At 41.3% G+C, this 115,343-nt stretch carries 118 protein-coding genes, 2 riboswitches and 1 other annotated feature (2 of these 121 cut by a window edge); of the genes, 81 read left to right on the forward strand and 37 right to left on the reverse strand.

The window, feature by feature from the left end; genetic code table 11:
• Together CSV73_RS03415 and CSV73_RS03420 are read right to left on the reverse strand one after the other, a co-directional pair.
• Window positions 1-106: the 5' end (the start) of an MOSC domain-containing protein gene (locus CSV73_RS03415; protein WP_085133599.1), read on the reverse strand. Its footprint begins 575 nt before the window's first position; only the first 106 of its 681 coding nucleotides appear in the window; the start codon lies at window positions 104-106; its stop codon lies beyond the left edge, outside the window.
• Window positions 107-159: 53 nt separating this feature from the next.
• Window positions 160-492 (reverse strand): DUF5658 family protein, encoded by a 333-nt coding sequence (locus CSV73_RS03420; protein ID WP_085132168.1) that lies wholly within the window; start codon window positions 490-492, stop codon window positions 160-162.
• A 155-nt stretch (window positions 493-647) separates the two neighbouring features.
• Between CSV73_RS03420 and CSV73_RS03425 the strand changes: the two genes are divergently transcribed.
• Genes CSV73_RS03425 through CSV73_RS16420 form a run of 3 tightly spaced genes read left to right on the forward strand, consistent with a single transcriptional unit; the run spans window position 648 to window position 2,929 of the window.
• Window positions 648-1,100: a MarR family winged helix-turn-helix transcriptional regulator gene (locus CSV73_RS03425; RefSeq protein ID WP_233202833.1), complete on the forward strand. Its 453-nt coding sequence runs from the start codon at window positions 648-650 to the stop codon at window positions 1,098-1,100.
• A complete protein-coding gene (locus CSV73_RS03430) occupies window positions 1,097-2,731 on the forward strand; it encodes an MDR family MFS transporter (protein WP_099626657.1) in 1,635 nt (544 codons plus the stop codon). The genes CSV73_RS03425 and CSV73_RS03430 overlap by 4 nt, the downstream gene beginning before the upstream one ends.
• Before the next feature lie 45 nt (window positions 2,732-2,776).
• A complete protein-coding gene (locus CSV73_RS16420) occupies window positions 2,777-2,929 on the forward strand; it encodes a hypothetical protein (RefSeq protein WP_158232275.1) in 153 nt (50 codons plus the stop codon).
• A gap of 59 nt (window positions 2,930-2,988) precedes the next feature.
• Here CSV73_RS16420 and CSV73_RS03435 read toward each other — a convergent pair whose 3' ends face one another.
• Entirely contained in the window at window positions 2,989-3,840 is an 852-nt protein-coding gene (locus CSV73_RS03435) for a dimethylarginine dimethylaminohydrolase family protein (RefSeq protein WP_369802566.1), read from the reverse strand.
• Window positions 3,841-3,990: 150 nt separating this feature from the next.
• Here CSV73_RS03435 and CSV73_RS03440 point away from each other — a divergent pair, with 150 nt between their 5' ends.
• Together CSV73_RS03440 and nhaC (CSV73_RS03445) are read left to right on the forward strand one after the other, a co-directional pair.
• Window positions 3,991-4,911 carry an NADP-dependent oxidoreductase gene (locus CSV73_RS03440; protein ID WP_099626659.1) on the forward strand — a complete coding sequence of 307 codons (921 nt, stop codon included), beginning with the start codon at window positions 3,991-3,993 and terminating at the stop codon, window positions 4,909-4,911.
• 173 nt (window positions 4,912-5,084) lie between these two features.
• Window positions 5,085-6,533: a Na+/H+ antiporter NhaC gene (gene nhaC / locus CSV73_RS03445; RefSeq protein WP_085132163.1), complete on the forward strand. Its 1,449-nt coding sequence runs from the start codon at window positions 5,085-5,087 to the stop codon at window positions 6,531-6,533.
• 39 nt (window positions 6,534-6,572) lie between these two features.
• Here nhaC (CSV73_RS03445) and CSV73_RS03450 read toward each other — a convergent pair whose 3' ends face one another.
• Window positions 6,573-7,823, reverse strand: coding sequence for an HTH domain-containing protein (locus CSV73_RS03450; RefSeq protein ID WP_099626660.1), 1,251 nt, complete (start codon window positions 7,821-7,823; stop codon window positions 6,573-6,575).
• Window positions 7,824-7,911: 88 nt separating this feature from the next.
• Here CSV73_RS03450 and CSV73_RS03455 point away from each other — a divergent pair, with 88 nt between their 5' ends.
• The 8 genes from CSV73_RS03455 to CSV73_RS03490 all read left to right on the forward strand — a co-directional run bounded on the left by CSV73_RS03455 (window position 7,912) and on the right by CSV73_RS03490 (window position 14,969).
• Window positions 7,912-9,024: a mandelate racemase/muconate lactonizing enzyme family protein gene (locus tag CSV73_RS03455; RefSeq protein ID WP_099626661.1), complete on the forward strand. Its 1,113-nt coding sequence runs from the start codon at window positions 7,912-7,914 to the stop codon at window positions 9,022-9,024.
• The gene (locus tag CSV73_RS03460; RefSeq protein WP_099626662.1) at window positions 9,021-9,677 is read left to right on the forward strand and encodes a GNAT family N-acetyltransferase; all 657 of its coding nucleotides are present in this window, start codon (window positions 9,021-9,023) and stop codon (window positions 9,675-9,677) included. The genes CSV73_RS03455 and CSV73_RS03460 overlap by 4 nt, the downstream gene beginning before the upstream one ends.
• 141 nt (window positions 9,678-9,818) lie before the next feature.
• The gene (gene selD, locus CSV73_RS03465) at window positions 9,819-10,865 is read left to right on the forward strand and encodes a selenide, water dikinase SelD (protein WP_099626663.1); all 1,047 of its coding nucleotides are present in this window, start codon (window positions 9,819-9,821) and stop codon (window positions 10,863-10,865) included.
• A 21-nt stretch (window positions 10,866-10,886) separates the two neighbouring features.
• Window positions 10,887-11,921 carry a tRNA 2-selenouridine(34) synthase MnmH gene (gene mnmH / locus CSV73_RS03470; RefSeq protein ID WP_099626664.1) on the forward strand — a complete coding sequence of 345 codons (1,035 nt, stop codon included), beginning with the start codon at window positions 10,887-10,889 and terminating at the stop codon, window positions 11,919-11,921.
• Window positions 11,922-12,133: 212 nt separating this feature from the next.
• On the forward strand, window positions 12,134-12,562 hold the full coding sequence (locus CSV73_RS03475) for a YugN family protein (protein ID WP_085132157.1): 429 nt from the start codon (window positions 12,134-12,136) through the stop codon (window positions 12,560-12,562).
• A gap of 171 nt (window positions 12,563-12,733) precedes the next feature.
• Window positions 12,734-14,026 (forward strand): MFS transporter, encoded by a 1,293-nt coding sequence (locus CSV73_RS03480; RefSeq protein ID WP_099626665.1) that lies wholly within the window; start codon window positions 12,734-12,736, stop codon window positions 14,024-14,026.
• 126 nt (window positions 14,027-14,152) lie between these two features.
• Window positions 14,153-14,395, forward strand: a complete 243-nt coding sequence (locus tag CSV73_RS03485) for a PepSY domain-containing protein (RefSeq protein WP_233202834.1) — start codon at window positions 14,153-14,155, stop codon at window positions 14,393-14,395.
• A 94-nt stretch (window positions 14,396-14,489) separates the two neighbouring features.
• The gene (locus CSV73_RS03490; RefSeq protein WP_099626666.1) at window positions 14,490-14,969 is read left to right on the forward strand and encodes a GAF domain-containing protein; all 480 of its coding nucleotides are present in this window, start codon (window positions 14,490-14,492) and stop codon (window positions 14,967-14,969) included.
• Window positions 14,970-15,341: 372 nt separating this feature from the next.
• On the opposite strand, the gene CSV73_RS03495 is transcribed toward CSV73_RS03490, so the two are convergent.
• Window positions 15,342-16,664: a sodium-dependent transporter gene (locus CSV73_RS03495; protein ID WP_085132154.1), complete on the reverse strand. Its 1,323-nt coding sequence runs from the start codon at window positions 16,662-16,664 to the stop codon at window positions 15,342-15,344.
• A gap of 172 nt (window positions 16,665-16,836) precedes the next feature.
• Here CSV73_RS03495 and CSV73_RS03500 point away from each other — a divergent pair, with 172 nt between their 5' ends.
• The 3 genes from CSV73_RS03500 (at window position 16,837) to CSV73_RS03510 (ending at window position 18,981) form a co-directional block, all read left to right on the forward strand.
• Entirely contained in the window at window positions 16,837-17,289 is a 453-nt protein-coding gene (locus tag CSV73_RS03500) for a helix-turn-helix transcriptional regulator (protein ID WP_085132153.1), read from the forward strand.
• Between the two features lie 15 nt (window positions 17,290-17,304).
• Window positions 17,305-18,462, forward strand: a complete 1,158-nt coding sequence (locus tag CSV73_RS03505; RefSeq protein WP_085132152.1) for a PstS family phosphate ABC transporter substrate-binding protein — start codon at window positions 17,305-17,307, stop codon at window positions 18,460-18,462.
• A 153-nt stretch (window positions 18,463-18,615) separates the two neighbouring features.
• Entirely contained in the window at window positions 18,616-18,981 is a 366-nt protein-coding gene (locus tag CSV73_RS03510; protein WP_099626667.1) for a hypothetical protein, read from the forward strand.
• A gap of 41 nt (window positions 18,982-19,022) precedes the next feature.
• Here the strand turns inward: CSV73_RS03510 and CSV73_RS03515 are convergent, their stop codons facing one another.
• Together CSV73_RS03515 and CSV73_RS03520 are read right to left on the reverse strand one after the other, a co-directional pair.
• The gene (locus CSV73_RS03515; protein ID WP_099626668.1) at window positions 19,023-20,378 is read right to left on the reverse strand and encodes an S-layer homology domain-containing protein; all 1,356 of its coding nucleotides are present in this window, start codon (window positions 20,376-20,378) and stop codon (window positions 19,023-19,025) included.
• Between the two features lie 116 nt (window positions 20,379-20,494).
• Window positions 20,495-20,884, reverse strand: a complete 390-nt coding sequence (locus CSV73_RS03520) for an OsmC family protein (protein WP_085132149.1) — start codon at window positions 20,882-20,884, stop codon at window positions 20,495-20,497.
• A gap of 130 nt (window positions 20,885-21,014) precedes the next feature.
• On the opposite strand from CSV73_RS03520, the gene CSV73_RS03525 reads away from it, so the two are divergent.
• From CSV73_RS03525 to CSV73_RS03670, 31 genes are all read left to right on the forward strand, one after another.
• Window positions 21,015-21,149 carry a YfhE family protein gene (locus CSV73_RS03525; RefSeq protein WP_085132148.1) on the forward strand — a complete coding sequence of 45 codons (135 nt, stop codon included), beginning with the start codon at window positions 21,015-21,017 and terminating at the stop codon, window positions 21,147-21,149.
• Between the two features lie 143 nt (window positions 21,150-21,292).
• The gene (locus tag CSV73_RS03530; RefSeq protein WP_199092929.1) at window positions 21,293-22,279 is read left to right on the forward strand and encodes an alpha/beta hydrolase; all 987 of its coding nucleotides are present in this window, start codon (window positions 21,293-21,295) and stop codon (window positions 22,277-22,279) included.
• A gap of 63 nt (window positions 22,280-22,342) precedes the next feature.
• Window positions 22,343-23,773: a sensor histidine kinase gene (locus tag CSV73_RS03535; protein ID WP_099626670.1), complete on the forward strand. Its 1,431-nt coding sequence runs from the start codon at window positions 22,343-22,345 to the stop codon at window positions 23,771-23,773.
• On the forward strand, window positions 23,766-24,335 hold the full coding sequence (locus tag CSV73_RS03540) for an ANTAR domain-containing response regulator (RefSeq protein ID WP_085132138.1): 570 nt from the start codon (window positions 23,766-23,768) through the stop codon (window positions 24,333-24,335). Before CSV73_RS03535 ends, CSV73_RS03540 begins: the two co-directional genes overlap by 8 nt.
• A 160-nt stretch (window positions 24,336-24,495) precedes the next feature.
• Window positions 24,496-25,764 carry an ethanolamine utilization protein EutH gene (gene eutH, locus CSV73_RS03545; RefSeq protein ID WP_085132137.1) on the forward strand — a complete coding sequence of 423 codons (1,269 nt, stop codon included), beginning with the start codon at window positions 24,496-24,498 and terminating at the stop codon, window positions 25,762-25,764.
• A gap of 22 nt (window positions 25,765-25,786) precedes the next feature.
• Entirely contained in the window at window positions 25,787-26,128 is a 342-nt protein-coding gene (eutS, locus tag CSV73_RS03550) for an ethanolamine utilization microcompartment protein EutS (RefSeq protein ID WP_085132136.1), read from the forward strand.
• A 12-nt stretch (window positions 26,129-26,140) separates the two neighbouring features.
• On the forward strand, window positions 26,141-26,638 hold the full coding sequence (locus tag CSV73_RS03555; protein ID WP_085132135.1) for a EutP/PduV family microcompartment system protein: 498 nt from the start codon (window positions 26,141-26,143) through the stop codon (window positions 26,636-26,638).
• 163 nt (window positions 26,639-26,801) lie between these two features.
• Window positions 26,802-28,247 (forward strand): ethanolamine ammonia-lyase reactivating factor EutA, encoded by a 1,446-nt coding sequence (locus CSV73_RS03560; RefSeq protein ID WP_099626671.1) that lies wholly within the window; start codon window positions 26,802-26,804, stop codon window positions 28,245-28,247.
• Window positions 28,248-28,261: 14 nt separating this feature from the next.
• On the forward strand, window positions 28,262-29,626 hold the full coding sequence (locus tag CSV73_RS03565) for an ethanolamine ammonia-lyase subunit EutB (RefSeq protein WP_085132133.1): 1,365 nt from the start codon (window positions 28,262-28,264) through the stop codon (window positions 29,624-29,626).
• A gap of 7 nt (window positions 29,627-29,633) precedes the next feature.
• Window positions 29,634-30,629 carry an ethanolamine ammonia-lyase subunit EutC gene (eutC, locus tag CSV73_RS03570; RefSeq protein ID WP_369802567.1) on the forward strand — a complete coding sequence of 332 codons (996 nt, stop codon included), beginning with the start codon at window positions 29,634-29,636 and terminating at the stop codon, window positions 30,627-30,629.
• 16 nt (window positions 30,630-30,645) lie between these two features.
• On the forward strand, window positions 30,646-31,290 hold the full coding sequence (eutL, locus tag CSV73_RS03575; RefSeq protein ID WP_233202835.1) for an ethanolamine utilization microcompartment protein EutL: 645 nt from the start codon (window positions 30,646-30,648) through the stop codon (window positions 31,288-31,290).
• 73 nt (window positions 31,291-31,363) lie between these two features.
• Window positions 31,364-32,833 carry an aldehyde dehydrogenase family protein gene (locus CSV73_RS03580; protein WP_233191750.1) on the forward strand — a complete coding sequence of 490 codons (1,470 nt, stop codon included), beginning with the start codon at window positions 31,364-31,366 and terminating at the stop codon, window positions 32,831-32,833.
• Window positions 32,834-32,856: 23 nt separating this feature from the next.
• On the forward strand, window positions 32,857-33,141 hold the full coding sequence (locus CSV73_RS03585; protein ID WP_085132129.1) for a BMC domain-containing protein: 285 nt from the start codon (window positions 32,857-32,859) through the stop codon (window positions 33,139-33,141).
• A 33-nt stretch (window positions 33,142-33,174) separates the two neighbouring features.
• Window positions 33,175-34,047 carry a phosphate propanoyltransferase gene (gene pduL, locus CSV73_RS03590; RefSeq protein ID WP_099626674.1) on the forward strand — a complete coding sequence of 291 codons (873 nt, stop codon included), beginning with the start codon at window positions 33,175-33,177 and terminating at the stop codon, window positions 34,045-34,047.
• Window positions 34,048-34,063: 16 nt separating this feature from the next.
• Entirely contained in the window at window positions 34,064-34,369 is a 306-nt protein-coding gene (locus tag CSV73_RS03595) for a EutN/CcmL family microcompartment protein (protein WP_085132127.1), read from the forward strand.
• Window positions 34,344-34,685 (forward strand): BMC domain-containing protein, encoded by a 342-nt coding sequence (locus CSV73_RS03600; protein ID WP_085132126.1) that lies wholly within the window; start codon window positions 34,344-34,346, stop codon window positions 34,683-34,685. Before CSV73_RS03595 ends, CSV73_RS03600 begins: the two co-directional genes overlap by 26 nt.
• A gap of 60 nt (window positions 34,686-34,745) precedes the next feature.
• Complete coding sequence (gene mdh, locus CSV73_RS03605; protein ID WP_085132125.1) at window positions 34,746-35,699, forward strand: malate dehydrogenase; 954 nt, start codon at window positions 34,746-34,748, stop codon at window positions 35,697-35,699.
• A gap of 371 nt (window positions 35,700-36,070) precedes the next feature.
• Window positions 36,071-36,241 carry a hypothetical protein gene (locus tag CSV73_RS16425; protein ID WP_157111241.1) on the forward strand — a complete coding sequence of 57 codons (171 nt, stop codon included), beginning with the start codon at window positions 36,071-36,073 and terminating at the stop codon, window positions 36,239-36,241.
• A 166-nt stretch (window positions 36,242-36,407) separates the two neighbouring features.
• Window positions 36,408-36,584, forward strand: a riboswitch (cobalamin riboswitch).
• A 173-nt stretch (window positions 36,585-36,757) separates the two neighbouring features.
• Complete coding sequence (locus tag CSV73_RS03610; RefSeq protein WP_143560926.1) at window positions 36,758-38,032, forward strand: ribonucleotide reductase N-terminal alpha domain-containing protein; 1,275 nt, start codon at window positions 36,758-36,760, stop codon at window positions 38,030-38,032.
• 75 nt (window positions 38,033-38,107) lie between these two features.
• The gene (locus tag CSV73_RS03615) at window positions 38,108-39,205 is read left to right on the forward strand and encodes a CdaR family transcriptional regulator (RefSeq protein ID WP_085132123.1); all 1,098 of its coding nucleotides are present in this window, start codon (window positions 38,108-38,110) and stop codon (window positions 39,203-39,205) included.
• Window positions 39,206-39,353: 148 nt separating this feature from the next.
• Window positions 39,354-40,481 (forward strand): YibE/F family protein, encoded by a 1,128-nt coding sequence (locus CSV73_RS03620; protein WP_369802571.1) that lies wholly within the window; start codon window positions 39,354-39,356, stop codon window positions 40,479-40,481.
• The gene (locus CSV73_RS03625) at window positions 40,478-41,251 is read left to right on the forward strand and encodes a YibE/F family protein (RefSeq protein ID WP_085132121.1); all 774 of its coding nucleotides are present in this window, start codon (window positions 40,478-40,480) and stop codon (window positions 41,249-41,251) included. The genes CSV73_RS03620 and CSV73_RS03625 overlap by 4 nt, the downstream gene beginning before the upstream one ends.
• 263 nt (window positions 41,252-41,514) lie before the next feature.
• On the forward strand, window positions 41,515-42,549 hold the full coding sequence (locus tag CSV73_RS03630; RefSeq protein ID WP_085132120.1) for a DctP family TRAP transporter solute-binding subunit: 1,035 nt from the start codon (window positions 41,515-41,517) through the stop codon (window positions 42,547-42,549).
• 18 nt (window positions 42,550-42,567) lie between these two features.
• Window positions 42,568-43,053, forward strand: a complete 486-nt coding sequence (locus CSV73_RS03635) for a TRAP transporter small permease (protein ID WP_085132119.1) — start codon at window positions 42,568-42,570, stop codon at window positions 43,051-43,053.
• A complete protein-coding gene (locus CSV73_RS03640) occupies window positions 43,050-44,372 on the forward strand; it encodes a TRAP transporter large permease (RefSeq protein WP_085132118.1) in 1,323 nt (440 codons plus the stop codon). The genes CSV73_RS03635 and CSV73_RS03640 overlap by 4 nt, the downstream gene beginning before the upstream one ends.
• Window positions 44,373-44,389: 17 nt before the next feature.
• Window positions 44,390-45,091, forward strand: a complete 702-nt coding sequence (locus CSV73_RS03645) for an SDR family NAD(P)-dependent oxidoreductase (RefSeq protein WP_233202836.1) — start codon at window positions 44,390-44,392, stop codon at window positions 45,089-45,091.
• Window positions 45,075-45,551 (forward strand): PPC domain-containing DNA-binding protein, encoded by a 477-nt coding sequence (locus CSV73_RS03650; protein ID WP_085132116.1) that lies wholly within the window; start codon window positions 45,075-45,077, stop codon window positions 45,549-45,551. Before CSV73_RS03645 ends, CSV73_RS03650 begins: the two co-directional genes overlap by 17 nt.
• Window positions 45,552-45,553: 2 nt before the next feature.
• A complete protein-coding gene (locus CSV73_RS03655) occupies window positions 45,554-47,035 on the forward strand; it encodes a class I adenylate-forming enzyme family protein (RefSeq protein WP_099626772.1) in 1,482 nt (493 codons plus the stop codon).
• Entirely contained in the window at window positions 47,032-48,165 is a 1,134-nt protein-coding gene (locus CSV73_RS03660; RefSeq protein WP_085132115.1) for a thiolase C-terminal domain-containing protein, read from the forward strand. Before CSV73_RS03655 ends, CSV73_RS03660 begins: the two co-directional genes overlap by 4 nt.
• Window positions 48,166-48,169: 4 nt before the next feature.
• Complete coding sequence (locus tag CSV73_RS03665) at window positions 48,170-48,475, forward strand: Zn-ribbon domain-containing OB-fold protein (RefSeq protein WP_099626678.1); 306 nt, start codon at window positions 48,170-48,172, stop codon at window positions 48,473-48,475.
• A 204-nt stretch (window positions 48,476-48,679) separates the two neighbouring features.
• Entirely contained in the window at window positions 48,680-49,639 is a 960-nt protein-coding gene (locus tag CSV73_RS03670; RefSeq protein ID WP_099626679.1) for a bile acid:sodium symporter family protein, read from the forward strand.
• Window positions 49,640-49,841: 202 nt separating this feature from the next.
• On the opposite strand, the gene CSV73_RS03675 is transcribed toward CSV73_RS03670, so the two are convergent.
• Together CSV73_RS03675 and CSV73_RS03680 are read right to left on the reverse strand one after the other, a co-directional pair.
• A complete protein-coding gene (locus CSV73_RS03675) occupies window positions 49,842-50,063 on the reverse strand; it encodes a hypothetical protein (RefSeq protein WP_085132112.1) in 222 nt (73 codons plus the stop codon).
• Window positions 50,064-50,083: 20 nt separating this feature from the next.
• On the reverse strand, window positions 50,084-50,404 hold the full coding sequence (locus CSV73_RS03680) for an ArsR/SmtB family transcription factor (protein ID WP_085132111.1): 321 nt from the start codon (window positions 50,402-50,404) through the stop codon (window positions 50,084-50,086).
• Window positions 50,405-50,733: 329 nt separating this feature from the next.
• Between CSV73_RS03680 and CSV73_RS03685 the strand changes: the two genes are divergently transcribed.
• Entirely contained in the window at window positions 50,734-50,949 is a 216-nt protein-coding gene (locus CSV73_RS03685) for a hypothetical protein (RefSeq protein WP_099626680.1), read from the forward strand.
• A gap of 98 nt (window positions 50,950-51,047) precedes the next feature.
• On the opposite strand, the gene guaC is transcribed toward CSV73_RS03685, so the two are convergent.
• From guaC to CSV73_RS03720, 7 genes are all read right to left on the reverse strand, one after another.
• Window positions 51,048-52,031, reverse strand: coding sequence for a GMP reductase (gene guaC, locus CSV73_RS03690; RefSeq protein WP_085132109.1), 984 nt, complete (start codon window positions 52,029-52,031; stop codon window positions 51,048-51,050).
• Window positions 52,032-52,126: 95 nt separating this feature from the next.
• A complete protein-coding gene (locus tag CSV73_RS03695) occupies window positions 52,127-52,891 on the reverse strand; it encodes an ABC transporter permease (RefSeq protein ID WP_099626681.1) in 765 nt (254 codons plus the stop codon).
• The gene (locus tag CSV73_RS03700; RefSeq protein ID WP_233202837.1) at window positions 52,888-53,793 is read right to left on the reverse strand and encodes an ABC transporter ATP-binding protein; all 906 of its coding nucleotides are present in this window, start codon (window positions 53,791-53,793) and stop codon (window positions 52,888-52,890) included. The genes CSV73_RS03695 and CSV73_RS03700 overlap by 4 nt, the downstream gene beginning before the upstream one ends.
• The gene (locus tag CSV73_RS03705; RefSeq protein WP_085132107.1) at window positions 53,768-53,995 is read right to left on the reverse strand and encodes a PLDc N-terminal domain-containing protein; all 228 of its coding nucleotides are present in this window, start codon (window positions 53,993-53,995) and stop codon (window positions 53,768-53,770) included. The genes CSV73_RS03700 and CSV73_RS03705 overlap by 26 nt, the downstream gene beginning before the upstream one ends.
• Window positions 53,992-55,092, reverse strand: a complete 1,101-nt coding sequence (locus CSV73_RS03710) for a helix-turn-helix domain-containing protein (protein ID WP_099626682.1) — start codon at window positions 55,090-55,092, stop codon at window positions 53,992-53,994. Before CSV73_RS03710 ends, CSV73_RS03705 begins: the two co-directional genes overlap by 4 nt.
• A 150-nt stretch (window positions 55,093-55,242) precedes the next feature.
• Window positions 55,243-55,839, reverse strand: coding sequence for an N-acetyltransferase (locus CSV73_RS03715; protein WP_099626683.1), 597 nt, complete (start codon window positions 55,837-55,839; stop codon window positions 55,243-55,245).
• Window positions 55,840-56,247: 408 nt separating this feature from the next.
• Window positions 56,248-56,862: a DUF421 domain-containing protein gene (locus CSV73_RS03720; RefSeq protein ID WP_085132104.1), complete on the reverse strand. Its 615-nt coding sequence runs from the start codon at window positions 56,860-56,862 to the stop codon at window positions 56,248-56,250.
• Between the two features lie 118 nt (window positions 56,863-56,980).
• Between CSV73_RS03720 and CSV73_RS03725 the strand changes: the two genes are divergently transcribed.
• A complete protein-coding gene (locus CSV73_RS03725) occupies window positions 56,981-57,931 on the forward strand; it encodes a hypothetical protein (protein WP_099626684.1) in 951 nt (316 codons plus the stop codon).
• A gap of 6 nt (window positions 57,932-57,937) precedes the next feature.
• Here the strand turns inward: CSV73_RS03725 and nhaC (CSV73_RS03730) are convergent, their stop codons facing one another.
• Together nhaC (CSV73_RS03730) and CSV73_RS03735 are read right to left on the reverse strand one after the other, a co-directional pair.
• Window positions 57,938-59,317, reverse strand: a complete 1,380-nt coding sequence (gene nhaC, locus CSV73_RS03730; protein ID WP_085132102.1) for a Na+/H+ antiporter NhaC — start codon at window positions 59,315-59,317, stop codon at window positions 57,938-57,940.
• Between the two features lie 666 nt (window positions 59,318-59,983).
• Entirely contained in the window at window positions 59,984-61,495 is a 1,512-nt protein-coding gene (locus tag CSV73_RS03735; protein ID WP_085132101.1) for an APC family permease, read from the reverse strand.
• 235 nt (window positions 61,496-61,730) lie between these two features.
• On the opposite strand from CSV73_RS03735, the gene CSV73_RS03740 reads away from it, so the two are divergent.
• The 3 genes from CSV73_RS03740 to CSV73_RS03750 are packed head-to-tail and all read left to right on the forward strand — an operon-like array spanning window position 61,731 to window position 63,992.
• Window positions 61,731-62,552: an amino acid ABC transporter substrate-binding protein gene (locus tag CSV73_RS03740; protein WP_085132100.1), complete on the forward strand. Its 822-nt coding sequence runs from the start codon at window positions 61,731-61,733 to the stop codon at window positions 62,550-62,552.
• The gene (locus CSV73_RS03745) at window positions 62,542-63,258 is read left to right on the forward strand and encodes an amino acid ABC transporter permease (RefSeq protein WP_085132099.1); all 717 of its coding nucleotides are present in this window, start codon (window positions 62,542-62,544) and stop codon (window positions 63,256-63,258) included. Before CSV73_RS03740 ends, CSV73_RS03745 begins: the two co-directional genes overlap by 11 nt.
• Complete coding sequence (locus tag CSV73_RS03750; protein ID WP_085132098.1) at window positions 63,255-63,992, forward strand: amino acid ABC transporter ATP-binding protein; 738 nt, start codon at window positions 63,255-63,257, stop codon at window positions 63,990-63,992. The genes CSV73_RS03745 and CSV73_RS03750 overlap by 4 nt, the downstream gene beginning before the upstream one ends.
• Before the next feature lie 345 nt (window positions 63,993-64,337).
• Here the strand turns inward: CSV73_RS03750 and CSV73_RS03755 are convergent, their stop codons facing one another.
• On the reverse strand, window positions 64,338-64,652 hold the full coding sequence (locus CSV73_RS03755) for an MGMT family protein (RefSeq protein WP_099626685.1): 315 nt from the start codon (window positions 64,650-64,652) through the stop codon (window positions 64,338-64,340).
• A gap of 117 nt (window positions 64,653-64,769) precedes the next feature.
• Here CSV73_RS03755 and kynU point away from each other — a divergent pair, with 117 nt between their 5' ends.
• The 4 genes from kynU to CSV73_RS03775 all read left to right on the forward strand — a co-directional run bounded on the left by kynU (window position 64,770) and on the right by CSV73_RS03775 (window position 69,193).
• A complete protein-coding gene (gene kynU / locus CSV73_RS03760) occupies window positions 64,770-66,041 on the forward strand; it encodes a kynureninase (RefSeq protein WP_099626686.1) in 1,272 nt (423 codons plus the stop codon).
• Window positions 66,038-66,670: an arylformamidase gene (gene kynB, locus CSV73_RS03765; RefSeq protein ID WP_085132094.1), complete on the forward strand. Its 633-nt coding sequence runs from the start codon at window positions 66,038-66,040 to the stop codon at window positions 66,668-66,670. Before kynU ends, kynB begins: the two co-directional genes overlap by 4 nt.
• Complete coding sequence (gene kynA / locus CSV73_RS03770; protein ID WP_099626687.1) at window positions 66,667-67,485, forward strand: tryptophan 2,3-dioxygenase; 819 nt, start codon at window positions 66,667-66,669, stop codon at window positions 67,483-67,485. Before kynB ends, kynA begins: the two co-directional genes overlap by 4 nt.
• 67 nt (window positions 67,486-67,552) lie before the next feature.
• Window positions 67,553-69,193, forward strand: a complete 1,641-nt coding sequence (locus tag CSV73_RS03775) for an S-layer homology domain-containing protein (protein ID WP_099626688.1) — start codon at window positions 67,553-67,555, stop codon at window positions 69,191-69,193.
• 105 nt (window positions 69,194-69,298) lie between these two features.
• On the opposite strand, the gene CSV73_RS03780 is transcribed toward CSV73_RS03775, so the two are convergent.
• Window positions 69,299-70,531, reverse strand: coding sequence for a dicarboxylate/amino acid:cation symporter (locus CSV73_RS03780; RefSeq protein WP_085132091.1), 1,233 nt, complete (start codon window positions 70,529-70,531; stop codon window positions 69,299-69,301).
• Window positions 70,532-70,714: 183 nt separating this feature from the next.
• On the opposite strand from CSV73_RS03780, the gene CSV73_RS03785 reads away from it, so the two are divergent.
• Together CSV73_RS03785 and CSV73_RS03790 are read left to right on the forward strand one after the other, a co-directional pair.
• On the forward strand, window positions 70,715-71,134 hold the full coding sequence (locus CSV73_RS03785) for a MarR family winged helix-turn-helix transcriptional regulator (RefSeq protein ID WP_099626689.1): 420 nt from the start codon (window positions 70,715-70,717) through the stop codon (window positions 71,132-71,134).
• 12 nt (window positions 71,135-71,146) lie between these two features.
• The gene (locus CSV73_RS03790; protein WP_099626690.1) at window positions 71,147-72,331 is read left to right on the forward strand and encodes an MFS transporter; all 1,185 of its coding nucleotides are present in this window, start codon (window positions 71,147-71,149) and stop codon (window positions 72,329-72,331) included.
• Window positions 72,332-72,379: 48 nt separating this feature from the next.
• Here CSV73_RS03790 and CSV73_RS03795 read toward each other — a convergent pair whose 3' ends face one another.
• The 3 genes from CSV73_RS03795 to CSV73_RS03805 all read right to left on the reverse strand — a co-directional run bounded on the left by CSV73_RS03795 (window position 72,380) and on the right by CSV73_RS03805 (window position 75,455).
• Window positions 72,380-73,324, reverse strand: a complete 945-nt coding sequence (locus CSV73_RS03795) for a GGDEF domain-containing protein (protein ID WP_099626691.1) — start codon at window positions 73,322-73,324, stop codon at window positions 72,380-72,382.
• 3 nt (window positions 73,325-73,327) lie between these two features.
• Window positions 73,328-74,140 carry an alpha/beta fold hydrolase gene (locus CSV73_RS03800; protein WP_085132087.1) on the reverse strand — a complete coding sequence of 271 codons (813 nt, stop codon included), beginning with the start codon at window positions 74,138-74,140 and terminating at the stop codon, window positions 73,328-73,330.
• Between the two features lie 124 nt (window positions 74,141-74,264).
• Entirely contained in the window at window positions 74,265-75,455 is a 1,191-nt protein-coding gene (locus tag CSV73_RS03805) for a coenzyme F420-0:L-glutamate ligase (protein WP_085132086.1), read from the reverse strand.
• Window positions 75,456-75,567: 112 nt separating this feature from the next.
• Here CSV73_RS03805 and CSV73_RS03810 point away from each other — a divergent pair, with 112 nt between their 5' ends.
• Window positions 75,568-76,452, forward strand: coding sequence for a LysR family transcriptional regulator (locus tag CSV73_RS03810; protein WP_099626692.1), 885 nt, complete (start codon window positions 75,568-75,570; stop codon window positions 76,450-76,452).
• An 89-nt stretch (window positions 76,453-76,541) separates the two neighbouring features.
• Here CSV73_RS03810 and CSV73_RS03815 read toward each other — a convergent pair whose 3' ends face one another.
• The 5 genes from CSV73_RS03815 to CSV73_RS03835 all read right to left on the reverse strand — a co-directional run bounded on the left by CSV73_RS03815 (window position 76,542) and on the right by CSV73_RS03835 (window position 81,536).
• Window positions 76,542-78,614, reverse strand: coding sequence for a catalase (locus CSV73_RS03815; RefSeq protein ID WP_199092933.1), 2,073 nt, complete (start codon window positions 78,612-78,614; stop codon window positions 76,542-76,544).
• Between the two features lie 55 nt (window positions 78,615-78,669).
• Window positions 78,670-80,337, reverse strand: a complete 1,668-nt coding sequence (locus CSV73_RS03820; RefSeq protein WP_085132083.1) for an ABC1 kinase family protein — start codon at window positions 80,335-80,337, stop codon at window positions 78,670-78,672.
• Window positions 80,338-80,451: 114 nt separating this feature from the next.
• A complete protein-coding gene (locus tag CSV73_RS03825; RefSeq protein ID WP_085132082.1) occupies window positions 80,452-81,021 on the reverse strand; it encodes a manganese catalase family protein in 570 nt (189 codons plus the stop codon).
• A gap of 36 nt (window positions 81,022-81,057) precedes the next feature.
• Complete coding sequence (locus tag CSV73_RS03830; protein ID WP_099626694.1) at window positions 81,058-81,321, reverse strand: spore coat protein CotJB; 264 nt, start codon at window positions 81,319-81,321, stop codon at window positions 81,058-81,060.
• The gene (locus CSV73_RS03835) at window positions 81,321-81,536 is read right to left on the reverse strand and encodes a spore coat associated protein CotJA (protein WP_099626695.1); all 216 of its coding nucleotides are present in this window, start codon (window positions 81,534-81,536) and stop codon (window positions 81,321-81,323) included. The genes CSV73_RS03830 and CSV73_RS03835 overlap by 1 nt, the downstream gene beginning before the upstream one ends.
• A gap of 279 nt (window positions 81,537-81,815) precedes the next feature.
• On the opposite strand from CSV73_RS03835, the gene CSV73_RS03840 reads away from it, so the two are divergent.
• The 7 genes from CSV73_RS03840 (at window position 81,816) to CSV73_RS03870 (ending at window position 90,438) form a co-directional block, all read left to right on the forward strand.
• Window positions 81,816-83,063, forward strand: a complete 1,248-nt coding sequence (locus CSV73_RS03840) for an EAL and HDOD domain-containing protein (RefSeq protein ID WP_099626696.1) — start codon at window positions 81,816-81,818, stop codon at window positions 83,061-83,063.
• Window positions 83,064-83,248: 185 nt separating this feature from the next.
• A complete protein-coding gene (locus tag CSV73_RS03845) occupies window positions 83,249-84,934 on the forward strand; it encodes a BCCT family transporter (protein WP_085132078.1) in 1,686 nt (561 codons plus the stop codon).
• Window positions 84,935-84,999: 65 nt separating this feature from the next.
• A complete protein-coding gene (locus CSV73_RS03850; RefSeq protein ID WP_099626697.1) occupies window positions 85,000-85,776 on the forward strand; it encodes an ABC transporter ATP-binding protein in 777 nt (258 codons plus the stop codon).
• Window positions 85,777-85,885: 109 nt separating this feature from the next.
• Window positions 85,886-87,334 (forward strand): phospholipase D family protein, encoded by a 1,449-nt coding sequence (locus CSV73_RS03855; RefSeq protein ID WP_099626698.1) that lies wholly within the window; start codon window positions 85,886-85,888, stop codon window positions 87,332-87,334.
• 113 nt (window positions 87,335-87,447) lie between these two features.
• Window positions 87,448-88,065, forward strand: a complete 618-nt coding sequence (locus tag CSV73_RS03860) for an NAD(P)-dependent oxidoreductase (RefSeq protein ID WP_085132075.1) — start codon at window positions 87,448-87,450, stop codon at window positions 88,063-88,065.
• A gap of 140 nt (window positions 88,066-88,205) precedes the next feature.
• On the forward strand, window positions 88,206-89,777 hold the full coding sequence (locus CSV73_RS03865) for a sensor domain-containing diguanylate cyclase (protein WP_085132074.1): 1,572 nt from the start codon (window positions 88,206-88,208) through the stop codon (window positions 89,775-89,777).
• Between the two features lie 49 nt (window positions 89,778-89,826).
• Window positions 89,827-90,438 carry an SAM-dependent methyltransferase gene (locus tag CSV73_RS03870; protein ID WP_099626699.1) on the forward strand — a complete coding sequence of 204 codons (612 nt, stop codon included), beginning with the start codon at window positions 89,827-89,829 and terminating at the stop codon, window positions 90,436-90,438.
• A 26-nt stretch (window positions 90,439-90,464) separates the two neighbouring features.
• Here the strand turns inward: CSV73_RS03870 and CSV73_RS03875 are convergent, their stop codons facing one another.
• The 3 genes from CSV73_RS03875 to CSV73_RS03885 form a co-directional block, all read right to left on the reverse strand.
• Window positions 90,465-91,766, reverse strand: a complete 1,302-nt coding sequence (locus tag CSV73_RS03875) for a uracil/xanthine transporter (RefSeq protein WP_232319235.1) — start codon at window positions 91,764-91,766, stop codon at window positions 90,465-90,467.
• 312 nt (window positions 91,767-92,078) lie between these two features.
• Complete coding sequence (locus CSV73_RS03880; RefSeq protein ID WP_099626700.1) at window positions 92,079-94,496, reverse strand: bifunctional diguanylate cyclase/phosphodiesterase; 2,418 nt, start codon at window positions 94,494-94,496, stop codon at window positions 92,079-92,081.
• Window positions 94,497-94,748: 252 nt separating this feature from the next.
• Window positions 94,749-95,453, reverse strand: coding sequence for a pseudouridine synthase (locus CSV73_RS03885; protein ID WP_085132071.1), 705 nt, complete (start codon window positions 95,451-95,453; stop codon window positions 94,749-94,751).
• A gap of 174 nt (window positions 95,454-95,627) precedes the next feature.
• Window positions 95,628-95,847, forward strand: a binding site (T-box leader).
• An 88-nt stretch (window positions 95,848-95,935) separates the two neighbouring features.
• Here CSV73_RS03885 and CSV73_RS03890 point away from each other — a divergent pair.
• From CSV73_RS03890 to CSV73_RS03935, 10 genes are all read left to right on the forward strand, one after another.
• A complete protein-coding gene (locus CSV73_RS03890) occupies window positions 95,936-97,318 on the forward strand; it encodes an anthranilate synthase component I family protein (RefSeq protein WP_233202838.1) in 1,383 nt (460 codons plus the stop codon).
• A gap of 65 nt (window positions 97,319-97,383) precedes the next feature.
• Window positions 97,384-98,415 carry an anthranilate phosphoribosyltransferase gene (gene trpD / locus CSV73_RS03895; protein ID WP_369802568.1) on the forward strand — a complete coding sequence of 344 codons (1,032 nt, stop codon included), beginning with the start codon at window positions 97,384-97,386 and terminating at the stop codon, window positions 98,413-98,415.
• Window positions 98,412-99,200 (forward strand): indole-3-glycerol phosphate synthase TrpC, encoded by a 789-nt coding sequence (trpC, locus tag CSV73_RS03900; protein WP_085132068.1) that lies wholly within the window; start codon window positions 98,412-98,414, stop codon window positions 99,198-99,200. The genes trpD and trpC overlap by 4 nt, the downstream gene beginning before the upstream one ends.
• The gene (locus tag CSV73_RS03905; RefSeq protein WP_099626702.1) at window positions 99,197-99,829 is read left to right on the forward strand and encodes a phosphoribosylanthranilate isomerase; all 633 of its coding nucleotides are present in this window, start codon (window positions 99,197-99,199) and stop codon (window positions 99,827-99,829) included. The genes trpC and CSV73_RS03905 overlap by 4 nt, the downstream gene beginning before the upstream one ends.
• Window positions 99,813-101,003, forward strand: coding sequence for a tryptophan synthase subunit beta (gene trpB, locus CSV73_RS03910; protein WP_085132066.1), 1,191 nt, complete (start codon window positions 99,813-99,815; stop codon window positions 101,001-101,003). The genes CSV73_RS03905 and trpB overlap by 17 nt, the downstream gene beginning before the upstream one ends.
• Window positions 101,000-101,794, forward strand: a complete 795-nt coding sequence (trpA, locus tag CSV73_RS03915) for a tryptophan synthase subunit alpha (protein ID WP_085132065.1) — start codon at window positions 101,000-101,002, stop codon at window positions 101,792-101,794. Before trpB ends, trpA begins: the two co-directional genes overlap by 4 nt.
• Window positions 101,795-102,044: 250 nt before the next feature.
• A complete protein-coding gene (locus CSV73_RS03920) occupies window positions 102,045-102,974 on the forward strand; it encodes a S66 peptidase family protein (protein WP_085133593.1) in 930 nt (309 codons plus the stop codon).
• A complete protein-coding gene (locus CSV73_RS03925; protein ID WP_099626703.1) occupies window positions 102,975-104,084 on the forward strand; it encodes a mandelate racemase/muconate lactonizing enzyme family protein in 1,110 nt (369 codons plus the stop codon). It begins immediately after the preceding gene.
• Window positions 104,077-104,961 (forward strand): C40 family peptidase, encoded by an 885-nt coding sequence (locus CSV73_RS03930; protein WP_158232276.1) that lies wholly within the window; start codon window positions 104,077-104,079, stop codon window positions 104,959-104,961. The genes CSV73_RS03925 and CSV73_RS03930 overlap by 8 nt, the downstream gene beginning before the upstream one ends.
• A 90-nt stretch (window positions 104,962-105,051) precedes the next feature.
• The gene (locus CSV73_RS03935) at window positions 105,052-105,531 is read left to right on the forward strand and encodes an acyl-CoA thioesterase (protein WP_085132062.1); all 480 of its coding nucleotides are present in this window, start codon (window positions 105,052-105,054) and stop codon (window positions 105,529-105,531) included.
• Between the two features lie 457 nt (window positions 105,532-105,988).
• Here CSV73_RS03935 and mscL read toward each other — a convergent pair whose 3' ends face one another.
• Window positions 105,989-106,387: a large conductance mechanosensitive channel protein MscL gene (gene mscL / locus CSV73_RS03940; protein WP_099626705.1), complete on the reverse strand. Its 399-nt coding sequence runs from the start codon at window positions 106,385-106,387 to the stop codon at window positions 105,989-105,991.
• Between the two features lie 45 nt (window positions 106,388-106,432).
• Window positions 106,433-107,074, reverse strand: a complete 642-nt coding sequence (locus CSV73_RS03945; protein WP_158232277.1) for a phosphatase PAP2 family protein — start codon at window positions 107,072-107,074, stop codon at window positions 106,433-106,435.
• A 305-nt stretch (window positions 107,075-107,379) separates the two neighbouring features.
• Here CSV73_RS03945 and desA point away from each other — a divergent pair, with 305 nt between their 5' ends.
• The 4 genes from desA to CSV73_RS03965 all read left to right on the forward strand — a co-directional run bounded on the left by desA (window position 107,380) and on the right by CSV73_RS03965 (window position 111,633).
• Complete coding sequence (gene desA / locus CSV73_RS03950; protein WP_085132059.1) at window positions 107,380-108,426, forward strand: Delta(5) desaturase DesA; 1,047 nt, start codon at window positions 107,380-107,382, stop codon at window positions 108,424-108,426.
• A gap of 116 nt (window positions 108,427-108,542) precedes the next feature.
• Window positions 108,543-109,670: a sensor histidine kinase gene (locus CSV73_RS03955; RefSeq protein ID WP_085132058.1), complete on the forward strand. Its 1,128-nt coding sequence runs from the start codon at window positions 108,543-108,545 to the stop codon at window positions 109,668-109,670.
• Between the two features lie 3 nt (window positions 109,671-109,673).
• Entirely contained in the window at window positions 109,674-110,285 is a 612-nt protein-coding gene (locus CSV73_RS03960) for a response regulator transcription factor (RefSeq protein ID WP_085132057.1), read from the forward strand.
• 43 nt (window positions 110,286-110,328) lie between these two features.
• Entirely contained in the window at window positions 110,329-111,633 is a 1,305-nt protein-coding gene (locus CSV73_RS03965; RefSeq protein ID WP_099626707.1) for a D-serine ammonia-lyase, read from the forward strand.
• A gap of 165 nt (window positions 111,634-111,798) precedes the next feature.
• On the opposite strand, the gene thiW is transcribed toward CSV73_RS03965, so the two are convergent.
• From thiW to thiM, 4 genes are read right to left on the reverse strand one after another with little or no spacing between them, the layout of a single operon-like run.
• Entirely contained in the window at window positions 111,799-112,287 is a 489-nt protein-coding gene (gene thiW / locus CSV73_RS03970) for an energy coupling factor transporter S component ThiW (RefSeq protein WP_085132055.1), read from the reverse strand.
• A gap of 11 nt (window positions 112,288-112,298) precedes the next feature.
• Complete coding sequence (gene thiE, locus CSV73_RS03975) at window positions 112,299-112,958, reverse strand: thiamine phosphate synthase (protein WP_085132054.1); 660 nt, start codon at window positions 112,956-112,958, stop codon at window positions 112,299-112,301.
• The gene (gene thiD / locus CSV73_RS03980; protein ID WP_099626708.1) at window positions 112,958-113,773 is read right to left on the reverse strand and encodes a bifunctional hydroxymethylpyrimidine kinase/phosphomethylpyrimidine kinase; all 816 of its coding nucleotides are present in this window, start codon (window positions 113,771-113,773) and stop codon (window positions 112,958-112,960) included. The genes thiE and thiD overlap by 1 nt, the downstream gene beginning before the upstream one ends.
• A 19-nt stretch (window positions 113,774-113,792) precedes the next feature.
• Window positions 113,793-114,563 carry a hydroxyethylthiazole kinase gene (gene thiM / locus CSV73_RS03985; protein ID WP_099626709.1) on the reverse strand — a complete coding sequence of 257 codons (771 nt, stop codon included), beginning with the start codon at window positions 114,561-114,563 and terminating at the stop codon, window positions 113,793-113,795.
• Window positions 114,564-114,625: 62 nt separating this feature from the next.
• Window positions 114,626-114,728, reverse strand: a riboswitch (TPP riboswitch).
• Window positions 114,729-114,920: 192 nt separating this feature from the next.
• Here thiM and CSV73_RS03990 point away from each other — a divergent pair.
• Window positions 114,921-115,343, forward strand: the 5' portion of a protein-coding gene (locus CSV73_RS03990) for a DUF3238 domain-containing protein (protein WP_085132051.1). It continues 774 nt past the right edge of the window; only the first 423 of its 1,197 coding nucleotides appear in the window; its start codon is at window positions 114,921-114,923; its stop codon lies beyond the right edge, outside the window.

Raw genomic sequence — 115,343 nt, forward strand, 5'->3', positions numbered from 1 at the left:
CGCTGACAAATTCTTTTCCACTCATTGTCTGCAAAGTACGTGGCAACCCGATTGCCAACGTTCGTAATGTTGGAGAAATGTTCAATAAGTTCCCTTCTTTCCGCATATTCATATATACAGTATACAATACATACGGTTTGCAGGAAGGATACTATCATTTCAAAACGCCACTACAATTAACCAAAAAATATGAATGAACAACACAGCAATATAAAGAAATAAGGCAGTCGTCAAGGTAATGCGCACGACGACTCCCGACGATCGAATGGTTAGCAGATATAAAAGCAGTAGCGGCAAACCTAATTTGACGGCATAAAACAAAAAAATGCTTGTTTCATACATAAATGCGACAAACAGATTAGCTTCCTCTATGTGGCCGGTTCGCAAACCGTAATCAGTGAATAGGGCGTCTAATAAACAAAGGCAAGCTAATAGAAAGCCCACATTCAATAATCTGTTTTGTTGAATAGGAAAATCCTTTACTGTATTCATCTTATTCACTCCTAACATACAGTGTAAGTAGATAGGATGTGTATAAGATGATCTATTTATTCATTTAAATCATTATTTGACAACATATTTTTTGAGCATTATACTTTAATCATTAAAGTATTTGGCGATTAAATTATATATTGGAGGTATGGCCAGTGGCAGATGAAAAAGAGTTGTTTTCCCGTTTCGAGGAATTGTTTTGGCAAGTGACACGGAATATGGGGCAGATCTGGAAGAAGATTTTTGACGAGCATTTTCCTGGTTCGCAGTCACATTTGGTTTTTATATTGGAACGACGCGGCTTGATGCGTATGTCGGAACTCGCTGATGCGTTGCAATTGACGGCTGGAGCGGTGACAAGTGCTTCCGACAAATTAATAGAAGGTGGTTATATTGAGAGATTAAGGGATGAGAAAGATCGGCGAGTTGTGTATTTGAAAATAACAGACAAAGGCAGAGAGACTATGTCGGAATTACGGAAGCAAGGTCGACAAACGATGAAGAGCGTATTTGCGCATTTAACAGAAGAAGAGTTACAACAATTCATTGATACGTTCGAAGAAGCATCCAGTGTCATCACTACGATTAGAGAGGAAAACAATATATGAACGATTTGAATGATAAACAGAAAGTAACCATCATGATTGCGATTATGACGGCAATGTTTTTCTCTGCGATCAATCAAACGATAATCGGTGTTGCGATGCCACGAATCATTGCGACACTTGGTGGTTTGGACTATTATACATGGGTGATAACGATTTACTTACTGACGATGGCGGTAGCTACTATATTGGTAGGGAAACTGTCTGATATTTATGGACGAAAACCGTTTCTGCTTGGCGGTATCGGGATCTTCGTAATAGGCGCATTTTTATCTGGTCTATCCGCTGATATTTTCCAACTAATCGTGTACCGTGGGATTACGGGAGTTGGCGCGGGTATGATCATGTCTACCGCGTTTACTGCGGTCGGTGATTTATATTTACCACGTGAAAGGGCAAAGTGGACTGGTTTAATGAGTGGTATTTTTGGCATTTCAAGTGTCTTAGGCCCATTGATGGGCGGGTATATTGTAGATAATCTTGACTGGCACTGGGTATTCTGGGTGTTCTTGCCGCTTGGAATTATTGCGTTTGCAATGATCTTCAAGCTATTCCCGAAAGTTCCGCGTCGTGAAGGGGAATCTATCGATTACTTTGGCTCATTCTTCCTAACGGTCACGATTGTTGCTTTGTTAATGTCATTCAGTTTAGCGGGGGAAGGAGCAGGGAAATTTGCTTGGTCTTCCTGGCAGATTCTCTGTTTATTCGCATTGACTGTGGTGGCATTGATTGCCTTCATAATTACAGAGACAAAAGTGAAGACACCTGTACTTCCATTGTCATTGTTTAAAAATGATATCGTAACGATTTCGAATCTCGCTGGATTCCTTCTTGGAATGGGCATGATGGGTGTCATGATTTATACACCATTCTTCATTCAAGGAGTAAAAGGGATTTCACCAAGCGGTTCAGGGCTCATTATGATGCCGATGTCGATTTTCATGGTATTTGCTACCACCTTTGCGGGAGCCTATATGACCAAGGCTGGTAAATATAAAGGACTGGCGATTATCGGCTTAAGCGTTACGACAGTGGGGATCTTTTTACTGTCGACGATCACGATTACTACGCCAGTGTATGTGATGATTGTGTATCTATGTATTATTGGCATTGGACTTGGAGCAAGTATGCCCGTTTTCTCATTAACGGTACAAAACGCTGTCAGCTTACGACAGCTCGGCGTCGCATCCGCGTCTTCCCAACTGTTCCGTTCACTCGGCAATACGATGGGTATCGGGATTTTAGGAGCTATCATGAGTTCACGAATGGCCTCCGGGATAAAAGAGATGCTCGCTGAAGAAGGCAGTGTGGTCGATACGTCAAAAATACCGCCTGAACAAGCGCAGCAACTAGGGCAGTTAATGAATCCGGAAATTTTGATGAATCAACCAAAACTAGAAGCAATTCAAAATGGTTTGCCGGTAGAATTGCAAAGTGTGGCGGCAGACATGATCGCTTCGGTCAAGGATGTATTCAGTGATGCATTGACAACAACGTTCTTTGCCGGTGCAGGCATTATGATAGTAGCAGTCATTGTCACGATCTTCCTGCGCGCGATTCCATTAGTTTCCTCCAAGGATACAAAGCCGCTGACTTCTAAAAAAGAAGAAGAAACTTTGCATACATTACAGTAATAACATATGTATGGTTAGTAGGTGCTTTACCATGACTCAAACCTATTGAATCAATCTACAGGAGAAAAAACACATGGGAATTCCTCGGGGACCGTGTCGGGTGTCATGACAATTCACTTGTCGATTCCTGAATCAATTGAGCTCGATATACCTGAGCTGAATGATGAGCAAAACTACTATATAGATGTACTCGAATAAAAAAACTGAAGCATAATCACCACACTAACTAGTGTGGTGATTGACTTCAGTCTTTCTCTTTAACCGCGTTCTACAGGCATCGAGCAACATCTGAACGAACCGCCTGATTTAATGATTTCAGAAAAGTCGACCTCAATGACTTTAAAACCGTGTGCACGCAAGTCTTTATTCACTTTTTCATTTTGAGGCAAGCTGAATACTTTATTGTTGCCTATTGAAAGTACATTCGTACCAAGTGAGAACTGTTCATCCTCGGCTACTTCAATAAGCTCATAGGAAGCAGCAAACAGATCGATTGTTTGCTGATCAAAAGCGGCAGGGAAGTAGAGTGCTTTCTTGGATGACAGAAGATTGAATACGCAATCCAAATGTAAATAGCGCCCATCGAACGGAATTCGCTTAATGTTATGATCAGGCAATTTTTCTTCGAGTTTACTGACCGCTTCCACGGATGTACGGCTGCTGATACCGATATAGATCGTATCACGGTCGACGATAATGTCGCCACCTTCCATTCGATCGGTGGCGGACTGATAGGGAATATCTTGCGCAACCAGCCATTCTTTGAGTGTGATTTCTTCACCTTTTCGAATATTTGCAGCTAAGTCGGCAATGAATACATCATTGCCGATCGTGAATCCGATATCTCGTGTAAAAACTTGTTCAGGGTATTTTTCAGAAGTAGGGAGCGTGATGACTTCCACTCCATTTTCTTTCAAGAGCTTTTCAAATTCTGCGTGCTGACTCATTGCACGTTGTATATCGATATTTTCATCTTCATACTTTTTCTGTACTTCGTTAATGACTTCATCGATCGCCATAAATTCTGGCGGGCATAAAATGACTCGGCGTAACGTATCGTATTCCGTTATACATTTTATAGAATCAGTTTTTTGTATATTAGCTGTCAATGGCAGCGCGCCTCCCATTTTTGTAAGTACTTTATATTATTCCCGTTTGTGAAGTTTTATAAACGTATTCTACATGGGAGCTGATTTCTTCGAATTAATGGAAGAGAAACGGTAAGATTAACTTAGTATGAAATAGAAGGGGAGGATAATATGAAAGCGATTGTTAAACAGAGTGCAAAAACAAATGACATTGCTTTATTGGAAGTCCCTGTTCCGGAAATAAATAATGATGAGCTTCTGATTGAAGTTCGGGCAATAGGTGTAGGAATACATGATGAATACTTTCTGCCACAGAATATTTCTTATCCGTACACAATTGGAATCGAAGCCGCCGGAGTGGTACAAGAAGTAGGAAGTTCTGTTTCGTCCTATGAAAAAGGCGACCGGATTGCGTTTATCAGCATGCTGCAGCCAAAAGGCGGAACGTGGGCAGAATACGTAGCGGTCCATAAAGATTCTCTCAGCTTCCGTATCCCTGAAAATATGACGTTTGAGCAAGCAGCGGCTATTCCGGTAGCTGGCAATACGGCATTAAAAGCAATTGAGCCACTGCCACTTCGGCCTGGGAATTCTATATTCATTGCTGGTGCGTCCGGTGCGATTGGTACATTTTTGATTCAATTAGCAAAAGAAAAGGGATATGTAGTGGCAAGTTCAGCTTCGAAAAGGAATCATCAGTATATGAAGGAGCTGGGTGCCGACTTTACAGTAGATTATCGCGATGCAAATTGGCAACAGCAGATTACTGACTGGATGCCTGGAGGCGTGGACGCAGCCATTGCAGTACAGCCAAAAACGACGACAGACAGTATGAAGGTAGTGAAAGACGGTGGACATGTCACCAGTATTTCGGGTGATCAAGTACCTTCTGAGCGCGGAGTGTCAGTAGAAATAGTATCGCATCAATTGGATATACGTAATGAACTGAGCCGAATGGTGAAGCACATTGCAGATAATGATATGAAACTGGTCATAGAGGAAGTCTATCCTTTTGCTGAAGGGTTTGAAGCTTTAAAAAAGACACAGACGAGACATGCCAGGGGGAAATTAGTATTATCGATGAATAAGTGAGACAAATATTTACAAGACAGTCGCCAAGTGCGGCTGTCTTTTTATGTGCAAAAAGCATGTTTCGAAAACGCTTACAAAATTTGCATTGACAAGCAATTCAGGAAACGCTTACTATAAGTTAAACGACAGTATAGCGACAGTTTAGAATTATCTGGAGATTGGTGGGGGAAATCATGGAAACACAGAGACAGAAAAAGGATATAAGTTTTTGGTGGGCGATCCTGCCACTAGTATTAATGATTATGGTTATGATTGTAACGGTGGTAAAACTAGAGCAAGGTCCGCATATGCCGTTAATAGTAGGTACTTCCATTGCAGCTCTTGTCGCTTGGCGTCATGGTTTCTCTTGGAAAGAGATCGAAGAAATGATGTACAAGGGAATTCGCTTAGCACTTCCTGCAGTAATCATTATTATGCTCGTTGGATTAGTGATTGGCTCATGGATGGGCGGTGGAATTGTCGCTACGATGATATTTTATGGATTGAAAATCATTACACCCTCTTGGTTCCTTGTTGCGATTGCGTTAATTTGTGCTATCGTTTCCTTAGCGATCGGTAGTTCATGGTCCACAATGGCAACAATCGGTGTAGCAGGTATGGGTATCGGCTTAAGTATGGGAATTCCTGCTGGTATGGTAGCGGGGGCTGTAATTTCTGGCGCGTACTTTGGAGATAAGATGTCACCACTATCGGACACAACCAACTTAGCCGCAGGTCTTACAGGAACGGATTTGTTCGATCATATTAAACATATGTTGTATACGACGATTCCTGGATTAGTTATAGCTTTGGCTGTGTTTACATTCTTGGGAAGAAAATTTGGATCGGGTGAAGCTGAATTGACGTCGATTGCAAAAACGTCCCAAGTCATGCAAGAGAACTTCGTTATATCGCCCTGGCTATTGCTAGTTCCATTGGTAGTCATCGTAATGGTCGCAATGAAGATTCCTGCAGTACCGGCATTGATTATTGGAATTGTTTTAGGTTTTTTAGCGCAAGTAACTATTCAATCGGGGACTTTTGCAGATGCGCTCGGTGCTCTGCAAAGTGGTTTCGCAATCGAGACAGGCAACCAGCTAGTTGATAAACTATTTAATGGCGGTGGCTTAGATAGTATGATGTATACCGTCTCTATGACTATTGTGGCCATGACCTTCGGTGGTATTCTTGAGTATTCAGGTATGTTACGGGCAATTATGATGCAATTGCTGAAAGTGGTAAAGTCGACGTCTACATTAATTATTTCAACGATTGGTGCATGTGTCATGACCAATGCCACTTGTTCTGAACAATACGTTTCGATTGTTGTACCTTCCAGAATGTTTAGTAAGACATATAAAGATATGGGATTGAGCTCGAAGAACCTGTCGCGTGCACTGGAAGACGGTGGGACACTTACATCCGTATTTATTCCTTGGAATACTTGTGGTGTGTTTATATTTGGTACGCTCGGTGTCAGTGTAGTAGAATACGGCCCATACGCTATATTGAATTTCGCTGTACCTCTGATTTCGATTATCTATGCTTTAACCGGTTTTTCTATTGTCAAAATGACATCTGAAGAAATTGTGGAAATGAATGAGCAAGAAGCGAAGTTGGAACTTGAGGCGCAACTTGAATAATTAAAAAAGCAAAGCCGAGTTATTAACGGCTTTGCTTTTTTAATAAATCGTAAGCTTCATTTTGTACAATGCGCGTGGTCTTCCTTGGCTGTAAGTCATTTCTTCGCCAACCGTATAGATGAATTGTTGTTCCATTAGCTTTTTAATTGTCCGTTCAGCAGTTCTTCTGGAGACGGCTAAATACCCTGCCAAGTCATTAGCGGTGAACGGGGCAGATTGTCTGAATTCATCAAACTGCGTTAGCTTGGAAATGACTGCAGGGCTCAATGTAGTCTTTTCACTGATCGTAAGCAAATCTGGGTTGTCCAACTTCATGGCAACTGACGGCTTTGTTGCAGGCAAAGGACCGTGTAGGTTCTTATGTTCATCTAGCATAAAGACTCCTTTGTTGACCGCTTGTTTGCAGAGTTGCAGTGCACTGATCGCATTGTCACTTGCTTCTACCGTTGTTAGTCCTAATCCAAAAGACAACGTGGATGCAGGTTGAAGCGATTCACAGAACTGGACGAAGGCTTTTAACGCGAAAATAAATTCGATGGTGCCTAGGGTAGTGTAGAAAAAGAAGCTGTCCTCTTTTTCTATCCATTGCGCCTGCAAGTAGTTTGCCAGTTTTTCTATGGCGTCCTGAGGAAGTTTCTTAGGTTGATGAACTTGTAGTACTCCAACAGCGACCTTAGTTGCTTCGCTTCTTGCAAAATCTGCTTGTTGGACTGCATGTTCTAGTGCACGTAAAATATTGCTTGCAGGATCGAGCATTCGAAATGATGGGATGCCTGCCGCTTGTAATTGATCGTATACGGCATGCACACTAGTTACTGCCATTTTTGACTTTCCGCTTGTAACATGCTCAATATGAAAATTCACAACCGCTTGTAAATCACTGTTGGATTGTAGTTCATGTATAGCAGGCTTTTGTATGGAAGAGAAAGGATCGATATCTTGTAGGATCTGTTCGATATGTTTTCGTTCTTTTATATCTATAGAAATATCATGAATTGCCATATTTTTTTCTGAAGCAAGGTATAATAAAGTGACAGCGATTGTATGTTCATTTTGTTGGATATAAAATGCTGGAATTGAGATGGTCTGAAGAACTTGTTTGGACGCCTCGTAAGGCAAGGAGCCAGAGAACAAAATGGCGTGACAAGGTTTCATTGTCTGTAGTAGATAGGGAGCATCAGACGGCCTGTCGTATCGATAGTAATCAATTCGTATAGTATGGGGCAACATAATACTCTCTGCTTGCCGACAAAATTCTTGTGAGCCGATCAATGCAATGGTAACCTTCATAATGGGACCCCCTCTTTTCATTAACGACTATTTAACGACAATCATACAATACAGATGAAATGCTGCCAATAGGAAAGGAAGAGAAATAATGAAAATAACTGAAATTGAAGTGTTTGCGATTAGATTACCGCTCTATGAACCATTTGTGATCAGCTATGCATCGTATAGTGATATGCCATCTATCATTGTAAAAATGACGACAGATACTGGGCATGTTGGGTACGGTGAAGCAGTAGCGGACGATCATGTGACAGGGGAAAGTTGGGAAGGTACATTTGCTGTACTCCGCCATACACTTGCTCCTATTTTACTTGGTGAAAATCCAAGTCGCTTTGGGAAAATTCATGAAGTGATGGATCAGGCGATTTATGGTGTACCTACAGCAAAAGCGGCGCTTGACATGGCGTGCTTTGACGTAGTAGGCAAGATATATGGTATCCCCGCTTATGATTTACTTGGTGGACGTTATCATGAGAAGTTTCCGATTACACATGTGTTAAGTATCGCTTCACCTGAACATATGGCACAAGAGGCTGCCGAACGTGTGGCATTGGGCTATAGTTCATTAAAGATGAAAGTCGGTACCAATGCAGTGGAAGACGTCAAGCGAATTCAAGCAGTGCGCGAGCGCGTAGGGAAAGAAATCGCAATCCGTGTGGATGTCAATCAAGGCTGGGTTAACAGCTCTACGACATTACAAGCAATGAAGCAATTGGAAAGCTGTGATCTGGATTGGCTCGAGCAACCAGTAATAGCGGATGATATCGATGCAATGGTAGAAATCAAATCGAAAATCGCGACACCTTTAATGGTAGATGAAGGATTGCGTGGAGTGCGCGAAATGCGTGAAATTATCGCAAAGCGTGCAGCAGATAAAGTGAATATCAAACTCATGAAATGTGGGGGTATGTATCCTGCAATGAAGCTTGCATATATGGCTGAGATGGCGGGTATGGAATGTCAGGTTGGATCGATGGTGGAGTCGTCTATTGGATCTGCAGCGGGCTTCCATGTAGCTTTCTCACAAAAAGCGATGACAAGTGTAGAATTGACTGGGCCGTTGAAATTCAGTAAAGACGTCGGCAATCTGCACTATGATGTACCGTTTATTGAACTCAATGAAAAACCTGGATTGGGTATCGATGTAGATGAGCAAGCTCTAGAAGAATTGACAGTGCGTAAAGAAAAGGTGTCATTATGACGTTGCAAGCATCACTTTCACTTCTAACTGAAGATCAGTTGCCAGAAGTTGTAGCTTTACAAGAACGGGTCATTGCTGTTCTCGAGCAACCGGAATTCCTGCAATCATTAACGAATGAAGAGTTTGTGTATATCTTACGCGGCAATGGCATAATGGCGGGAGCTTTCGTAGAAGGTCGTCTCGTCGCTTTCCGTGCCATGTTGGATCCTGGTGAAGACGATGAGCATTTAGGAATCGATGTGGGAATATCACAAAACGAATTATCCAATGTGCTGTACTCGGAGATTTCAGCTGTGGATCCAGACTTTAGGGGAAACGGATTACAGACGACATTGGGTAAATGGCTGATGGAACATGTAAAGAAAGATCGCTATCGCTATATTTGTACAACTGTTGCACCTTTTAATATCCCGAGCTTGAAAGATAAATTTGCACTGGGTTTACGAATTAAAGGACTCAAAGTTAAATATGGCCATAAACTTCGTTATATTTTATTCAAGGATCTTCAAGAGCCTTTCTGTGAAAAGACTTCGCAACAAAAATCTCTTCTAATGGAGAATACTGAAGAGCAACAAAAATTGCTGGAAGAAGGTTGGATTGGGGAATATATTGAGAGACAAGACGACCATTGGTATGTAATATACGTGAAATAATAGATTTGTAACATGTAAGACTATGCCGTAAAGCGTAGTCTTTTTTTCATTCGCCGGATGATTTTCAAGTGCCCAACAGATGTAGAATGCAAACTCTATGGTAAAATTAAGGAACTACAAATTGAAAGGTTGATATCCGTAATGCGAAAATCTTCTATAAACCTCACTTCATTATCTTCAAAAGGAGGCTGTGGTTGTAAAATAGGACCTGCTGATTTAGCTGAAGTTCTTCGTACACTGCCTCCTGGTCTCGCGGATCCTAATTTACTTGTTGGATTGGATACAGGCGACGACGCAGGTGTATATAAGATAAATGATACGACTGCTATCGTGCAGACACTTGATTTCTTTACACCCATTGTCAATGATCCATATGATTTTGGACAAGTGGCGGCGGCAAATGCAATCAGTGATGTTTATGCAATGGGTGGTACACCAATTACAGCATTGAACATCGTCGCATTTCCCATTCACACACTTGATCGCAGTATCTTGACAGAGATCTTGCGCGGAGCTGCTGACAAATTGAAAGAAGCCGGTGCAGTACTCGTTGGGGGCCACTCCATTGACGATCAAGAGCCAAAGTTTGGTATGCAAGTAACTGGAACTGTGCATCCTGATAAGATTCGTACAAATGCAGGAGCAAAACCTGGCGATGTGTTGATTCTGACAAAACCAATTGGCGTAGGTATCATGACCACTTCGTTGAAAAATGGATTATTATCTGAAGAAGAAGAAATTCACGTTACAAAAGTGATGACAACGCTCAATAAAACTGCTGCTGAAGTGATGGATAATTACAGTATTCATGCTTCAACAGACGTGACGGGCTTTGGTTTGCTTGGACATGCTTCTGAAATGGCAACAGGTAGTGGAGTATGCTTGCGAATCGATAACGAGAAAGTTCCTGTTTTACCACGTACAAGAGAACTGGCAGAATCCGGTTCAGTTCCAGGTGGTACGAAAAACAACTTTGCACATATAGAAAATATGGTCGAATATCCGGAATCATTGGATCAAGTCGGCAGATGGATTTTATGTGACGCAGTAACTTCTGGCGGTTTGCTTGTAGCAGTTGCTGGAAATGAAGCAAATCGTTTGCATGAGAACTTGCGTGAAGCTGGAGTCGATGCACATATTATTGGAGAAGTAACTGATGAGTATAATGGTCGAATCATCGTGCAGTAAATCAAGGAGATGGGAAATTACATGGTACGAGACATTGCATTGACGGAAGCGCTCGAATTACAGAAAAATCATTCACATACATTAGTCGACGTACGCTCTCCGAAAGAGTTTGAAGAAGCAACTATTCCAGGTAGTATCAACATTCCGATTTTCACCAATGAAGAACGTGCGGAAGTGGGTACACTTTATAAGCAAGTAGGAAAACAAGCCGCGATGGATCATGGTTTGGCTATCTTCTCTAAGAAGCTACCCGAATTCATTGCGGAGTTTAGGAAAATCGACACGCAAATCACTGTGTTTTGCTGGCGTGGCGGCATGCGAAGCAAAACTGCAATGACCGTATTGGAATTGATGGGAATCCGCTCTAGTCGAATCAGTGGCGGGATTCATACCTATCGTCAGTGGGTCATTGCACGACTGCAAGAACCAATCAAACCTAAATTGCTCGTACTAAACGGTTATACAGGAAGCGGTAAGACGAAGATTCTTCATAAGCTGAAGGAAGACGGTTGTCCGGTCATTGATCTAGAAGGGATGGCAGGTCATCGTGGTTCGATATTCGGACAAATCGGTGTTCAGCCGAACAACCAGAAAAAATTCGAATTGCTAATTGCAAATAAACTCGAAAAGTATGAAAATGAACCGTATATCTTTATAGAGGGCGAAAGCAAACGCATAGGACAAGTACATATGCCGGAACTACTGTTTGAGAAAAAAGGACAGAGTCCACAATGGATTATTAGATTACCAGTCAATGTACGTGTCGAAGAAATCCTTTCCGAGTATGAACCGGAAAAACAACCGGATTTGTTTCTAGAAGCATTTGCTAGAATTCGCAAACGTATTCATCAACCAATCGCCGTACAAATTCAACAAGATCTGGAGAACGGACGGTTCACAGAAGCCGTAGAACAGCTATTGACTCACTACTACGACCCACAATACGAACACTCCGTAGCCCGCTTTGCTACAAATGACCAAGATGTCATCCAAGCTGAAACCGTACAAGAAGCGTATGAAGAATGCTTGAAACGGTATAAAAAGCTAATGAAATAAGTGAAGTTAGACTATCCTTTTGGGTAGTCTTTTCTATTACGTGAAAAAAACTAGTTGATGGAATTTGCCCTCGCGCATACTTACAATTCAAGTAATTATTTTTCAGTTCGATAAAATGCAAAAGTTTGTCAAATGATTAAATAGGGTATTCTAAAAACTATCATCAGTCAGACATTCAACAAGAAAAACTCATATAGAAAAGAGGAAATGTCATGATCGAACTTAAAACAAATTTGCCGGGAAAAAAGTCGCTATTTGGAGATGCGTGTAACATACTCATAGAACATGATATCCAAATGGGAGGTAACTGGGACTTCGATCGCGGAAACTTCGATACCATTTTGAATCAAGACGGTAGTGATACGATCTACTTAAGAATACCTTTTCACGTAGTTGACGGGGAACTCGATGAAGATAGTGCCATGATCGAATTTGACGTACCATTTATTATTAATCACGTAGTAAATATTGGATTGGATGACGATGACAGTCCTGTATTAGCTTCTGTTGGCCTAGACCAGTTCCAAACACCCGAAGATAAAGATGGACCTATTGTATACGATGAAAAATGGGTTCGTGAAGGTGAAGCACGAATAGCAAAATTTTCAGATCACCCTATTTTTATCGCTCCGCTAATATAGAACTTCATATTTTAAAAGAAGCAAGCAGCCCTAGAAAAATCGGGATTGCTTGTTTTTTGTATGGAAAAGACCTATCTTTTGATTTATCAATATATGTTAAGATGAATAAGGTGTGAAAAGTCAATTAACTTATACGTCTATTATATAGAAATAGAAAGGTTGGGAAATTTCATGTCAAAACGGCAAGATTATGTTTACTACACAAAATCCAAAGAAGCGCAGAAACAATTGTATAAGCGCTCCTTACTTGTTGTGATCATTTCCCAGATATTTAGTGGTGCCGGACTGGCAGCTGGCATTACAGTAGGGGCGCTATTAATTCAAGACATGACGGGAAATGAAAGCTTAGCGGGTATGCCGATTGCACTGTCCACTTTTGGTTCCGCATTCTCTGCCTATCTCGTCGGCAGGCTATCTCAACGTTATGGCCGTCGCCTTGGTCTCGGTGCAGGCTTTATTACCGGTGGTGTAGGAGCATTCGGGGTAATCTTTGCAGTGATGACCGGAAGTCTTGCTGTGTTATTCCTCTTTCTGTTTATCTATGGAGCAGGGACCTCCTCCAATCTACAAGCCCGCTATGCCGGAACAGATCTTGCGAATGAAAAGCAACGGGCCACTGCAGTCAGTGTCGCGTTGGTTTCAACCACAGTCGGTGCAGTAGCCGGACCAAATCTCGTCTTACCAATGGGACATGTGGCAGATTTCATAGGTATACCTTCATTGACCGGTGTATTTCTATTAGCAGGTGTCGCCTATGTATTATCCGGGCTGACATTCTTACTGTTTTTACATCCCGATCCTTTACTCGTTGCACGTGAGATTGAATTGGCCAAACAAAAAGAACGTGGAGAGTCTAGTGAAGGACATGTTGCTCATCAACATACGGCAAATAAGATGGGGATTTGGGTAGGAGGCATAGTACTCGTACTGTCGCATGGCGTCATGGTGGCTATTATGACAATGACCCCTGTCCATATGCAACATCACGGTGCTTCGATATCAGGAATTGGTTTAGTTATCGGTTTACATATCGCAGGAATGTACTTGCCGTCCATTTTTACTGGTGTACTAGTAGACCGAATCGGGCGACCGACTATGGTGATTGCATCGGGAGTGACACTTGCGCTAGCAGGTATTCTCGCAGCTTATGTAGCGGGAGAATCGATAGTGTGGATGTCTGTCTCGCTCATATTACTGGGGGTTGGCTGGAACTTCGGATTAATCAGTGGAACGGCGATTGTTATCGATTCTACTGATGTGTTGACTCGTGCGAAGATCCAGGGAAGCATCGATGTGTTTGTCGCACTAGCAGGGACTGTGGGTGGGCTGGCTTCAGGAATTGTCGTGGCGTTTTTAGGATTTTCCATGTTAAGTTTCCTCGGAACATATATTTCCTTACTACTTATTCCACTCGTAATTTGGATGCGTTATAAACAAAAAAATGTTTCAGCACAAACCGCCTGACAAAAACGGATTATTTCCTTGGAAATAATCCGTTTTTCATTCGTAACCGACATGCTTAGCTTTGTGGCATCGCTCCACTCTTCCACATAGATTAACAACGTAGAAAGAAATGGGAGGGATGGAGTATTGAATCAGCAAAGTGAGTATTGGATGAATCACTGGCAACATCCGCAATATCGTAGAATTTCAATGGAGCAGGCAAATGAAATTGCATTACAAAGAGTACGGGGTGAAGTGGTGAAGTCAGAACTGGAATTTGATGACGGTATGTTGATCTATGAAGTGGATATTCGCACAGCAGAAGGACATAAGTATGAAGTCAAAATAGATGCCGTGACCGGTGAGGTATTGAAAGTAAAATTAGATTGATTAGAAACAAGGAATGAAGCTCGATTACTTTTCCAATACTATTATTCTGTGTATGATAAAAGTAAGAACTATACACAGAAAGCAGGGAATTAGTATGTACACACCCATTGATTATTCCAATAATTTACAAGAGAAGTACGCGCAACTAACAACACAGTTGGATGCACTATTGTCAGGAGAGCCAAACGTATACGCAAACTTAAGCAATGCATCTGCAATACTTAATCAATTCTTCGACCGCATCAATTGGGTAGGATTTTACTTGATGGATGGTGATGAGCTCGTGCTCGGACCATTCCAGGGATTACCGGCTTGTATCCGTATACCGCTTGGTAGAGGTGTTTGCGGGACGGTGGCGAAGACGAAAGAGGGCTTGGTCGTAGCAGATGTCAATGCATTCCCAGGCCATATTGCATGTGACGCAGCATCTCGTTCCGAAGTTGTTGTACCGCTGATTAAAGATGGGGAAGTATTTGGTGTGCTCGACATCGACAGCCCCGAATTAAATCGCTTTACGGAAGATGATTTAGTGGGATTGACGCAAGTAGTAAAAGCGCTAATGAAACATATTTGAGAGAAGAATAGCTGAAGGTGAGAGAGACGTTACTCTGCGTTCCAGGTAGAGGCCGTTTTGGAGATAGGTAAGAGCGGTCGCTGAGTGGCATAGAGCGCCTAACTGGTAGGATAGAGCAATTACCGGGGTTCATAGAGCGGTTAAATAAATAGATAGAGCACTTATGAGGGTTTATTGAGCGGATAACGTGGCAGAATGAGCGTCTTTTCTAAAGAAAACGACAGGAGTAGATTGTAAGTGCAAGTCGACTCCCAAAGGTTCACCGCGAGCTCTCGGAGAAAGCGTCCGCTTGAAATGTCGACCAGCACTGCCTGACCATTTATTAGAGTATATTATGAAAAACCACGCCGGAGAAAATCCCCGGCGTGGTTTTTACATGCCTAAAATCCAAGTAAAGAAAATGACGACGATCGCAATCGGTGCGAAATAGCGTACAAGTACTTTCCACAAAGAGTGAAGAGCCGGGTGCATCCCTAACTCTTCCGCTGTATCCTCTTTCGTCAGTACGAAACCGGCAAATAAAGACACAGCTAATGCCCCGAGCGGCATCGCAATTCTACTTGTCAGCAAATCAGCGAAATCAAAAATGGAGTTGCCGAAAATACTGACGTCAGATAATAACCCAAACGATAAGGCACTTGGAATTCCTACTAAAAAGATTAGCCCGCCAAACACCCAAGAAGCACGCTTTCTTCTATCATGCTTTTTACGTATACCTGTAGAAACTACGATTTCGAGCATCGCTATAGCAGATGTCAATGTAGCAAACAGCATCAAGAAAAAGAAAATAATTAAAAACACGCCGCCAAATGGAATTTCATTGAAAATAGCTGGCAGGATGACGAAAATAAGTCCTGGTCCCGCTTCCGGTGAATGTCCTAACGCAAAAACTGCTGGGAAAATAACAAGTCCCGCTAGGATCGAAATCCCAATGTTCAGCATAGAGACATTAAACGCGGACTGTCCGAGTTTCTCTTCTTTCGAAAGGTAGGAAGCATAGGTCATCATCGCCGTCACACCGACACTTAGTGAGAAGAATGCCTGTCCCAACGCAACCAAGAAAGTAGTTCCGTTGAAGTAACTCCAATCTGGTACGAATAAGAAACGTACACCTTCCATCGCACCGTCTAGTGTTAGCGAACGAATCGCCAACACAATGAATGACAAGAATAACAAAGGCATGATCCAGCGGCTGGCCCGTTCAATTCCTCCACGAATCCCGCTTTGAACGATAAAGATTGTTAACGCCATAAATAACGCTTGTGCTAATAATACTTCCCATGGATTCGCAATCGTTGCATTGAATAGCTCGCCGTAATCCAGTCCACCTAATTTAAACGTAAAGGCTCGCGCCAAATACGATAAAATCCATCCACCGACAACACTGTAAAACGATAAGATGATGAAAGAAGAGACAAGTCCCATCCATCCAACCCATCCCCAATTGCGTCTCGTTGATAATCTTTTCAAAGAAGTCACGGCATCTGCCTGTCCTCTTCGGCCAATAACAAACTCAGCCAATAAAATCGGTAGACCGATCAATAATGTACAAATAATAAATAACAGCACAAACACGCTGCCACCGTTTGTTCCGGCCATATAAGGAAACTTCCAGATTGCACCTAGACCGATAGCACTGCCAGCAGCCGCTAAAATAAAACCAATCTTGGATGTCCATTGTTCACGCTGTTTCATAAGAGTCCTCGTTTCTTTAACTAAATCACAAAGTTAATAAATCTTATCATAATTTTAAGAAAGAATCGATAGTTGTGAAGTTAACAGAGAGTTTTGAAAACAATTTGCCTAATCTATAATGTTGGTGTAATATTACACCATTAGATGTGAAATGTAACCACGGGGTGATCTAGTGAATCAACAACAATTCGTACAACTGATTTCATTAAAGTTACGGGTAATCCGATTGGAGAAAGAATATTCTCAACAAAAAATGGCGGATGTGTTAGGGCTTTCCAAAAAGACGTTGATTCAAATTGAAAAGGCAAGGGCAACGGCTAGTTGGACAGCTGTCATAGCTGTCTGTGCTTTATTTCGTGAAAGTGAGGTATTGCAAGCTACTGTCGGTGGTGATCCGTTAGAAGTACTGGAAACCATTGCGCATGACGGTATTGACCGCCGAATGGATCAATCTATGGGCGGTAAAGTGTGGTGGCGTGACTTGGAAATGAAAGGACAATTTCGTTTACAGCAAAATGTAATTAGTCAGCATTTCCGTATTTTGGATAATGAGCATTATCGTTGGTACAGTTCGTTTGATGAAGACGAGGCACGGCATCGGCTGGAGGAACTGAGTGGAAAGTAAAAAGGAGGGACGCATATGATTGCACCCATAGCATTTGCGGTACTTTTATTGATAGCGTTACTATTTTTCACGGGAATTGGATTATTGTATTTATTGTTAATGGGATTGATCCACTATATTCCGTTAGCGCTAAGTGCAATGATCATTGTTTATGTGTGGATCGTTATGATGATCTTTCATGTCTTCAACACGCCGCAACGAAAGCGATTGTTCGGTATTATGGCAGGAGCAGTTCTACTCGGAGCGGCAGTTTGGCCGATAATGCATATATATAAAGAAAGTATTTCAACAGTGGATGCCGAAGTGGAAGTACGTTATTATGAGCCGTTTACAATTGGACAGGAATCCAAGCTTGTCGTACTTGATGAGGCGGCTACACTCGAACTGAAGGATGATTTACCGAGAATAGACGGTGCTACCGCACTATATCCCCTGTATGCAGCTTTTGTTCAAGCAGTCTATCCTAGAAAAGAATACAATCCGTATGATAGTGAAGTAATGGTCAATACAACACCTATCGCTTATGAAAATCTGTTTTCTGGCGAGGTAGATATAATTTTTGCAGCAGGACCTTCAGACGCCCAAATGAAAGTAGCGGAACAACTAGGGCTTGAGCTGAATTTAACACCAGTTGGAAGAGAAGCATTTGTCTTTTTTGTTAATCAAAAAAATCCCATTGATCATCTAGAATTAAAACAAATTCAAGATATCTATGCAGGGAAAATCACCAACTGGGAAGAAGTTGGTGGTAAAAACGAGCCGATTCGTGCATTCCAACGACCGGCAGATAGTGGTAGTCAAACAGGCTTGGAACGGCTGATGGGGGATATTCCGATTATGGATGCTCCAAAGGAAAATGTGCCCGAAGGAATGGGTGGAATAATAACAGAGGTCTCCAAGTATAGGAATTATAAAAATGCGATTGGCTATACATTTCGCTATTACTCAATGGAAATGGTAAGTAACGATGAAATCAAGCTACTCTCAATCAATGGTGTAGAGCCGACGAAAGATACAATCCGTACTGATGAATACCCAATTGCAACAGAATTTTATGTTATCACAGCGGGGACAGACAATCCGAATGTTGAGAAGTTCATTGAATGGATGGTTTCACCGCAAGGACAGGAATTAGTGGAAAAAGTAGGTTATGTGCCAGTGAAGAAGCCATGAATAAACGGTAATGAAGTAGAAGGAAAAGAAATAACTAATATTTACACGGCTCGCTTTTGTAGTCATTGCGAGCACGTCATGTGTGTAATGGCTCAATAATCATGTTGAATACACAGTGCATTTTTATCCTTAGCTAATTGGAGCGGTGAAGTAATGGTAAAACGATATTTGAACATAGTATGGCTCGTTATGAGTCTGATTCCAGCGCCATTCCTATTTCATTTTTACGAGTACGGTCAGTATATGAAGCGAGAAGATGCAACATACTTATTAGTAGTATCTATTTTATATATTGTGATAACAGGCATTTTATCTAGTATTATAAAGGTTCGTTACATCTTACTAATGAATATAATTATAGCCATAGTCTCTCTAATATTGGCTATGAATTTCATCTCAGATGATGGTGGATGGTTCAAGCCATTTGGTCGAGACGTTGTCATCTTGCTAACAGCGATCCCAGTTTTCATTGGACAATTATTGATTCGGACGATTGCTAAGCTCATTATAGATCGATAGAAAAAATGGCATGCCACTAAATTAGAGGCATGCCATTCTTCTTATTTCTTAAGTGTATGTTTCTTACCTGCTTGATCTGTCACGATTAACTGTGTAGCGGTAACTTCCATATCTTTCGCAAGAATAGTAGAAATCTTGCTTGTCTTTTTATCTAACAGATTATATTTATAGACACCTGTTTTGTTGAAATAATACATCGTAGAAAGATCAAACGCTACGGACTTATTATTTTGACTTACTTGGTTGGTTTTCGAAGTAGCTTCGACTTCATCAAAAATAACGCGCGCGTCGAAGTTCAATAATGTCTTTTTATTTTTTCCGTCCATCGCTACTGAATACAGCGTTAACGGATCGTCCAGTGGAGTTGTGGGATCGAATTTGGAATCGAAAACACGCTCTTTGTTCTTTTCAAGTGTATAGTAAATGCGATCGTTCCAAATGAACATATTGCGGAACTTTTGATCAATTGAAATACTACCAATTGTGTAACTCCGGTCATTTACATTCAATTTCACTAGATTATAACCTGCGGGCATTTTATTTCCTGCACTGATCAAATTCCAATACGGAATGAAAAGATCATCATTGTATAGAATCATTTGATAACCGGACATGAGCAGTACTCGGTTGATTCCGTTGTCTGGCATAGTCGAGCTATCCAAGAGTGTTAAACGTGTTCCTGCTTTTTTACTCTCTTTCAATAGCTTAGTAGAAGTTTTATCTTTTGCAATGGTATAAGTAAAACCGTTCTGTTCAATCGTTTTTCCTTTAACACTTACATAAGAACGATAGTCTTTCAACTTCATGGAATCATCCAGTGCGCGTACTAAAAATGTAGCAAACTGAGAACGTGTAACGGAGTCTGCTGGCATATATTTACCTTCAGAGCCGCCCGTAATGCCTTTTTTCGCAATTCCATTAATATCGGGGAATGACCAATGGGTCGGTGATACGTCTACAAACGTTGCTTGATGGTCGACAGGTATGTTAAATGAACGACGAATGATCGCGGCCATATGTGCACGTGAAGTATCTTCACCAGGACGCATGAAACCATTGTCTCCTCGCATGATGCCTTTTTCATTCACAGTTGCGAGAATTTGATAGTATGGAGATTTTTTCGAGACGTCCTTGAATTGCACTGTAGGGTTTTTTATCAATGGAATTTTCAATGCTTTTATTAACATAGAAGACGCTTGCGCCCGTGTAATGGGATCATTAGGCTTAAAGGTACCATCTGGAAAACCACCGATGATATTACGGTCGGCTAAATACATAATTTCTTTCTTTGCCCAATGCTTGTCTACGTCAGAAAATTGTGCGGCAGCCTGTGCATGAAATGGTGTTGCTGCAAAAATCAATAAAACTGTTAACAACCCGACTAGTTTATTCTTCATATAGGTAGACCTCCTTTAGGTATTCTATTAATTATACAGGACTTTAATGGGAAAATAAGGATCTTTAAACAAAAAAAACGACAAAAGAAGGAATTCTCTTGTCGGATTATTGAAACTTACTTTGTACCTATCTCGTATGTTTTCACAACATCGATACAACCCATCACGGATTGCAACATAGAACAATTTTTCTCCGTCAGCATCATGACTCGTGGCATTTTTTCTTCTGTGACGTCTGATCCAATAATAGTGAAATGAAGATGGATCTTTAGTAGGCGGCTTGCATCGTCTTGAGAACGTACAACCTCTTTTACATCAATTGCAATATCTTCTGCTGGCAAACGCATTTTATCAAGGACTTTTCGCATGACGCCACCACCACAAACAGCGATCGACGCAACCATTAGCTGATAGGGACGAAACCCTTTTTCTTCATTTGATGAAATGTGTAATGTACCGAATTCCGTTTCGGTATCAAATCCGTGTTCTGTCATATAAAATTTCATATGGATCAGCTCCTTTTACAGTTAGTATACGTTGTTTGAGGAAGAAACCCAATGAACGATAACTATCTTTCTGCGTTTAATTTCAAGGATTTGTGGAACACTGAAATTAGACTGAAAGGAGTGTTGAAACGTGAGTGAAAATAAGCAGCCGCACAAAACATTGACTGATAAAAATAATGGTCTTTCATCCGCACAGGAAGTATTGTACGCCAAAGAGTATAAACGAGCAGATAAGGCTACCGAGCAAGATAACAAGAAGAAGTAAGACATAAAAATAGTAAATGTGGTGTGCCTCAGTAGTCGTTATCCAACTACTGGGGTTTTTCTCATGAAATCGTCCTAACGGATTCTACGCTTTCACTGTATAATAAAAGTAAATGCTAAGACAAAGAGAACGAGGATATAGAAATGAAAAAAATAAGTTGGAAAAAGGTCGTTGTTTTACTAGTTACGATCTTTATTGTCTTTCAGATAGCAGGTAGCTTTTTCTTCTATAATTTGGCCATCAAACGTGGTCCCAAAGACTTCCTTACAAGCAATACCGACTTGAAAGTATCAGCCGAAACTATGGATGTATTTTTAAATGGAGACTGGTTAGATTGGGTTGATAAACAAGAGTTTGAAGAAATGCAGATGACTTCTAGAGATGGTTTAGAGTTAATGGGGTATTACTTGCCGGCCAAACAGCCAACTGACAAATTAGTGATTTTGACACATGGTTATTTAGGCCACGCAAAACAGATGGGATTGTACGGTCAATTTTATTATGAAGAACTCGGCTATAATATTTTCATGCCAAATGCTAGAGGACATGGAAAAAGCGGTGGAGATTATTATGGATTTGGTTGGCCTGATCGTTTGGATTTGATAGATTGGACGAAGTTGCTTACCAAAAAAGCGGGTACTAATACACAAGTGATCTATCACGGATTGTCTATGGGTGCTGCAACGGTATTGATGGCGAGTGGTGAAAATCTTCCGAATCAAGTGAAGGCAATCATTGCAGATAGTCCGTATCAATCCGTGTATCAGCTTTTTGCCTATCAATTAAATCGGATGTTCCATTTGCCAGCCTTTCCACTGCTTGATAATATGAACTTATTGACAAATGCAAAAGCTGGATATTCGTTGAAGGAAGCAGATGCGCTGAGTGCTGTACAGCGTGCAACTGTACCCATCCTGTATATACACGGCAACGCTGACACATTTGTCCCGACAGATATGGCAAAGAAACTGTATGAAGTAACGGAGAGTGATGCGGACATTTTTTTAGTAGATGATGCGAATCACGGGGAAGCGTTTGTGATGGATCAGGAAGCGTATAAGAGAAAGGTAGATGATTTTCTTGAGAGTCATTTATCGACATCGAACCTGTCAATTGACCTATCTCGCTAACCGTCCTATACTATTTTTACAAAGTAAGGGAAGCAGTATTTCTCATTATAAGGTCGTGACGTATTGGTAAAAGAAACAGTGAAGCAACTTTGTAAACAGCATACGGAACTGACTGATCAAGATGTACAGATTCTTCAGGAAATGGCGTTTAGTTTGCAGACTTACGCTGATTTATCGGATTCATATATGTTCATTGATTGCAAATTAAAACCAAGTAACCAAGCAATAGTCGTTGCGGAGGCTTTTCCAGTCGGTAGTACACCGCTATATAATAACTCGGTTATTGGAAAGATTGTTTTTGAATCTTTTGAGCCAGGTGTATTTTATTCTTATCGCAACGGAAAAAAGTCGATCATAAGACAGGCGATGACACAAGAAGGTATCGTGGTGGACCAGACCGTGGTACCAATTAAGAATACAAACCATCAAGTGATTGGTGTACTGATTTCAGAGAAGCAGGTTGTTTCACCGACTCCAACAGGCAATGTACAGAAATTTTCGGTAGTTACAGAAACCGCGGAAGATCAGATGACAAATTCGGGACTGGGTGTAGTTTCGGACTTATTGATGGAAATGCTCATTTTGACAGATGAAAGTAATCGGTTAGTATACGCGAATCCTTCAGGGTTAAGACTCATTTCTGAAATGAGTGAGAAAGATGATGTGCTTAACCGTGATTTATTAGAATTATTACCTTTTTTGAGGACGGTTTATGAGCAGGAAGATGATGTGTTTGTTTTTGAACTAACAATCCAGCGGAAAAACTTAATAGTGAAAAAGATAAGAATGCGTGAAAAAAATAAATCTCAAGAAACGTTATTGATTATACAAGATATTACCGAACTTCGTACAAAGGAAAAAGAATTGATGATGAAGTCAGTCGTGATAAAAGAAATACATCATCGTGTAAAAAATAATCTGCAAACAGTTGCAAGCTTGATAAGGCTGCAAATGCGTAAAGGTATGCCGGCCGAAAGTCGCTCTTCATTTGAAGAAACACTTAATCGTATATACAGTATTTCGTCTGTTTATGAAATTATCCTCACTAAAGAACATGCAGATGACGATGATGTAAATATCATAAATTTGACAAGAAAAATATGCTCAACTATGGTGCTGAATGAATATAATTTGAAAGTAGACTTGATTATTGAGCCGAATAACAATAAAATAGTAACAACCTCTAAGAAAGCGGTTTCAATCGCGCTTATCGTCAATGAGCTTATACAAAACTCTTTAAAACATGCATTTCAAGGCAAAGAAGAGGGGATTATTGATGTGGAATTTACCGTGGAAAATGATTTTGTAGAGATTCATGTGTCCGACAACGGCGTTGGAATGAAGAATCCGCAAACATCTCTTGGTACGGAAATCATTCACAATTTGGTTACCAATGACTTGAATGGTGAGTTTCTATATGTGCCCCGGGAGATCGGAACTCATGCAGTAGTTAATTTTCCAGTGGGTGCGGAGGTGGAAATTTTTGATGAGTAAACGAATCTTGATTGCGGAAGACGAATCCATCATTCGCATGGACCTGAAAATGACCTTGCAAGACCATGGCTATGAAGTAGTTGGGGAAGCAGGCGATGGGGACAGGGCGATCGAGCTAGCCTTCTTGCATAAACCGGATTTGATTTTGATGGATATCAAAATGCCGAAGATGAACGGTCTGAAAGCGAGCCGGATCATTGGAGAACAACTGGATATACCTATTCTCATTATCACCGCGTACAGCCAAAAGGAATTCGTAGAAAAAGCACAACAAGACAATATAGTTGGCTATTTGGTCAAACCTATATCTGAATCCAATTTAATACCGGCAATCGAAGTAGCTCTTCACCAATCAGACAAAGCAAAACGGCTGAAGAAAGATGTTCAGCAGGCTAAGCAAGAAGTGGAAAAGCGAAAAGTCATAGAGCGGGCAAAAGGTATTCTGATGAACATGGAGCAATTAACCGAGCAACAAGCTTTTAAAAGAATGCGTGATACGAGTATGTCTCGGCAAATGACAATGGAGTCACTTGCCATGGAAATTATTGATTCGCACAAGTAAATAGATCTAAGCAAAGACGCTTAAAGAGATACATTCTTTAAGCGTCTTTTTGTCTTCTTTTTTCGCGAATAACACTCGAATAGTGATAAGAGGGCGGTGTTTTTTAGACTAGGATTAAGTAAAAGACTACACAATATGACAGTAAGAGGGGGAAACTCAGATGGAAATGATCGGCACGGTGATTGTGTATATCATCATGGCCTGTGCAGTTGCAGGGGCATTTGCTTCAATCAAAAATCCGGAAGAAGGATTAGGTAAGGAATTCATGTCTGGATTACACGCAGTAGGACATATCTTCGTTCCTGCGGCGGGAATTATGGCGTCCATACCATACTTAACGTGGTTCATCAGTAAATTTATCGGTCCCATTTTTAACTCAATAGGAGCAGATCCAGCTATTGCAGCAACGACGATTTTGGCTTCAGATATGGGCGGATATCAGTTAGCAGAAGCTTTGAAAGTAACAAATGAAGGATGGATTATGGCGTTAATCGTCGGTTTTATGTCTGGTGCAACCATTGTATTCTCTATTCCAATGGGACTTGCGATGCTAGATAAGCGTGACCATAAATATATGGCGCTTGGTATCATGTCAGGTGTATTAACGATTCCAATAGGTGCTTTTATCGCATCTGTTTTAGTAGTGTTATTTAACACTGATGTGCGTGATGTAATTAGCACGACTGCTACATCCAATTATGAGTTTGCAATTAGTTATTTACAGATCTTTATAAATTTATTGCCATTATTAATATTTGTTGTGTTGATTGCAGTCGGACTGAAGTTCTTCCCGCGTATGATGATTAACGGGTTTATGATTTTTGGCCGCGTGATGGACGCTGCTATTAAACTAGTGTTAGTGTTCTCTATTGTTGAAATATTTACAGGCATTTTCACTAAAATCTTTGGTGTTTGGGGCTTCGATCCCATTATGGCAGATAAAGCAGACCAGTTCCGTGCACTTGAAACGGCGGGGTACATTGGTATCATGCTAGCGGGTGCATTCCCAATGATTTATTTGATTCGGAAGTATATGGGAAGACCTTTAGAATCTGCGGGGAAGAAAATTGGGCTTTCACCTGAAGGTAGCGCTGGTCTACTTGCAACCGTCGCAAATATCTTAGCGATGTTCTCATTGGTTCGTTATATGAGGCCAAAAGATAAAGTTATTAATATCGCGTTCGCGGTCTGTGCTGCATTCTTGTTGGGCGATCATTTATCGTTCACAGCGAATTTCCAGCCAAATATTATTTTACCGGTTATACTAGGTAAATTAAGTGCAGGAATCATTGCAATTATTATTGCGTACAAGCTATCTGTACCAACAGCATTAAAGCTAGAGAAGCAAGATCGTGAAGCTGGAATTATTAAAAAAGGTGAGTACGATACTGAAAACATTGAACCAGAAGCTTCTGCTACTAAAGTATAAAACTATATAGGGTGTGTGTATAATGAGCGAAGAAAAGAAAAGATTTATACAGGAATTTGTTCCAGGAAAACAGATTACACTCAGTCATTTGATTGCTAATCCCGATCCTGATATGTTTCAGAAGTTAGGCATCCAAGAGGCCGGTGCCTTAGGTATCCTCACTTGCACACCGAGTGAAACGGTAATTATTGCAGGTGACTTGGCTACGAAAGCAGCGAATGTTCGCATTGGATTCCTCGATCGATTTACCGGTAGTCTTGTCGTTGTAGGTAGTGTTTCGGAAGTAGAGATGGCTATGCTAGAGATAAATCGCTTTTTATCGGAGAAGTTAAAGTATACGCCAGCTGAAATTACAAAATCATAAGGAGTGAGGACGATGCGAAACAAGGCGATGCTGATCGGTGCGGTACGGGCGGGAAAGTCTACATTGACAAATGCCTTATTGGGCCGAGAAGTAGAAGCTTTCAAAACGCAAACGCTCAGTTATTATGATTGGATTGTTGATACTCCGGGCGAGTACACAGAAAATCCAATGTTCTACAAAAATATTATGGCTACCGCGCTTGAAGTAACGCACGTATTGTATTTGCAAGACGCAACGAGTGAGAAGCTTATTTTCCCGCCAGGTTTCAGCATGGGCATCCCGAAACTACCCATTGGAGTGATCACCAAATGCGACCTTCCGGATGCGGATATAGATCGTTCACTTGGCATGTTAAAGACTGTCATGAACGAAGGGCCTATCGTTATGGTTTCTTCTAAAACGGGCATGGGCATCGAACATCTTAAGGAATTGACAAAGCTTAACGACCTTCAAGCGATGCGACATTACGCAGAGTCAAAAGCTGACCAGCACTTGATCTTTCTCGGCTAATATTCTTTACAGGTAAGTAGGAATTTGATATAGTAAATTTCATACAAGTGAATAAAAACGGCAAAGGCGCCTTTACATCCCGTGGGAAAATCCATGGGTTTGTAAAGGCGTCTTTTTTATATCAAAAGTGGAGGACAATAAGTAATCAGAAAGGAGTGTGGGCGTGAGCAATTTCAATAAGCACGAAACCATTATTAGTGCAGGAATTGATATTGGCACAAGCACGACGAAACTGATTATCAGTCGATTTTCCCTACGTAATGTGGCGGGCGCAACACATGTGCCAAGAATAGAAATTACAGACAAAGAAATACTTTATAAAAGTCCGGTATTCCGAACGCCATTACAAGATGCAGTGACGATTGATGTAGCAGGTGTCCAAGAGATTATACGCAGAGAATATGAAAAAGCCGAAATTCAGCCTTCTCAGATCGAAACAGGAGCTGTTATTATTACCGGTGAAACCGCTACCAAGCGAAATGCCAGTGAAATGTTGCATCTTTTATCTGAAGAAGCAGGTGATTTCCTCGTAGCAACGGCAGGCCCTGACTTAGAAGGCATCATTGCAGCAAAAGGATCAGGCAGCTATGAATTGTCTGGAAAAAGTGGGCAAGTAATCGCCAATATAGACATTGGCGGCGGAACGGCAAATATTGCAGTGTTCCAAGACAAGCAACTGCTTGGCACATGTACGATGCATATTGGCGGTCGCTTGATCGAATTTGAACACGGAAAAGTCCGTACAATTTCACCGCCTGTCGAACGGTTATTGCAAGACCAAGGCTATACGTTACAAGTTGGAGATCCACAAAATGCATCAGCAGTAACTTTTGTAACGACTTATATGGCAGAAGCGATGGCACGTATTTTGAAAAAAGAAGTTCATGCTCAAGATCAAGTGCTGCTGCTCGGTCATGAACCGAACTGGCTGCAGCCGGTCGATACGATCGTCTTTTCAGGTGGTATATCCGAATGTATGTATCATCACACTACTGAAGAAGTCCAAGAAGCGAAGTACGATGATATGGGAATTCAACTCGCGGAAGCGCTGCTACAAAATACATCGTTGCAACACTTTACTTGGCAGGAGCCAGTGGAAACTGTGAGGGCTACTGTGTTGGGAGCTGGAACACAGACTACTGAAATTAGCGGGGCTACCATACAGGTTGCACCACATGAGTTGCCATTAAAGAACATCCCTATTTATCAATACGACTTTGAAGAAAATCTTGAGACAGGATTATCCCAGTTCGAAGATGCGGTTCAGCAGGCAGTTACTTTATACGACTCAGCAAAAGAAGGGCAAAACTTCGCACTTTATCTATCCAATCTTCCCTATCTCGGATTTCGCGATGTGCAGAAACTGGCCAGTGCAATTGTTCAGATCATGAACGAGAGGCCGCGACCTGAACAACCGATTATATTGGTCATTCAATCAGATCATGCCAAAGTGATTGGCCAAACACTGGCAGCGTTACACGTGAAACAAAGTATTATTTGTATAGATCAAATCAATGTGGAAACAGGCGATTACATCGATATCGGCAATGCGCTCACTTCAGGCGTCGTGCCGGTCGTCGTGAAAACCTTAACTTTCCATACAACGTAAAGGAGGTCTTGTACGTGAATTTATCCACTACATTAGGCGGCGAACGATATGTGTTCCATGACCTAAAAGAAGTGCTAGCAAAAGCGAATGAAGAGAAATCTGGAGATCGTCTCGCAGGAATTGCGGCGGAAACCGTGCAAGAACGAATCGCTGCCAAAACAGTCGTCAGTGAGTTGCTTGTAAGCGATATCCGTAACAATCCACTGATTCCAATTGAAAGTGATGAAGTCTCACTAATTATTGAAAATGATATTAACGAGAAGGTCTATGGTGAAATCCAGAACTGGAGCATCGCAGAGCTGCGTGAATACATTTTGAGTAATGAAGTAGGCGACCGCGAATTAAAGCGTCTCAGCCGTGGATTGACTTCGGAAGTCATCGCAGCCGTCACAAAGCTAATGTCTAATCTCGACTTAGTGCACGCGGCTAATAAAATTGAAATCTTATCAACATGTAATATTACAATCGGTCAAAAAGGTACATTGTCTTCCCGTCTGCAACCGAATCATCCGACAGACAATATTGATGGAATCATCACTTCGTTAAAAGAAGGCTTGTCTTACGGTATCGGTGATGCGGTAATTGGAATCAATCCAGTAGATGATTCTGTGGAAAGTGTAAAGCGTGTGTTGAATGCAACGAAAGATTTCATTGATGAATGGGAAATTCCGACGCAAAACTGCGTACTCGCACATGTTACGACACAGATGAAAGCAATCGAACAGGGGGCACCTGCCGATATGATTTTCCAAAGTATCGCGGGAACAGAAAAAGCTCACCGTTCATTTGGTATTTCGGCGGAATTAATTGCAGAAGCGAAAGATCTATCACTGAAAATGGGCACGGGTACAGGTCCTCAAACGTTGTATTTTGAAACAGGACAAGGATCTGAATTATCGGCTGAAGCGCATTACGGCGTAGATCAAGTAACTATGGAAGCACGTAACTACGGATTTGCACGACATTATGATCCGTACATCGTTAACACAGTCGTCGGATTTATTGGACCAGAATACTTGTACAACAGCAAGCAAGTAATCCGTGCTGGCCTTGAAGATCACTTCATGGGCAAGCTTCATGGTCTTCCGATGGGTGTAGATATTTGCTATACGAACCATATTAAAGCAGATCAAAATGACATTGAGGATTTAAGTATCTTATTATCAGCGGCAGGTGTGAACTTCATCATCGCAGCACCAATGGGTGATGACGTTATGTTGAATTACCAGTCCATGAGCTTCCATGACGTGGCGACTGTTCTTCAGACGATGGGCAAAACACCAGCACCTGAATACTTGAAATGGCTTGAAAAGATGGGGATTTATGAAAATGGCATGCTGAGCAAACATGCCGGAGATCTCACGCTCTTCAATCGATAGGAGGTGGATGGACTTGAATGAAGAATTAATTCAGCAAATCACAAAAATGGTTGTGGAAAAACTGGAGGCCGCAAATAGCAGTCAAAAAATACAACCGTCAACGAATGAACAGAAAATAGAACTATTTTCACAGCAACCGATCGGACATTTGGAAGTGGAAACTGTGGGGAATTCGCCTAGTGGCGCAGTGACATTCCATAGTACGACGAAAGAGCCGAAGCGAAATATTTCTACTGTAAAACCCAAGCCGACGACAGCGTATGGTAACCCGAAATCAAAACCACAAACAGCTTCTGAAGAAGATAAGCTGGCAGAATATCGTAAGAAAACACCAGCGCGCGTAGGAGTTGGGCGCGCAGGCTCACGTCCGAAAACAAAAACGTGGCTACAGTTCCGACTGGATCATGCAGCAGCGGTTGACGCAGTCTACGGTGAAGTACCGGATAACTTGCTTGAACAGCTAGGTTTGTTCCAAGTGCAATCCAAAGTGGCAGATAAAGAAGAATACATTCGACGCCCGGATCTTGGTAGAAAGCTTTCAGACGAAGCAAGATCTTTAATTCAGGAGCGTTGTAAGAAATCACCCGTCGTACAAATCGTAGCGTCAAACGGACTGAGTGCGAAAGCGATAGAAGAAAACTTGGAAGACGTCTACTTGTCATTACAACAATCACTTAACAACTTGAATATTGATATGGGAACAACATTTTATGTCGATAAGGGACGAGTTGCCGTAATGGATGATATCGGAGAGCTGTTGCAACCTGATGTTGTCATCATGCTGATCGGTGAACGTCCAGGTCTTGTTTCTGCAGAGTCGCTAAGTGCTTATATGTGCTACAAACCTCGACATGGCACGATTGAAGCAGATCGTATGGTCATCTCGAATATCCATAAAGGAGGAATCCCTCCTGTCGAGGCGGGTGCATTCCTCGGGACGATTATTCAGAAAATCTTAAAGTATGAAGCGAGCGGTGTATCGCTTGTTCAAAAGGAAGGATAAGGAAGGGGGAGGGCAAATGAAAATCTATGCAGATATATTGTCGATGCAAGTCATATCAAATGTCAGTCCGGAACTTGCTGAGAAGTTTCGATTGAAGTCTAACCAGCGAAGCCTTGGGATAGTAACGACGACAATTGACGACGTCGGCTATACAGCAATTGATGCAGCAACGAAGCATAGTGATGTGGAAGTGGTCTACGCAAAAAGCTTTTACGCGGGTTCAGCTCATTCTTCTGGCCCGTTATCGGGAGAGTTTATTGGAATCATTGCAGGTTCGTCACCGGAAGAAGTGAAAAGCGGCCTTGATTCAATTCGTATAACGATAGAGCACGAAGCGTATTTTGAAGCGATCAACGGTAACCCGAATCATACGTTATATGCGCATACCATCTCCAGTTGTGGGAGTTATTTGGCTGACATGGCCAATGTATCCGATGGACAGTCATTGGCATACTTGATTGCACCGCCTGTTGAAGCTGTTATCGGTTTGGACGCTGCTTTAAAAGCAGCTGACGTTACACTTTGTGTACTCTATGCACCTCCCTCCGAAACAAACTTCGGCGGTGGCCTGTTGACAGGCAGTCAATCTTCTTGCAATGCTGCAGCCGACGCATTCCGGGAAGCGATACAGAAGATGGCAGATGATCCGTTAAGTTACTGATAGATAAGCATGTAGAAAGGAGTGGTTAAATTTGGTCCAATTAGTGGATAATGATTTATTAGCTTTGCAACAAATGCGTACAGCCGTCCAAACTGCAAAAGAAGCACAAGAGAAATTTATGGGCTATTCTCAGCAACAAGTCGACAAGATTGTCAAAGCCGTAGCGGATGCTGCCTTTGAACAATCCGGTCGCCTCGCGCAACTAGCAGTAGAAGAAACAGGTATGGGGGTAGCAGCTCATAAGAAAATTAAGAACGAAGTGGGCTCCCGAGACGTATATGAAAGTATTAAAGATATGAAAACAGTCGGTGTCATCAAAGAAGACCATATGAATAAAGTCTTGGAAATCGCTGCTCCGTTTGGTGTAGTTGCCGCTATTATCCCGACAACCAACCCAACATCGACAGCGTTCTTCAAAACGTTGATTTCATTGAAGACACGAAATTCCATTGTAGTTAGCCCTCACCCTTACGCAGTGGAATGCACACACGAAGCATTAAAAGTATGTGATGCAGCAGCTGTTGCAGCGGGTGCACCGGAAGGTTTGATTCAATGTCTCACGTTGGCTTCGATGGAAGCTACACAGCAATTAATGTCGCATAAAGATGTTAATCTAATCATTGCAACAGGCGGTAGTGCGCTCGTCAAAGCGGCATATAGCTCCGGTAAGCCGGCTTACGGTGTAGGCCCTGGGAATGTGCCAGTGTATATCGAACGTTCCGCAAAGATTGAAAAAGCAGTAAAAGACATTGTGGACAGCAAATCATTTGACTACGGTACGATTTGTGCAACCGAGCAAGCCATTGTTGTCGATAAGCACGTCGTGGATCTCGTTACGCGTGAGTTGAAGAAAAACGGCGCGTATATTTTATCGGATGATGAGAAAAAGATTATGGAAGGTATCATCTCACCGGTACCCGGTAAGGTGAATCCGAAAGTGGTCGGTAAGAGCCCACAGTTCATCGCGAAAATGGCAGGCATTTCTTTACCTGAAGGCACGCGCTTGATTGTTGGGATGGAAACGAAAGTTGGTAAAGACGTACCGTTTTCATTGGAGAAATTATCACCGATTTTCGCTATGTATGTCGTGGATGGTGTGAAGCACTCGAAAGAAGTGTGCCTCGACTTGCTAAATCTTGGCGGGCGTGGACATAGCTTGGCACTACATACCGAAATCGATGCAGTAGCTCGTGAATTCGCTATGGAAATGCCAGTATCCCGTATTTTGGTCAATACCATGTCTTCTATTGGAGCAGTTGGTGGTACGACAGGTTTAATGCCATCATTCACATTAGGGTGCGGAACATTTGGCGGTAATATTACATCAGACAATGTCACAGCTAAGCACTTGTTGAACATTAAGCGGATGGCATATGGCACGAAGGAAGTACAACTGCCGAAGCACTCAGAGCCTGTAGAGAGTTCCAATGACCAGCTCGTATCTAGTGTGATGAACAATGTATCAGCCACAACAAACAACAACATCGATCCAGCATTAGTACAGAACTTAGTTAGTGAAATCGTTAAACAACTTACAAAATAAAACACTATTAGGAGGAAACAATTATGAACAGAGAAGGTACAGCATTAGGAATGGTAGAAACTAAAGGATTAATCGGTGCAATCGAGGCAGCAGACGCAATGGTGAAAGCAGCAAGCGTAAACTTAGTAGGTAAAGTACATGTTGGCGGCGGAATCGTAACAGTTATGGTACGCGGTGATGTAGGCGCAGTAAAAGCGGCAACAGACGCAGGTGCTGCTTCAGCACAACGTGTAGGTGAATTGCTTTCTGTTCACGTAATTCCAAGACCACATAATGAACTAGAAATGATGTTACCAAAAAGCGAATAATCACTGCTGACATAGTAGAAAGGCGTGAACTAAATGAATCAGCAATTGATTGAACAAATTGTCGGAGAAATTCTTGGACAATTAGGGAAAGCTCCCGTTCAATTGCCGGAACGAGCGGTTCCTATTGCAGTTTCCGCCCGTCACGTACATTTACAGCCTGAACATGTGGAAGTATTGTTTGGCACAGGGTATGAATTGACACAGCGGTCCGAGCTTTCACAGCCGGGCCAATTCGCCGCCAATGAAACGGTGATGATTGCAGGACCTAAAAGCAGCATTGAACGTGTGCGTATTTTAGGGCCTGTCCGAAAAGCGACCCAAGTTGAGGTCAGCTTTACGGATGCTATGAAGCTCGGCGTCAAGCCCCCACTTCGGGAATCCGGCAATATTGAAGGATCAGCACCGATTACATTAATTGGACCAAAAGGTAGTGTGCATATAAACCAAGGTCTTATTATTGCACAGGCACATATCCATATGGCGCCCACTGATGCTACGCGCTTTGGCGTGGAAGACGGGGAATATGTCACAGTGGAAGCGGACGGAATGAGATCTATTTCATTCCGCAATGTACGCATTCGAGTGAATGAGCGATATCGTCTTGAAATGCATATTGATACCGATGAAGCAAATGCAGGTTTCATTTCACAGGGGTCGATTGGTCGTCTAGTGAAATCGGATGACGCAAAAGAAACGGTACCTGTACAAACGATGATGAAAACGGTGACGACGACTACTCCAGTAAATGCTCCAGTGACATTTGAATTCACAAAAAAGCTTTTGTCGGCTGAAGACGTGTCCGAGATTTCAGAAAAGGAAATTGTTATTAATAAAGGCACAATTGTGACGGCACTAGCAAGAGATACAGCACGTGAACTCGGTAAAACGATATCTAGTAGAAAGTAGAAAAAGGTGATTACGCATGCGAATGGGTAGAGTGATTGGTAATGTATGGGCAACCCGTAAAGAGGATGGATTATCAGGACTTAAGCTGTTAATCGTCCAGCCGATTGATGCACACGGCAATAGTATACAGTCGCATATGGTCGCGGCAGATCGGATTGGAGCAGGGGTTGGTGATGAAGTACTCATTACGAGTGGCGGTTCTTCACGCTTTATTTTACCGAAAGAAAACCCGATCCCAATCGACGCGGTCATTATTGGTATTATCGATTCAACAGAAGTGAAAAGAGGTGATATACATGAGTCAAGCGATCGGAATGATTGAGACAAAAGGATTGATTGGATCGATTGAAGCGGCGGACGCCATGGTGAAAGCATCCAATGTAGAGTTAGTATCACAGGAGATGGTGGATGGCGGAATCGTTACGGTCATCGTTCAAGGTGACGTTGGAGCAGTTCAGGCAGCTGTTGATGCAGGTCGCGACGCAGCAGCGCGTGTAGGTGAATTACTAGGCGCGCATGTAATACCGCGTCCCGATGATTCAGTATATGGCATGGTGAAACCCCTAGTGCCGACTACTTCAGAAATTCCACAAGTAAAGAAACTGGCAGAAGTGAAGAAGGCGCCGAAGAAAGACTGAGGCATACATGTGCTATAAGCGTATTACTCATAGTGAAATCTATAGAAAGGAGTGGTTTCCATGGCTTTCAAACGACATAAAATTGCAGTCATTGGAGCTGGTCATACCGGTTCAACCGTAGCATTGATGGCAGCGCAGAGAGAACTAGGTGACATCGTATTAGTCGATATACCGGATCTCTCTAATCCAACCAAAGGTAAAGCACTAGATCTTCTTCAAACGAGTCCTGTACAACAATTTAATTCTCGCATTACAGGTACATCTAATTACGAGGATATTGAAGGTGCAGCAATGGTTATCATTACTGCGGGTGTTGCGCGTAAACCAGGTATGAGTCGCGATGATTTAGTTGCAACCAATGCGAAGATTATGCGTTCCGTTTCCGAGCAAGTGAAGCGTCATGCCCCAGACAGCACCGTGCTGATTTTAAGTAATCCGGTAGATGCGATGACATATGTATGTTATAAAACAACTGGATTTCCTAAAAATCGTGTAATTGGACAATCAGGTGTGCTTGATACTGCACGTTTCAATACGTTCATTTCCGAAGAATTGAATATTTCTGTAGAGGATATTTCGGGCTTTGTACTTGGCGGACACGGAGATGATATGGTGCCACTTGTGCGTTACTCTTACGCCGGCGGCATTCCGTTGGATAAAATCATATCGAATGAACGGCTAGAAGCCATTGTGGAGCGTACTCGAAAAGGCGGCGGTGAAATTGTCTCACTACTAGGTAATGGTAGCGCTTATTACGCACCCGCTGCGGCTTTAGTAGAGATGGCTGAGGCAATTATTAAAGATAAGAAACGAATTTTGCCGTCCATCGCTTATTTAGAGGGTGAATATGGATATCAAAATATTTACTTAGGCGTACCCACTGTTCTCGGGGGCAATGGTATCGAAAGTGTGATTGAACTTCCGTTAACAAAGGAAGAACAAACAGCACTTGATCAGTCAGCTGACTCTGTCAGAGCAGTCATCGACATTTGCGAAAAGCAAATGTCCTTATAACTACTGATCTCTCTAAGTCGTAAAGAGGACTTAGGGAGATTTTTTGTATGGAAAGAATTTTACAGACCGTGTTTTATAATGGAATGATACAGAAGTCATAGGTTCTCTTCAAAAAAACGTAAAACTTCATTCGAAATGATAACTTTTATATTTACTTTTATTTATTTGAATGATACAATAAACAGAATTCACTGAAATATAAAATATGCCTTTAGTAAACTTACTCGGAAATATATAAAGAACTTATTTCCTTCGCTTCTAAAATGTAAGCGCTATCAAATAGCCTTTTATCAATAAGAGCGAAAAAATGTTCTTTTATTCCCCGATAAGGCATATACTATGAAAAATATAAAATCCAGGAGGTAATTCTTATGAAGAACAACGACTATCAGAACAATTCATCACTACCAGAGCAGAACGAAACATTCTATTTGATCACAGGTTACTCGGAGAATGGTTTCATCCATGGGATCACATGGCAAGAGGCATACGTTCAAGGATTGGCGGATTGCGGCTGTCTATGCGAACAACAACTCATGTAAGTAATGAAGAAAACTCGATACAGGGTGCCTAGCAAAAAACGATTGTGGATGTTTTCACAGTAGTTTAGTGCATAGGCACCCTATTTGTTTATGTGGACTTCCTTAATAAAAACAAACGCTACCACCCTCTATGTTATCCATGATAAAATGAAATCAATCAAATATATGAGTTTGCACGATACGCTGGTACCTATCAAGGTGTAAAAGGGAATCCGTAAACCGGAGCTGTCCCCGCAACTGTACACACGGACGACCGCTAAAATTAGCCACTATGGAGACATGGGAAGGCATTAGCGGAAGGATGAAGTGAAGCCAGGAGACCTGCCACGTATCGTCAAAGCGACACTTTCTTCGGGGGTTGAGGAGTGGAAGCAAAAAAGGTATCTGCATCTATGCATTTTTGTATGGAGTATTTTAAAGATGCCTGAATTTGTTTCCTCATTCACAACTATTGCAATCATCTTGCCGAAGAGGCGGAATGATTGTTTTTTGTTGTTTACGAAAGGAGACCGTGACATGAGAGTATTTGAACAGAAGAAGGAATGTATACATGAACGTGAACTGTTGCAGTTATTGTATAAACAAGTAGAACAACAGCGTGGAAGACCTGTGTATTCAGGATTTCATCAAGTAGTCAGGAAACTGTTACAGGATGGATTATATGGTCAATGGATCTATGACTATTCAGCAAGCGAAATCAAATGGCTTGGCTTACAGATTGTAGCTGAACGCGATCGATTGATACCTCCTGCACTGTTGCAACAATATATGAATGAATTTGTAACATCGGATTATTATGACAAACCGATAGGACTGCCTCAAGAGAGGATTATGCTCATAGCAATGGCCGCCATGCAGCATGAAACTATCCAGCGCCTACAAAAAGTACAGGAAGCATATTGGCTACTGAGTCATGGCTATGTGACTTTACCAGCTGAAGTGATGTCGTTCTTCGGTAAGACATTCTATCGGCGAAAGACGAGAGTAGAGCAATATACCATGGATATTGCTGACAGTAGAATCGCATCATTTTTATCGAGCAAAGTAAAAGAAAAGCATATACGTATACCCGATTATTTTATGGAACAAGTAAAAGCGTGCGGCTCTTGGAGTTTATTTGAAGCTGAACAAACAGAGCGCGCTTTGAGTTGTTCGCATGGCAACTCCAACAGTGAATGGTTTCCCGATGCTGCTGACGGTTCCTCTATTGCGTATAAAAAAGTTTCTGCCATTGGTTTGATGAAACAGCTGCTTGGAAGTGAAGGAATTGTTGTACATTTTCACAATGAAAAAAGACAGGAAAAAGCTGCATTGTCCTCATATATTCAATTGCCGAACGTAATGCAGGAAACGGAGTTGGCCCGTACTTGTACCATACTTGTGCGTTTACTAAACGGCATTGAGAGCATATGGGGACATACTTTACGAGTTGAAGTGGCAGGTTGGGAAACCGCTATAGCTGACCAGAAAATTGGTTTGCATTCAGAGAAGGCCCTCCTATTTATTGAAGAAGTAGCGGAAGAAATAAACCGCTACTTGGAGGTGGCATCGTATCAAAGCGGGATGCAAATCCCTTTGCGCAAAGCAGCCGCAGTCACGCATCAGTCGATAAACCAAGCGACGAGTCAACAGCAAACCGCGATGATCGACCGAGTCACTGCAGAACAGCGCCATACCGATCAAGGCGGATCTATCATGTTAGAGAAATCTCCAACCATTGAAACTGCAGAACTGTTACAGCTGCTCATAAAGGCATGGGGCGGTGGAGTACCGGAAGTCCGACTTATCTGAATCTCCTCTATTGTAGTGGAATCTAAAGTGACGTAAACTAAGTATTACAAACGGTTTCCATTTGAGGTGAGACAGGTGTTTCAATTTGATACATTAGGACATGAAATGGTAACGGAATTATCGAATCTGATTAAGCAGCAAGTCATTTTAACGGATCGAAGAGGCTTCATTCAATCGAGTACAGAACCCGATCGAATCAACCAGTTCCATGAAGGAGCACTGTTGAGTATGCGTCAGAAAACGATGCTCCGTATGGGGGATGAGGAAGCGCAGCATCTGCAGGGGGTTCGTAGGGGTATCGTCTTGCCAATCATCATTGGAGGCGAACCGATCGCTGTACTTGGTGTGACGGGTGATCCAGACGAGATTCATCCGCAGGCTCAGCTGATCTTACGCGTAGCGGAACTGTTCATCCAGGACTCCCTGAAAAGAAAGCAGAAGGATGAAAAAGTACGTGATGTGGAGTTCTTCGTCTTTGACTGGCTGACAGGATCAAAGAAAGATGAACGATTTATGGAACGGGGGACACTGCTCGGAATCGACGTCACTCTTTACCGTCAAGTGGTGGTATTGGAAGTGCTGGATTTACTGGAACAGTTCACGATCGAGGAAATGGAGACATTCGCATCGATTCAAAATATCCACCCTTCTATGAAGATGATTCGCTGGGCGCAAAATAAAATCTTACTATTATTACCTGAAATGAATCAACAAACAGTAAAAAATGAATTAGAATTCCTGTTGCTTCATATAAAACGGCGCAAGAAAGTACAAGTCGTCGCAGGTATAGGTGCATCCACACGGTATTTCGAATTAGCTAAATCATTCGCGCAGGCAGAACGTGCTGTCAATGCTGCAAAGGGATCCGGCGATATTGTCTTTGAGCATGAACTGCGGCTTGAAATTATTTTGCAGAGCGTTCCAGATATGGTGAAGCAAGAATTCCTTAAGCGTACAGTTGCGACGCTGGAAGATCATAAAGACCTGCTAAATAATTTGACAGTATGGTTCGAAGAGAATCAATCGATGCAAAATACTGCACAGCGTCTGCATATCCATAAAAACACATGGTCTTACCGGCTGCAAAAGATCGAGCAATTAACGGGATTATCTGTTTCTAGTACACATGATGTCTTTTTGTTGTACTTGGCATTGCGTTTAATGGAGGAGTAGTCATGAATAAGTGATCAATTTTCTTCGCTTCCTATATGGGAAGCGGAGCTTTTCTTACTGGATGGAGAAACAGATGATTTTTTTTTTCAAACCTACGTCTTATTCATGGTAGGATTAATCTGTGTCTCATCCTAAGAGTGCCAGGAGGATTGTCTTGAATAGAATTAGAAACGTCACAACATGGCAGTGGATCTTGTTTTTGATCTTAGCACTTTGCTGTATCAGTTCCATTGTTTTTGTAAATCAAAATTATTCATTTTATGACCGACCGATCGCTAAGGTAATCCATACAACGATAGAGGAAAAAACTGAAGTAACAGATACGCATGGCAATGAAGATACCCTATTTGTTCAGCACATAGTAGCTAGGATCATGAATGGGGAAGAAATGGGTCGTGAAGTCCAGTTGGTAAATGAGTATTCATCTTCGGGGGCGTACGATCAACAGTACCATATAGGAAATGAACTATTTGTCTCGATTGATTCGAAGGTAGGAGAAGAACTGACAGGTAGTATCACAGACGTGAAACGTGATAAATACGTATTGATCGTTGCATGGATCTTCGTCTTTACGCTATTGATTGTAGGGCATAAGCAAGGGCTATTGGCGATAGTGGGCTTTGTGATGAACGTCATGGTACTATCAGTCGCTTTAGATATTTATGTGAAATATTATGAGGTCAGTTTACTTGTGGTTTGCGGGATATGTATCCTGTTATTCACAACCATTTCGCTCCTGTTAGTTAGCGGACGCAATGAAAAAACGTATGCCGCCATTGTGGCTACGTTAGTCGCAACGGTAGTATCTCTTTCCATCACGTCTCTTGTCATCTGGATCACTTCTGGGAATGGGCTGCGTTATGAAGAAATGCAGTTTTTGACGCGTCCTTATCACACGATCTTCATGGCGGGGTTATTTATTGGATCTCTTGGAGCTATCATGGATGTGGCCATTACCATGTCGTCTTCGATGTTTGCATTATATGAAAGAGATAGTACTATATCCGTTAAAGCGCTGAAAGCATCTGGCATAGATATCGGCAAAGATATTATGGGAACTATTACAAGCATTCTATTTTTCGCTTATATAAGTGGATCCATCCCCATGCTGATCCTCTATTTAAAAAACTCTTCACCTGTAGGATTTGCACTTTCGATGAATCTATCGCTGGAATTAGCACGTGCATTAGCTGGTGGAATTGGGATCGTCTTGACTATCCCGATTGGACTCTATACAGCGATTTTCTTTATTGAACGAAAGAGGGCGAGAATATGAATGTGATAGTATGGCTCGCGGTTATTTTACTCGTATTGATGATTGGGGTAGGTGGAAAAAGTGGAGTGCGATCATTCATTTCACTGTTTTTTAACTTTGGTGTCGTCTTCTTCACCATGTTTTTTATGTTGGATCCGAACGCTAATCCTATACTGATTACATTTATCGCCTGCATAGTGATTGGATGCGTCAGTTTATTTTACATTAATGAAGTGAATAGCAAAACGGTAATAGCATTCATCTCGACGATGATTACCATTAGTATATTATTGTTTTTCATAGTAGTAGTATCCCAAAAGCTCATGATTCAAGGGTTTGGTGAAGAGGAAGAAGAGGCAATCGCAGGTATGTCACTCTATATTGGCGTGGATTTCGTAAAAATAGGTGCTTCCGTCATTATCATGAGTACAATTGGAGCCATCATGGACGTCGCTATATCGATCGCTTCCACTATGCATGAAGTATTTAAGCATAGTAGAAGCTTAAGTAAGAAGGAGTTATTTACGTCTGGTGTCAGTGTTGGACGAGATATTTTAGGAACCGATACCAATACCTTGTTCTTCGCTTTCTTTGGAGGCTATTTGGCACTGCTCATTTGGTTCAAGGATTTACACTACTCTATAGGAGATATTGTCAATTCAAAGATATTCAGTTCAGAAATGATTTTGATCCTTTGTGCGGGGCTTGGCATCGCGCTAGTCATACCGATTGCTTCTTGGATCAATGCATTTTACTTAGTAAGAGCTAGGAAAAAGTTAAATAACGTATAAAAAGAGGGGCACTGAATGGCTCCTCTTTTTGTGTTTTATTATTTTAATATGATGGCAGAGCTGAAAAAAGAAGCTTTACTATGGAAACTAGACGTTGACACAAAAATAGAAGTGTTTTTCTATATATCATTGTACTAAAGTCTATATGAATTAAACTGTCAGACTATTAGAATTATATATACTAACAAAATGTTTTGAATAGATACTCTTTAGATGTAATAAGTATCTGGATGACTTTTGAAAAAAACTGGGGGGAACAACAAATGAAAATGAAGAAAAAGAGTGTTTTAGGCGCAATTAGTTTATCTGCCATGCTGATGTTGGCAGCTTGTTCGTCAGACAAAGAAGAAACAACAGACGGTGCGGGTGAGTCTGAAGGAAAATCATACGATCTGAAAATGTCTGTCACGGTTAATGATTCATCTACTTGGTATCAGGCCGCAGACAAGTTAGCGCAGGACTTGAATGAACAAACGGATGGTCGTATCAATATTGAAGTGTTTCCGAATGAACAACTATCAAATGGTGATCAAGGGAAAGGTGTAGAGCTTCTGACAAAAGGGCAGACCGACTTGAGCCTTCACTCCACTATTATTTACTCAATCTTAGATGATCGCTTTGGTGTGGCGAGTGCGCCATTTCTATTTAAAGATAAAGATGGGGTAGACAAAGTATTTGATGGTGCAGGTGGAGAAGCACTTGCAGAAATACTCAATGAAAAGAACGTAGAATTACTCGGATTCGGAGAGAATGGTTTCCGTCAAATCACAAACAGTAAAAAGGAAATCAAATCACCAGAAGATATGAAAGGTCTGAAAGTACGTATTCCTGGGATCACCATGTACACAGACTTGTACCGTGCACTAGGTGCGGATCCAACGACAATGGCATTCTCTGAAGTATTTACATCTCTTCAGCAAGGTACGATTGATGGTCAAGAAAATCCGATTGATGTTATTCACTCTTCTAAATTGAATGAAGTACAAGACTACTTGACGACTTGGAACTATTCCTATGATCCACTAGTATTGGGCATCAATAAGAAGTTGTTTGATTCGATGAGTGAAGAAGATCAGGAGCTTGTGAAGAAGTTAGGTAAAGAAGCGGCAGAATATCAAGTGGAAATGGCACGTGAAAAAGAAGAGAAACAAATTAGTGAGCTGAAGGAAGCAGGCATGCAGTTCTATGCACCAACAGACGAAGAACTAGCCAAGTTTACAGAAGCGGTGCAACCGGTTTATAAAAAGTATGAAGATATTTGGGGCAAGGATTTATTAGACAAGTTCCAAGACCAATAAGAACTGGGGGGTGGATGTATGGGGAAAATATTCAATAGATTAGAAGAATGGATTGTCGTGATTGTACTGTCCATTATGTCCACCATTGCATTCGTTAATATTTTATCCAGAGGATTTGCCAATTATTCATTTTCTTTTACAGAAGAAATTACAGTTAACTTGTTCGTATTGTTAACATTTGTCGGAACGGCCATTGGTGTGCGTAAGTACGCGCACCTTGGCTTTACTCTGATTTATGACAAGGGCAGTCTGTTGCTAAAGAATATTATTACGATTTTGGTTGGATTGATGATGATGCTATTATTTTTTATTCTGCTATATTTTGGTTTGAAGATGGTGCAGTACCAGATGGATATGGGACAGAAAACACCTTCTCTTGGTTGGCCACAATGGTGGTTCTCGATGTCAATGCCAATCGGTGCGCTGTTTTGTTTAATCCGCTCTATCCAAGTAACTATTGTTGAATTCCGACAGCAAAACGAGAAGGGAGAGCAGCCATTATGACAGCGATCATTTTATTCGGCGTCTTTTTTATTTTAGTCATGCTTCGAATGCCCATTGCTGTGGCCTTAGCAATCTCGTCCATTGTTGTGCTATTTACAGGCAGTGGATTGTTTGGTTTGGAATTGGTTGCAGATATCATGTATACAAGTGTAGCGAAATTTACGTTGCTCGCAATCCCGTTTTTCATCTTGGCGGGAGTCATTATGGAGCACGCGGGAATTTCAAAAAGATTGATTGATTTTGCGCAAGCTTTAGTTGGTCATCGTAAAAGCGGAATTATTTTTGTTACCGTTATGACAGCGATTTTCTTCGCAGCCATTTCAGGTTCAGGCCCTGCAACGGTTGCTGCAATTGGGGGTATTTTAATCCCAGGTATGGTGAAGAACGGGTATAAAACGGAAACTGCAGCAGGTTTGGTGGCCAGTTCCGGAGCAATCGGTATCATCATTCCTCCTAGTATTGCTTTTATCGTCTTCGCTGTAGTGGCGGGCGATCAAATTCCGGTATCGATCGGAAGAATGTTCATGGCAGGGGTCATTCCTGGCCTGCTATTGGGCGTTGGATTTATTATAGCCGCCATGTTCGTTAGGTATCGACAGGAAAAACGCGAGGGACCGATATCGCAACAGTACATAATAGAACCTGCAACAAGTGCGGAACGCTTTAAAGCTTTCGGAAATGCGATCTGGGGCCTATTAATTCCCGTTATAATTTTAGGTGGTATTTATGGTGGATACTTTACACCGACAGAAGCAGCGGTAGTGGCGGTATTTTATAGTTTGTTCATCGGATTTTTCATTTACCGTGAACTGACACTGAAAAAGCTGTATGACATCTTAGTGGCAGCGGGTATTCAGACGGCGGTCGTCATGTTTATCGTCAGTGCGGCGAGTGTCTATGCATACATCATCACAACAGAGCAAATCGCAACGCAGATTTCGAACGTCATGTTAAGTATTTCAGATAATAAAATTATCATCTTATTGCTAATTAATATCATTCTCCTAATTGCTGGGATGTTTATCGATGCAATTTCTGCCTACTATATTTTCATTCCGATTTTATTGCCGATTGTGCTATTGTTCGACGTCGATCCAACAGTATTCGGTGTCTTCATGACAGTCAACTTAGCGATTGGACTTTTCACTCCGCCAGTCGGTCTCAATTTATTCGTAGCCGCGGGTATATCGAATACTTCAATAGGGCAAATATCGAAAGGAGTTTTGCCTTTCGTTGTCTCTTCCATCATTATTTTGTTACTCATTACGTATATTCCGCAGATCTCTACATTTTTACCAGATTTACTAGACATTAAGTAGATGGAGGAGGGTTGCTTATGAAGTTGAAAGGACAGACGGCGATTGTCACAGGGGCTTCCAATGGTATTGGTGCCCAGACGGCCCTCCTTCTTTCACAACAAGGGGCCAATGTTGTTCTGGTGGATTCAGTGAGTTGTGAGGCGACATTGCAGGCAATTCAATCATTCAGTGGCAAAGCAGTTTATTTAGAATGCTTAGGCGAAGTTCGGGATAAGGAATTTGTGAATGCGGCAATGGCTAGAGCATCGGATACCTTTGGAGAGCTACATATCTTAGTAAATAATATGTGCATATGTAGTACTCACAATGAAAATCAGTCATCTGTTGATGAATGGGAACTCGAAGCAGATACGAATGCACAAGCAACTTCTTTATTCATTCGAGGTGTCTCACCATATATGATGGAGCAGAAGTATGGTCGTATTATCAACATTAGTTCGATATCAAGTTTTGGCGGTGAACGAACGTTTACAGCTTCTAAGGATTCAATTAGTAAGTTGACGATGCAGACTGCTAAGAAGCTTAGTGAGTATGGAATTACATGTAATTCGGTTGCACCTATATCTATGACAAAATTGGACGAGGCGACAATCCATCAAACTGGCACAGCGACAAGTATCGCAGAAGCTGTACTGTATTTTGCTTCATCCGAATCTAATTATACGACAGGACAAATACTGAAAGTAGATGGAGGGTTTTGTATTGAATCACCCAATTGAAGCGGTGTATGACAAAAAAACGAATCGAATTATCGGTCGTTTGAAGAAAGATACCGATCTATTTGAAGGGATTCTTGCAGTGTGTAAGCAACATCACGTTGAAGCAGCTCAATTTCAATGTATAGGTTCTCTTGCGTATGCAACCATTGTACAACCTCAGCAAAATCTTGATAAAAGTTTACAGTATTCCGAACGGATTGTTACAGACACTCCCGTCGAACTGCTTTCAGGTACAGGGTTTGTTGGCTACGATGAACAAGGACAGCTGGATATCCACTTCCATGGTTTATATGTAGACTGTAATAAACAGGTGAATGGTGGTCACTTTCTTAAAGGAGAAAATCCTGTGGCAATTACAGTGGAATTCATTATATTGCCGGTATCCAATACACATGTTCATAGAAAACCAGATGAATATTCAGGTATTCCATTATTTCATTTTGCGCAAAGGAGTGAGTGATGGTGGAGACAATTGGTAAACTAGCAATGAAATCGGCAGCAGCCTATCCGAATAAAATAGCCGTGAAAGATGAAAGACGCTCAATTACATTTCATGAACTGATGGAAAGGGCACTTGCGCTTACAGCATACTTCAAGAAAGTGGGTCTTCAAAAAGGGGATCGCTTTGCCGTTCTGTCATCGAATCGTCTAGAACATATCGAGCTAGACGTGGCAGCAGCGATCTCAGGTGTCATCAAAGTACCGTTAAACTATCGACTTCATCCGAAAGAACATGAATATATGCTAGACGATGCAGATGTTCGGTTGATTATTGGTGAATCACAGTTAATAGGACCGATCACTACAGCAATTCCGGTGTTAACGATCGGCAAGCCGTACGAACAGGCAATTGAACAACATGCTGGTGCTACATGTACAACAGAAGTTATGGAAGAAGATACTTTCGCGATTATGTATACATCCGGAACGACAGGAAATCCAAAAGGTGTGATGCTGAGTCATCGCAACATCATTTCGGGAGCATTGTCACTAGCGCTTGCTTGTGAAACCGATTATGACGATGTGATAGGACATGTCGCACCATTGACACACGGCAGTAACTTCCTGTCGCATGTAGCGTGGTTGTATGGATTAACGCAAGTTGTATTTAACAAGTTTGAGCCCGAAGAATTCGTGCATAATCTAACGAAAGAAAAAGTCACTGTTATTTTTCTAGTTCCGACGATGGTCAATTTGATGATCCAGCATCCGAAATTCAATCCGAAGAATTTATCTACAATCAAAACGATTAATATGGCAGGTTCTTCGATTGCGGCAAGTAAACTCGAGCAAGCACTCGCTTTAACAGGGCCGATATTTGCACAGACATTCGGTCAAGTTGAAGCGCCGATGTGTATTACGATGATGCCTAAACGCGAACTTGGCGATCATCTGGAATCCTGTGGCCGTGTTGGACCATTTGTCGATGTGAAAATTGTCGATGCAAAAGGGATTGAACTGCCGGCAGGTGAAGTCGGAGAAATCGTTTGTAAAGGCTCCCTAGTCATGAAAGGGTACTGGAATAATGAGAAGGCGACGAATGAAACATTACGTAACGGCTGGTTGCAAACAGGCGATCTCGGGTGGAAAAGTGAAGCGGGCTATGTGCATATCGTGGACCGCAAAAAAGACGTTATCATTTCAGGTGGGGTCAATATTTACCCGAGGGAAGTAGAAGAAGTCCTCAATAAGCATGACGGGGTAAAAGAGACATGCGTTATCGGCGTACCTGACGATAAATGGGGCGAAAACGTCATTGCGTATGTCGTTCCGAACGGTACTAAGCCCGTGATGAAAGAAGAATTACTTCAATTATGTCTTGACCATATGGCAAATTTCAAAAAACCAAAAGAGATGTATATCGTGGATGAACTTCCGAAAAGCTCGTACGGTAAAATCTTAAAAAGAGAATTACGAAATCAGCATGTGGAGGTGCAATCTTGACGAATGTCTATATCGAAGGAATTGGCATGACGAAGTTCGGAAAATTTGTCGACAAATCTATGAAGCAGTTGTTAGTTGAAGCGTCGATAGAAGCACTTGAAGATGCAGGAAATCCGAAAGTTGATGCGGTGTTTGTCGGAAACTTTATGGGTGGCTCAATCGGTAATCAAGAAATCCTTAGCGCCTTAGTTGCCAATGAACTCGGACTCGGCTATATCCCAACGGCCAAAGTAGAAGGCGCTTGTGCATCAGGGGGAATTGCGCTTCGTCAAGGAATCATAGGGATTCTAAGTGGCGAATACGATACAGTCTTAATAGCGGGTGTGGAGAAGATGAAACATGCTTCGACTGCTGATGTTACACAGGCGATCAATGCCGCAATGGATAACGATTCTAATGAAAAGCAGGCAGGTCTCACATTCCCAGGATTCTTTGGCGTACTCGCGAATCGGTACTTTTATGAAACAGAAGCTACGAAAGAGCATTTGGCGATGATTGCGTTGAAGAATCGTGAAAATGCGTTAAATAATCCACTAGCACAATTCCAGAAACCAACGACGATGGAAGAGATTATGGAGGCACGTATTATTACTTCTCCACTCGGCCTATTTGATTGTTCTCCAACTACAGATGGGGCGGCAGCGTTAGTGATCACGCGAAAAAAAGGTGCTATCCATATCCGTTCGTCTGCACAAAGTTCAGGACCTACACAAATGCAAGACGCAGATGACTTGCTTTCATTGCCGGCAGTACGAGAGTCGGGTCGCTTGGCATATGAAAAGGCAGGCGTGGGTCCGGAAGACATCGACGTCGTGGAAATTCATGATTGTTTCTCCATGACGGAAATGCTTGCGATTGAGGAGTTAGGTTTTTTCAATAAACGTGAAGGCTGGCTTGCAGTAGAGCAAGGTCGAACGAAAGCGACTGGCGATAAACCAGTGAACACGAGCGGGGGATTATTGTCACGCGGCCACCCAATCGGTGCAACCGGTGTCGCACAAATGTATCAGCTCGTCCAACAACTGCGCGGTACTGCACCGAATCAAGTAGAACATGCCCGACTCGCTTTGGCACAAAACTTAGGTGGAACAGGTTCGTACTCCACAGTTCATATTCTAGAAAGGTTGTGAAAAGATGAAAGTCTATCAATGCGATCAGTGTGAATATGCCAGTGTCTCGAATAAATACCGTTGTCCGAGTTGCAGAACAGGCCAGCTACAAGAGCAAGACGTATCTTCGAAGGGTTCGGTTTACAGCTATACCAATATCCATATTGCACCTGCAGAATTTGCCCATCTCGCTCCTTATACCGTGGCACTTATTCAATTGGATGAATCCAAAGCGAAAGTTACGGCAAGAACGGATGGAACCGTTGAGATTGGGGATGTGGCGGAATTGGATTATGTAGAGGATGGGGCGTATATTTATCGGAAATGCTGAGTGAGGAGCGATGTTTTTAAGGTGAGCGCTCAAAGATTCGTGAAAGGCGCTCATAGTTACGACATGAGTGCTCTATCAAATGCTTTAACCGCTCATACATGGTCTTTGACGGATCATAGTGTTTGGAAAAGCGCTCATAGCTACGGTCTAACCGCTCATAGCAAAAAAAACATAGACCGACTTCCTCGCAAGGAGGAGAACTACATGAAAACCATACAAACTATATCTAAAATCATTTCGAAGTATTTACCAATTTGGATCGTACTCTTATCCATCATTGCCTACGCTATTCCGGATGCGTTCATTTCAATCCGGCAACTCACGGGCTTTGGATTAGGGACGATCTTCTTTCTGATGGGCTTATCGCTTTCGTCGGAGAAGCTGCTTGAGGTCATCAAAAACCCAAAATATGCTTTACTTGGCATCTTGCTGAAATGGACGATCATGGTCGGAGTATCAATAGGAATTGCCTATATATTTTTCGGCAATCAAGCAGAGATCGCGACCGGCATTATATTGGCGGGTACCGTACCAAGCGGAACATCTGCAAACATTTACACATTCATTGCAGGAGGAGAAGTCGCGCTCAGTATTACGATGGCAACGCTGGATACATTCATTTCTCCTGTGTTAACACCTGTCTTGCTGCAGACGTTTGCAGGACGTTTTATACCTATTGAATTCTGGCCTTTATTTCTTAACATTATGTACATCGTGTTCTTTCCTTTGATTAGCGGTTTACTAATCCAGTGGAAATTTCAACGACAAGTAGAGAAGTTTACATCGTATACCAGTGTCTTGTCCCAACTTGCACTATTTCTAGTCATTCTATCGGTTATATCCAATGCCCAGCAAGCACTGTCTGAGAACTTGTCCGTGCTGCCGCTTGTATTCGTAGCGGTCACATTACAAGTTAGCATACCAATGGGCGCTGGCTACGTTATCTCCAGATGGCTAGGCGCACCCGAGCGCAACGCCCGCGCGATTTTATTCCATACAGGTATTTGCAACACCGCTCTCGCCGCAACACTCGCAATGGAGCACTTCGGATCACTCGCAGCCGTACCAGCTGTTGCCAATATGGTCATGAACTTAACGATTGGCGCATTAATGGCGAGTCTATTCGAGAATAAGTTCCGACTTGTTGCGGATGGTAACAGCTAATGAAATATAGAACTCAAGATATTTTTTCCGTAAAGCGATAGAACCTTTATCGCTTTTTATATTAGGTATTATTTACAAAAGATATGATTTTAAAAATGGTAATGATATACTATTGGTATAAATATGGCTAATTGAAGTGAAGTCAGTGTTCAACAAACGGGCTAGATAAAAGAAGACCTCAAAGAAATTTTGAGGTCTTCTTTTATTCGACTTCCTTTAACATTTTTTCAATGGCGATTAATCGCTCGTTTAATTCATCTATACGTTTTTGCAGATTTATCGTGTTTTGTTTTTCGAGTTGCAATTTTTCATCTGCACGTTTTTCTGCACGTTTGAAGTACTTGAACAATACATAAATTAAGGCAACTGGAATAATCAAAAACAAAATTAGGTTAATAAGTCCAAAAAAACTGGTCATCATCATGGTATAAAGCCACCTTTACGTTAATTCTTTTTCTTCACCGTTAAAGACGGTGCTAATAGTTGGATTAGCTTATCATCAATTACAAAATGAAAAGAGTTTAGCATATAAAATTTTAATGCTTTCCCACTTTCTGATACTTCACTAACGCTTGAAACAAGATTCGCCTCCTCTAGTTTTTGTAAATGTAAATAAAGTAATGGTCTACTAATACCAAGTTCTCTTGCCAGCTGACTAACATACTGTTTTCCATTGGTAAGTACGCTAATAATCTTTAAACGATGGGGGTTAGATAAAGCTTCCAAGGTTAGGAGCAATTCGTCTCCGTTATCAAAATGTATCATATGTAAGAATTTTATTACACCTGGAATGAAAAGTCAAGTGTATCCAACAATCGGGCGCGATTGTGTAACAACTTCTTTGTAATTGCTTAGTTGATCGGAGTGGAAGCCGGCGACTCCGGGAGGATCAGCGGGACAGGTGAAACACCCAGCGAGCGAAGCGAGGGGTGTGGTTCACCGCACGCCCTCCGGAACGCGTCCGGCTGCAACGCAGATCAACGGCTTCAAACTACTACTCCTTTATCATGAACGGTCTGCTGTAAAGGATCTTCACTCATGCAATCAAAGAAACAGGTTGTTAAGTTAAAAGTTACTAAAAAGGAGCAAACGCAATGGATGTATGGTTTATAATGAAAGAGCGTTATATGCTTCTTTCTATTTTTTTAATCATTATAGTAGTGAGCTTGTTTTTACTTATCGCGATTTGGAAAACTCGTTCTGATATGCCGAAAAGCCTAACCCTAATCATTACGATAATCTGTTCAATCATCATTGCCTTATCAATATTCGCATTGGTATTTGCGGTTTTGTTTGGATATAATTCTTAAAACCACTTCAATGACCTCTACGTTAAGTATAAATACAATACAATACAATACGACATAAAAAACCGGTTAGAGAATAGTTTCTAACCGGTTGAGTTTCATCAAAATACTTTATCACCGTTGAAGATCGAGTTCTTTACAATCACGTAATCGACAGTGCGAATTGAACTGAGTGTCTTGCCGCCTGAATAGGAAATAGCAGACTGAAGATCTTGTTCCATTTCAATCAACGTATCTTTCAAAGGACCTTTATATTCCACGAACATTTTCTTGCCTTCCACATTCTTCTTTTCACCTTTTTGGAATTCAGAAGCTGAACCGAAGTATTCTTTATACAATTGACCATCTTGTTCTACAGTCTGTCCTGGCGATTCTTCATGACCGGCGAATAGTGAGCCGACCATGACCATGCTTGCCCCGAAACGTACGGATTTTGCGATATCGCCATGCGTACGGATTCCGCCATCCGCTATGATTGGTTTGGAAGCAGCTTTCGCACATAAGCGAACAGCTGCAAGTTGCCAGCCGCCTGTGCCGAAACCAGTTTTGATTTTCGTGATACAGACTTTTCCTGGTCCGATACCAACTTTTGTAGCGTCAGCGCCAGCGTTTTCGAGTTCACGAACAGCTTCTGGTGTGCCTACATTACCGGCAATGACGAAGCTCATCGGCAAATGCTTTTTAATGTGCTGGATCATGCGAATCACTTGATTGGAATGACCGTGCGCAATATCAATCGTGATGAATTCAGGAACCTGCGCGTCAATTGCAAGTTGCTCAACGAATCCATATTCTTCTTCTTTGACACCCACACTGATCGACGCAATCAAACCGCGTGCATGCATATCTTTAATGAAATCTACACGTGTTTCAGGATTGAATCGGTGCATAATATAGAAATAGCCTTCTTCTGCTAATTGAATCGCAATCTTTTCATCAATGATTGTCTGCATATTGGCAGGCACGACAGGTAAACGGAACGTATGACCACCTAACATAACGGATGTATCACATTCTGAGCGGCTTTCTACCACACATTTTGCTGGAACTAGCTGAATATCTTCATAATCAAATACAGTTTCCATTACAATCACCTCTATAAACGAATGTTTTCATAAAAATTCATTGGATTGTTCGTCCTTTTGTAATTTACATGATTTTTAATTCGATGTCAACGCTTTCAAAGCAACTTTCTCTTGAATTGTGACATAGTTAGTAGAATGAATAGAAGCGCCGCGACTAGTGTAATAGTATATGGAATCCATAAGTCACTTGGCATGAGTTCCCCAGTTAGCAAGGGGATAGCTGCCGCCAAAAGTTCAAGTGGATTCCAAGAGGCGGACTTTGGAAATATAGCAGCAATAAATAAGATGACTACTCCAATTAAAGTAACGAGTATTCCCCCGTAAGAAGTAGCAAAAAGTGTGTTTCCCCATAATGTAACGGCTAGTAATAGTACCCCAAATACATAAAGACAACTAGCGGCAAACAATAAATGTTGCAGTTGGCTTTGATCCCAGTAATAAGCAGTGTAAGCGTAGGTGATGGTGAATGACAGTACAATAGCCAGAGTCCAATAGCAAAGTGCCATAAAGAATTTAGCTGTGATTACGGTATTGCGATGTAAGCCTTTTGTCAGTAAAATCACAAGCGTACCTTTTTCCAATTCCTTCGACATCATCGTACTGAATAATAGTATGAACACAACCAATCCCATCTGCGGAACATTTTTATAGAATTGTATCCATGAATCCAGTGCAGTGGGTTCAGGTAGATTGACGAATGCACCATCAGGCATGAATTGTTCTAATAGAGCTGGAGTGATTTTCGCTGTAAACGGATTTAATATGCCTAGAATTGAAAAAATCACGATAACGAGCAGTAACTTATACGTCTTCACACTCTCAAACCATTCCTTCTTCAAAAAGCCAAACCATTGATTCATCCAAGCACCTCCAATACGAGTTGCTCAAGCAAACGAGTTTTGGGTTGCATCGACTGTATCAAGATTTTCTCGGTAGTGAGTACTTGCATGAAAGCCAATTGAGTACTTTCATCAGGTAAACTTACAACTAATTGCTCGTTGTCCATCTTCATGTTGAATGGGGTATGTCGCAATCGTTCATGTACTTCTGCGACGGGTATAGTAAATGTAAAAATAAATTGTCCTGTGATTTGCTGTTTTAGATTGGTCAGTTCATCTTGAAATATAATAGTTCCTTCATGCAACATCGCGACGTGATCACAGATTTGTTCCGCATCCGATACAATATGTGTTGAAAAGAATACAGTCGTCTCTGCTTTTGCCTGCTGTAAAATGGAAAGAATCTGTGCACGACCCGCTGGATCCAAAGCGGAAGTAGGCTCATCGCAAATAAGTAGTTTCGGACGATTTAATAGTGCCTGGGCAATTCCCAAGCGCTGTTTCATTCCCCTAGAATACGTACTAATGAATGAGGTCGTGTCAGCTAATCCGACCAGTTTCAATAGTTCCTGGATCCGTCCTCGTCGGTCTGTTTTCGTCATATTCGTAATAACGGCGCAGAGCTCCAAGTATTGCGTTGCGGTGTAGAAGGGATAATATTCGGGAACGTCAGGCAAGTATCCGACATGTTGATTGGACTTTGTCTCGCCAAATGTTACGGGTTCACCTGCAATTGTAATGGATCCTCCATTGAGTGGTAATAATCCCAGCATGCATTTCATCAGAGTTGTTTTGCCCGAACCATTTGCACCGACGAACCCAAAAACTGTATGTTCAGGAATATCAAGATGAATATCTTTCAGCACTTCACGATCGCCAAAACGCTTCGTCACGCCATTAATTTGTACGACTATTGTAATCACCTCTTCCAAAAACGAAATAGATTAATGGACCGATAAATTGAATTAATAAAACAATCAGCAACCACATAACTTGATTGCCGAAGCGATAGTGAGGATGGCGAATAACATGTATCGCTGAGAAAATCGCTAACCCTAATTGCAAAATGATAAGAGGAATTAAAAATGGTAGATACTCCATAAGTAAATCTGTGTCGTTATTCATGAACGTCCCTCCAATCCAAAGCGTAATCGTTGTCGTAACTCTTGCATTTCATCTTCTTGCCTAAATGGTTCAAAGTAATCGGCATCCATCGATTCTATGATCGATCGCTTAATAATCTCTGTGTTGCGAAGTGCATTCGTTCCTAAATCTAATTGTTCTAACCAATCATCTAATAAATCGAAGTATTCATCCCCGCGTAATGAAAAGGGGAGTAGATCATGAATACATACATCCACGTACTTTTTAAGATACGGATAAAGTAGCTCATGGTTACCGGAGAGTGCAGCACATTGCGCAACGCTGAAATAAAATTGTAGACACATATTCGGATGAAGTGTACGCAAAGCATATAGCTCAATCAATCCATTGATTCGATGTATGGTTTCGTTAAAAGTTTGTGGATTGGACGTGGAAAGTCGTAAGTAAAGCGGGCTACTGCCAACAAGTTGAATAACGTTTTGATACATCATGACTTGAATGACACGCTTCGCTTCCTCTTGATTGCCAAGTTGTTCGTAAGCAGTGGATAGTAAAATCTCATCCCCTATACTAGGCTTAATCACTCCGTCTAATAATTCCAATGTAGTTTCAGGATTGGACTGCATGAGGGAAACAGTAGCCTGTAAGGAATTTGCTTGGCGCAAGACCCATACATCTTCACTTACTTGTCGAATTCGCTCCAACCAGCGATTGGCTTTCTGCAAAATAGAGGAGCTATCACTACTTAACATATGGTGGTTGAGCAGTAATATACTCATCTGTAGTAAGAACGCAGGATCATGGTAGTACAATTTAACTTGTTCTTCTACGTCAATAAAAACTGATTCAAAAGATTCCTTACCGAAACGAGACGCGAATTCATAATAGTGGTGTTGGATGGATTCTTTAGAAAGCTGTCGTTCAAAGCCAAGCAGTTCATCAACAGTTAGTTCAAAATACGAAGCGATTTTCGGCAACAGCGTAATATCGGGATAGCTTAATCCTTTTTCCCATTTCGACACGGAAGCTTTCGATACTTGGCAATAAGAAGCTAGTGTTTCCTGGGTAATTTGAAGTCGCCTTCGTTCTTGTAGAATCACAGCGCCTATTTGAAGCATATCCTCACACCTTTCTCTTTTATTCAGTGTAAGGTTAAACGTTTGTTGATTCAATCAACTGTTAGGAGATTATTTAGATGAGAAGTCAACTAACAAGATATTATGTATCAGTATACAAAAAAAGTCGGTCTATGAAAGACCGACATTTCCTCACACACTCACTGTTGTGAAAGGTTCTAGAATATTCTTTTTTGGTTTCGTTTGATAGTGTAGAACTTTGTCAGTAGAATCGTATGAATCTCCATAGAAGTCTTGGTCTTTGTAGGTGTGAATTTCTTCGTAGGTTGTCTTCATCGCGTTGAATACATCTTGTTCATCCGCTTGTGATGACTGCGGGGGTGCCCAGTATAGAATTTCGAGGATGGTTTGTTCGCCAGTAGCTAATGAACGACGGTTATAGCCGATTTTCTGTGCGTGCGTGAATTTTTCACGTGCATAGAACTTCAGTCGTTTTTCAGTATCTGGTTCGGATTCATCTACTGGTTCAACTTCCAGTAAGATCGGTTTTTTCTTGGTTTTCAACGAATCCAGCAGTTTTTTTCCTAACCCTTCACCACGTGCGGCTGAAGATACGAATAGATAGTCTACGAAAACGAAGTCCTCCGTTTCCACGTACATCAATACGTGTTTTGGTCCTTCTTCCTTGTAGTAGACATTCCCTTTATCATTCAGTAATGTCTCCATATGTTCCTGTGACTTCATCTCTTCGATTGGAAAATACTCTTTCAATTTGTTGTACCAATGCATGTGTTAAATTCTCCTCCATAGGTAATGAATGTACCCGGAGCTTTTTGTTTGGGGATCAAACAATGTGAGGAAAAAAGAGGTCAGAAAAAAATCCTCATACGTAGTATACTCTTTTTTTAGTAATAAATAAACCTTTTTTATAAAATAAGTTTTACTTTTTCATTATAATAAATCAACCCCTATGTCAGATGACTATATGACATGGGGGTTGATTACGTATTACCTACGGCTTTTAGAGCCTGAATAAGCTTCTTTTTTCTTCTTCTCATTCATCACAGTTTTAACGACAGGATATAACACCATTCCCCATTTTACTAACTTTTTTATTACTCTTATCATATATGCTTCTTCCTCTCGATTTTGGAGTTGTTATAAGTAACTTCCCCCTTTCACTTGCTTATTAAACTTTTATTCAAGAGGTTTAGGGACAGAAGTGGGGTTTTCTATTTCTGTGAATAGGTTGGAATTCTCAATGATAGGTGTAGTCTTGAATGTGGAGGGAATAGTAAGTTCCAGTTGTTTGCTCATATCTTCCAACATCAGTTGAAGTCTTGCAATGTCTTCTTTTGTGGCATATTTCTTGCGATCAATTAAGACATAACCAAGCTGTCCACTCATTTCTATAGTCGCCCATTTTACATCATCAATTCTTTCAATCCCACTTTGTCGCAAATGCATTTCCAATTCATCCACAGTGAGGCGGAGTTTTTTCATAGTAGATATTTTGAGGATCCCATTTTCAATCACTACTTTAGATCTTCCACGTAAAATTCCTTCGAAAAAATTCCACTTCAATGCCAATAATTCAAATATAAATAGTGTCAGCACTAAAATAAGTGAAAGGAATAACGTTTGCCACAAATTTTTACTTGCTACAGGCTGAATTAGTAATGTACCGACCGCAATCATTAATACAGTTTGACCAATTGTCATTTGTGAAATCGATTTGCGGCCGGAAATATGCAACAAAACAATTCCTGCCACAATAATGAGTACCGCTTTCCAAATTGAATCAAATTCCATTAGGCTCACGTCTTTTCATGCGTTTAGCTTTAATATGGAATAAATTTTGAATAGTATGCATGAAGATTATGAATCCTTCCTTAATACATCATCGTATAGTAGGAAAGGAGTGATTAACATGCGGCAAGATATTCAAAAACAACAAAATACTCTACAGGAAAAACGAGTGAATCAGCGACGTTTGATGAAACGTTTAGAGCAGACGAACGAAAAACTACTCACTATGAAACAAAAACGTAATCAACTTCACCGTCAGTTAACGAAAGAACAGCGAGATATTGTGAAGCTTGGTAAGTTTTCATTTACGAACAAAATTAGTGAATGGACAGGTAAATGGGACGAAAAGATGAAAAAGGAGATAGAAGAAGCAGCAGGAATAGAATTGAAATATAATGAGGCAGAAAAAAACGTATTAGATCTGACTGCAGAAGTGAAAGATCTGCGTAATGAACTGGATAAACCAGATTTCATGCATATTGCTGAAGACTGGGAAGACTTTTTGAAGGAAAAAGAATCATGGATTCGAATGAATGATTCTGTTGCTACTCAAACACTTCAGAAGATTTCCGACGATCGCGTACGTGTCTATTCTATGTTGCGTGAAATAGGGGAAGCGTTTGAAGCGGGGGAAAAGGCGGAACGAGCTTTGGCGGGCGCAATGAAGAAACTAGATTCAGCGGAAGGGATATCGATGTGGGATACATTTTTGGGAGGAGGAATTTTTGTTTCCGCATTAAAGTACTCCGAAATCAACAGTTCGGATGATCATGTCCATCAAGCACAACGAGCACTACGTCATTACGAGACAGAATTGATGGATGTGCAAGACGCTGCGACAGATTCTTACCAAGTAAATAAAAATGATATCTTTACATTCACAGACGTGTTTTTCGATAATATATTCTCCGACTGGATGGTCCATACACGAATAACGGACAGCAAAAAGAAGCTACACGCAGTCATGCAAGATGTCCGTCGCATACAGGACCGACTTGCAAGAAAACGTGCAGCTTTAGACGAAGAAATTCGACGACTTGATCAGCAGCAAGATGATATTATCATGTCGTAACTAGCGTTAAATACGGGTCAGCGTCTTCCCCAAATAGCCGAATAATACAGTTAAAATCGGGCTCAATAAACAGAAGAACGCAAAAGGTAAATAAGCAATCGTTGGAACATCAAGCACAGTCGTGATGAAAATTCCTGCCACACTCCATGGGACAAGGGGATTAATGACGGTTCCGGCATCTTCCATTACACGGCTCAAGTTTTTATTGGCTAGGCCAACCTTTTCGTAGCTAGATTGGAAGGCCTGGCCGGTCAATAAGATAGATAAATACTGCTCGCCAATCAATACGTTGATGCCAATTGCGGTAAGTGCAGATGTCAAAATAACTGACGACACTTTACGTAATGCACTGTCTATTTTTGTAAGTAAGCACTGGACGATACCTAATGTGAACAGCATGCCACCCATACTAAGTGCGAGCAGCACAAGCGAAATTGTAAACATCATGCCTTCCATTCCATCACTGCGAGACAGTAATTCATCTACAACTGCTACGCCTGTAGATCCTTCATAACCACTAAATAAAATACTCAATACTTCGGAAACTCCATAAAACGTATGAATATATGCAATGACAATTGCGGACAATGCACTAACAGCCAGTGTTAAAATAGCTGGTACTTTAACGAATGTCAAAATGATCAGTACTACGACAGGGATCAATGTATACCAATGTATCAAGTTTGTACCGATGAGTGCATCACTGTATTTCTCAATTGTCGTAAAATCACTAGACGTCACGTTGGGTGATAATATGCCAAATAAGATAAGTGAGATGAAGAACGCAGGAAATGTCGTCCATCCCATATTTCGTATATGTTCGAATAAGTCTACACCAACAATTGAAGAGGCTAAATTGGTCGTATCAGACAATGGTGACATCTTATCGCCAAAGAATGCCCCAGAGACAATCGCGCCTGCCGCAATTGGCAAAGATAGCTCCAAAATATGCGCCATACTAATGAACGCCACGCCAATCGTGGCAACGGTTGTCAACGAACTGCCGACAGATAAGCCGATAACGGCCGTGACGATGAATACGATGGCATAGAAAAACGTTGGAGTAATGATTTGGAGTCCGGCATAGATCAGGGTAGGAATCGTTCCACCCATCATCCAGCTACTCACGAGAACTCCAATGAAGAAGAACAAGAACACCGCGCTCATTCCAGAACTTGCACCTTCTACCAATCCGCGTTCTAACTCTTTGTACGAGATCTTTTTCCATAATCCATAGCCGAATAATAAAAGAATAGCAAATAAAATGGGTACATGTGGTACAGATTCGAATACTACGATACTGGTACTAATCATTGCCACAATCAGCACAGTTAGTATGACAGACGCTTTAACGGTTGGCGTATGAATCGCCTTAATTGGAAACATGCTTATGACCTCCTGTAAATGTAGAAATACTCCTATCATCCCCTTAAAGGACGAAGGAGTATTCCGCTCTATCTCTCTGCTATTGCGAATGAAAACATGGAAGATATTGATTCATTATATAATAGATCGCTCTTTACATATATAGATAGTTATCGTTTTGAATTTTATCACGTCAGCAAGATAAGTCAATAGAGGAATAGACCGATTATCTGCATGTTTCAAAAGGGGAATGCAATAGAAAGTATGCAAAATAGAAGTGACAGTTCATGTAAGAAAGCAGACTGATACCAAAATTAGAAGGGGACTATCCGACGCTCCTCAAGGTGAAGCGTCGGATGCCTATCAATGCGATTGTAATCTAATTAGTTAAACACGAACCTTCTAAAACGCATCCTCTTACAATGATGTCCTAACGTTTTCCTAGCATAATCATTTTCAAGCTATTTTCCGAGCAGAGTTATTTGTAAAAAATAGGGTATTACTAAAATATAACTATATAGAAGGGAATGAATACTTGTGACAATGCATTTTTTACTGTCTTGAATTATCAAATTAAATGAGTAAACAATACAGCGCTAGGTATAATCATTTCAATCATGTTATATCATTGTAAGAAAGGACCGCCACAAGCAATGTAGATTTGTGACAGCCCTCTTATTCAGTATGCTACGTACGCGTGGCATTTGGAATTGGTAGATCTGTGTCTGGTTTTGCGGGCGCCGTATCCATTACTTCTGACTCGATGGATTTACCTAATACGTAATACTCGGTTTCTTCTTGTGTCAGACTGTTATAACGTTTGCGAATGACCATGTAGAAGATTACGCCGACGATTGTCCAAGCGAATAATAGTAAGTAAGAAGGTGTAGTGAGTGTTGCTGGAGAATTTGGCACAAGTAATAATGCCAAGAACGATCCACTTGCCACCATACCTAGTAATGCCAAAAACTTTTTTAATGGTGCAATTTCGCGTCCAATTCCTTCTTTGCCCCAAGCCAGTACTTTAAATGCTGCAAGACAAGTGAAGAAGTAGGCTACGGATACGCCTGTTGAAGACATATCAACGATCCATGTCAATGCTTGGCGGCCAAACCATGGTGTCGGCAATGTAATGAATGCTACGAACCAGATCCCCCATTTAGGTGTTTGGTTTGCCGTCATCTCACGGAAGAAGTTAGGTAATGCACGTGCGCGCGCCATAGAAAATAATAGACGACTTGACGACATGAAGAATCCATTCAAACCAGTGAAGATTCCCATGACAATCGCTACTGCCATCACAGCTAATCCACCGATTCCTAGTGCGGATCGAACCACATCACCTGTTATCCATAAATCCCCGCCTCCGATATTTGCCGATGCAGGGTATGTCCAGCTAGTTAAACCAATCATGATTGCATAGATTATGAAAGAAGTGAATAGTGATGCTACGATCAGCATAGTTGCTTTACGGGGAGAAAAGTTAAATTCTTCAGCAGCTTGTGGCACATTATCGAATCCGACGTATGCCCATGGTGCAATTGCCAATACTACAAGTATAGAAGTAATAATGGACTGATTACCTTTGAACAAAGGTTGCATATTCGCAAGCGGTTGTTCGGCCCCAGCGAATGTGAAAATACCAAGTGCGATGACACCAACAACAAGCAAAACGCTGAAATAAAATTGAATCCGTCCTGAAATACTTGTTCCCGTAGTGTTAATGAATGCGAATGCTAAAATCAGCAAACTGGCAATGATAATTTCGGGTATGTAGACGTCCCAACCTGCAACGCTATAGAGAAATCCTTGTTTCATAAATCCAGGGGCTAAAAATTTCAGTAATAAAGTGAGTGCAGAAGCATTTAAAGCAACGATGGATATATATCCAAGTGATAAGAACCAACCGCAAATAAATGCCCATACTTTCCCTGCGGCAACAAAAGCATATGTAAATCCCCCTCCGGAAACCGGAAATTTCTTGATCATTACACCATAGCTGGAGGCGATGATCATCATCACGAGTGCACCAATTCCTAATCCAATGATTGCGCCTAGTGGTCCGGAAGATTGGATCCAATCTCCTGGCAAGATGAACGCGCCCCAACCTACAGATGAACCGAGTGCGATTGCAAAAACCCAGGATGGCTTTAATGTTTTATTTAATTTCCTTCTTGCGTTCTCAGATCCTTGATCCATGTGATCCAACCCCTAAGTTAGTAGTATAGCGATTGTATGCCCCTTCTGTAGGCAATCAAAACGTGTTAGGCACAATATTACTATTTTAATATCTTAAGACAGAAGTATTTAATTTTGACTAACAATTCTGTATAGTGTAATAACATATGATGCAAGCTTTACATGTTGACAGAGTCTACTCAATCTTTTATGATTCTAAACAACAAATACTTATAAGAATAGTGGGGTTTTATAAATGAAGAAAGTTCTCATACCATTTATGATCGTTTTATTGGCTGCTTTTTTGGTAGCATGTGGTGGTAAAGAAGAAAGTAAGCCCAATGACTCCGCTGAAAAACCAGCAGAGCAAGACGGTCTGCTAGAAGATGTACTCGCAACCGGAGTACTCAATGTAGGAACAGAAGGAACATACGCGCCTTTCTCATTTCATGATGAATCAGGAAAGCTTACAGGGTACGATGTAGAAGTTACACAAGAAGTAGCTAAACGTTTAGGCGTGGAAGCAAAGTTTTTTGAAACACAATGGGATGCAGTTTTCGCGGGATTAGATGCAAAACGATTTGATATGATTGCTAACCAAGTCGGTGTTAATGAAGAACGTAAAGCGAAATATGAATTCTCTCAAGCTTATACGCATTCGAACTCTGTCTTAATCGTTCGTGAAGACGCTGATATTGCGTTTGATGGAATGAAAGGAAAGAAAGCTGCACAGACATTGACAAGTAACTATGGCGAACTAGCGAAGGCGAATGGTGCGGAAATTATAAAAATTGATGGATTCAACCAAGGCGTCGACCTAGTCATTTCAAAACGAGTAGATGGTACGTATAATGATAAACTTTCTGCACTCGACTACTTGAAGCAAAAACCTGATGCTCCTATTAAAGTTGTTGAGGAAGAAGAAATCTCTAAAGAAAATCAATCAGAGAGCGCCTTTTTATTCAGACAAGGCAATGAAGACTTAATAGAAGAAGTAAACAAAGCGTTGGATGCGATGCGTGAAGATGGTACATTGAAGACGATCTCCGAAAAATGGTTCGGCGAAGATGTATCTTAATACGATTGCACTCAGTCCCGAACGGATACAAAGATTCCAGGAAATCGCATCAACATCCATCGGGCCATTGATTGAGGGGGCTATTAAGTATACGATCCCCTTGGCAATCATCGCATTTAGTATTGGATTGATCATTGCAATCTTTACTGCATTGGCAAGAATTTCTTCTAACAAATTGTTACGAGCAATAGCGCGGATTTATGTATCCATCATCCGTGGAACACCTTTGCTTGTACAATTATTTATCATATTCTACGGGTTGCCAACAATTGGTATCACCATTGATCCTTTCCCGTCTGCGATCATAGGATTTTCATTGAATGTCGGTGCTTATGCCTCAGAAATCATTCGAGCAGCCATACTGTCCATTCCTAAAGGGCAGTGGGAAGCAGCCTATTCTATTGGGATGAATTATTCGCAAGCATTGCGGAAGATTGTTTTACCACAAGCTGCTAGAGTATCCGTACCACCGCTTTCGAATTCCTTTATTGGATTGGTAAAAGATACTTCTCTCGCAGCTACGATTTTAGTAGCTGAGACATTTAGGCGGGCGCAAGAAATTGCCTCTATGAACTATGAGTTTTTATTCGTTTATATCATGGCGGCTCTTGTTTATTGGGTGATTTGTTTCATCTTGTCGATTGTTCAAGGCAGAATTGAAATACGCCTGGATCGTGTAGTCGGTAAGTCAGGGGGATTAACATGATTTCTATACAGGGACTGAAAAAGTCTTTCGGATCGCAAGAAGTGATAAAAAATGTAGATTTAGAAATCGAGCAGGGAAAAGTGGTCGTTATAATCGGTCCATCGGGTTCTGGTAAATCTACGTTGTTACGTTGTTTGAATGTGCTTGAAACACCAAATGGCGGTGTACTGTCTATAGATGGACAGAAGTTAGACTTTAATTCATCGGTCTCGAAAAAGTCAATCAGTGCTTTTCGTAGGTTGACAGGAATGGTATTTCAGAGCTATAACCTGTTTCCACACCTCACAACGACAGGTAATGTGACAGAAGGACTCACTACAGTCAAAGGTCTATCACATAAGGAAGCCGTAAAGAAGGCAGAACTATTACTAGATAAAGTAGGACTAGCTGATCATAAAGACAAGTATCCTTTTCAACTTTCAGGCGGTCAGCAGCAGCGTGTTGCGATTGCGCGAGCGCTTGCGATGGATCCAAAAGTCATGTTGTTCGATGAACCGACATCCGCTCTGGATCCTGAACTTGTCGGTGAAGTACTTCGAGTCATGAAAGATTTAGCGCATGAAGGTATGACGATGGCTGTCGTAACACATGAAATGAGGTTCGCCAAGGAAGTGGCCGATGAAGTAATCTTTATTGATGATGGCGTCATTGTAGAACGCGGTGCACCAGCTGAGATTTTCAACCATCCAAGGCATGAACGAACGAAGAAGTTTTTGAGTTTATTACAAGTATAGATATAGATAACGCTTGGCATATTTGATGCCAAGCGATTTTTTTGTGTTGAAATTTGCTTTTGCGCGCATTAGTGCTATGAATGATCATAGTTCATCGCTAACCGCTCTATCAGCATGGCCGAGCGCTCATATCGCCGCGTTAACCGCTCAATACAGTTGGACGACCGCTCTATCAGCATGGCCGAGCGCTCATATTGCCGCGTTAACCGCTCAATACAGTTGGACGACCGCTCTATCAACATGGCCGAGCGCTCATATTGCCGCGTTAACCGCTCAATACACAGTTGGACGACCGCTCTACCAGCTTGCCCAAGCGCTCATATCGACCTCATAACCTACTTCCATTCAGTCGGGATGCCAGCGATACGTATCGAGGGAGACACGACCGTTTGCGTTGAATTGAACACCTTCCGCGAGCAATCGTTCCCGCTGCGTCTCGCCTTTACCTTCAGCATTTTCCGGGGTAGAGATTCCACCTTGTGCGTTAATAATGCGATGCCAAGGTAATTCATATTTAGCACTCATGGAATGTAAAATACGTGAGATTTGTCTTGCGCTACGAGGGTTGCCTGCTTCTGCGGCCACTTGTCCATAGGTCATCACACGACCTGGAGGAATTGCTTGGATAATTGCTATGGCCTGTTCTGTAAATGTTTCCATAGTGAAAACCTCCTTTTCAATAAAGTCTAGCATAGAATATCATGGGCAGTCATGCCAATATTCAGACGACATCGAATGCTATTATGGTATTCTTTATGTAAAGAAAGGAGAATATATATGAACTCCAATACACTTGAGTATGCAAAAATACTAGATCAACAAGATTTACTTGCACCTTACAGAGAGGAATTTTATTTGCCGCTAGAGAAAATCTATATGGATGGTAATTCACTTGGATTATTATCAAAACGTGCAGAGAAGAAGTTATTCGAACTGTTAGATACTTGGAAAACACTTGCCATTGATGGCTGGACGGAGGGAATGCATCCGTGGTATTACCTGGCAGAACAAATAGGCGGAAGAATGGCACCACTAGTTGGAGGGGAAAAGTCCGAAGTGATTGCGACAGGTTCCACTACGACAAATTTACATCAAATGATTTCCACGTTTTATCGGCCTTCAGGGAAACGAACGAAAATAGTAGCGGATGAATTGAATTTCCCCTCAGATATCTATGCATTACAAAGTCAGCTTCGTGTACGAGGCCTTGATCCGGAAGAGCATCTGATTCGTGTGGAAAGTGAAGATGGTCTGACGTTGGATGAAAACCGAATTATTGATGCAATGACGGAGGACGTCGCGTTGATTGTACTTCCATCCGTTTTATATCGTAGTGGTCAGGTGCTGGATATGGAAATGCTTACGCAAGCGGCAAGAGAAAGAGGTATCCCCATTGGATTCGATTTATCGCATTCGGTTGGATCTGTGATGCATGCACTCCATGAATGGGACGTAGATTTCGCTTTTTGGTGTACATATAAACACTTGAATGGCGGACCTGGATCTGTTGGCGGTTTATTCGTCAACGAACGACATTTTGGTATAGAAGCAAGGCTTGCAGGATGGTTCGGCTCTGATAAGACAAGGCAATTTGATATGAATCATACGATGATGCCTGCAACAGATGCAGGTGCATACCAAATCGGCACACCGCATATATTGAGCCTGGCTCCGCTACTCGGTTCACTCGAAATGTTCGAGGAGCTTGGAATGGAGGGGATCCGTGAAAAGTCATTGAAACTGACCAGCTTTATGTTGAGTTGTATAGAGAATGAACTCGGTGCGTATTCTTTTAGTATCGGGAATCCACTAGACGATTCGCGTGGAGGCCACATATTACTTCAGCACAAGGAAGCCGCAAGAATATGTCAAGCATTGAAAGCACAAGGTGTCGTTCCAGACTTCCGTGCACCTGATGGTATTCGACTAGCACCTGTTGCATTGTATAATTCATTTGAAGACGTTTGGCAAACGATACAAATTCTCAAAAAGATCATGCAAGAAGATGTATATAAACAGTTTCCGAATGAACGCGGGGTGGTTGCATGACGAATCAGTGGATCGACATTACACAGCCTTTGAATCAACGTATTGCGGAGTGGCCTGGTGACACACCGTTTAGCTATGAAGTGACCGTGACGAAAGAGCAATCCGGCTCTGTTAATATTGGTAAATTAACAATGAGTACACATATCGGCACGCATACGGATGCACCTTTTCATTATGACGATGATGGGCTGAAGATTTTGGAATTACCGGTGGATTTGTATATAGGTACAGCTTTTTTAGTAGATGTAACAGGAGTTAGTTGTGTGACAAGGGCAGACTTGGAGTTGTTTGATTTCGGCGGTGCTGAACGATTATTATTGAAAACTGGGAGTCACCCAACACCAACGAAGTTTCCTGAGAACTTCACGGTCATTGGAGAGGATGTCGGACCGTTATTGAAAGAGCGGGGTATACGTCTAATCGGTGTAGATACGCCTTCTGTTGATTCGGAGACTAGCAAAGATCTACTTGGTCATCATTCATTATATCGTAATAATGTAATCATCATCGAGAATCTAGTATTGCATTCATTGGAAGAAGGGAGTTATGAGTTAATTGCATTGCCATTAGCATTAGAAGATGCGGATGGAAGTCCTGTCCGTGCAGTTGTCAGGAGGTTACAGTCATGAAGGAAAAGGGGATCCATACCGACTTTCGGGAATCGATGACGTATGGTGAATATTTGCATTTAGATAAGGTACTATCGAGCCAAGAGCGTGTATCTGGACATCATGATGAAATGCTTTTCATCGTGATTCATCAAGTAAATGAATTGTGGATGAAGCTGATTTTGCATGAGTTGGAAACAGCAATCAAATCGATTCAGCATGACGAGTTGCCGGAAGCGTTCAAAATGCTTGCTCGCATCTCTAAAGTTCAGACTCAGATTATTCAGGCGTGGGATGTATTGGCTACGCTGACGCCTGCCGAATACATGGAATTTCGGGACGGTTTAGGTAAGGCCTCAGGATTCCAATCCTATCAAAATAGGCTAATAGAGTTTGCTTTAGGTTATAAACAATCACATATTATTAAAATCTATCAAAAGGATTCCGAGCTGTCAGAGAGATTGGCAAAAGCGTATCAAGCACCAGGAATTTATGATGTAACCATTCAAGCTTTGGCACGTGCAGGCTTTGCTATCAATAAGAATTTACTAACACGTGATTTTTCAATTACTTATGAAGGAGATCCGAGTGTAGCAGCTGCATGGCTTGAAGTCTATCGGGATGTAGATCAATATTGGGATTTGTATCAATTGGCAGAAAAGCTAGTGGATATCGAAGACAGCCATCAGCAATGGCGCTTTAGGCATATGAAAACAGTGGAGCGCATCATTGGCTTTAAGCAAGGTACAGGTGGCTCATCGGGCGTACATTATTTAAAATCTGTACTTGATCATCGCTTTTTTCCAGAACTGTGGGACGTTCGAACTGAAATTTGACAAACTGGCAAGCTAGCGACTATCATTAATTTTATAATAATCTGAAAATGGGAAGGTGGTATGTATAATGACCAAAAAGTCGATTAGCTATATTGTGATGGCATTTGCCTTAGTTTTACAAATAGCCGTTATGCCGTTACAAGCGTCTGCTGCAGATCCTGAAAAAGCCCCTACTTGGATTTCTCCTATTAATTATTTAGCATTAGGGGATTCATTAGCAGCGGGTGTCACACCGAATAACGAATTGGGTAAAGGCTATACGGACTTTTTAGCAGAGGAATTGGCTACGAGTGAAGTATTGCAAGCAAGTAATAAAGGATTTTCGTACCCGGGCTATAAAACAGATGATGTCTTAAAAGATTTTGAGATGGACGTCACGAAACCAATTATAGGTATTGGACATTCCGAAAAAACTGCTACTCTTCGTCAATCGGTGAAAGAAGCCAATCTCATTACGTTAACAATTGGTGCAAATGATGTGTTGCCAAAGTTTACGTTTGACGACAAAGGTACCCCGCAATTCAACGCGGAGGAATTACAGGCAGCTATAATGAAAGTCGGGATGAATACGCAAAAAATCTTGGCGGAAATTTATCAACTGAATCCGAGTGCACAAGTATATGTGATGGGCTATTACAATCCATTCCCTTACTTGAGTCCACAGAATCAACCGATAGTGAATCAGCTTGTCATGACGTTAAATGATGCAATTAAAAAAGGTATGACAGGCACTACAGCGCAGTTTGTTGACACATCAAAGAAAATCGCTGAAGATCCTTATACGTACCTGCCTAATCCTGAAAATATTCATTTAAGTCAAGCGGGCTACAAAGTAGTAAAGGAGGCTTTCCACAAATCATTGATGGAGAACTATTCATGGTTTGCTAAAGATGCACTTACTGTCTCAGCTAAAAATGCCACAACAGTAGAGCTAAACTGGAAACCGGTTATTGATACGGGAATGATTTCGACGTATCAAGTCTTTATTGGCGATAAAATGGTAGGCGAAGTGATGTCACCTGTATTATCTTATGAAATGACAGATCTTGAGCCGAATAAAGAGTATCACTTCTCTGTTCAAGCTGTTGATCAGAACGGTAAAAAGAGCAAGCAACACTTGCATACTAAATACACATTAGAGAAAGAGCCGGCAGAACCAACAGTGATGTTTACAGATATCACAGATCACTGGGCTAAAGATGTAATTGAAATGGCGGCAATGAAAGGTATTGTGAGTGGTTATGCGGATCATACGTTCCGGCCGGAAAAATCACTAACACGTGCACAAGCTACGTCAATTATTGTTCGTGCACTGGATTTAAAGCCTAAAAGCAAAAAATGGGCATTTAATGATTTAGCAGACTACGCAGATAGCACAAAAATGGATATTCAAGCGGCCTTTGATCATGGCTTAGTAAGTGGATTAAATGGACACTTCATGCCAAATAAGCCCATCACTCGTGCGCAGTTAGCATTAGTACTTAGCCGAACGTATGAAGTAGCAACTGGAAAGCCGTTTGCGCCAACAATCGCTGCACCGTTTACGGATATTAAGAAGTTCTCAAAAGACACGCAGTGGGCAATAGCAGGTCTTTACCAAATGAACATAGCAACAGGAGACAATGGCAAGTTCATGCCAAACCATGCAACAACGCGAGCGCATGCTGCAAAGATGATCGTTCATTCTATGGAAGCATTTGGACAATAATTAATAATGCAAAAGTCAAAAGGCAAACCTCGCATTGAGGTTTGCCTTTTGATTTTGTTCTATTTTAGAAAACGACATTAGTTAACCGTCGATCAACGGTGCGGTTTATGCAAATTTCTTACGCGGTGTTTTCTTATCCACAACAGCGGCACCGACGATATCCCCCATGACGTTAGAAGCGGTACCTGCCATACCAATCAATGCATCGACTCCGGCAATCAGAGCGACGATCTCAAGCGGTAATCCGAACATAGTGAGTACTGCAGATAGAGTAACCAATCCGGCAGCGGGTACGCCAGCTGTTCCAATAGAAAGTAAGGTTCCAATCGCGATAATAACGATAAAATCTACAGCAGAAAGATTCAAGTTCGTAATATTTGCTGCGAAAACGAGGGAAATCCCCATGCGCAATGCGCCGCCGTCGGAATTGAAGACTGCACCGAGCGGTAAAGCAAAGTTTGCTGTATTCTCGGAGACACCCGCTTTTTTAGCAGATTCAATCGCTATTGGCAACGTAGCAATACTACTAGAAGTAAAGAATGCCGTTGTATAGGCATCTCTCGTATTACGATAAAAAGGCAATACTGGATTTCCAAAAAGTTTTAGAAATCCACTGTAGACAAATAACCAGAGAATCAAAACGCCAAGATAGAATACACCTACGAATGACAATAGTCCAAGTAAGGTTTCCCATCCTTGTTCACCAAAAGCGGTGGCACTGATCGCGAAAACACCAATTGGTGCATATAACAAAACACCTTCAAGAATTTTATAGAACATCGTATTAAGTGCGTTAAAGAAACGGTCGAGAAAACTTCCCATTTCAACGAGCTTCGTATCTTTGGAAAACTTCATGGAAGACATGGCCATACCGATGATGATGGCAATGAACAAAATGGCCATCAAATCTCCAGAAGTAAAAGCTTCAAATATATTACTTGGCACAATTTGTAACAGGATTTCTGAAAATCCAGGTGCATGTGGAGGTTCCACTACTGCGTCAGTAGGTAAAGTCAAATGTCTACCCGGCTTGATCCACATCGCCAGTGAAAGTCCGATTAATACAGCGGCGGCGGTAGTCGCCATATAATAGAGAAGTAACTTACCGCCCATTTTGCCAAGTTGGGCTAAATTCATTTGATTAACAGCTAATACAACCGTCAAGAAGATTACAGGAATGGCAACCAAGCTGAGTAAATTTAATAACAAGGTTCCAAACGGTTTAAGGAAAGTAGTGTAGTCATTAAAAAAGATTCCAAGGATGGTGCCCGCAATAAATCCAATCGTGATTTTAGCGACAAAAGGTGTGTTCTTATACGTATTCCAAATGGGTACCACTCTCCTGTTCGTGACGTATTCCCTCCGTTAGTGAATAAATGGATGAGAATATTATTTTATCATATCATATCCGCATAAATAGGTTACGTTATGTATCTTGGTATTGCTTTACTTTCCATTAGAAAAGATTTAGAATAATGCCAATGATTAACTAGACTAACTAAAAATAAGAGGTGTAAATGTTTGAAGCAATCACAACAGTTTTTTGCAGAATATGTTCAACTCTATCGTCCATTGTTGAATCGACTAAATAATTTGCTAGCACCATATCAATTATTTCACTCACAATGGGGAATACTGAAGCTATTGTGGATAGAAGGTGAAATGACGTCAGCAGAAATTGCAGTACGTAGACAAGTTGAAAAGCCAAGTGTTACTAAAATTGTTCAGCGTCTATTGGAAATGGGTTTAGTAAGTGTCCGTCCCGGAACAGACCGCAGGGAGAAATGGATTGGTCTGACTGAACAAGGACAAGCTACAGTATCAAATATTATAGCGGGCTTGGAAGAGTTTTATGAGAATTTACTTGAGGGTGCCACAGAAGAGGATTTAGAAGCGGGCATTCATATATTAAAACAAGCAAATAAAAATCTTCATAAATGAGAGAGTGGTTAAATGGATAATAAAACGATTTGGACAAAGGACTTTATCGTTACATCAATCATCAACTTCTTTTTAATGTTAGTAATGTATTTACTTATAGTTACGATTGCGCCTTATTCAGTGAAAGAGTATGGCGTATCAACCAGTGTTGCAGGTCTCGTGTCAGGTATTTTCATCATTGGAACACTAATTGCACGCCTTGCTGTAGGTGGTTTAATAGAAAAGGTCGGCAGCCGGAATATTTTATTGATAGGATTATTAGTCACTGTATTAGCATCCGCCTTTTATTTCGGAGCAGTAAACTTACCGTTATTGATGGCGAATCGATTCTTCCATGGAGTTGGACTAGGCATTTCTTCTACCGCAACAGGTACGATGGTAGCTCAGATGCTTCCACCTTCACGTAGAGGTGAAGGAATTGGGTATTTCAGTTTAAGCACGGTTCTTGCTACAGCTGTTGGACCATTTTTCGGTATTTTCTTAAGTCAGCACTATCATTTCAACGTACTCTTTACGTTTTGCCTGATACTCAGTATCGGTTGTGCGGCCATGTTCATGTTTGTTAAGAAAACACCCACAGTCATGCCTAAAAAGAATGTACAGGCGACAGCAAAGAAATTAGGAATTCGCGGATTATTTGAAGTGCGGGCATTACCGATCGCGTTCGTAACATTGTTAGCTGCTATTGCTTATTCTGGTGTACTGTCATTCATTTCGTTCTACGCAGAGGAAATCAACTTAGTGAGTGCAGCCAGCTTCTTCTTTTTAGTATACGCCATCGCTGTACTGCTCTCGAGACCATACACCGGTAAACTATTGGATGTGAAGGGTAATAAGTTTGTTGTCTATCCTTCGTTGTTAATATTTGCTGGTGGATTGTTATTATTAAGTGAGGTGAGTGCAGGTTGGATGCTATTGCTTGCGGGTGGTGTGCTTGGGCTTGGATTTGGGAACTTCCAATCATGTGCACAAGCGATTGCATTGCAAGGTGTTAAACCAGAGCGTTTGGGTGTTGCTACATCCACGTTCTTCATTTTCTTAGACTTTGGTTTTGGCTTTGGTCCATATGTACTCGGGTTACTTGTACCAATCATCGGCTACCAACAACTGTATTTGGTTCTCATGGTTGTAGTACTTATCGCGCTTGGCTTATTCATGCTATTCAGTCGGATGCACCAACGTGCTAGCGTGAAATGAAATTGATAAACTACACAAAAGACACTACATAATATTAGTAGTGTCTTTTCATATGTGTGTTAATCGATTTCGACCATTACGTTTAGAAGTATACTGTGCATCATCAGCTCTGCCATAAATATACTTTGATTGGTCGCCTTTTTGGAAACTCGTAATTCCCATACTGACGGTTATCGAGATGCTACCCAATTCGGAGTTCTCAATATAGCATCGAAGCTCTTCCGCTCTTTCACAGTTCTTTTGGTGATCAGGATCATCAAATAATATTGCGAATTCTTCGCCGCCAATTCGAGCTACTATGTCGGGAAAATAAACTTTGTGCTCCAACTTGCGTGCTAATTCCCTCAGTACATCATCTCCGACCTGATGACCATATGTATCATTGACAGTTTTGAAATGGTCGATATCAAACAACAATAAAGAGAACGAACGTATCGTATAGAGTTCAGCACGCTCGATCGCAGCGTCTAGACTTCTTCGAAATACACGACGATTATAGAGTCCTGTTAATTCGTCTCGTGTAGCTAGTTCTTGAAGTTCTCCATTCAATTCGAGAAGTTGCTGTTGCTTGGACTCTACTTCCTCAAGCAATCCAAGTAATTTATTGTACGCTTCATCCGTCTGTTGTTGAATTTTTTCTACTTCTCTTTTTGATTTTAATAACTGATTTTCATATTCATCCCGTACTTTAATCTGGACAACTATGCCTTCATACAATCCATTACGTTTAGTGACATTCATCAATACAGGAAGGGGGCATTTATCCACTTTAAAGTTTAAATACATTTCCCGTATTTCATGGTGCACAGAAATGGACGGCACGAAGTAAGTTTGGAAATAGACTTTAGATGGAACTGTTAGCACGTCATGCATATGTCGCGGCATGTTGTCTAGGCATAATATATCTCGCATCGTCTTATTCATTTCAACAAACTCCCAATCATTTGTTAAGACGAAATATCCGCAAGGCAATAAGTCTAACCGCTCGTCCATAATTTATACGCTCCTATCCTCTTCGAGAAAACGTTTAATCTCTTCAATTGTTTCATTAGGGTGACTAATATGTGGGTTATGTCCTTTTGCTTTCATGATGACTAGTTCACTGTCCGGAAGGCGCTCATGAATATAGTGTCCTACTTCAACCGGTACAATAGAGTCTTCGGTCGGCTGTAAAATAAGCGTTCTTGTGGAAACCTTATATAGTTCCTCACGAACATCTGACATGAATGTTGCTTCTGCAAAGTGACGTGCGATACCAGGATCATTCGTACATAGCATAGACTCGAACTCTTCGGAGAGATGTGGTCGATCTTCATTTTTCATCGAAATGGGTGCTAAATATTTGGTGAACTCTTTATAGTTCATCTCCATCATATCGAGCAATTCATCAATATCTTCACGTTCAAATCCGCCATAGTAGTCAGGTTCATTCAAGTAATGGGGGGAAGGGCCGATCATGATCAGCTTTTCCATCAAGTCAGGTCTTTGAATAGAAGCGAGCACACCAATCATTCCGCTTACTGAGTGACCCACATAGATAATATCTTTTAGTTCTAGTGCGTCACATACTTCGATTACGTCTTGTGCGTAGCCGTGTAATGATGCATAGCGCTCTACTGAGTAAGCTGTCTTATCGCTTTTACCAGAGCCGACGTAATCAAACGTCACAATCCGATACTGTTTTTCAAATGCAGCAATGACCTGATTCCATACCGTTTGATCACAGCCAAAACCGTGTGCAAAGACTATCGTTTGTTCGCCGGAACCTGTTATATGTACAGCGTTTCTTCTTTTAATATCTATTGTCATAAACTCAAATCCCTTCTTCTGAACTTCAAGTAAATTATTACCATTGTAGCATAGAAAGATTCTTTTATAATACTTGTGCGATAAAATAAAAAACACCTGTGAGAATTCTCACAGGTGTAATTTCTTAGTTTGTGAAGTTATCGAAGTATCCTTGAATAAAGACAATAGGTGTGCCTTTGTCTCCACTACCTGAAGTCAAGTCGGATAACGATCCGATTAAATCTGTTAGCTTACGAGGAGTTGTTCCTTGTGAAGCCATTGATCCCATTAGATTAGTGTCTTTGTTCTCGATGAAATCGGACACGGCTTTCTTTAATTCATCTCCGCGTAACTCAGAGAAATCATTATCAGCTAAGTATTTTAGTTTCACTTCATTGGGAATACCGTCAAGCCCATCTGTATAAGCAGGGGATACGACTGGATCAGCAAGTTCCCAAATCTTACCTACTGGGTCTTTGAATGCGCCATCTCCGTAAATCATCACTTCAATATGCTTGCCTGTTTCTTTTTTTAACATGTTCTGAATGTTATCCACTATCGGCTGACAGCTATGAGGGAACAATTTGATACTGTCCTCTTGAGCTTTGTTTGCGCCAAGTAAGCCGAACTCTTCATTGTAGCCACTGCCGTCGACAGAAGTTGCCAAGATATCATCCAAACCATAAATCTTCTCGGCGCCGTTTGCTTCCAAAATACGCTTTGTTCTGAAACGTGTATGGATATCGCAAGTCAATACAGTTTTCGTATAATCTAAAATCGTTCTCGCGTTATTGGAGAAGATGACTTCATGTTCTACACCGAACTCGTCCATCAATGATTTATAGTATTCAATATAGTCAACGCCCGTAAATGGGTGTTTGTTATCGCCAAAATGTTCGCGGAACTCAGCTTCAGTCAATACATCAGTCCAAGGGTTAACTCCCTTTTCATCTAGACGATCAAGCTCAACTAAGTGGTTTCCGACTTCATCGGAAGGATAGCTAAGCATTAAAATGATTTTCTTTGCACCTTTTGCAACACCGCGTAAGCAGTTTCCAAAACGGTTACGACTTAGAATAGGGAAAATGACACCAATAGTATCATCGCCGAATTTTGCTTCGATATCTTTTGCGATATGATCGATTGTTGCATAGTTTCCTTGCGCACGCGCTACAATTGACTCCGTGATAGATACAATATCTTTATCTTGAAACGTGATATTTTCTTTTTTAGAAGCTTCTAATACACTATCCACTACGATCTGATCAATATTGTCACCTTCATTAATAATCGGACAACGTAATCCTCTAACAACCGTTCCTACAACTCTTCCCAAAACAATCGCTCCTTAGTGAAACTCAATTTGATCACTCTTCTTTGTATTATAACGTCCATTTGTGGTATAAGTAAAATTAATATACTTAATAGGGGATATAAGGAGGGTTTATATGTCAATCAACTTAGAGTGGTATAAAGTCTTCCGTACAGTTGTGCATAATGAAAGCTTCTCGAAAGCCGCCCGAAGTTTATTTATGACACAACCTGCTGTCAGTCAAATTATATCGCAACTAGAAGGGGCATTGGATACACGTCTATTCAACCGTACATCCAAAGGAGTGACATTGACCGACGAAGGCTCCTTGCTATACGAGTATGTCAATTCAGCACTAAATTTAATCGTGGCAGGCAATGAAAAGTTGCTGGAGTTGAAGAATCTATCATCTGGTGAATTAAAAATAGGGGTAGGGGATACGATATCTCGTTATTATCTGCTACCTTATCTGGAAGCTTTTCATACGAGTTTTCCGGGTATCCGATTCAAAATTATTAATGGCACTACGTTAGAGCTAATCGCCGCGTTGAAATCAGGCGAAGTGGATATAGCAATTTGCAACTTTCCAATTGAAGACGATTCGTTGGAGAAGCGCGCTTGTTTCGATGTGCAAGATACCTTCGTTTATGGCGAACGGTTTAAGAAGTTGTTTCTGAAGCCTGTACCTTTGCACGAACTTTCGAAGTTGCCGTTAATATTACTGGAGTCGAAATCCAATTCGCGTCAGTATGTAGAAGATTTTCTGTTGAGAGAGGGTGTAAAAATTCACCCTGAATTTGAATTGGGTTCGCATGAGCTATTGCTGGAATTTGCCCAAATCAATTTGGGCATTGCCTGTGTAGTGAAAGAGTTCTCAGAAGAATACTTGGAACGCGGCATGCTTCAGGAAGTAGAATTTCTGAAGCCCATACCTAAGCGGAGCATCGGTGTATGCTACTTAAAGGAAGTATCGTTATCACCAGCTGCTTCGAAGTTTATTGGCATATTGGAGAAGAATTAAATAAGTTACACGTGACGAATTAATAACTGAAAACAATACATATAAAGCTGCCGCAAGAAGTGGATCTTCTTGCGGCAGCTTTGGTTTGATTATGCGTAAATATTACGATCCCAGAAGCGGTGGTGTGCAACAGCCTCTACCCATTGCTCGCCTTTACCTGAAACTTTCAAGTCTGTCAGAATGCCAGGACCTGGTTTTACTTTCGTCTTCTCCATTAACTCTTTAGCTGCTGAAGCAGAGCCGATCGGTTTGAAGTGCATATACGCTTCATTAACGAAATCAGCGACATCCGCCTCGAATTTCTGTTGTTGCTTCGCCTGTCCGCCAACGACATATAACGCGTCATATAAGACGGAGTGAACTGTCAACAACGTTTCATCTACATCAACTGTAGCTCCATTTTTGCCAGTTAGCTTACCGAACTTCTCGCTCACAATATCGATTGTCATACCTGCATCCAATGAGGCCTTTAAAAATGGCTCAAGTGCTTCATCGTCAAACTGGTCCGTGATCAATACCGCCACTGAACGAGTATCGGGTACCTTCGCCGTGTTTTCCTGACTAAGGGCTGGGGATGACTTGGATTCAGTGGACTGCGTCACATCTGTTGGTGCATCGACACCCACTGCATCTGCAACTTGAGTGGCCATATCGATATCAACATTAGCAAACATATCTACCGCTTGTTTTCTCACATTCATATCATTCACTTTTCCAATTTCAAAGCTGAATGCTGCGATAATATGCTCTTTTTCTGCGTTAGACATACTGTTCCAAAATAGTCGGGCTTGTGAAAAGTGGTCCTTAAATGAATCACTTCGAGCTTGTACTTTACGGCCTTCCACCTTCTCTTGATAATGTACGTATCCGCCATTTTCCTCGGGAGTCGTATCCGGTTTATTGTTGGATAAAGAATTATTATGATAGTGAGTTTGTCCCACGTTGATTGTCTGTCTGCCATATCCGTCACGCTGGTTATTGTGGAACGGACAGACTGGTCGGTTGATAGGTAACTCATGGAAGTTAGGTCCGCCTAGACGGATTAACTGTGTGTCTGTATAAGAGAACAATCTACCTTGTAGCAATGGATCGTTGGAGAAATCAATTCCCGGTACAACGTTACCTGGGTGGAACGCAACTTGTTCCATTTCTGCAAATACATTGTCTACATTGCGGTTTAATGTCATCTTCCCAATAATTTTTACTGGAATATCTTCTTCAGGCCATAGCTTGGTAGGATCTAGAATATCAAAATCAAATTTGAATTCATCTTTTTCTTCTAGTATCTGTATGCCCAGTTCAAATTCTACGAAGTTTCCATTTTCAATCGATTCCCATAAGTCCCGGCGGTGGAAGTCAGGGTCTTTTCCGTTAATCTTCTGCGCTTCATCCCAAACTAATGAGTGGGCACCGAGCTTTGGTTTCCAGTGGAATTTTACAAAATGCGCTTCACCTTGGTCATTTATCAATCGATAGGTGTGTACACCAAAACCTTCCATCATACGGAAACTTCGTGGAATCGCACGGTCGGACATTTGCCACATGACCATATGTGCAGATTCCTGATTGTTCGCAACGAAATCCCAGAATGTATCATGTGCAGATGCGGCCTGCGGCATTTCATTATGTGGCTCAGGCTTCACAGCGTGAACTAAGTCAGGAAATTTAATAGCATCTTGAATAAAGAATACCGGTATATTATTTCCGACTAGATCATAGTTTCCTTCTTGCGTATAAAACTTCACAGCAAAACCTCGTGCGTCACGCACAGTTTCAGCAGACCCTTTACTTCCCGCTACAGTAGAAAATCTGGTGAATACAGGAGTTTTGATACCGGGTTCTTGTAAAAATCCTGCTTTCGTATATTTCTTCATAGACTCATATACTTCGAATTCGCCATGCGCCGCAAAGCCTCGTGCGTGAACTACCCGCTCTGGGATCCGTTCGTGATCAAAGTGCGTCATTTTCTCTCGGAAATGGAAATCCTCCATCAACGTTGGACCACGTGTCCCTACTTTTAGTGAATGTTCATCTTCTGAAATGTTCAAACCTTGATTTGTTGTCATAGAATGTTCGTTGTCATAGGAACGGAACGTTTCCAATTGTTTGTTTTTACTTTCTTCGTTTAGTTGATGATCTTTCTTCACATAAAATCCTCCCATCGTAAATAGTAACCTGCTTTTCTTATTCCCCAATTGCGTGGGGATAAACAGAGGACTATATTCTTCCGGAACGTATGATAGAAAATAGCAGATAAATAAACATTAACGATGCAATGACCGCGCCGACTTCAATAAGAGGTAATTTTAAGAAGAGCGCGGTTTGACCAGAAATGGCAGAACCGATAATCAGACCGACCATAAGAATACTGAATGCCAACAACACAATACTTAATGAAAGACGGTTGGCAATTTTGTCGAGTCGGCGAAAAATGATATTTGTTTGCTTCAAGCCTACATCCAATTCCACTTTACCTTTTTGTATAGTTTTGACGGCTTTTTTCATCTCGTTAGGCAATTCAGACAAAATTTCCGCATTCTTGATAAAAGAGTGCCAACCATTTTCTAGTAAGTAGCGTGGGTCAAATTGTTTGAATACCATCTTTTTACCGTACGGCTCAATAGCTTTCATAATACTGAATGACGGATCCAGCTTTCCTAGTACACCTTCAAGTGTAAGAATCACTTTTACTAGAATAGCGATTTCATTCGGTAAACGTATGCGGTGTCGATATGCAATGGAGAAAATTTCCATAAATACATCGCCTAGCCTTAAATCTGTAAGTGACGTTTCATAATACTTTCGCTGAATAATCTGCAAGTCACGATATAATGCATCCGTATTAGTATTTTCATGCAAAATATTCATAGTATCAAAGACATCAATTATTCTAGTAATATTTCCTTTTTGCAATGCAATAAGTAATGAAATGAAATGGTAAGTCATTTCCTTACTTAGTTGACCGACCATACCAAAATCTAAATAATGGATAACGTTTCCAGGGGCAATAAAGATATTACCGGGATGAGGATCACCGTGGAAAAATCCATTCTCCATTACCTGGGAAAGCATAGAATTCGCAATTCTTTCTGCAATAACTTGGCGATTATATCCTTCGCGGTCCAGTTGTTCGACGTTGCTCACTTTAATGCCGGTGACTAGTCCTGTTGTTAAGACAACACGCGTAGTGTATTCATCGTAAACAAATGGAACTTCAATAGTGGGGTCTTTCGCAAATTGTTGTGAGATTCTTTCTGCGTTACGGCTTTCCAGTTGATAGTCCAGTTCTTCCCGTAGAGAATGAGAGAACTCATAGATTAAATCCTTAATATGATATGCTTTCGCCCAGTCCATATTCTTTTCGAGAAATCCTGCCAGGTCGTGCAAGATGGCTAGGTCTGTATTTACTTGTTGTTGAATATTAGGTCGCTGTATTTTCACCGCTACATGTTCTCCACTAGGCAAGCGAGCGGTATGCACCTGGCCTATGGAAGCCGAGGCAAGCGGTTTTTCATTGAATTCCAAGAAGAGTTCTTCAATCGTTCCACCTAATTGATACTCGATTATTTCTCTTACGACTTCAAATGGAAATGACTCTACATGGTCTTGAAGTTTTTCAAGCTCTGAAGCGATTTCCTCTGGTACTAAATCACGGCGGCCGCTGGCAATTTGTCCAAGCTTAACGAAAGTTGGTCCGAGTTGTTCTAATGCCGTTCTTAATTTTTTGCCGACATGGTATAAATTCAAATCTACTTGTTCATCTGCAGAAGTAAACTTTCGATCTGTCAGTCCAAGCCGGAATAAGATATGACTGAATCCATTTCTCAAAAAGACATTTAGGATTTCTTGTGAACGCTGTGCATTTTTCATTCTTCTTTTTAACAAAAAGAACACCTCCGTATCTACCCTCTCTACAAAAGATACCATTGAATACCTGAAATTAAACACTAAAAAGGTCTCCTTCTCTTTATTGAAAAAAGAAAAGAAGACCCTTTCATATTAAAAGATTTTTTTCCTGTCACGTTCTTCTTTCAGGACTTCGACCGCTTCTCGAAAACGCAGCGAATGCACGTTTTCTCTCTCTCTTAGAAATTTAAGAGAATCATTAATCCATGCATCATCTGAGATATCGATGATCCATTGATACGTAGCGCGCGCTTTTTCTTCTGCTGCGATATCTTCATACAGATCAGCTATTGGATCTCCTTTAGCCTGAATATACGTAGTCGTGAAAGGCACACCGCCTGCATTTTCATAAAACAACGCATGGCCGTGATTGACGTAATGTGCACCAAGCCCGGCTTCTTCAAGTTGTTCAGGTGTCGCATCTTTCGTTAGTTTATACATCATGGTGGCAAGCATTTCCAAGTGGGAAAACTCTTCAGTCGCAATGTCATTCAGTACACCGATAACTTTATCGGGAACGGTATACCGTTGATTCATATAGCGTAATGCAGCAGCCAGCTCGCCATCTGCGCCACCATATTGCTCTGCAATGTATCTCGCAAGTTTTGGGTTACACTCTTTGACTTCTACCGGATACAATAACTTTTTTTCATAGACCCACATCAATATTCCCTCCAGTAACCTAGTGCATATTTGAGACTACATTTGCCACGGCCAAGGTGCTTGGTTCCAACGCCAGCCTGTATCCAGTGCTTGTTCTGACGGTACAGAATGTAAGGAAAGCGGTCCAAAACGCTTTTCGTACATTTTTCTCAGACTTGCCACTTCTTTAATCGCAAGTCGCCATTGCGTAAGTGCTTCCTCATCGTCAGGATGCGTGTTGGTGTAGAGTGTTAGTTCGACTACCACAAAATCGGCTTGCTGCACACTCTTCAACATATCTCTTCGTTCAGTTGCATCCATCAGGAGATCCCCTCCCTTTTTGAATAGCCGTCGACTAGTGCTGGCCACAGTGACCCGTATTGTAAAGCTTCAGCTGGTGAAAATTGTGGAAGTGAAGGAGGTTGGAAATTCATGAAAAGCTGAGGCGGTAAAGAAAACGTTTTGACTTTGACAGGTGGACACGGATCCCATGGAGATATATACGGTTCATAACTTCCTCTGAACGTATAATCCATTCATTATCAACTCCTCTACGCAAGATATGCAGCTATCTCTCGGTGTATGAATGGACCCACTCTCTCTAGCACACAAATAATTTGCAGTAACAATAGGCTCTTAGACTAGAACGGTTACAACTAATTAATATATTTATTAATAACTTGCATTCTAGTACAATGGAAGGAGACATATATGAACATGTTGAATTAATAATGGGGATATGCAACTTCAGTAGTTCTCTAGGATGAATATATACAATGAAGGAGACGTTCAAATGAAACGCAGAGATGGACTAGATGAATGATTACTCCATATTTATCGGAAGGCAGCCGATCCTAAGCCGATCTGGTGAGATTTATGCATATGAACTACTGTACCGAAATAGCGAAGAAAACTTCTTTCCAGATATAAATCCTGAACAGGCTACAATCGGTCTATTAATCAATACTTTTCTCTCTATTGGAATAGATCAGGTAACGAGTGGTGTGCGTTCGTTCATAAACTTTTCAGGAGAACTGCTGGCGCAGGATATATTTATGAGTTTGAATCCCGATCAAGTAGTGATTGAGATTCTAGAAGATGTGGAAATAACGCCTGCTTTGTTGCATCGGCTGCGCATGTTTAAGGAAGCGGGATTCACGCTGGTGCTGGATGATTTTATTTTACAGGACCAATATATAGTATATACCCAGTTATTTGAACTCGTGGACATTATTAAAGTGGATTTCATACAAACGAGTATAGAGGAGAAACATCACATTACCACGTTTTTAAAAAGGTATCCATCGATTATTTTATTGGCAGAAAAAGTTGAGACAGAGGCTGATTATCAGCTTGCATTAAAGAGTGGCTATGACTTGTTTCAAGGCTATTTTTTCGCGAAACCTGACATTATTAAAAGTGCCGAAATTCCATCCAATACATTAGTCCATCTGCGAATTATTGATTATTTCCAAAAGGATTCCCAATCCATCAATCAGCTATCGGATTTAATTATGCAAGATGTATCGATTTCTTATAAATTATTGCGCTTTATAAACTCATTAGCCTTCGATATACCACGTCAAATCAGCTCCATCAAACAAGCGATAATGATGATTGGACTAAATGAAACGAAGAAATGGTTACAAGTCTTAATGCTATATGATTTAGGCCAAGATCTACAAGATGGTCGTGTGAAAGCACTTATTGAATTATCGCTTCGTCGTGCACGAGCATGTGAACTGCTAGCGAAGTATAATAGAAAACCAAATAAAGACGAATATTTTCTCACAGGCATGTTTTCATTGATTGATGCAGTGATGAAGCGTAAATGGGAAGATATTTTGCCGTTACTTTCTTTGTCTGATGTCATTATGGATACGTTAAATGGAAAGCAAACGGAAATGAGCCCATACATGGAACTAATAGAATCGGTAGAACGTTTTGAATGGAAAACAGTAGAGCGACTTTCACGTGAATTGGAAATCCCTAAAAAAGAGTTAAGCGATATCTTTCTACAAGCCTTGCACTGGTCGCATGGAATAGAGGATGAAATACACTGAATACATATGGAAAAAGACATTTTCTCTTGAAGATGTCTTTTTTGATGTGTAATATAGACAGTTATAATCTATTTGGTAATTTCTTGTTCTGTAATTTATATAGGCAGAAGTACGTTATATCTCTTGAAATCGGGGTAAAGAGTGTAGTAAGAAAGTTACCAAATGAACACTAGGAGTCGATAAGTTTGGACAAAAAGTTCTGGAAAAATCCCGTGTTCTCTATTTCTGCCGTATTTATTCTTATACTCGTCATATTAGGAGCGACTATACCTGTACCGTTTGGTGTGGTTGCCGAAAGGCTTTATCATTTCACGACAGATAACTTTGGATGGTTCTATTTACTTGCTGTATTTATTGTCATTATATTTTTAGTTGGGTTGGCAATTAGTAAATTTGGGGCCATTCGTTTAGGTGGAGATACAGAACGCCCAGAATATCCGTTTTTCACGTGGATTGGTATGCTCTTTTCTGCTGGTTTCGGTGTAGGGCTAGTGTTCTGGGGTGTGGCGGAACCGATGAGTCACTATTTCAAGTCACCTATTGCAGGTATTGACTCACATACAGAAGATGCAGCACGTGTTGCGATGGGGTATTCTTTCTTCCACTGGGGCATTTCACAATGGGCCATTTTTGGTATAGTAGGGCTAGTTATTGGGTTTCTCCAGTTCCGAAAGAAGAAAGACGGTTTGATTTCAACAGCGCTTGAGCCTTTGATCGGAAGCAATCGTCACGTGAAGACAGGCATCGATTCATTTGCGGTTATAGCAACTGTCATGGGTATTGCTACTTCGTTAGGTATGGGTGTCCTACAGATGAGTGGTGGCCTAGAGTATGTCTTTAATATTAAGAGTACGTTTACGATTCAACTGCTGATCATTGCCGTTGTGTTCGTTGCCTATATGACGTCTGCTGCTTCAGGTCTAAGTAAAGGTATTGCATATCTAGGTAACTTTAACTTGGGTATGGCGATTGCATTATTACTATTCTTCTTTTTAGTAGGACCGAAAGTATTTATATTGGAAACCTTTACGCTGGCCATTGGAGATTATATTAATAACTTCATTACGTACAGTTTACGTCTTCAGCCTTATCAAGGCGGTACTTGGGTGAAAGATTGGACTATTTTCTACTGGGCTTGGACGATCGCTTGGTCTCCTTTCGTTGGTGCATTCGTTGCACGTGTATCGAAGGGACGAACAATCAGAGAGTTTATCATGGGTGTTATGGTCATTCCACCAGCATTTTCTTGTATGTGGATTGCAACGCTCGGTGGAACTGCACTATACAGTGATTTACGTAATGGTACACAAATCGCACAAGAAGTAGACAAGGATGTTACGTCAGCTATTTTCGCGACGCTTCAACATATGCCGATGACAGGGATCGTATCGTTCCTGGCCATTGTCTTAATCTTTACATTCTTAATTACGTCTGCTGACTCAGCTACGTATATTCTAGCGAGTATGACAACGCGAGGTAGTTTGTTCCCTCCATTAATTGTGAAATTCGTCTGGGGATTCTTGATGACTGCAATCGCGGCTGTATTATTATATGCAGGCGGATTAGAGGCTTTGCAATCCGCGTCACTCGTGTCTGCCTTACCGTTTACCTTACTTCTACTATTACTAATCTTTTCGTTGGCCAAACTACTGGCCAGAGAACCGATTACAGTCAGACCGACAGATATTCGTCAATTTGAACACGTAGAAGGTGAAGTCAAGAAGAAACGTAAACGGAAAGAAAGTGAAAAAGAAAAGAGAATGCGCAGAGAAGCGGAAAAGGCAAGAAAAATAAAAGAGAAAAACGATAGAAAGTATCAAGAACTTGAAAAGAAAAAGTATCGTGAAGTAGAGAAAGAAAAGAACGAATAGAAGAAAAGGCCGGTTCGTAGCATCATAGCGCGAACCGGTCTTTTATTAGAGAGAGGAGAATTTATGTGGCGATTGTAAAAGTTGAAGACGTTCAGTTTAAAAGGGGAGATAACCAAATCTTGCAAAATATCACTTGGGAGATTGAGCAAGGACAGCAGTGGGGGATGCTTGGCTTAAATGGTTCTGGCAAGACTTCGTTATTATCGATTATTTCTACTTATGAAATTCCTTCCAGTGGTGAAGTAGAGGTGCTAGGTAAACAATTTGGGAGTGCCTATTTGCCTGAATTACGTAAAAAAATTGGCTTTGTGAGCAGTTCTTTAGAAAAATTCTCAGACTACTTCTGGAATGAATCGATTGAACGGATCATCATTAGTGGTAAATTTGCGAGCTTCGGCATTTACGATGAAATAATAACTGAAGACTGGATACGTGCGGATTATTTAGTGAAGGAATTTCGATTGGAGCCCGTCAAAGGAAAGAAGTTCAAACTACTCTCTGAAGGCGAAAAACGCCGTGTGCTGATCGCACGAGCTATGATGGCTGATCCAGATTTATTGATTTTGGATGAGCCGTGTTCGGGGTTGGATATTTTGGCAAGAGAACAATTTCTTGAAGCAATTGAAACAGCTACAAAAAATAATGTGCATCTCGTTTATGTTACACATCATATAGAGGAACTCGTTCCCGAAATCACTCACGCGCTATTATTAAAAGAAGGAAGAATCGTAGCGAGTGGTTCTAAAAAAGAAGTGTTGACGGATGAACTGCTATCCGAAACGTATCAGGTTCCTGTAACTATTGAGTGGCATGCTGAACGACCCTATCTCTCGATGAAATAACGAAGACCTATACAGTTTATTACAAGATAGAAAGGGAATATCATAATATCTTAGACGAAGTGTTCGTGAACTGGTATTCCAAATAAGTGAGTGAAAGAGGAGAGAGCTTGTGACGAAAGAGAAACGTAAAATGACTAAAAAACGTATAGCCTCCTATGTGCTGCTTTTCGTTGCATTGCTTTATATGGGTGTCATGCTTTGGCAAACGTATAAGCCATTGCCACCCGGTATTTCCTATAAAGGGGATCTCCATCAAGTAGAGGATGTGGAGTTCATCTATGATTTAACGTACTCTAAGACGAAGTCGAAAGATCACTACAAATCAGAACTTCGTATATTCAATGAAGTATTTCAAATGATTGAAGATGCACAAGAGTTTGTCGTACTCGATTTCTTTTTAATGGATGATTACTACGATGAAAAAGAAGATTTTCCTCAAATTGCGGATCAACTAACAGATGTCCTTGTCAAGAAAAAGGAAGAGTTCCCTGACATGCCAATCGTCTACATAACGGATCCAGTGAATACCGGCTATGAATCCTATGAGTCAGAATGGTTTAAAGCATTGGAAAAAGCAGGTGTACAAGTAGTGTATACAGACTTGGAGCCTTTGCGTGATTCGATGCCTCTATACTCTGGGATATACCGCATCTTCCTTCAGTGGTTTGATTTTAATGGGGAAAACCGTTTCCCGAACTTCTTGGCGAGTGATGCGCCTGACGTGAAGTTTTCATCTTATCTGAAGTTGTTGAACGTTAAAGCAAATCACCGAAAAACTCTCGTGACAGAACAAGCGGCATTAGTTACCTCATCCAATCCTCACGCAGCTAGTGGTCGTCACGGAAATGTAGCATTCAAAGTGAAAGGTCCGATCCAAAATGATATATTGGAATCGGAAGAAGCAGTGCTTCAGTATTCTTCAGGCGGAAAGTTACCGCGTATCGAAACAGGAGAACAAAAAGGGCCCTATCAAGTTCAGTACTTGACTGAGAGCAAGGTAATGGATGCTTTAGTGAGCGATATTAAGAAAGCGAAAAAAGATGATATTATCCGTATGGGCATGTTTTATCTTTCTGAGCAACAAGTAATCCAGCCTTTAGAAGAAGCGGCTAATCGGGGGGTACATGTAGAGATTGTCCTGGATCCGAACGAAAACTCATTCGGTAGTAAAAAATCAGGTTTACCTAATCGTCCAGTCGTTCAAGAAATAAGAGAAAATACAGACGATAAAATCAAAGTGCGTTGGTACAATACCGTAATCGGTCAATATCACACCAAGTTAGTAACGGTACAGACCGCAGACAAAACATATATTACAAACGGATCTTCCAATATAACGGAGCGCACGTTACGTGATTATAACTTGGAGGCGAATCTGCGCATTATAGCACCAACCGACAGTGAGCTGACGGATGAAATCAACGCGTATTTCGATAGGATATGGAATAACGAAGATGCATTATACACTCTGGATGTAGAAGAATACCAAAATAGCCTGACATTCTTCCAACGAGGAATTTACGCATTGCAACGCTGGGCTAAGCTTACATCCTATTAACATTCGATAAGCACCGTATATTGTTAACGATGTATTAATCATATTTGATACAAAGCACGAACATAAAACATGCACAGTTTCTAAAACGAAGAAAAAGATTGGAGAGGTAGTAGATGAAGATTGTACTATTTGGAGCAACAGGTCGTACAGGTAGTGAGATCGTTCGTCATGCATTAACTGACGGTCATGAAGTAACAGCTTTGGTTCGATCACCTGAGAAGTGCAAACCTCAAGAAAAGCTGACGATTATTGCAGGAGACGTACGGGACGCCGATACAGTAAAAAAAGCAATGGCGGGTGCTGACGCAGTCGTAAGTGCGCTTGGCACTGACAAAACAACCACATTGACAGAAGCAATGCCAGCCATTATTGAAGCGATGAAAGAATACGGAATGAAAAGGATTGTAACGATTGGAACGGCAGGTATATTGAATAGTAGAACAGAACCGACCAAATTACGTTATCAATCGAATGAATCCCATCGTAAATTGACATTTGCGGCAGAGGAGCATCATAAAGTATATACTATGTTGAAAGATTCTGGCTTAGACTGGACGATAGTTTGCCCAACCTATTTACCAGATGGGGAAGCGGTCGGCAATTATCGAATCGAAAGAGAGTACTTGCCAATTGATGGTGCGCAAATATCTACCGGCGATACTGCTGCGTTTGCTTATAATGAACTATCTAAACAAGAGCATAAGGGATATAGGGTAGGAATTTCATATTAATAAATATATATATCTATGTGAGATTGTGTTCTAAGTATTGGTAGTTTTTGTATTGAAAATTAAAAAGGCTCATAAATAGTCCCTTACCGTATGATATAATAGGAGGATAGCACCACAGGGAAAAGGGGATTGGGAAACAGATGAGATGGTCCTTGAAAAATTTAATTCAAGTCGTGGCGTTACTAGCAATTGTCTTGACCTTTCTAACGAGTACAACGATAGGGTATCGTGTGAATAAGCAAGCGATAATAGATTCTACATTAGAAACCAATTATGCTTATGCCGAGAAATTGTCTTCCACAACAGATATTTATCTACGTGAAACACTAAAAATTCTTGAAGCGAATACTGATGAAATACTACCATTTATTGATCAAGAAAATGCCCAGGCGCAGTTGGGTAATATTGCGGAGCGTGTCAGATCACAGACGAGTACGTTTAATTCTGTTGTAATTTCTTCAGCAGAAGGCATTGTGCTCGGAGTTTCCCCACCCAATCTGGAAGTGCTAGGGGAAAAACTGACATCTGTTGGAGCCCAGCAAGCTGTTAGAGAAAGAAAACCCATGATATCTCAACCCTATATAGGACTCACAGGAGAACTGATTATTTTTATTAGTGTGCCGATCATTAAAGAGGACGAATATAAAGGGTTTATAGGTGGCGCAATTTATCTTAACAAACCAAACATTTTAGAGACTCTTCTAGGTGAACATTTTTATAAGAATGATTCATATGTATATGTTGTTGATGCGCAAGGAAGATTAATCTATCATCAAGAAGACGGTCGTTTGAAGGATGATGTCTCTAGTAATATAGTGGTCCAGACAGTCGTTACAGGAGAAAGTGGTTACAAAGAGTTGATCAATACAAAAGGTGTACCTATGTTAGCAGGATATGCATATGTACCCATTGCCAAATGGGGAATCGTAGCACAAAGACAACTAGATGTATCTGTTGCCCCTGCAAAAGAAATGGTGTTGGAGATGGCATTAAAGTCTTTGCCGTTATTACTCCTATCATTCTTCTTGGTTAGGTATCTATCTAGAAAGATTGCGTTGCCACTCCAAAGATTAGCTTACTATACCGAAAACAGTACAGAATCTGATCAAAAAGTAAAGATGGTAGGAATCTCTGACTGGTATTATGAAGCAAAACAATTAAAAGGAGCTATGTTACATAGTTTGGATTACTTCAAAAACGAGATGAACTACTTCATTCATCAATCCACAACAGATCCTTTGACGAAGTTAACGAATCGCCGAATGATGGATAGCTACATGAAGCAATGGGTAGACGAAGGGACACCATTCGCTTTAATTATTTTTGATATAGACAAGTTTAAACGTGTCAATGATCGTTACGGTCATGCAGTTGGCGATAAAGTACTGATCTACTTGGCAGACTTGATGCTACGAACGGTTCGCGAGCAAGATGTATGTTGCCGCTACGGTGGAGAAGAATTCGTCATCTTATTACCGAAGTCGGATAAAGTTACTGCTTATCTGACTGCAGAACGCCTGCGTGAAAAATTGGAAGACACAGTCAGTCCTTGCGGTGAAGTCATTACAATTTCAGCTGGAGTAGCTGCTTATCCACTTCACGCAAACCATCCAGCGCGACTTACGGAGTTGGCTGATCAAAGTCTGTATGAAGCCAAACGTACCGGACGTAATAAGACCATCGTCGTTTCCGATGAACCTCGGCATGAGTAATATGCCGAGGTTTTCTTTACTAGTAGATCAATAGGAAGGTGATAGAACAATGCCGGAGCACTTTATGGATAAACGCTTACACATCAAAACATTTGGTATTAGAGAATGGATTCATCAGTCATCTCATTATAATCGTTATGAAGCAACACCTTACGAGATGCTAGATTATTTATTTGCCGAACATGACCTTCTAAAAGAAGGGAGCTTGATCGACTTTGGCTGTGGAAAAGGAAGAGTACCTTTTTATGTGAATCATCTATTTTGTTTGGATACGATAGGTATTGAAATGAATAGTGTGTTACACCAAAATGCAATGAACAACTTGATGGATTATCGGCAAGCCTTTCCTAAGAGACCTGGATCTATTTCATTTGAATGCTGTATAGCGGAGAGTTACATCATTCCGGCAGATGCCGTGACGTTCTACTTTTTTAATCCGTTTTCTTTGGAAATTTTTCGAACTGTAGTTCAACGGATTCTAAAGTCAGCCGAAAACTCCCCTCGTGCATTGGAAATCATTCTATATTATCCGACCGACGAGTATGTTTATTTCTTGCATCGTCACCCATTATTCGAAAAGATAGCGGAGATACCGATTACACATTTGCAAATTCACGACAAAGCAGAGCGTTTCTTAGTCTATACGTACAAACAGCCCTGATCATTTAGATCAGGACTGAATTATTTTCATGTAGAAAGACTGAACCGCTGACCAATCCAGAAAATTAATTCCATCAAGAGTGCAGCTAAGATTCCTACTAGCAACCCGCTTGATAAGAGAGGTTGAACGAGCTCAGGAAGTGAAGAAAACACAGTAGCTGGCAATGTCATAATAGATAACCCGAGAAGTGCAGGCAATGCAACTCGATATATGGTTTTAGGTTCGAAAGTTAATCCTTCCACGCTGCGCAGAGCAGATCGAAATAATTGTAAATATGCTACGAATAATACCGTGTTTCCAACGCTTTGAGGAATAGTGGAAAAAAAAGCACTTAAAGGCGGTACGAGTCCAAGGATAATAAACAGAATGGAGCCGATAAAGAAAGGGGCTCTGTCCTTTATCCCACTGGACTGTAGAAAACCGATGGATGAAGCATAAGGTGCATACGGAACGAGACCCAGTGCACCCGCTCCAATATTCATGCCTCCTGTAATGAGAAATGAAGTTTTATACTGACTTTTAGTAGTTTCTTTTTCATATATATCTTCCGCACCTTTTAGGGTAGCGATGGTATTCGTCGTATTCAATAAACCTGTAATGACCACTGTAATCACGATACCGATTTCAAGTGTCGGCTCACCCCAAGGAAACCATTGGATAAACGGCGTAGTTTTTATCGTTTCAGTAGCTACTTGCGGAAAAATCAGCACAGCACTAACCCAACCAACGGTCATACCGATGAGCAGATTCAAACTGCTGATGATCCCTTTTCCTTTCACATGAATCAGAATCGTCAAACCTGCTAGAGCGAATGAAAATATAGTCTTCGACAAACTGATGAATTCACCGTCATTGAGACCAATCATTCCTTTTAAGAAGATGGTAATCAACTGATTAGCCAACAATAGCAAAAACACGAACATTACAGCAGGTGTAAACCACTTCTTCAGAATATCACCCATGCCGAGCATACCCAGTGTAGCTACCAGAACACCGGAAATCATGGCGCCTACTGCAATACTGCCACCAACTGTAGTTAGACTTAAGCCCATCGCACTCGCAGTTCCGGCCAAGCTGAGTACCACACCCCACCATAAACCTGATTGACCTTCCATCAATGCCAATCGATGTCCAAATGCTCCTTGTAGTAAACAAGCCATTCCTGTGAAAATAAATGAGCGCTGTATAGCAGAAACGATTTCTATCTGCTCAAGCTCAAAAGCAGTACCGACCGAAATGGGGATTACCACTGTATTAGCGAACATAAAGAACAACCATTGAAATCCAGCTAACGCAGTAATTGAATACCGCATTTGAGTAGTACCCATTCTCATCTCTCCTTGTAGTTATTTATCTATGTATGTCAAAAAAATTGAAATATAAAGAAAACTATAGCACAAAATCAATAGGAAGAATAATATTTCTAGTACTACCTTGATGAAAAAGTAATTTATCGTTGATCACATATAAAAGTAGTGAGGCTGGGACAAAACCCAAAAATGCATGAAGGATCATTCTTCTCCTTCATGCATTTTTCTTTTTGACTACGTATTTATAAAAGTAACTTTTGAGATACAGGAGCGTACCTTTTATAGCGTAGGAGAGAGGACTATTTTCTAGTGAGATCCCAGCCTCATATTTCAAGACTTTATATTATTAAGTAACTGTAGAAGTTCGTTAGGCGGCACGGGTCTAGAATACAAGAATCCTTGTGCTTCATCACATTCTAGTTTCTTGAGGAATTCGGCCTGTTCGTATGTTTCGACCCCTTCAGCAATCACCCGTAAATGTAAGTTCTTAGCCAAATCAATAATAGCTTTGACAATCACCGAATTTGAATGCAATTCTCTGACGAAAGATTGATCAATTTTAAGATGAGTCAGAGGAAACTTAGTTAAATAACTTAATGAGGAATAGCCTGTTCCAAAATCATCGATGCTAATTTTAATACCGATATCACGTAGCTCTTGTAAAATACTTTGGCAATAATCCACGTCAGATGTCATACTCTCTGTAATTTCAATATTCAAGTATTGTGGCTGAAGGCCCGTTTTATGAAGTGTGTTCTTAACATCTGCCACGAAACTACTACTTTTAAACTGGCGTAAGGAAACATTCACGCTCATCAATAGTGAAGTGTAGCCTAAGTCTTGCCACTCTTTCGCCTGTCTACAAGCAGTCTCTAGCACCCATAAACCAATAGCAAGAATCATCCCGGTTTCTTCAGCTATAGGTATAAATTGCCCGGGAGGTATCACTCCTCGAGAAGGGTGTTGCCAGCGTACTAATGCTTCTATACCAATCATATTTCCTGTGTTGAATTCATATTGCGGCTGGTAATGTAATGACAATTCCTTTTTTTGAAGTACTTGACGTAATTCCATCTCTATTAACGTTCTTTCCATCAAGTCTTTATAAAGTTCTTCTGTGAAAAATTGATAGGTGCTTTTACCAGATTGTTTTGCTAAATACATAGCAGAGTCTGCATTACGAATAAGCGTATCGTATTGTGCTCCATCGTCTGGAAACATGCTGATTCCGATACTTGGAGCAATAAAGACTTCTAAGTAATCGATAAGGAAAGATTTTGATATTTCATTGACGATTCGCTGAGCCACCATTTGTGCACCTTGTTTCGTCGTAGAAGAACACAGAATAAGAAACTCGTCTCCACTAAGTCGACCGACCAAGTCATTTTGTCTGACGAGTGTTTGTAATCTTGCACCAACCGCTTTAAGCAGTTGATCACCTACAAAGTGCCCCATGGAGTCATTGATATTCTTAAAACGATCCAAGTCCATATAAAGCAGGGCAAAAGGTTGTTGGTTGTTTAAACGGGTCTCAATTAAGTCTTCCACTGTCTGTTTCAGTAACCTTCTATTTGGCAATCCAGTTAGATGGTCGTGAAATGCCATATGTTCTACTAAACGTTCAACTTCTTTACGATCGGTAATATCACTGGCGGTACCGACAACTTCGACTACATTCTCACCTTCAAAAATAGGAGAGAGATAAACTAGAAAAGTTCTTGAGTGATAGTCAATTTCAAACTGTCCAACTCGGCCCAGTAAAGCTCCAAGAAGCTGTCGCTTAAATGTAGACGACATGAACGCTTTATTCGTTGTGAGCTGGTTAAGTGTATTCGCAGTGATACCCAGTTGTTCGGCTACTTTTCCTTCTAGTAATGTAATATTGATTTGATTATTTTCATCAAAAGAATATTTAAAAATAGCATTTTGAAGATTTTTCACGGTCATAGTAAAATCATTTTTTAATGCCAATTCCAGTGATTTTTCCGCTTCCATCTGAGAGGTCACATCTTGGCGTATGGAAATATATTGAAATGGTTTACCGTCTTGGCCGATAAACGGAACAATAGTAGTATGGACCCAATAAAAGTTTCCAGACTTAGACTTATTACGGATTACGCCTCTCCATACTTGTCCGGACTGAATCGTTTCCCACATATTCACAAAGAAGCTTTTAGGATGTGTACCTGAGTTGACTACCCGATGTGTTTTGCCGATCAGTTCCTTACGTGAATACTCCGAAAGGATACAGAAGCGATTATTGACATAGGTAATTACGCCTTGAGGATTAGTAATAACGACTACTGCTGATTCATCCAGTGCATATTTAAAGTTTTGCAAGTCGGTACGGGTTTTGTCATACTCGTTTGATACCAGTTTGGATCGGGTGACATCAATATCGAGAGAGAGATAACCCGTTAAGTTTTTGGCAGAATCATAAATGGGAACAATATTGATATCCAACCAGTGCACTGTACCTGACTTAGAATAAATTTGTATAGACTCTTGATAGACGGTAGCATGGAGAAAATGCTTTGTAAGCGTATAAAGCATCTCTTCAACAGAGAGATTTTTATTTAACTTTTTCCACGTCCTACCTATCAATTCATCTTCGCTATAGCCTGTCAGCTCACAAAAGTTCTGATTTACATAGGTGAGATGACCATTTACATCGATGAGTGAAATACAGAACTTTTCATCAAGTAGTGTGGACAGATGTGAAGAAATACTAGGAGTATATAACGCCATAAAGGCACATCCTTTCTTTAAGTAAAGTTAGGGGATAGAATAGTCCTTGATTTGGAAGCTAAGAGTTGTGAAATTATATAAAAATACCTAATAGGTAGAAGTAAATATATCAACTGTCTGATTATAGCATGAATAAGAGAGTTTTGAACTAGTTATTGAAGTAAATAAATGTAGGTTATTAGGGGTATTAGAAATATTAAAGCATTGCATAGGAAAAAGATCATGGAAGCTTTGTAGGGCCTCCATGATCTTTTATCTCTTCGGTTCGTATTGAAGTGTTTTGAATAACTTATCACGCTCTGTATCTGTTAGTTCTCGCCATTCACCAATCGGGAGATCACCCAGTTCAATAGTAAGTATCCGCACACGTTGCAAGCGGCGTATATGATAGCCGAGAGCTGCGCACATTCTACGGATTTGACGATTTAAACCTTGCGTCAATATAATAGAAAAAGTTTTAGGACCGAGTTTTTTCACCGTACAAGGTTTCGTTACAGTATCGAGAATCTTCACTCCGTTTTCCATTTGTGAAATAAATGAGGCGGTTAGGGGACTATCCACGGTCACGATGTATTCCTTTTCATGACCGTGTTCTTCTCTCAGGATTTCATTGACGATATCACCATCGTTTGTTAATAGTAATAAACCGTCGGAATCTTTGTCCAAACGTCCGATGTGGAAAATTCGTAATGGGTGGTTAACAAAATCTACAACATTACCTTCAATATGACGTTCTGTTGTACTAGTGATACCTACTGGTTTATTCAGTGCAATATACACTAACTGCTCTTCTTGTTCGACTAGTTTTCCGTCGACCTCTACTTGATCGCCTGCCTCGACTTTACTTCCAAGCTCTGCCAATTGTCCATTGATTTTCACACGACCGTCGGCAATCCACTGATCTGCACCTCGTCTGGATACAATACCTGCACCACTTAGAAATTTATTGATCCGCATAAAGATTCTCCTTCCGCACTTTTTACCATAAGCTAATTATAGCATTTTTCCCGTAAGAAATTGTTGACATTAAAGATTCAGCATATTAAGATAAGTATAATAACTAGATGGACAGAAGGTTTCGATAGCGGAATCGTCCCGGCAGATGAGATGAGTTAGCAGAGAAGAGAATAGCGAAAAGATATGAATAAGAAGAGTAGCGATTGCATGTGCTTCCTAGAGAATCAGTGGTTGGTGAAAACTGATACACATCATTCGTGAATGGACTTATGGCAGCTGTTTTGATGAAAAACAGACGTTTGCCCGCGTTAAGGGCAGTGTGAAAACACATAAAGTGGGAGTGCTTCGGTGCTTCAATTTGAGGTGGCAACGCGGTTACATAATCGTCCTCTGCAACAGGCTAACTGGCTCTGTTTGCAGAGGGCTTTTTCTATTTAATTATAAGAACTATACAGCAGTCCATAGAGAAGAGGAGAATGATTATGATGACAGTGCAGAAGAACTTACGGGTAACGACGCGAAAGATTGAAGGAGATTCCTTAACTCCTATTTTGATATTTAGAAGATTGAAAGGAAACCATAAGTTCCTATTGGAGAGTTCTTCGCAAGCAGATGGGTCAGGGCGCTATTCATTCATTGGACTGAATCCGCAAAAAGCCTATCGTGGTCGGGATGGTGTAGTAGAAGAGATCGTCTACTCAACGAATAGAACCTATACGCATGAAGGAGATCTGTATACTTTATTGAAGCGTCTCATGCCTCGTATTACGGAAGATGCAGGATTTCCGTTTACAGGCGGTGCGGTTGGTTATGTAGGATACGGTGCAGCTAGGAATGGTGAACAACGAACAGCTGATGATCTTCAAATGCCGGATGTCTACTTTAATATTTACGATACGATTGTGATCTATGACCATCAATTGCACGAAGTGACATTACTGCATACAGAAATCAATCCGGTATACGAAGCACCCGACTTGGACGCCATCGAAGACATGATTGTTAATGGCTCCGTCGATAAAGAGGATAGTGTTTCTCTATCTGATTATCGTTGTGCTATTTCCAAGGAAGAATTTGAGCGTCGTGTTCAGATTGTTATTGATGCAATTAAAGAAGGACAGGCGGAACAAGTCGTTCTGTCACGTCGCTTTGAAGCAGATATTACAGGTGATCCATTTGCGTTGTATCGTAAACTGCGTCGCCGCAATCCATCTCCGTATATGTATTACATGGAGTTTGAAGATCATACAGTAATCGGAACGTCGCCCGAAAGTCTTGTGCGTGTCACTGGAGATAAAGTATTAACAAATCCGATTGCGGGCACACGCAGAAGAGGGCGAGATCAAGCGGAAGATGAAGCGCTCGAAATCGAATTACGCCATGATCCGAAAGAGCTGTCCGAACACGATATGCTAGTGGAAGTAAGCAAGAAAGAATTGCAACAAATCTGTCGTCCCGAAACGATTGAAGTCTCAAATTACTTGGAAACAGTTCGTTATGAACATGTTATGCACTTAGTTTCCGAAGTGATGGGTGACCTGGCTCCAGGATTAAATGCACTGGATGCGTTAAAAGCGACAATGCCAGCGGGTACTGTAACCGGTTCTCCTAAAACGGTCGCCATGGATATGATTGATGAACTGGAAGATCAGCATCGTGGAATTTATGGAGGCGCTATCGGCTACATTGGTCTAAACGGTAATATTGACTTCGCATTAACGATCCGTACAATGCTCGTAAAAGAAGGCAAAGCGTATGTCCAGGCAGGTGCCGGCATAGTAGGGGCTTCTGTCCCTTCACTAGAATATAAAGAAACGTCCAATAAAGCTCGTTCTTTACTAGAAGCAACACAAATGACAAAGTGATTACCAAGACACAGGCATTACTGAAAGATCACGTAAACATCTAGACGAGAAGGGAAGAGATGAGTATGGAGAGGTTTTTAAGCATAGTAGAGAAGCAACGTCACCTTATGTATGAAGAGATGAGAGAAGCCGCTGAGCTGATGTTTAATGAAGCAACAGATGAAGATCAAATTGCACAGTTTTTGATCGCGTTATCAAAAAAAGGTGAAACATCACATGAAGTAGCGGCATTGGCAGCCGTTATGAAGTCATATGCAAATGATCTAACACCTAAAGAGGCACGTTATCTAGATAACTGCGGAACGGGTGGAGACGGAGTCAATACATTCAATATTAGTACGACGGCTGCATTTGTGTTGGCGGGTGCTGGGGTCCAGGTTGCGAAACACGGTAACCGTAAAATTTCCAGCGCATCAGGAAGCCAAGATGTCCTGGACGCACTTGGCATTCATTCCGACTTCCAGATAACTGATATGCAGAATCTGCTGGAACAACAAGGAATTGCATTCTTATTCGCACCAGCTGTTCATCCAAAAATGAAACGAATTGGTGCTATACGAAACAAAATTGGTAAAACAACGATCTTCAACTTAGTTGGACCTTTGACGAATCCTGTATCACTTGAAACGCAATTTACCGGTATTAACCGTCCGGATTTCATCATGGAATATGCCTCAGTACTCAGGATGCTAGGACGGGAACGAGCAATTGTGGTTAGTGGGGCAGGCGGAATGGATGAAGCATCTCTCGCCGGCCAAAATGAATTCGTACTTCTTGATCATGGGGATTTAATTCCATTTTCATTGACGGCGGATGACGTAGGGCTGGAATATGCGCCGTTGTCAGCGATAAAAGGTGGAGACGCAGTAGAAAATGCCGCAACTACTCGGTCAATCTTAAGTGGAGAACGTGGACCAAAGTTTGATACAGTGGTGTTGAATGCGGGAATCGGTTTATTTGCAAATGGCCGAGTTTCCACCATTCAAGAAGGTGTGAAAGTAGCTACTGAAAGTATCTTATCAGGCAAAGCGTTAGAAAAATTAGATGCGGTCGTCGCATTCAGCGAAATGATTCGGCAAAAGGCGGTTATCCAATGACGATTTTAGATAAGATTATTGCACAGAAGAAAATAGAAGTAGATCAATTGCTAGCAAGCAACACAATATTTCCAGAACGAGAGATTTCACGTCCGTCACTCTATCAGACATTGATAAAAGCGAAAAAACTGCAAGTCATTTCTGAGATGAAACGTGCATCTCCTTCTAAAGGTTTGATCGCAGAAGGTGCAAATCCGGTTGAACAAGCGACTGCTTATTATGAAGCAGGTGCTGCGTGTATTTCAGTATTGACTGATCGGGAATTCTTCAAAGGATCATTTGAAGACTTGTCTGCAGTAGCGGATGCCGTGCCAATCGCATTGTTATGTAAAGACTTTATGATCCATAAAATTCAGATTGACCAAGCGAAAAGCGCAGGTGCATCCGTGATTTTATTGATTGTGGCTGCACTTGATGACGAAACACTCGGAAGTCTGTATACGTATGCCAATGAAGAAGGCTTGGATGTGCTAGTGGAAGTGCATAACACTGAAGAGTTGCACCGCGCACTGTCAATCGATGCGAGAATCATTGGTGTCAACAACCGGGATTTGCATACATTCGAAGTAGACCTAGCGCAAACAGAACTAATCGCGTCACAGTTCCCGTTCGATGAAGAGCGTGTGTTCATCAGTGAAAGCGGGATCTGGGGACCTGAGGATGCAGAACGTGCGGCAAAAGCTGGAGCGAGTGCAGTACTTGTCGGAGAATCGTTAATGCGCAGTGATTCAGTAAAAGAAGCTCTACAAGCATTGCAAGTAGAAAAACACGTGATTCGTCCATGACAAAAGTAAAGATTTGCGGATTGATGAAACCGGAACATGTACAAGCAGCTGTAGATGCAGGCGCGGATGCTATAGGTTTTGTATTTGCACCAAGCCGCAGAGAAGTGACGGTAGAGCAGGCGCAGAAACTGGCAAAACTCATTCCACCATCTGTTTTAAAAATTGGAGTCTTTGTTGATGAAACGAAAGAGCAACTAGTAAAGATATTTAATGAAGTACCATTGGATTACATCCAGTACCATGGCGATGAGACTCCTGCTTTTATTCAACAAGTAGGGTTACCTTCTATTAAAGCACTTGCTATCGAAAATGAAGACGATGTGAAACTCGCTGCTACCTATGACGTGGATTATTATTTATTCGATACACCAGGTGTTGAATACAAAGGTGGTAGTGGTAAGACGTTCAACTGGTCACTACTTGAAAATGCAGGAGTATCAAATGAACAGATTATTTTAGCCGGTGGTCTGCATGCAGCAAATGTGCAGGAAGCGTTGAGACAAGTGAACCCATATATGGTTGACGTATCAAGTGGAGTGGAGATAGAGAAGCAAAAAGACACGGAACGTATTCAGACGTTCATTCATACAGCGAAGGGTAGGAGAAATCGTCATGACAACAGAAACTAAAGGACGCTACGGTAAATTCGGAGGGCAGTTCGTGCCGGAAACATTGATGACCGCCTTGCAGGAGTTAGAAACTGCTTACGATGAAGCACAGCAAGATCCTGCCTTTTCAAAAGAACTGGATTATTATCTAAAAGAGTTTGTAGGTCGTGAAACGCCTTTGTTTTTTGCAGAGCGTTTAACGAAGCATGCGGGTGGCGCGAAAATTTATTTGAAGCGAGAAGATTTGAATCATACAGGTGCTCATAAGATTAATAACTCTCTAGGCCAGGCCTTACTTGCGATTCGTATGGGCAAGAAGAAAATTGTAGCAGAAACAGGAGCGGGTCAACATGGTGTGGCAACTGCTACTGCTTGTGCGTTACTCGGTCTTGAATGTGTTGTATTCATGGGCAAAGAAGATATCCGTCGTCAAGAACTGAATGTTTTTCGTATGGAACTACTCGGTACGCAAGTAGTTTCCGTTGATAAAGGTTCAGGTACATTGAAGGATGCGGTCAATGAAGCATTGCGCTATTGGGTTTCGAATGTAGAGGATACACATTATATTCTTGGATCGGCTTTAGGGCCGCATCCATTCCCGCAAATCGTCCGTGATTTTCAGCGAGTAATCGGTGATGAAACACGTAAGCAAATTGTGGAACACGAAGGACGTTTACCTAATGCGGTCGTAGCTTGCATTGGTGGGGGGAGTAACGCGATCGGTATGTTCCACCCATTCGTCGAAGATCAAGATGTAAAGTTATACGGAGTAGAGGCGGCTGGTAGTGGTATTTCAACAGGCAAACATGCGGCCGCTATTGCGGGTAAACAAGAAGGCGTTTTGCACGGTGCATACATGTACGTGTTGCAAGATGCTGATGGATTTATTCAAGAAGCGCACTCCATCTCTGCAGGTCTCGATTATCCTGCAGTAGGACCTGAGCATTGCCATTTAGCTGATATCCAGCGTGTACAATATGATTCCGTTACGGATCAACAAGCACTTGAAGCGGTGCAATTGCTTTCGCGTGTAGAAGGAATTATTCCGGCCCTTGAAAGTGCGCACGCCGTGTATTATGCAGTGCAGTTAGCGAAAGAAATGCAAGAAGATGAGCTACTCGTTATCTGTTTATCAGGGCGCGGTGACAAAGACATGCAAACAGTACGTGATGCGCTAGGAGGTCAATCTACATGACAAAAAAGTTAGTGACACAAGCGATTATGCAGTGTAATGAACAGGGAGACAAGGCGTTTGTACCTTATATCATGGCGGGTGATGGTGGATTACAGACGTTGAAGAAAACTATATTATTCTTGCAAGAAGCAGGTGCAACAGCGATTGAAGTAGGGATACCATTTTCCGATCCGGTAGCAGATGGCGATGTGATTCAGCAAGCTGGTGAGCGAGCGTTAGCTGAAGGCATTACATTACGAAAGATTATGAAAGAACTTGCTTCATTCAAAGAAGAAGTGAAGATTCCACTAGTCATCATGACGTATTTGAATCCGGTGCTTAGCTATGGTTTGCAGTCAATAGCAGCGGATTGTGAAGCAAGTGGTGTCTATGGTTTAATCGTTCCGGATCTGCCGCTTGAAGAAAGTGGCTTACTGAAAGAAGCGCTGAAGAATAGCGATGTAGCGTTAATTCAATTAGTTTCTCTAACGAGTCCAGCTGAACGAATTGAAGCCATTGCGAAAGCAGCAGAAGGTTTCATTTACGCAGTGACAGTCAACGGTATCACAGGTGTCCGTTCATCATTTACAGAAGGACTCGAAGGTCACTTGAAGCGTTTAAAGGCAGCAAGTTCCGTGCCTATTCTCGCTGGGTTTGGTATATCTACTCCGGAACATGTTCGCACACTTGGCGGACTTGCTGACGGCGTTATCGTTGGAAGTGCGATCGTGACGGCCCTTCATGAAGGAGATTATGAAAAGGTTCGGACATTAATTAACGCATCGAAAAATCAACTCACCAATAGCCAATAATGTTGCGGACAACTGATACATTTCAGTTGTCCGTTTTTTCATGTTATAAAACTATCCACAAAAGAGAAATTGTGAATAACTTTTTCTGTTAGTTAAGTAATTTTATATGAAGTATACACAATACTTGGGAATTAGCTGTTCATAAAGGGGATAACTTTAAAATTACCCACAGTCTATTTCAATTGTCTTAGAAATCTCGTGATGACGATGGTGTTTCTTGAATATGATAAAGTAGGACGTAGAAAGGGTGATGAGTAGAATGATTCGTCCAGCACATTTAGTAAAAGGTGATGTAATTGGGATTGTGGCACCTGCCAGTCCTGTAGAGCGTGAAGTATTGGAACGTTCATTTCAATTTTTGGAGCAATTGGGTCTACGCTATAAAGTGGGCCAGTCTGTGTATAAGAAAAATGGTTATTTGGCAGGGACTGATGAGGACCGGCTTGCTGACTTGCATGAGATGTTTAAAGATCCTGAAGTGAAGGGGATTCTTTGTGCAGGTGGCGGTTACGGCTCGGCGCGTTACGCAGAACAACTAGATCTCGATTTGATCCATGACCATCCGAAGGTATTTTGGGGATTCAGTGACATTACGTATCTACATACCGCGATTCGTCAAGGAGCAGGACTTGTTACATTCCATGGACCGATGCTCGCATCATGTGTCGCACAAGATGGGTTTCATGAAATGTCTGGCAAAATGTTTGGACAATTATTTACGCCAGTTGAAATTCATTACTCGGAAGCCATCTCGCCACTCGAAACACTTGTAGGCGGTGTTGCAGAAGGCGAAGTGGTCGGTGGTAATTTGACACAACTAGTCAACAGTCTAGGTAGTGAGTTTGAGATTAAGACAAATAATCGATTGCTTGTAATGGAAGATGTCGGTGAAGAGCCTTATAAAGTAGATCGGCTGCTTAATCAATTACGACTAGCAGGTAAGCTTCGTGAAGCAGCAGGTATCGTGATTGGTGATTTCGCCAAAGCGACACCGAGCAAGCCAAATGCTTCCCTCACGATGGATGAAGTGTTTGAACAGTATTTCGGCAAACTAAATCAGCCTGTCGTAAAAGGATTCCGTATCGGCCATTGTGAACCGAATATCGCAATCCCATTTGGCGTGAAAGGACGTTTGGATGCAAATAGCAAGACGCTGACTATCTTACCGGGAGTGGAGTAATTGCAAATTCGCACGGTGGAAACATTCCTCGTGTCATCTTTATTACGTAAACCATTTATCACGGCATTGCGAACTGTTCATACGGTACAATCGGTCATTATAAAAATAACAACTGATGACGGCCGGATTGGCTGGGGAGAAGCGGTGCCAACGCATGTCATAACAGGCGATTGCATCGTTGGTATTCGTTATGTCATTGATACTATTCTTGCGCCCCTATTGATTGGCCAAGATATCATACAGCGAGAAGTAATGATGGAAAGAATGCGACAGGCCATTATAGGAAATACGAGTGCAAAGGCCGCGGTTGACATGGCGGTACATGATTTATTCGGACAGCTTTGCGGGTTACCTTTAGTACAAGTGTTAGGTGGCTACCAGCAAAGCCTAAAAACGGATTTGACGGTCAGTGTCGGGGAACCTATTGAGATGGCCAAGGAGGCGGCAGAACATGTTGCCAAAGGTTTTGATACGCTAAAAGTGAAAGTCGGTACAGGTAGTTTTCAACAGGAAAGAGAAAGGATTCATGCTATTCGTCGAACCGTCGGCCAAGATATTACGATTCGTCTTGATGCCAATCAAGGGTGGAAACCAAAAGAAGCCATTCGCCTCATTCGCCAGTTGGAAGATGACGGAATTGATTTGGAATTAATAGAACAGCCAGTTGCCGCATATGATGTAGAAGGCTTGAGAGACGTGACAAGACAGACAAGCACGCTAATCATGGCAGATGAATCATTATTTTCAGCAAGAGATGCAAAGAAGTTGCTGGAGATGCGCGCAGTGGATGTACTGAATATCAAATTGATGAAGTCGGGAGGGATCCGAGAAGCTTTGAAAATCAATGCAATGGCTGAAGCAAATGGCGTAGAGTGTATGATCGGAAGTATGATGGAGACAGCAATTGGGGTAACGGCAGCTGCCCATATAGCAGCGAGTCACCCCAATATAACACGAGTAGATTTAGACGCGCCCCTGTTATTATCAGAGGGGTTTTCTGCTGGCGGCGTGTTCTATCAAGGATCGCATATGGAGTTTAGCAAAGAGTCAGGACTAGGTTTTGATTCAAAACGGATGATTCAATGGGTAAAGGAGCATGCGTGTGAATGAGAAATGGATGTGTGCGGTCAGCGTTGCGACGGTATGGACTGACCCTGATTCTCCCCGTGTGGCCGATCTTCCTGCCTTGGACCATCCCGTGCAAATCGATAGATGGCTTTCCCAGTTATCCTATGAAGAACGTCTAGCGCTGAGTGACAAAAACCGAATTCAGACGCAATTATTATATGGTGAATCTGTGATTGTCGAAGAAGTAGTTGGTGACTGGGCGCGCATCATTGCGATCTCCCAGCCAACTAGCAAGAATTCACGAGGCTATCCGGGGTGGGTACCACTTGTTCAGCTTTCCATGAAGAAACGAATACAGACAGAAGAGTTTGTCAGAGTGATGAATCCAAAAGCAGCACTATTTGATGAATCCGGCACATTCTTTTTACGTGTTTCTTTTAATACAATTTTTCCTTTTGTAGAAAGGCGCGGCAAGAAGATACGTGTCTGGACACCGCATGGTTGGAAACTGCTAAATGCATCTGATGTCGAGCGTGTGGGAGAAGAATCTATTCACCGTCCGCTTACTGTAGGAAGACGGTTCATTGGCTTGCCGTATTTATGGGGCGGCATGTCTGCCTGGGGTTTTGATTGCTCAGGATTCGTCCGTACTATATGGAAAGCGTGTGGCATTTGTTTGCCACGTGATGCAGTAGATCAGGCGGAAGAGGGTAGGCCGATCTCGCTCGACTCTGCGGATTGGCAAAAAGGTGATTTAATCTTTTTTAAGAATGAAAAGAAGTATATTCATCATGTAGCCATGTACGTAGGTAACGGAAAGATACTTCATGCACCTTCAACTGGGAAATTAATTGAACAAATTGAGCTGAGAAATTCCGTTTATGCCGATCATGTGTGTAGTGTACGTAGAATTATCTAATCGAATAGGCAATACATTTAGCGAATATTGGCGTCAACTCCCTTCTTTTATGTATACTTAAATGAACGTACTAAAAAGGGAGTTGTCGTAATGTCTGAACGAAAACCTATGAGCGAGTCAAGAACGATCCAAAGTAAGCTAGTCTTACCACCGGACACGAACCATATTGAATCCATCTTTGGAGGGAAAGTCCTCTCATATATCGATGAGATTGCAGCTATTTCAGCTATGAAACATGCGGGGACTAGAGCTGCGATTACCGCTTCGATCGACTCTGTCGATTTTGTTTCTCCAGCCCTGCTTGGCGATGTCATCGAACTTGAAGCGGTAGTCACTTCTGTTGGTCGAACATCTATGGAAGTCTTTATTTCAGTTCATTCCAAAAACTTGGTAACAGGTGAAGTGAAGTTGACGACGGAATCATTCTGTACAATGGTTGCGGTAGATGACACAAATCGTCCGATACCGGTGGTGGGAGTGTATCCCGAAACAGAAATGGAAAAACGTCTTTTTGATACTGCCCCTGCACGACGTGAACTTCGTAAACAGCGTAGATTGATGAAACATTAATAGTAGCGCAAGGAGAGACGGGTTTCTCGTTTCTGCCTTGCGCTTTTTATGTAAAGTAATCCTCTATCATTCTTTAAAGGATTGGATACGACGATGAGTGAAAATATATCAGAAAATCTTATTCGTTTCACGAAAAGTGTGAACTGGATGCGAGCACATAGATGATTTCTTAATTTCGTCAGTGACTTTAGTGTAAATAAAAACAGCAGTGGATGAATAGGCTATAGCCCCTCATTCACTGCTGTTATGTTGTATTAGTTATTACTGCTAAACGTACGGACTAGTCCAAGTACTGTTCCACCAAGAATAAATGCAAACAATGCATACATGATATAGACGAACCACATGAATATCCACTCCTTTGATCAGTATCCTGCCTATCATTGTAACACCTTGTCAGGCGCGTTGCAATGGACTTTACATGACAACTGTGTCAGCTGTCGGATCAAATGAATAACTAGCAATTATTTTGTCGTTCGCTTTTCAATAAATCGCGGATCTCAGTCAGTAATTCCTCTTTTGCATCCAGTGATTTCTCTTGAGGTTTTTCCTCAACAGGGTCTTCTCTTTTAATCTTTAGCTTAATAAGCAGACGAAGAAAGAGGAATAAAGAGCCTGCTACAATTAAGAAATTAATGACAGCTTCGATGAATTTCCCATACATAATTTCAGCGTCACGATATTCAAAACTTAAATTTGAGAAATTTAAGCCGCCCGATAATATCCCAATAATCGGAGATATAATATGTTCTACCAGCGAAGAAACAATAGTACTGAATGCTGCGCCGATGACTACTCCGATAGCCAAATCAAAAATATTTCCTTTAAAAGCAAATTCCTTAAACTCTTTCCACATAGATAGTCATTCCTTTTTACAAACATTACATTTCATTCATCAAATTTATTTACCCTTTTTTCTCTGGAATCTCTGATATATCGCAATTGATGTGAACAACCATACTGAACTAGCCAGTATTCCCCCCACTATATCGCTTGGGAAATGAACCCCTAAATAAATTCTACTGACCGCAATCATCACAATCATAAAAATCGCGACAATTACGATTGAAATTCGGCTTCCTGTAGTTTTTAAATTTCTCCATATGATATAAGCGAGTACCGTATAGAGGCTGAATGCCATCATCGTGTGTCCGCTAGGGAAGCTATAGCCGCCAATGTCGATCAGACGATTAAAATCAGGACGTGCCCGTTTGAAGATGAGTTTGAGTACTTGGTTTAGAATGCCTGTCCCAATCAGTACTATAGTGAATAATACTGCTTGAGCACGATATTTCTTCCATAACAACACTCCAAGTGTCAGTATGCCCAGCAGAGTAACGGATGTAGTAGAACCGATGGTAGTAAAAAATTTCATAATAGACGTCAGCCCCGGGGCTTCTGCGCTTTGCACAAAGTCGATTATAGGTTCATCAAAACTAGAGATCGTTTGCAAGTGAATAGATCGAGCAATATAGGCAAAAAATCCGGTAAATAAAATACAAATAATCCAAACGGATAATAAACGAATTGATAATTCACGCACAGTATACATTCCTTTCTATAGTTGTATATTCTGAACGATTATAAAAAAAATGTACAGCGAAAGGTAGAAGTATTTGAGGATAAATATCGGTATGTTATGCGGGGAGTAAGAAGCTGATACTTCTCAACTGAAGTTTACACTACTAAGTTATGCAACAACCTAACACATGTATCGTGTATTATTATGTCAGTCTCAAAACATATGACAATTGTCATCTCAAAGTCATGACATCTATGTCTACCTCTCCTGCTGTAAACAAGTTATTCTTAATGTACTAGCAAACCCAATAGGAGGGAAAGTCAAACATGAGTAAAGAGCAAACAAAGCAACTGCATAAAGACGTCGCACCTTTCGCGAAGTCTGATTTGAAAAAGAGTATCGTTCAAATGATCAATACAATTCCACCAATATTTATCTTATGGTTCTTGGCATACCAAAGTCTAAGTATATCTGTCATATTAACGGTTGCGTTGTCAATCGTTGCAGCGTTTTTTGTAGTTCGCACATTCATCATCTTCCATGACTGCACGCACGGTTCATTCTTCCGCAATAAAAAAGCGAATAGCATTGTAGGAACAATCACTGGCGTGTTGACATTATTCCCATATGAAAAATGGAAAAGAGAACATTCGATTCACCACGCAACTAGTTCCAATCTAGATAAACGCGGTGTTGGAGATATCTGGGTCATGACTGTTGAAGAGTACAAAAATGCTTCTAAGTTTGAGCGTTTCAGCTACCGTGTCTACCGTAACCCTATTGTCTTATTTGGATTTGGACCTTTATATTTGGTGCTAATCTCAGGTCGTTTTAACCGTAAAGACGCGCGTAAGAAAGAGCGTATGAACACGTATTTGATCAACATCATTTTAGCTGCAGTATATACAGTATTAATTGTAGCTATTGGCTGGAAAGCATTCTTGCTAATTCAAGGTACTATGATGTTCACGGCTGGTGCTCTTGGTATTTGGTTGTTCTACATCCAACATACATTCGAAGATTCTTATTTTGAAGAGGAATCTGACTGGGATTACGTGAAAGCAGCAGTTGAGGGAAGTTCTTATTATCAATTGCCCCGTGCTCTTCAGTGGGCAACAGGCAATATCGGATTCCACCACGTACACCACTTGGCACCGCGAGTACCAAACTATAACTTGGAAATGGCGCATGAATTGACTCCGCCATTACAAAAAGCTACAACCATTACATTGAAGACTAGTTTTGAATCATTACGTTATCGCTTGTATGATCCAAACCATAAAAAATTCATTACATTCAAAGAAGCAAAACAATATTCACTAAAAGATAAGTTGTCGATTGATTTAAAACCAAAACGTACACGCTTATCATAAAATGGCGAGAGAAGGAGCAATCCTTCTTCGCCTTTTTATTTTGTCCTTATATCTTTAAGAAGCGAGTAGAGAAATTATTTGTTACAATGAAACGAAAAGGATGGCGATGAGAACTGATGTATAGCTGGTATAGTGTTTTCCCGAAAAGCCCATGGCTAAGTATTTATGCTTGGGTTGTATTTTGTATATTGCCTTTCTTTTTTATTTTACGAAGTGCATCTCCCTTTAATTTAACAATAGGTATTATATTACTAGTGTTATTTTTTCTATCATATTATTTTTCCGCCAAGTCAAAAAATGGTCTTATGTATATGTGGATCAGCTTTGAAATTGTCATTACGGTCGTAATGACATTGTTATTTGGCTACGTGTACCTGTCATTATTCATTGCTTTCTCAATTGGAAATATTAGACGACCAGTCGGCTTTTTTATTATTTATGGATTACATATTGCTATTTTAATAGGGGCAATCGTTGCAGGGTTCTTTCTGGAAATTGAATTATTTTTGCCACAAATACACTTTGTTATTATCACGGTTATCGGTGTAGTATTATTGCCATTCAATTTATACAACCGTCAAAAACGAGATTTACTCCAAGATCAGTTGGAGATTGCAAGGGAACGGATATCAGAATTGATGATCATTCAAGAGCGTGAGCGTATTGCTCGTGATCTCCATGATACGCTTGGACAAAAGTTATCCATGATTGGTTTAAAGAGTGACTTGGCATCTCGATTGATGGATCGAGATATCGAGTCAGCAAAAGCAGAGATTCAAGATATACGTCAAATTTCTAGTACAGCATTGAAAGAAGTACGAGTTCTTGTTAGTGGTATGCGGCGTGTGAAACTTAAAGATGAGCTAGTGCGCGTCCAACAAATGCTGAAAGCCGCTGAAATCGAAGTCGATATAGAAGGTAATCCAAATTTCCCCGACGTTTCACCCATTGTAGAAAACGTACTTGTAATGTGTTTGAAAGAAGCAATCAATAACGTAGTGAGACACAGCTATGCAAAGCGATGTTGTATTATATTTGAACAGACAGAAAAGGCATTCGTAATTAGAATAAACGACAATGGAATTAGTATTGCGCAAAACGGCGTGAATTTACCGGGGAATGGACTCGATGGCATGAAGGAACGATTAGAGTTCGTCAACGGTAAACTTTCGATCAAAAGTGACAATGGAACTCAACTGAAAATCATGGTACCTGCTGTCTTAAAGCAAATAAAGGAGGGGTAACGTATGATCCGCATTGTAATTGCAGAAGACCAAGGAATGCTGCTCGGTGCATTAGGGTCGTTGTTGAACCTGGAAGAAGATATGGAAGTAGTAGGTAAGGCTAAAAATGGTCAGGAAGCTGTAGATTTGGTGAAAAGTCTTCAGCCTGATATTTGTATAATGGATATTGAAATGCCGATTAAAACTGGCTTGGATGCAGCAGAAGAACTACAAGATATGGACTGTCAAATTATTATTCTGACGACATTTGCTAGAGCAGGTTATTTTGAACGAGCGCGGAACGCAGGAGTTCGTGGATATTTACTGAAAGACAATCCGATCGAAGAACTGGTGAAATCGATTCATTCTATTATTGAAGGACGCCGCATTTATGCACCAGAATTAATCGACATGGCATTTGATATGAAAGAAGAAGAGAAGAATCCGCTGACTGAGCGGGAAGTCCAAGTACTTAAGTTAGTGTCCGAAGGGAAGACAACGAAACAGATTGCGGCTGAACTGTTTTTATCACCCGGTACTGTTCGTAATTATGTCTCCACAATACTGGATAAACTCGGAGTGCGTAATCGTATTGAGGCGATTACGTTATTCAATGAAAAAGGCTGGTTCGAGTGAAATTTGTGTGGACATACATTTATAACCGAGGAGTGATTGGTAAGTGAATAAGAAGACGCAAAGTGAATGGCTTGAAAAGCTACCCTTATTACAAAGCGTAGTAGAGCAGAAGGAAGTGTTATGGTGTAACCCTTCTGTCGAATGGGTAGCGGCGGGCCTGTTGAAGACGCATTTATCAAAAGTTGATATAGTAGATGCTAGCGATCGCCTAGAACGATTTGCTCCCTATTTGGCGAAAGCCTTTCCCGATACGGATAAAGGTGTCATTGAATCTCCATTAACCCCAATTCCAAAGATGAAGCGAGAACTTGAAACAGCGTACGCTATCCAGATCCCGGGAAAGCTTTTATTAAAGCAGGATAATGCGTTGCCAATTTCAGGGTCAATCAAAGCGCGTGGTGGTATTTATGAAGTTTTGAAGCATGCAGAGACGCTTGCGATCAATAGTCAGTTGCTCGATTCTACAAAAGACTACAGCCAATTTGATACACCGGTATTCCGTGAGTTGTTTGCGAAGCACAAAATCGCAGTAGGCTCGACAGGGAATCTGGGATTGAGTATTGGTATTATGAGTGCAAAACTTGGCTTCCATGTAACGGTGCATATGTCAGCCGATGCCAAACAGTGGAAAAAGGATTTATTGCGCTCAAAAGGTGTTCATGTGGTTGAGTATATCGATGATTACAGTAAAGCGGTAGAAGAAGGCCGACGTCAGGCAGAGGCTGACCCGTCTTGTCACTTTGTGGACGATGAAAACTCGATCGATTTATTCATGGGGTATGCAGTGGCAGGAGAACGTGTTGCAGCACAATTGAAAGAGCAAAATATTATTGTCGATGAAGCACACCCGCTATTCGTCTATTTACCATGCGGTGTAGGCGGAGGACCAGGTGGCGTGGCATTCGGATTAAAATTGGCATTAGGCGATCATGTGCATTGCCTTTTTGCTGAACCAACACACTCGCCGTGTATGATGATTGGAATGATGACAGGAATGCACGACCAAGTCTCAGTTGCAGATTTTGGCCTGGACAATAAAACTGCAGCTGATGGTTTAGCAGTCGGTACAGCGTCCGCATTTGTCGGAAAAACGATGGAACCATTCCTCACAGGATGCTATACGGTAGAAGATCAGACATTGTTCACGCTCCTGAAAAAGCTGGCGGATAGTGAAGACATCTGGTTAGAACCTTCAGCACTTGCTGGTATGATAGGGCCTGTACAAGTTATACAGTCTAAATTACCGTCAGCAGACTTCAAAAACACAACGCACCTTGTATGGGGAACGGGCGGAAATATGGTGCCTGCAGACGAAATGAAGAGATATTATAATCATACGGGGAAATAACACACTCTATTTCCCGGGAAATCGACAAAAGATCCGCAGAGATTATTCTCTGCGGATCTTTTGTTTAGACTATTTGATTTGGTAGAGGGGAGATGTTGATCAACGTGCTGGAACGCAAATTGGATCTCATCACTGATCCCCACCATTTTGACTTACATCTTGGTGTTACTGCAAATCTTTAAAAATCTTCAATTTCAACAGTCGTGGAGCCAATAATAGGCCGATAATTGTACCACTCACTGTCGATACAAGAAAAGGGGGTAGAAAGAAGAAGGCAGTGACGGTAGTGCCCATCAAAATTTTGGCATAAGGCACCGCAAACAATGGTGCTATCAAACCGGTTCCAATAATTTCTCCAATACCCGCACTCCAATTTCTTTTGAAACGCTGATAGAGTACGCCAGCTAAAAGTGCACCGATCATTCCGCCTGGAAACGCGAGCAGTGAACCTGTCCCTGTCAATAAACGTACGAGTCCTGTCATAAACGCTACCATCACGGCAGCTCCAGGCCCCATTATAATCGCCACTACGACATTCACAGCATGCTGTATGGGATATGCTCTGGCGATACCAGCAGGGAATGAAACGAATGCAGAGCCGGCAACTGCGATGGCTACAAACATTGTCATGAAAATCATTCTACGTGTATTCATACGAACCCCATTCATTCCAACAAGGAGTGTATTGTTTTTGCTAAATCACTTGCTGCATACTGTGGATCTTTAGCCGATGCGATCGCAGAAACAACGGCTACACCATCTGCTCCGGCTTGGATAATAGAGCTGGTTGTAGCCAGCGTAATTCCGCCTATAGCGACTATCGGCATATCAGGGAAAGTAGTATGAATTTCTTCTACTAAAGTGGTACCGACAACTGCCGAAGCATCAAGTTTGGTTGACGTCGGATAGATAGGCCCCAGTCCTACATAATCCGCACCAATGGATTGTGCAATTTGTACTTCTTGTGCATTGTGAGTCGAAACCCCAAGCCATTTATCCGGACCAATTCGCTGACGCACGCTGTCTGCCCGTTCATCATCTTGTCCTACATGAACCCCGTCCGCATTAATTGCCAATGCAAGATCCACATCGTCATTGATGATGAAAGGAACGCGATACAATCTGCATAGCGCCTGACACTTTCTGGCAAAACCGAGCAAAGCTTCGCCTTCGAGGGCATGTAATCCTTTTTCACGCAACTGAAAACATGTGACACCCCCGCGAAGAGCTGCTTCCACTATTGCTAATGGATCTTGATTCCCTGAGTTTGGTGTGCCCATTACAAAATATAAACCTAATGCTTTCTTCAATCCTATATTTGACATCAGTGTATCTCCTTTTTTAGATCACCATATGCCCAATGATTTGTCGGTCCATGGCCTGAACCGATCTTCAAGCCATTTTCAATCGCGGCTTGTATGAATTGCTTCGCTTCGGCAACTGCATCCGTCATGGAATAGCCTTTAGCTAGAAAACTTGTCAACGCCGCTGCAAATGTGCATCCGGTTCCATGTGTGTCTTTAGTTTGGATCCAAGGTGTAGTTACAGTGAATGACTGACCTTCTTCGTCCGCGTAATAATCCTTTGCGTCCAACACATCATTACGGTGGCCGCCTTTCATAACGACGGCTTTCGCTCCCATTTGGATAAAAGCAGCTGCGGCTTGCTGAATGTCTTCATCTGTTCGTATTTTCATTCCGGTCAGTACTTCCGCTTCAGGAATATTCGGAGTCACAATGGTGGCCAGTGGCAACAAATGCTCTTTTAATGCTTGAATCGCCTGTTGTTGCAATAAAGTTTGTCCTCCCTTTGCAATCATGACAGGGTCAATGACTAATGGAAACGAAGGGTATTCTTTTAATAGCGTAGCTACTTCAGTAATAATTTCTGCAGAAAACAGCATCCCGGTTTTACATGCTTTTACATCAAAATCATCAAGTACTGCACGTATTTGTGCTATTACTCCTTCTGTTTGTATTGGATAAACACCGTGAACACCGTGTGTGTTCTGAGCAGTCACCGCGGTTATAGCAGAAGTGCCAAATACACCTAGTTCCTGGAACGTTTTTAAGTCGGCTTGAATTCCTGCGCCACCTCCGCTATCCGAACCGGCAATGGTCAATGCTACTTGTACTGTCAATTGAAAAACCTCCTGTCTATTAGGTTGAAAATGTTTTCGATTCGCTATCCAATGTATGTAATGTATTTAGGAAGTTCACAGCAAAGTCGCCAGGACCACGTGAAATTTTTGCTGTCTGTTCACCAGCCCGTTTATAAAATGAAAGTGCATCTGCTACGGCTTCCAAGGGATGCTCCATTCCTATAGAGAGAAAAGCACCCGTGATAGAACTAAGTAAACACCCCGTACCTGTAATGGTAGTCATCATGGGGTGACCGCCTGTAATGGATAATGTGGAATCACCATCCGTGACAATATCCACTTCGCCTGATACTGCAACCAGACAGTTATACTTGCGAGCAGTCATTGTCGCTATACCTTTGATGTCGGCAGAACCTTCACCTGCGTCAACACCCTTGGCGGCCCATGGAACATCTGCAATTGCAGCAAGTTCCCCTGCATTACAACGGATCAGTGTGACGTCTACTTCGTTCAGTACTTTCAGGACGCTAGCTTTACGAAAAGCTGTGGCGCCTGCACCCACAGGGTCTAGTACGACGGGTTTTCCTACTGCGCGGGCACTGTTTCCTGCCAAAATCATTGCATCTACTGTTTGTTGCTTCAATGTGCCAATATTTAAAATGCTGCAAGAGGCAATTCTAGCGATATCTTCTGCTTCTTCTACTGCATCCGCCATAACGGGAGAAGCGCCTATTGCAAGTAAACCATTTGCTTGGAAATTCGCGACTACAAAATTTGTAATGCAATGAACGAGCGGTTGCCTTTGACGAAGTTCTTGAATAAGCTGCATGTTTCTTTTCCTCCCTTTAAAGGTATATATACAAAAAACCCATGCGTAGATGGGCAATTGGGTATGAAAACTACCCACTTCCCTCCTCTAGTATGTGCTAGATCAGGTTCAAAGGGTTTGCGTAATCGCATCTCAGCCGAAAAGAAGGCACCCCTAGTGGTGGCTATGTATCAGACAGGCTAATTATATCATATACATGAAAAAGGTTGAAATAATACTGGGATTAGAAGGTCTAAGTATTTGGAAATGAGCGATTCCGCATAGACAAAGAGGTATAACGATATGCTGAATGTTACATAATTATCTGAAGGCGTATAACTGTTTCAGATGAAATAGATAAAAGGGAGCAGATCGCAAATGGAGAAATTATTTGAAATTCAACAGATGGTTCATTCATTGGATGATATATCATTCACATGGAGTGACACAGGTGGTTATTATCGTGTTTATAAAAATGACAGGCAAGTATATGAAGGAACGGCTCCAAAGTTTACGGATGGTGAATTAGACCCGTCACATCCTTTTCAATATACAGTGGAACGAGTGGAGGAAGGACGGGTTCAAGATGTGATTGTTATCCAGACGTCCGCCCTAACAGAAGTACAGGAAGATGAACATCCTTTACAACGCTTAGTCATTACAACGATTGTCGCCCCATCACAAATTGCACTGTCATGGGAGTGGATTAAGGACGTAGAGAAGTTTGATATTTACCGCAACGGACAATACATCGAGACAATTACTGATAATCGTTTTATTGATCGTGAGACAAGTCTTTCT

It is taken from the genome of Sporosarcina sp. P1 (genome assembly GCF_002743155.1).
Lineage (GTDB): Bacteria > Bacillota > Bacilli > Bacillales_A > Planococcaceae > Sporosarcina > Sporosarcina ureae_B.

Bases quoted from the DNA above. Each gene is read 5' to 3' on its own strand.
- CSV73_RS03720 (WP_085132104.1), bottom strand. From the start codon at position 56,862: ATGGAATTTGATTCAATTTGGAAAGCGGTACTCATTATTGTGGCAGGA.
- CSV73_RS03710 (WP_099626682.1), bottom strand. From the start codon at position 55,092: ATGCTTCAAATAGGCGCTGTGATTCTACAAGAACGAAGGCGACTTCAA.
- CSV73_RS03835 (WP_099626695.1), bottom strand. From the start codon at position 81,536: ATGGATTATACGTTCAGAGGAAGTTATGAACCGTATATATCTCCATGG.
- CSV73_RS16425 (WP_157111241.1), top strand. From the start codon at position 36,071: ATGAAGAACAACGACTATCAGAACAATTCATCACTACCAGAGCAGAAC.
- CSV73_RS03460 (WP_099626662.1), top strand. From the start codon at position 9,021: ATGACGTTGCAAGCATCACTTTCACTTCTAACTGAAGATCAGTTGCCA.
- CSV73_RS03420 (WP_085132168.1), bottom strand. From the start codon at position 492: ATGAATACAGTAAAGGATTTTCCTATTCAACAAAACAGATTATTGAAT.
- CSV73_RS03670 (WP_099626679.1), top strand. From the start codon at position 48,680: ATGAAAACCATACAAACTATATCTAAAATCATTTCGAAGTATTTACCA.
- CSV73_RS03800 (WP_085132087.1), bottom strand. From the start codon at position 74,140: ATGACAATAGATATTAAAAGAAGAAACGCTGTACATATAACAGGTTCC.
- CSV73_RS03665 (WP_099626678.1), top strand. From the start codon at position 48,170: ATGAAAGTCTATCAATGCGATCAGTGTGAATATGCCAGTGTCTCGAAT.
- CSV73_RS03440 (WP_099626659.1), top strand. From the start codon at position 3,991: ATGAAAGCGATTGTTAAACAGAGTGCAAAAACAAATGACATTGCTTTA.
- desA (WP_085132059.1), top strand. From the start codon at position 107,380: ATGAGTAAAGAGCAAACAAAGCAACTGCATAAAGACGTCGCACCTTTC.
- CSV73_RS03715 (WP_099626683.1), bottom strand. From the start codon at position 55,839: ATGCATTGGTACAACAAATTGAAAGAGTATTTTCCAATCGAAGAGATG.
- CSV73_RS03775 (WP_099626688.1), top strand. From the start codon at position 67,553: ATGACCAAAAAGTCGATTAGCTATATTGTGATGGCATTTGCCTTAGTT.
- CSV73_RS03885 (WP_085132071.1), bottom strand. From the start codon at position 95,453: ATGCGGATCAATAAATTTCTAAGTGGTGCAGGTATTGTATCCAGACGA.
- CSV73_RS03920 (WP_085133593.1), top strand. From the start codon at position 102,045: ATGAGTAGAATGATTCGTCCAGCACATTTAGTAAAAGGTGATGTAATT.
- CSV73_RS03705 (WP_085132107.1), bottom strand. From the start codon at position 53,995: ATGAATAACGACACAGATTTACTTATGGAGTATCTACCATTTTTAATT.
- CSV73_RS03680 (WP_085132111.1), bottom strand. From the start codon at position 50,404: ATGATACATTTTGATAACGGAGACGAATTGCTCCTAACCTTGGAAGCT.
- trpC (WP_085132068.1), top strand. From the start codon at position 98,412: ATGACGATTTTAGATAAGATTATTGCACAGAAGAAAATAGAAGTAGAT.
- CSV73_RS03595 (WP_085132127.1), top strand. From the start codon at position 34,064: ATGCGAATGGGTAGAGTGATTGGTAATGTATGGGCAACCCGTAAAGAG.
- CSV73_RS03860 (WP_085132075.1), top strand. From the start codon at position 87,448: ATGAAGATTGTACTATTTGGAGCAACAGGTCGTACAGGTAGTGAGATC.
- mscL (WP_099626705.1), bottom strand. From the start codon at position 106,387: ATGTGGAAAGAGTTTAAGGAATTTGCTTTTAAAGGAAATATTTTTGAT.
- CSV73_RS03955 (WP_085132058.1), top strand. From the start codon at position 108,543: ATGTATAGCTGGTATAGTGTTTTCCCGAAAAGCCCATGGCTAAGTATT.
- CSV73_RS03450 (WP_099626660.1), bottom strand. From the start codon at position 7,823: ATGAAGGTTACCATTGCATTGATCGGCTCACAAGAATTTTGTCGGCAA.
- CSV73_RS03880 (WP_099626700.1), bottom strand. From the start codon at position 94,496: ATGGCGTTATATACTCCTAGTATTTCTTCACATCTGTCCACACTACTT.
- trpB (WP_085132066.1), top strand. From the start codon at position 99,813: ATGACAACAGAAACTAAAGGACGCTACGGTAAATTCGGAGGGCAGTTC.
- mnmH (WP_099626664.1), top strand. From the start codon at position 10,887: ATGGTACGAGACATTGCATTGACGGAAGCGCTCGAATTACAGAAAAAT.
- selD (WP_099626663.1), top strand. From the start codon at position 9,819: ATGCGAAAATCTTCTATAAACCTCACTTCATTATCTTCAAAAGGAGGC.
- CSV73_RS03875 (WP_232319235.1), bottom strand. From the start codon at position 91,766: ATGGGTACTACTCAAATGCGGTATTCAATTACTGCGTTAGCTGGATTT.
- CSV73_RS03750 (WP_085132098.1), top strand. From the start codon at position 63,255: ATGATTTCTATACAGGGACTGAAAAAGTCTTTCGGATCGCAAGAAGTG.
- eutC (WP_369802567.1), top strand. From the start codon at position 29,634: ATGGACTTGAATGAAGAATTAATTCAGCAAATCACAAAAATGGTTGTG.
- CSV73_RS03840 (WP_099626696.1), top strand. From the start codon at position 81,816: ATGAATGATTACTCCATATTTATCGGAAGGCAGCCGATCCTAAGCCGA.
- CSV73_RS03515 (WP_099626668.1), bottom strand. From the start codon at position 20,378: ATGAAGAATAAACTAGTCGGGTTGTTAACAGTTTTATTGATTTTTGCA.
- CSV73_RS03740 (WP_085132100.1), top strand. From the start codon at position 61,731: ATGAAGAAAGTTCTCATACCATTTATGATCGTTTTATTGGCTGCTTTT.
- CSV73_RS03935 (WP_085132062.1), top strand. From the start codon at position 105,052: ATGTCTGAACGAAAACCTATGAGCGAGTCAAGAACGATCCAAAGTAAG.
- CSV73_RS03520 (WP_085132149.1), bottom strand. From the start codon at position 20,884: ATGAAATTTTATATGACAGAACACGGATTTGATACCGAAACGGAATTC.
- eutH (WP_085132137.1), top strand. From the start codon at position 24,496: ATGGAAATGATCGGCACGGTGATTGTGTATATCATCATGGCCTGTGCA.
- CSV73_RS03645 (WP_233202836.1), top strand. From the start codon at position 44,390: ATGAAGTTGAAAGGACAGACGGCGATTGTCACAGGGGCTTCCAATGGT.
- eutL (WP_233202835.1), top strand. From the start codon at position 30,646: ATGAAAATCTATGCAGATATATTGTCGATGCAAGTCATATCAAATGTC.
- CSV73_RS03825 (WP_085132082.1), bottom strand. From the start codon at position 81,021: ATGTGGGTCTATGAAAAAAAGTTATTGTATCCGGTAGAAGTCAAAGAG.
- CSV73_RS03580 (WP_233191750.1), top strand. From the start codon at position 31,364: ATGCGTACAGCCGTCCAAACTGCAAAAGAAGCACAAGAGAAATTTATG.
- kynU (WP_099626686.1), top strand. From the start codon at position 64,770: ATGAACTCCAATACACTTGAGTATGCAAAAATACTAGATCAACAAGAT.
- CSV73_RS03810 (WP_099626692.1), top strand. From the start codon at position 75,568: ATGTCAATCAACTTAGAGTGGTATAAAGTCTTCCGTACAGTTGTGCAT.
- CSV73_RS03610 (WP_143560926.1), top strand. From the start codon at position 36,758: ATGAGAGTATTTGAACAGAAGAAGGAATGTATACATGAACGTGAACTG.
- CSV73_RS03890 (WP_233202838.1), top strand. From the start codon at position 95,936: ATGATGACAGTGCAGAAGAACTTACGGGTAACGACGCGAAAGATTGAA.
- nhaC (WP_085132163.1), top strand. From the start codon at position 5,085: ATGGAAACACAGAGACAGAAAAAGGATATAAGTTTTTGGTGGGCGATC.
- CSV73_RS03725 (WP_099626684.1), top strand. From the start codon at position 56,981: ATGCGGCAAGATATTCAAAAACAACAAAATACTCTACAGGAAAAACGA.
- CSV73_RS03675 (WP_085132112.1), bottom strand. From the start codon at position 50,063: ATGATGATGACCAGTTTTTTTGGACTTATTAACCTAATTTTGTTTTTG.
- trpD (WP_369802568.1), top strand. From the start codon at position 97,384: ATGGAGAGGTTTTTAAGCATAGTAGAGAAGCAACGTCACCTTATGTAT.
- CSV73_RS03555 (WP_085132135.1), top strand. From the start codon at position 26,141: ATGCGAAACAAGGCGATGCTGATCGGTGCGGTACGGGCGGGAAAGTCT.
- thiE (WP_085132054.1), bottom strand. From the start codon at position 112,958: ATGTCAAATATAGGATTGAAGAAAGCATTAGGTTTATATTTTGTAATG.
- kynB (WP_085132094.1), top strand. From the start codon at position 66,038: ATGACGAATCAGTGGATCGACATTACACAGCCTTTGAATCAACGTATT.
- CSV73_RS03530 (WP_199092929.1), top strand. From the start codon at position 21,293: ATGAAAAAAATAAGTTGGAAAAAGGTCGTTGTTTTACTAGTTACGATC.
- CSV73_RS03830 (WP_099626694.1), bottom strand. From the start codon at position 81,321: ATGGATGCAACTGAACGAAGAGATATGTTGAAGAGTGTGCAGCAAGCC.
- CSV73_RS03600 (WP_085132126.1), top strand. From the start codon at position 34,344: ATGAGTCAAGCGATCGGAATGATTGAGACAAAAGGATTGATTGGATCG.
- CSV73_RS03635 (WP_085132119.1), top strand. From the start codon at position 42,568: ATGGGGAAAATATTCAATAGATTAGAAGAATGGATTGTCGTGATTGTA.
- CSV73_RS03630 (WP_085132120.1), top strand. From the start codon at position 41,515: ATGAAAATGAAGAAAAAGAGTGTTTTAGGCGCAATTAGTTTATCTGCC.
- CSV73_RS03905 (WP_099626702.1), top strand. From the start codon at position 99,197: ATGACAAAAGTAAAGATTTGCGGATTGATGAAACCGGAACATGTACAA.
- mdh (WP_085132125.1), top strand. From the start codon at position 34,746: ATGGCTTTCAAACGACATAAAATTGCAGTCATTGGAGCTGGTCATACC.
- pduL (WP_099626674.1), top strand. From the start codon at position 33,175: ATGAATCAGCAATTGATTGAACAAATTGTCGGAGAAATTCTTGGACAA.
- CSV73_RS03795 (WP_099626691.1), bottom strand. From the start codon at position 73,324: ATGGACGAGCGGTTAGACTTATTGCCTTGCGGATATTTCGTCTTAACA.
- CSV73_RS03455 (WP_099626661.1), top strand. From the start codon at position 7,912: ATGAAAATAACTGAAATTGAAGTGTTTGCGATTAGATTACCGCTCTAT.
- CSV73_RS03480 (WP_099626665.1), top strand. From the start codon at position 12,734: ATGTCAAAACGGCAAGATTATGTTTACTACACAAAATCCAAAGAAGCG.
- nhaC (WP_085132102.1), bottom strand. From the start codon at position 59,317: ATGTTTCCAATTAAGGCGATTCATACGCCAACCGTTAAAGCGTCTGTC.
- CSV73_RS03475 (WP_085132157.1), top strand. From the start codon at position 12,134: ATGATCGAACTTAAAACAAATTTGCCGGGAAAAAAGTCGCTATTTGGA.
- CSV73_RS03540 (WP_085132138.1), top strand. From the start codon at position 23,766: ATGAGTAAACGAATCTTGATTGCGGAAGACGAATCCATCATTCGCATG.
- CSV73_RS03490 (WP_099626666.1), top strand. From the start codon at position 14,490: ATGTACACACCCATTGATTATTCCAATAATTTACAAGAGAAGTACGCG.
- CSV73_RS03495 (WP_085132154.1), bottom strand. From the start codon at position 16,664: ATGAAACAGCGTGAACAATGGACATCCAAGATTGGTTTTATTTTAGCG.
- CSV73_RS03870 (WP_099626699.1), top strand. From the start codon at position 89,827: ATGCCGGAGCACTTTATGGATAAACGCTTACACATCAAAACATTTGGT.
- kynA (WP_099626687.1), top strand. From the start codon at position 66,667: ATGAAGGAAAAGGGGATCCATACCGACTTTCGGGAATCGATGACGTAT.
- CSV73_RS03510 (WP_099626667.1), top strand. From the start codon at position 18,616: ATGGTAAAACGATATTTGAACATAGTATGGCTCGTTATGAGTCTGATT.
- CSV73_RS03815 (WP_199092933.1), bottom strand. From the start codon at position 78,614: ATGGGAGGATTTTATGTGAAGAAAGATCATCAACTAAACGAAGAAAGT.
- CSV73_RS03585 (WP_085132129.1), top strand. From the start codon at position 32,857: ATGAACAGAGAAGGTACAGCATTAGGAATGGTAGAAACTAAAGGATTA.
- CSV73_RS03695 (WP_099626681.1), bottom strand. From the start codon at position 52,891: ATGAATCAATGGTTTGGCTTTTTGAAGAAGGAATGGTTTGAGAGTGTG.
- trpA (WP_085132065.1), top strand. From the start codon at position 101,000: ATGACAAAAAAGTTAGTGACACAAGCGATTATGCAGTGTAATGAACAG.
- CSV73_RS03625 (WP_085132121.1), top strand. From the start codon at position 40,478: ATGAATGTGATAGTATGGCTCGCGGTTATTTTACTCGTATTGATGATT.
- CSV73_RS03685 (WP_099626680.1), top strand. From the start codon at position 50,734: ATGGATGTATGGTTTATAATGAAAGAGCGTTATATGCTTCTTTCTATT.
- CSV73_RS03755 (WP_099626685.1), bottom strand. From the start codon at position 64,652: ATGGAAACATTTACAGAACAGGCCATAGCAATTATCCAAGCAATTCCT.
- thiM (WP_099626709.1), bottom strand. From the start codon at position 114,563: ATGCAGCTTATTCAAGAACTTCGTCAAAGGCAACCGCTCGTTCATTGC.
- CSV73_RS03430 (WP_099626657.1), top strand. From the start codon at position 1,097: ATGAACGATTTGAATGATAAACAGAAAGTAACCATCATGATTGCGATT.
- guaC (WP_085132109.1), bottom strand. From the start codon at position 52,031: ATGGAAACTGTATTTGATTATGAAGATATTCAGCTAGTTCCAGCAAAA.
- CSV73_RS03505 (WP_085132152.1), top strand. From the start codon at position 17,305: ATGATTGCACCCATAGCATTTGCGGTACTTTTATTGATAGCGTTACTA.
- eutS (WP_085132136.1), top strand. From the start codon at position 25,787: ATGAGCGAAGAAAAGAAAAGATTTATACAGGAATTTGTTCCAGGAAAA.
- CSV73_RS03735 (WP_085132101.1), bottom strand. From the start codon at position 61,495: ATGGATCAAGGATCTGAGAACGCAAGAAGGAAATTAAATAAAACATTA.
- CSV73_RS03865 (WP_085132074.1), top strand. From the start codon at position 88,206: ATGAGATGGTCCTTGAAAAATTTAATTCAAGTCGTGGCGTTACTAGCA.
- CSV73_RS03640 (WP_085132118.1), top strand. From the start codon at position 43,050: ATGACAGCGATCATTTTATTCGGCGTCTTTTTTATTTTAGTCATGCTT.
- CSV73_RS03960 (WP_085132057.1), top strand. From the start codon at position 109,674: ATGATCCGCATTGTAATTGCAGAAGACCAAGGAATGCTGCTCGGTGCA.
- CSV73_RS03745 (WP_085132099.1), top strand. From the start codon at position 62,542: ATGTATCTTAATACGATTGCACTCAGTCCCGAACGGATACAAAGATTC.
- thiW (WP_085132055.1), bottom strand. From the start codon at position 112,287: ATGAATACACGTAGAATGATTTTCATGACAATGTTTGTAGCCATCGCA.
- CSV73_RS03790 (WP_099626690.1), top strand. From the start codon at position 71,147: ATGGATAATAAAACGATTTGGACAAAGGACTTTATCGTTACATCAATC.